At 65.3% G+C, this 112,721-nt stretch carries 104 protein-coding genes and 2 tRNA genes (1 of these 106 running past the window's edge); 55 read left to right on the plus strand and 51 right to left on the minus strand.

Annotation, left to right across the window (positions count from 1 at the left end; all coding sequences use genetic code 11):
• Positions 1-381: 381 nt before the first annotated feature.
• Entirely contained in the window at positions 382-2,166 is a 1,785-nt protein-coding gene (locus L2A60_RS05755; protein ID WP_235703419.1) for an IlvD/Edd family dehydratase, read from the minus strand.
• Between the two features lie 11 nt (positions 2,167-2,177).
• On the minus strand, positions 2,178-2,930 hold the full coding sequence (locus L2A60_RS05760) for an SDR family oxidoreductase (protein WP_235703420.1): 753 nt from the start codon (positions 2,928-2,930) through the stop codon (positions 2,178-2,180).
• 127 nt (positions 2,931-3,057) lie between these two features.
• On the opposite strand from L2A60_RS05760, the gene L2A60_RS05765 reads away from it, so the two are divergent.
• From L2A60_RS05765 to L2A60_RS05790, 7 genes are all read left to right on the plus strand, one after another.
• Entirely contained in the window at positions 3,058-3,972 is a 915-nt protein-coding gene (locus L2A60_RS05765; protein WP_235703421.1) for an SMP-30/gluconolactonase/LRE family protein, read from the plus strand.
• A gap of 30 nt (positions 3,973-4,002) precedes the next feature.
• Positions 4,003-4,608 carry a serine hydrolase gene (locus L2A60_RS20555; RefSeq protein WP_268920153.1) on the plus strand — a complete coding sequence of 202 codons (606 nt, stop codon included), beginning with the start codon at positions 4,003-4,005 and terminating at the stop codon, positions 4,606-4,608.
• Between the two features lie 4 nt (positions 4,609-4,612).
• The gene (locus L2A60_RS20560) at positions 4,613-5,191 is read left to right on the plus strand and encodes a serine hydrolase (RefSeq protein WP_268920154.1); all 579 of its coding nucleotides are present in this window, start codon (positions 4,613-4,615) and stop codon (positions 5,189-5,191) included.
• A gap of 101 nt (positions 5,192-5,292) precedes the next feature.
• Positions 5,293-5,904, plus strand: coding sequence for a bifunctional nicotinamidase/pyrazinamidase (gene pncA, locus L2A60_RS05775; protein WP_235703422.1), 612 nt, complete (start codon positions 5,293-5,295; stop codon positions 5,902-5,904).
• Between the two features lie 55 nt (positions 5,905-5,959).
• A complete protein-coding gene (locus L2A60_RS05780; RefSeq protein WP_235703423.1) occupies positions 5,960-9,013 on the plus strand; it encodes an AsmA family protein in 3,054 nt (1,017 codons plus the stop codon).
• Complete coding sequence (locus L2A60_RS05785; protein ID WP_235703424.1) at positions 9,010-10,257, plus strand: MFS transporter; 1,248 nt, start codon at positions 9,010-9,012, stop codon at positions 10,255-10,257. Before L2A60_RS05780 ends, L2A60_RS05785 begins: the two co-directional genes overlap by 4 nt.
• Positions 10,258-10,275: 18 nt before the next feature.
• Entirely contained in the window at positions 10,276-10,971 is a 696-nt protein-coding gene (locus L2A60_RS05790) for a glutathione binding-like protein (protein WP_235703425.1), read from the plus strand.
• 84 nt (positions 10,972-11,055) lie between these two features.
• Here L2A60_RS05790 and hemW read toward each other — a convergent pair whose 3' ends face one another.
• Positions 11,056-12,204, minus strand: coding sequence for a radical SAM family heme chaperone HemW (gene hemW, locus L2A60_RS05795; RefSeq protein ID WP_235703426.1), 1,149 nt, complete (start codon positions 12,202-12,204; stop codon positions 11,056-11,058).
• 201 nt (positions 12,205-12,405) lie between these two features.
• Here hemW and rpsB point away from each other — a divergent pair, with 201 nt between their 5' ends.
• From rpsB to L2A60_RS05810, 3 genes are all read left to right on the plus strand, one after another.
• Complete coding sequence (gene rpsB / locus L2A60_RS05800) at positions 12,406-13,176, plus strand: 30S ribosomal protein S2 (RefSeq protein ID WP_235703427.1); 771 nt, start codon at positions 12,406-12,408, stop codon at positions 13,174-13,176.
• Positions 13,177-13,205: 29 nt separating this feature from the next.
• Positions 13,206-14,111 carry a translation elongation factor Ts gene (gene tsf / locus L2A60_RS05805; protein WP_235703428.1) on the plus strand — a complete coding sequence of 302 codons (906 nt, stop codon included), beginning with the start codon at positions 13,206-13,208 and terminating at the stop codon, positions 14,109-14,111.
• A gap of 196 nt (positions 14,112-14,307) precedes the next feature.
• Positions 14,308-14,661 (plus strand): TonB family protein, encoded by a 354-nt coding sequence (locus tag L2A60_RS05810; protein WP_235703429.1) that lies wholly within the window; start codon positions 14,308-14,310, stop codon positions 14,659-14,661.
• Positions 14,662-14,676: 15 nt separating this feature from the next.
• Here the strand turns inward: L2A60_RS05810 and metH are convergent, their stop codons facing one another.
• Complete coding sequence (gene metH / locus L2A60_RS05815) at positions 14,677-18,162, minus strand: methionine synthase (protein ID WP_235703430.1); 3,486 nt, start codon at positions 18,160-18,162, stop codon at positions 14,677-14,679.
• A gap of 41 nt (positions 18,163-18,203) precedes the next feature.
• Here metH and L2A60_RS05820 point away from each other — a divergent pair, with 41 nt between their 5' ends.
• From L2A60_RS05820 to L2A60_RS05855, 8 genes are all read left to right on the plus strand, one after another.
• The gene (locus L2A60_RS05820; RefSeq protein ID WP_235703431.1) at positions 18,204-18,542 is read left to right on the plus strand and encodes a P-loop NTPase family protein; all 339 of its coding nucleotides are present in this window, start codon (positions 18,204-18,206) and stop codon (positions 18,540-18,542) included.
• A gap of 71 nt (positions 18,543-18,613) precedes the next feature.
• A complete protein-coding gene (locus L2A60_RS05825; protein WP_235703432.1) occupies positions 18,614-18,931 on the plus strand; it encodes an AsnC family protein in 318 nt (105 codons plus the stop codon).
• Positions 18,928-19,425 (plus strand): DUF6362 family protein, encoded by a 498-nt coding sequence (locus L2A60_RS05830; RefSeq protein ID WP_235703433.1) that lies wholly within the window; start codon positions 18,928-18,930, stop codon positions 19,423-19,425. The genes L2A60_RS05825 and L2A60_RS05830 overlap by 4 nt, the downstream gene beginning before the upstream one ends.
• A 72-nt stretch (positions 19,426-19,497) precedes the next feature.
• A complete protein-coding gene (gene efp, locus L2A60_RS05835) occupies positions 19,498-20,064 on the plus strand; it encodes an elongation factor P (RefSeq protein ID WP_235703434.1) in 567 nt (188 codons plus the stop codon).
• A gap of 210 nt (positions 20,065-20,274) precedes the next feature.
• Positions 20,275-21,102, plus strand: a complete 828-nt coding sequence (locus L2A60_RS05840) for an inositol monophosphatase family protein (protein WP_235703435.1) — start codon at positions 20,275-20,277, stop codon at positions 21,100-21,102.
• A 51-nt stretch (positions 21,103-21,153) separates the two neighbouring features.
• The gene (locus tag L2A60_RS05845) at positions 21,154-21,738 is read left to right on the plus strand and encodes an OmpA family protein (protein WP_235703436.1); all 585 of its coding nucleotides are present in this window, start codon (positions 21,154-21,156) and stop codon (positions 21,736-21,738) included.
• 13 nt (positions 21,739-21,751) lie between these two features.
• Entirely contained in the window at positions 21,752-22,882 is a 1,131-nt protein-coding gene (locus L2A60_RS05850; RefSeq protein WP_235703437.1) for a flagellar motor protein MotA, read from the plus strand.
• Positions 22,883-22,885: 3 nt separating this feature from the next.
• Positions 22,886-23,875, plus strand: coding sequence for a peptidoglycan -binding protein (locus L2A60_RS05855; protein WP_235703438.1), 990 nt, complete (start codon positions 22,886-22,888; stop codon positions 23,873-23,875).
• Positions 23,876-23,879: 4 nt separating this feature from the next.
• Here the strand turns inward: L2A60_RS05855 and cobT are convergent, their stop codons facing one another.
• From cobT to L2A60_RS05870, 3 genes are all read right to left on the minus strand, one after another.
• Complete coding sequence (gene cobT, locus L2A60_RS05860) at positions 23,880-25,748, minus strand: cobaltochelatase subunit CobT (RefSeq protein ID WP_235703439.1); 1,869 nt, start codon at positions 25,746-25,748, stop codon at positions 23,880-23,882.
• Positions 25,749-25,752: 4 nt separating this feature from the next.
• Positions 25,753-26,769, minus strand: a complete 1,017-nt coding sequence (cobS, locus tag L2A60_RS05865; protein WP_235703440.1) for a cobaltochelatase subunit CobS — start codon at positions 26,767-26,769, stop codon at positions 25,753-25,755.
• A gap of 63 nt (positions 26,770-26,832) precedes the next feature.
• Positions 26,833-27,426: a J domain-containing protein gene (locus tag L2A60_RS05870; protein ID WP_235703441.1), complete on the minus strand. Its 594-nt coding sequence runs from the start codon at positions 27,424-27,426 to the stop codon at positions 26,833-26,835.
• 63 nt (positions 27,427-27,489) lie between these two features.
• On the opposite strand from L2A60_RS05870, the gene L2A60_RS05875 reads away from it, so the two are divergent.
• Both L2A60_RS05875 and L2A60_RS05880 read left to right on the plus strand, forming a co-directional pair.
• The gene (locus tag L2A60_RS05875) at positions 27,490-27,762 is read left to right on the plus strand and encodes a BolA family protein (protein ID WP_235703442.1); all 273 of its coding nucleotides are present in this window, start codon (positions 27,490-27,492) and stop codon (positions 27,760-27,762) included.
• Positions 27,763-27,787: 25 nt separating this feature from the next.
• Positions 27,788-28,957 (plus strand): MFS transporter, encoded by a 1,170-nt coding sequence (locus L2A60_RS05880; RefSeq protein ID WP_235703443.1) that lies wholly within the window; start codon positions 27,788-27,790, stop codon positions 28,955-28,957.
• Here L2A60_RS05880 and paaG read toward each other — a convergent pair.
• Positions 28,929-29,723 (minus strand): 2-(1,2-epoxy-1,2-dihydrophenyl)acetyl-CoA isomerase PaaG, encoded by a 795-nt coding sequence (gene paaG / locus L2A60_RS05885; RefSeq protein WP_235703444.1) that lies wholly within the window; start codon positions 29,721-29,723, stop codon positions 28,929-28,931. The two genes, L2A60_RS05880 and paaG, sit on opposite strands and share 29 nt — an antisense overlap.
• Before the next feature lie 71 nt (positions 29,724-29,794).
• Between paaG and L2A60_RS05890 the strand changes: the two genes are divergently transcribed.
• Both L2A60_RS05890 and L2A60_RS05895 read left to right on the plus strand, forming a co-directional pair.
• Positions 29,795-30,742 carry an isoaspartyl peptidase/L-asparaginase family protein gene (locus L2A60_RS05890; protein ID WP_235703445.1) on the plus strand — a complete coding sequence of 316 codons (948 nt, stop codon included), beginning with the start codon at positions 29,795-29,797 and terminating at the stop codon, positions 30,740-30,742.
• A gap of 74 nt (positions 30,743-30,816) precedes the next feature.
• Positions 30,817-31,881: an aspartate-semialdehyde dehydrogenase gene (locus tag L2A60_RS05895; RefSeq protein WP_235703446.1), complete on the plus strand. Its 1,065-nt coding sequence runs from the start codon at positions 30,817-30,819 to the stop codon at positions 31,879-31,881.
• Between the two features lie 96 nt (positions 31,882-31,977).
• On the opposite strand, the gene L2A60_RS05900 is transcribed toward L2A60_RS05895, so the two are convergent.
• Entirely contained in the window at positions 31,978-34,563 is a 2,586-nt protein-coding gene (locus tag L2A60_RS05900) for a beta strand repeat-containing protein (protein WP_235703447.1), read from the minus strand.
• 190 nt (positions 34,564-34,753) lie between these two features.
• Here L2A60_RS05900 and L2A60_RS05905 point away from each other — a divergent pair.
• From L2A60_RS05905 to L2A60_RS05930, 6 genes are all read left to right on the plus strand, one after another.
• A tRNA-His gene (locus L2A60_RS05905) sits at positions 34,754-34,829 on the plus strand.
• A gap of 90 nt (positions 34,830-34,919) precedes the next feature.
• On the plus strand, positions 34,920-35,555 hold the full coding sequence (locus L2A60_RS05910; RefSeq protein WP_235703448.1) for a MarC family protein: 636 nt from the start codon (positions 34,920-34,922) through the stop codon (positions 35,553-35,555).
• A gap of 97 nt (positions 35,556-35,652) precedes the next feature.
• Entirely contained in the window at positions 35,653-36,006 is a 354-nt protein-coding gene (locus L2A60_RS05915) for an integration host factor subunit beta (protein ID WP_235703449.1), read from the plus strand.
• A 35-nt stretch (positions 36,007-36,041) separates the two neighbouring features.
• Complete coding sequence (locus tag L2A60_RS05920) at positions 36,042-36,302, plus strand: lipopolysaccharide assembly protein LapA domain-containing protein (RefSeq protein WP_235703450.1); 261 nt, start codon at positions 36,042-36,044, stop codon at positions 36,300-36,302.
• Positions 36,299-36,994: an orotidine-5'-phosphate decarboxylase gene (gene pyrF, locus L2A60_RS05925; protein ID WP_235703451.1), complete on the plus strand. Its 696-nt coding sequence runs from the start codon at positions 36,299-36,301 to the stop codon at positions 36,992-36,994. Before L2A60_RS05920 ends, pyrF begins: the two co-directional genes overlap by 4 nt.
• Positions 36,991-37,608 (plus strand): phosphoribosylanthranilate isomerase, encoded by a 618-nt coding sequence (locus L2A60_RS05930; RefSeq protein ID WP_235703452.1) that lies wholly within the window; start codon positions 36,991-36,993, stop codon positions 37,606-37,608. Before pyrF ends, L2A60_RS05930 begins: the two co-directional genes overlap by 4 nt.
• 4 nt (positions 37,609-37,612) lie before the next feature.
• On the opposite strand, the gene mutM is transcribed toward L2A60_RS05930, so the two are convergent.
• A complete protein-coding gene (gene mutM, locus L2A60_RS05935; RefSeq protein ID WP_235703453.1) occupies positions 37,613-38,440 on the minus strand; it encodes a bifunctional DNA-formamidopyrimidine glycosylase/DNA-(apurinic or apyrimidinic site) lyase in 828 nt (275 codons plus the stop codon).
• A gap of 28 nt (positions 38,441-38,468) precedes the next feature.
• On the opposite strand from mutM, the gene L2A60_RS05940 reads away from it, so the two are divergent.
• The 4 genes from L2A60_RS05940 to L2A60_RS05955 are packed head-to-tail and all read left to right on the plus strand — an operon-like array spanning position 38,469 to position 41,115.
• Positions 38,469-39,221 (plus strand): class I SAM-dependent methyltransferase, encoded by a 753-nt coding sequence (locus tag L2A60_RS05940; protein ID WP_235703454.1) that lies wholly within the window; start codon positions 38,469-38,471, stop codon positions 39,219-39,221.
• Positions 39,209-40,417: a bifunctional phosphopantothenoylcysteine decarboxylase/phosphopantothenate--cysteine ligase CoaBC gene (gene coaBC / locus L2A60_RS05945; protein WP_235703455.1), complete on the plus strand. Its 1,209-nt coding sequence runs from the start codon at positions 39,209-39,211 to the stop codon at positions 40,415-40,417. The genes L2A60_RS05940 and coaBC overlap by 13 nt, the downstream gene beginning before the upstream one ends.
• On the plus strand, positions 40,414-40,878 hold the full coding sequence (gene dut / locus L2A60_RS05950; RefSeq protein WP_235703456.1) for a dUTP diphosphatase: 465 nt from the start codon (positions 40,414-40,416) through the stop codon (positions 40,876-40,878). The genes coaBC and dut overlap by 4 nt, the downstream gene beginning before the upstream one ends.
• Before the next feature lie 12 nt (positions 40,879-40,890).
• Complete coding sequence (locus L2A60_RS05955) at positions 40,891-41,115, plus strand: hypothetical protein (RefSeq protein WP_235703457.1); 225 nt, start codon at positions 40,891-40,893, stop codon at positions 41,113-41,115.
• A gap of 19 nt (positions 41,116-41,134) precedes the next feature.
• Here L2A60_RS05955 and L2A60_RS05960 read toward each other — a convergent pair whose 3' ends face one another.
• Positions 41,135-41,935, minus strand: coding sequence for an SDR family NAD(P)-dependent oxidoreductase (locus L2A60_RS05960; RefSeq protein WP_235703458.1), 801 nt, complete (start codon positions 41,933-41,935; stop codon positions 41,135-41,137).
• A gap of 155 nt (positions 41,936-42,090) precedes the next feature.
• Here L2A60_RS05960 and L2A60_RS05965 point away from each other — a divergent pair, with 155 nt between their 5' ends.
• From L2A60_RS05965 to L2A60_RS05995, 7 genes are all read left to right on the plus strand, one after another.
• Positions 42,091-42,606, plus strand: a complete 516-nt coding sequence (locus L2A60_RS05965; protein ID WP_235703459.1) for a SixA phosphatase family protein — start codon at positions 42,091-42,093, stop codon at positions 42,604-42,606.
• A 149-nt stretch (positions 42,607-42,755) separates the two neighbouring features.
• Entirely contained in the window at positions 42,756-44,075 is a 1,320-nt protein-coding gene (gene gltA, locus L2A60_RS05970; protein WP_235703460.1) for a citrate synthase, read from the plus strand.
• An 81-nt stretch (positions 44,076-44,156) separates the two neighbouring features.
• Entirely contained in the window at positions 44,157-44,489 is a 333-nt protein-coding gene (locus tag L2A60_RS05975) for an ArsR/SmtB family transcription factor (protein ID WP_235703461.1), read from the plus strand.
• A 58-nt stretch (positions 44,490-44,547) separates the two neighbouring features.
• Positions 44,548-45,609, plus strand: a complete 1,062-nt coding sequence (locus L2A60_RS05980) for an alkene reductase (protein WP_235703525.1) — start codon at positions 44,548-44,550, stop codon at positions 45,607-45,609.
• 54 nt (positions 45,610-45,663) lie between these two features.
• Positions 45,664-46,419: an SDR family NAD(P)-dependent oxidoreductase gene (locus L2A60_RS05985; protein ID WP_235703462.1), complete on the plus strand. Its 756-nt coding sequence runs from the start codon at positions 45,664-45,666 to the stop codon at positions 46,417-46,419.
• Positions 46,388-47,236 (plus strand): patatin-like phospholipase family protein, encoded by an 849-nt coding sequence (locus L2A60_RS05990; protein WP_235703463.1) that lies wholly within the window; start codon positions 46,388-46,390, stop codon positions 47,234-47,236. Before L2A60_RS05985 ends, L2A60_RS05990 begins: the two co-directional genes overlap by 32 nt.
• Before the next feature lie 7 nt (positions 47,237-47,243).
• Positions 47,244-47,483, plus strand: a complete 240-nt coding sequence (locus tag L2A60_RS05995; protein WP_235703464.1) for a hypothetical protein — start codon at positions 47,244-47,246, stop codon at positions 47,481-47,483.
• Positions 47,484-47,526: 43 nt separating this feature from the next.
• On the opposite strand, the gene L2A60_RS06000 is transcribed toward L2A60_RS05995, so the two are convergent.
• Genes L2A60_RS06000 through L2A60_RS06035 form a run of 8 tightly spaced genes read right to left on the minus strand, consistent with a single transcriptional unit; the run spans position 47,527 to position 58,720 of the window.
• Complete coding sequence (locus tag L2A60_RS06000) at positions 47,527-51,480, minus strand: translocation/assembly module TamB domain-containing protein (protein WP_235703465.1); 3,954 nt, start codon at positions 51,478-51,480, stop codon at positions 47,527-47,529.
• Positions 51,480-53,399, minus strand: coding sequence for an autotransporter assembly complex protein TamA (locus L2A60_RS06005; RefSeq protein WP_235703466.1), 1,920 nt, complete (start codon positions 53,397-53,399; stop codon positions 51,480-51,482). The genes L2A60_RS06000 and L2A60_RS06005 overlap by 1 nt, the downstream gene beginning before the upstream one ends.
• A 38-nt stretch (positions 53,400-53,437) precedes the next feature.
• The gene (locus L2A60_RS06010) at positions 53,438-54,445 is read right to left on the minus strand and encodes an RluA family pseudouridine synthase (RefSeq protein WP_235703467.1); all 1,008 of its coding nucleotides are present in this window, start codon (positions 54,443-54,445) and stop codon (positions 53,438-53,440) included.
• On the minus strand, positions 54,442-55,770 hold the full coding sequence (locus L2A60_RS06015; protein WP_235703526.1) for a replication-associated recombination protein A: 1,329 nt from the start codon (positions 55,768-55,770) through the stop codon (positions 54,442-54,444). The genes L2A60_RS06010 and L2A60_RS06015 overlap by 4 nt, the downstream gene beginning before the upstream one ends.
• A 14-nt stretch (positions 55,771-55,784) precedes the next feature.
• The gene (locus L2A60_RS06020) at positions 55,785-56,576 is read right to left on the minus strand and encodes a DUF2272 domain-containing protein (RefSeq protein WP_235703468.1); all 792 of its coding nucleotides are present in this window, start codon (positions 56,574-56,576) and stop codon (positions 55,785-55,787) included.
• A 49-nt stretch (positions 56,577-56,625) separates the two neighbouring features.
• Positions 56,626-57,729 (minus strand): S-methyl-5-thioribose-1-phosphate isomerase, encoded by a 1,104-nt coding sequence (gene mtnA, locus L2A60_RS06025; RefSeq protein WP_235703469.1) that lies wholly within the window; start codon positions 57,727-57,729, stop codon positions 56,626-56,628.
• 30 nt (positions 57,730-57,759) lie between these two features.
• Entirely contained in the window at positions 57,760-58,248 is a 489-nt protein-coding gene (locus tag L2A60_RS06030) for a UPF0262 family protein (RefSeq protein ID WP_235703470.1), read from the minus strand.
• Positions 58,241-58,720, minus strand: a complete 480-nt coding sequence (locus L2A60_RS06035) for a DUF983 domain-containing protein (RefSeq protein ID WP_235703471.1) — start codon at positions 58,718-58,720, stop codon at positions 58,241-58,243. Before L2A60_RS06035 ends, L2A60_RS06030 begins: the two co-directional genes overlap by 8 nt.
• A gap of 641 nt (positions 58,721-59,361) precedes the next feature.
• On the opposite strand from L2A60_RS06035, the gene L2A60_RS06040 reads away from it, so the two are divergent.
• Entirely contained in the window at positions 59,362-59,895 is a 534-nt protein-coding gene (locus L2A60_RS06040) for a hypothetical protein (RefSeq protein WP_235703472.1), read from the plus strand.
• Positions 59,896-59,963: 68 nt separating this feature from the next.
• Here L2A60_RS06040 and L2A60_RS06045 read toward each other — a convergent pair whose 3' ends face one another.
• The 8 genes from L2A60_RS06045 to L2A60_RS06080 all read right to left on the minus strand — a co-directional run bounded on the left by L2A60_RS06045 (position 59,964) and on the right by L2A60_RS06080 (position 68,735).
• Positions 59,964-60,794: an EipB family protein gene (locus L2A60_RS06045; protein WP_235703473.1), complete on the minus strand. Its 831-nt coding sequence runs from the start codon at positions 60,792-60,794 to the stop codon at positions 59,964-59,966.
• A complete protein-coding gene (gene uvrB, locus L2A60_RS06050) occupies positions 60,791-62,974 on the minus strand; it encodes an excinuclease ABC subunit UvrB (protein WP_235703474.1) in 2,184 nt (727 codons plus the stop codon). The genes L2A60_RS06045 and uvrB overlap by 4 nt, the downstream gene beginning before the upstream one ends.
• Positions 62,975-63,004: 30 nt before the next feature.
• Positions 63,005-63,502 (minus strand): phasin family protein, encoded by a 498-nt coding sequence (locus tag L2A60_RS06055; RefSeq protein ID WP_235703475.1) that lies wholly within the window; start codon positions 63,500-63,502, stop codon positions 63,005-63,007.
• 102 nt (positions 63,503-63,604) lie between these two features.
• Entirely contained in the window at positions 63,605-64,252 is a 648-nt protein-coding gene (locus L2A60_RS06060) for a TetR family transcriptional regulator (protein WP_235703476.1), read from the minus strand.
• Positions 64,253-64,304: 52 nt separating this feature from the next.
• On the minus strand, positions 64,305-64,859 hold the full coding sequence (locus L2A60_RS06065) for a demethoxyubiquinone hydroxylase family protein (protein WP_235703477.1): 555 nt from the start codon (positions 64,857-64,859) through the stop codon (positions 64,305-64,307).
• Complete coding sequence (locus L2A60_RS06070; protein ID WP_235703527.1) at positions 64,856-65,335, minus strand: disulfide bond formation protein B; 480 nt, start codon at positions 65,333-65,335, stop codon at positions 64,856-64,858. Before L2A60_RS06070 ends, L2A60_RS06065 begins: the two co-directional genes overlap by 4 nt.
• Before the next feature lie 5 nt (positions 65,336-65,340).
• Positions 65,341-65,814, minus strand: a complete 474-nt coding sequence (bcp, locus tag L2A60_RS06075; protein ID WP_235703478.1) for a thioredoxin-dependent thiol peroxidase — start codon at positions 65,812-65,814, stop codon at positions 65,341-65,343.
• Complete coding sequence (locus L2A60_RS06080; RefSeq protein ID WP_235703479.1) at positions 65,811-68,735, minus strand: bifunctional [glutamine synthetase] adenylyltransferase/[glutamine synthetase]-adenylyl-L-tyrosine phosphorylase; 2,925 nt, start codon at positions 68,733-68,735, stop codon at positions 65,811-65,813. The genes bcp and L2A60_RS06080 overlap by 4 nt, the downstream gene beginning before the upstream one ends.
• A gap of 17 nt (positions 68,736-68,752) precedes the next feature.
• Here L2A60_RS06080 and L2A60_RS06085 point away from each other — a divergent pair, with 17 nt between their 5' ends.
• The 6 genes from L2A60_RS06085 (at position 68,753) to nagA (ending at position 75,917) form a co-directional block, all read left to right on the plus strand.
• Positions 68,753-71,812 carry a DUF3971 domain-containing protein gene (locus tag L2A60_RS06085; RefSeq protein WP_235703480.1) on the plus strand — a complete coding sequence of 1,020 codons (3,060 nt, stop codon included), beginning with the start codon at positions 68,753-68,755 and terminating at the stop codon, positions 71,810-71,812.
• A 118-nt stretch (positions 71,813-71,930) separates the two neighbouring features.
• A complete protein-coding gene (locus L2A60_RS06090) occupies positions 71,931-72,680 on the plus strand; it encodes an electron transfer flavoprotein subunit beta/FixA family protein (protein WP_235703481.1) in 750 nt (249 codons plus the stop codon).
• 2 nt (positions 72,681-72,682) lie between these two features.
• Positions 72,683-73,618, plus strand: a complete 936-nt coding sequence (locus tag L2A60_RS06095) for an electron transfer flavoprotein subunit alpha/FixB family protein (RefSeq protein WP_235703482.1) — start codon at positions 72,683-72,685, stop codon at positions 73,616-73,618.
• Between the two features lies 1 nt (position 73,619).
• Positions 73,620-74,495, plus strand: a complete 876-nt coding sequence (locus L2A60_RS06100; protein ID WP_235703483.1) for a 3-hydroxybutyryl-CoA dehydrogenase — start codon at positions 73,620-73,622, stop codon at positions 74,493-74,495.
• A gap of 80 nt (positions 74,496-74,575) precedes the next feature.
• Positions 74,576-74,650: transfer RNA gene (locus tag L2A60_RS06105), tRNA-Met, on the plus strand.
• Positions 74,651-74,705: 55 nt separating this feature from the next.
• Positions 74,706-75,917: an N-acetylglucosamine-6-phosphate deacetylase gene (nagA, locus tag L2A60_RS06110; RefSeq protein WP_235703484.1), complete on the plus strand. Its 1,212-nt coding sequence runs from the start codon at positions 74,706-74,708 to the stop codon at positions 75,915-75,917.
• A gap of 16 nt (positions 75,918-75,933) precedes the next feature.
• Here nagA and L2A60_RS06115 read toward each other — a convergent pair whose 3' ends face one another.
• The 5 genes from L2A60_RS06115 to L2A60_RS06135 all read right to left on the minus strand — a co-directional run bounded on the left by L2A60_RS06115 (position 75,934) and on the right by L2A60_RS06135 (position 80,361).
• Positions 75,934-77,103: a M20 aminoacylase family protein gene (locus tag L2A60_RS06115; RefSeq protein ID WP_235703485.1), complete on the minus strand. Its 1,170-nt coding sequence runs from the start codon at positions 77,101-77,103 to the stop codon at positions 75,934-75,936.
• 1 nt (position 77,104) lies between these two features.
• Positions 77,105-77,944, minus strand: a complete 840-nt coding sequence (locus L2A60_RS06120) for an ABC transporter permease (protein WP_235703486.1) — start codon at positions 77,942-77,944, stop codon at positions 77,105-77,107.
• A gap of 7 nt (positions 77,945-77,951) precedes the next feature.
• A complete protein-coding gene (locus L2A60_RS06125; RefSeq protein WP_235703487.1) occupies positions 77,952-78,662 on the minus strand; it encodes an ABC transporter permease in 711 nt (236 codons plus the stop codon).
• 19 nt (positions 78,663-78,681) lie between these two features.
• The gene (locus L2A60_RS06130) at positions 78,682-79,473 is read right to left on the minus strand and encodes a transporter substrate-binding domain-containing protein (RefSeq protein WP_235703488.1); all 792 of its coding nucleotides are present in this window, start codon (positions 79,471-79,473) and stop codon (positions 78,682-78,684) included.
• A gap of 66 nt (positions 79,474-79,539) precedes the next feature.
• Positions 79,540-80,361 carry an ABC transporter ATP-binding protein gene (locus tag L2A60_RS06135; RefSeq protein WP_235703489.1) on the minus strand — a complete coding sequence of 274 codons (822 nt, stop codon included), beginning with the start codon at positions 80,359-80,361 and terminating at the stop codon, positions 79,540-79,542.
• Between the two features lie 228 nt (positions 80,362-80,589).
• Here L2A60_RS06135 and L2A60_RS06140 point away from each other — a divergent pair, with 228 nt between their 5' ends.
• The 4 genes from L2A60_RS06140 to L2A60_RS06155 are packed head-to-tail and all read left to right on the plus strand — an operon-like array spanning position 80,590 to position 84,858.
• Positions 80,590-81,417 carry a dimethylarginine dimethylaminohydrolase family protein gene (locus tag L2A60_RS06140; RefSeq protein WP_235703490.1) on the plus strand — a complete coding sequence of 276 codons (828 nt, stop codon included), beginning with the start codon at positions 80,590-80,592 and terminating at the stop codon, positions 81,415-81,417.
• Positions 81,381-82,055, plus strand: a complete 675-nt coding sequence (locus L2A60_RS06145; protein WP_235703491.1) for a TetR family transcriptional regulator C-terminal domain-containing protein — start codon at positions 81,381-81,383, stop codon at positions 82,053-82,055. Before L2A60_RS06140 ends, L2A60_RS06145 begins: the two co-directional genes overlap by 37 nt.
• A 2-nt stretch (positions 82,056-82,057) precedes the next feature.
• Entirely contained in the window at positions 82,058-83,257 is a 1,200-nt protein-coding gene (locus tag L2A60_RS06150; RefSeq protein WP_235703492.1) for a pyridoxal phosphate-dependent aminotransferase, read from the plus strand.
• On the plus strand, positions 83,254-84,858 hold the full coding sequence (locus L2A60_RS06155) for a 5-guanidino-2-oxopentanoate decarboxylase (RefSeq protein ID WP_235703493.1): 1,605 nt from the start codon (positions 83,254-83,256) through the stop codon (positions 84,856-84,858). Before L2A60_RS06150 ends, L2A60_RS06155 begins: the two co-directional genes overlap by 4 nt.
• 9 nt (positions 84,859-84,867) lie before the next feature.
• Here the strand turns inward: L2A60_RS06155 and L2A60_RS06160 are convergent, their stop codons facing one another.
• Genes L2A60_RS06160 through L2A60_RS06170 form a run of 3 tightly spaced genes read right to left on the minus strand, consistent with a single transcriptional unit; the run spans position 84,868 to position 86,407 of the window.
• Positions 84,868-85,515: an FMN-dependent NADH-azoreductase gene (locus L2A60_RS06160; protein WP_235703494.1), complete on the minus strand. Its 648-nt coding sequence runs from the start codon at positions 85,513-85,515 to the stop codon at positions 84,868-84,870.
• Positions 85,512-85,946 (minus strand): GNAT family N-acetyltransferase, encoded by a 435-nt coding sequence (locus L2A60_RS06165; RefSeq protein WP_235703495.1) that lies wholly within the window; start codon positions 85,944-85,946, stop codon positions 85,512-85,514. The genes L2A60_RS06160 and L2A60_RS06165 overlap by 4 nt, the downstream gene beginning before the upstream one ends.
• Entirely contained in the window at positions 85,943-86,407 is a 465-nt protein-coding gene (locus L2A60_RS06170; protein WP_235703496.1) for a carboxymuconolactone decarboxylase family protein, read from the minus strand. The genes L2A60_RS06165 and L2A60_RS06170 overlap by 4 nt, the downstream gene beginning before the upstream one ends.
• Before the next feature lie 88 nt (positions 86,408-86,495).
• Here L2A60_RS06170 and pdxR point away from each other — a divergent pair, with 88 nt between their 5' ends.
• A complete protein-coding gene (gene pdxR / locus L2A60_RS06175; protein WP_235703497.1) occupies positions 86,496-87,914 on the plus strand; it encodes a MocR-like pyridoxine biosynthesis transcription factor PdxR in 1,419 nt (472 codons plus the stop codon).
• Here the strand turns inward: pdxR and tcuB are convergent.
• The 8 genes from tcuB to L2A60_RS06215 form a co-directional block, all read right to left on the minus strand.
• Positions 87,894-88,991 (minus strand): tricarballylate utilization 4Fe-4S protein TcuB, encoded by a 1,098-nt coding sequence (tcuB, locus tag L2A60_RS06180; RefSeq protein ID WP_235703498.1) that lies wholly within the window; start codon positions 88,989-88,991, stop codon positions 87,894-87,896. The genes pdxR and tcuB overlap by 21 nt on opposite strands.
• The gene (gene tcuA, locus L2A60_RS06185) at positions 88,978-90,360 is read right to left on the minus strand and encodes an FAD-dependent tricarballylate dehydrogenase TcuA (RefSeq protein WP_268920155.1); all 1,383 of its coding nucleotides are present in this window, start codon (positions 90,358-90,360) and stop codon (positions 88,978-88,980) included. The genes tcuB and tcuA overlap by 14 nt, the downstream gene beginning before the upstream one ends.
• 3 nt (positions 90,361-90,363) lie before the next feature.
• Positions 90,364-91,686 (minus strand): MFS transporter, encoded by a 1,323-nt coding sequence (locus L2A60_RS06190; RefSeq protein ID WP_235703499.1) that lies wholly within the window; start codon positions 91,684-91,686, stop codon positions 90,364-90,366.
• A 66-nt stretch (positions 91,687-91,752) separates the two neighbouring features.
• Complete coding sequence (locus L2A60_RS06195; RefSeq protein WP_235703500.1) at positions 91,753-93,150, minus strand: amidase family protein; 1,398 nt, start codon at positions 93,148-93,150, stop codon at positions 91,753-91,755.
• A gap of 91 nt (positions 93,151-93,241) precedes the next feature.
• Positions 93,242-94,657 (minus strand): rhamnulokinase, encoded by a 1,416-nt coding sequence (locus L2A60_RS06200; protein ID WP_235703501.1) that lies wholly within the window; start codon positions 94,655-94,657, stop codon positions 93,242-93,244.
• Positions 94,647-96,725, minus strand: coding sequence for a bifunctional aldolase/short-chain dehydrogenase (locus tag L2A60_RS06205; protein ID WP_235703502.1), 2,079 nt, complete (start codon positions 96,723-96,725; stop codon positions 94,647-94,649). The genes L2A60_RS06200 and L2A60_RS06205 overlap by 11 nt, the downstream gene beginning before the upstream one ends.
• 20 nt (positions 96,726-96,745) lie before the next feature.
• Positions 96,746-97,924 (minus strand): L-rhamnose isomerase, encoded by a 1,179-nt coding sequence (gene rhaI / locus L2A60_RS06210; protein WP_235703503.1) that lies wholly within the window; start codon positions 97,922-97,924, stop codon positions 96,746-96,748.
• Between the two features lie 10 nt (positions 97,925-97,934).
• Positions 97,935-98,708: a DeoR/GlpR family DNA-binding transcription regulator gene (locus tag L2A60_RS06215; protein ID WP_235703504.1), complete on the minus strand. Its 774-nt coding sequence runs from the start codon at positions 98,706-98,708 to the stop codon at positions 97,935-97,937.
• Positions 98,709-98,995: 287 nt separating this feature from the next.
• Here L2A60_RS06215 and L2A60_RS06220 point away from each other — a divergent pair, with 287 nt between their 5' ends.
• The 4 genes from L2A60_RS06220 to L2A60_RS06235 are packed head-to-tail and all read left to right on the plus strand — an operon-like array spanning position 98,996 to position 103,459.
• Positions 98,996-99,970 (plus strand): autoinducer 2 ABC transporter substrate-binding protein, encoded by a 975-nt coding sequence (locus L2A60_RS06220; RefSeq protein ID WP_235703505.1) that lies wholly within the window; start codon positions 98,996-98,998, stop codon positions 99,968-99,970.
• An 11-nt stretch (positions 99,971-99,981) separates the two neighbouring features.
• Positions 99,982-101,496, plus strand: a complete 1,515-nt coding sequence (locus L2A60_RS06225; RefSeq protein ID WP_235703506.1) for a sugar ABC transporter ATP-binding protein — start codon at positions 99,982-99,984, stop codon at positions 101,494-101,496.
• The gene (locus L2A60_RS06230; RefSeq protein WP_235703507.1) at positions 101,493-102,479 is read left to right on the plus strand and encodes an ABC transporter permease; all 987 of its coding nucleotides are present in this window, start codon (positions 101,493-101,495) and stop codon (positions 102,477-102,479) included. The genes L2A60_RS06225 and L2A60_RS06230 overlap by 4 nt, the downstream gene beginning before the upstream one ends.
• 2 nt (positions 102,480-102,481) lie before the next feature.
• Entirely contained in the window at positions 102,482-103,459 is a 978-nt protein-coding gene (locus L2A60_RS06235) for an ABC transporter permease (protein ID WP_235703508.1), read from the plus strand.
• Positions 103,460-103,514: 55 nt separating this feature from the next.
• Here the strand turns inward: L2A60_RS06235 and L2A60_RS06240 are convergent, their stop codons facing one another.
• The 8 genes from L2A60_RS06240 to uxuA all read right to left on the minus strand — a co-directional run.
• On the minus strand, positions 103,515-104,858 hold the full coding sequence (locus L2A60_RS06240) for an 8-oxoguanine deaminase (protein ID WP_235703509.1): 1,344 nt from the start codon (positions 104,856-104,858) through the stop codon (positions 103,515-103,517).
• A gap of 4 nt (positions 104,859-104,862) precedes the next feature.
• On the minus strand, positions 104,863-106,236 hold the full coding sequence (locus tag L2A60_RS06245) for a carbohydrate porin (protein WP_235703510.1): 1,374 nt from the start codon (positions 106,234-106,236) through the stop codon (positions 104,863-104,865).
• A gap of 60 nt (positions 106,237-106,296) precedes the next feature.
• Positions 106,297-107,685 carry a nucleobase:cation symporter-2 family protein gene (locus tag L2A60_RS06250; protein WP_235703511.1) on the minus strand — a complete coding sequence of 463 codons (1,389 nt, stop codon included), beginning with the start codon at positions 107,683-107,685 and terminating at the stop codon, positions 106,297-106,299.
• Positions 107,686-107,963: 278 nt separating this feature from the next.
• Positions 107,964-108,800 (minus strand): SDR family oxidoreductase, encoded by an 837-nt coding sequence (locus tag L2A60_RS06255; protein ID WP_235703512.1) that lies wholly within the window; start codon positions 108,798-108,800, stop codon positions 107,964-107,966.
• A gap of 30 nt (positions 108,801-108,830) precedes the next feature.
• The gene (locus tag L2A60_RS06260; RefSeq protein ID WP_235703513.1) at positions 108,831-109,799 is read right to left on the minus strand and encodes an ABC transporter substrate-binding protein; all 969 of its coding nucleotides are present in this window, start codon (positions 109,797-109,799) and stop codon (positions 108,831-108,833) included.
• A 29-nt stretch (positions 109,800-109,828) separates the two neighbouring features.
• Positions 109,829-110,875 carry an ABC transporter permease gene (locus tag L2A60_RS06265; protein WP_235703514.1) on the minus strand — a complete coding sequence of 349 codons (1,047 nt, stop codon included), beginning with the start codon at positions 110,873-110,875 and terminating at the stop codon, positions 109,829-109,831.
• Positions 110,872-111,684: an ATP-binding cassette domain-containing protein gene (locus L2A60_RS06270; RefSeq protein ID WP_235703515.1), complete on the minus strand. Its 813-nt coding sequence runs from the start codon at positions 111,682-111,684 to the stop codon at positions 110,872-110,874. The genes L2A60_RS06265 and L2A60_RS06270 overlap by 4 nt, the downstream gene beginning before the upstream one ends.
• A 107-nt stretch (positions 111,685-111,791) precedes the next feature.
• A protein-coding gene (gene uxuA / locus L2A60_RS06275; RefSeq protein WP_329603557.1) for a mannonate dehydratase crosses the window boundary here: on the minus strand, positions 111,792-112,721 show its 3' portion. It continues 276 nt past the right edge of the window; only the last 930 of its 1,206 coding nucleotides appear in the window; its start codon lies off the right edge, out of view — the gene reads right to left on this strand; its stop codon occupies positions 111,792-111,794.

Below are 112,721 nucleotides of genomic sequence, written 5' to 3' on the forward strand. Positions count from 1 at the left end.
TCAGCATGCGATAGAAGGGACAGGTCAGGAAGCTCGCTCACGCCTCCCGTCGAATCGTATCCGCCGTGGTCACGTCAATTCACAATCGATTCAACTGGCCGACGGACCAGGATGAGCAGATACGAATAGAGCGTGATCGACTTAAAGTCATCACGCTCTATCCTGTCACGAGGGCGTCAGGAGCGCTATATATGCCTATATGATGCACTCTCGGAGACCAGGACAGACAACCTGATACAGATCGCCGGACGGTGCGTTGGACCCGAACGCGGCGTGGATCTGGATTTTGCCAGCCGGGAACCGGGAGTGCGCGCGCAGCGGTCGATTTCGGCGGTCCAGAGTATGACCGTTGATTTCGAGGTTTGGTGTTAAATCAACCCTTCAGTGATTATCCCGCGGCACGCCGAAGCGTTCGGCGATGCGCTGATAGGCGACCGCTTGTTCCAGCACCGCGCCGGTTTCCAGCTGGCCGGTGAAGCGGCGATGGATTTCCTGCCACGGCGTCTGGTTCACCAGTTCGGGCAGTGTGAGTGCGGCACGGCGGGCTGAAAGTTCGGCCTCGTCGATCAGAATGTTGGCGCTGCGGTCCTTCAGATCGACGCGGATGCGATCGCCGGTTTTCAGCAGCGCGAGGCCGCCGCCTATTGCCGATTCAGGGCTGGCGTTCAGGATTGAGGGACTCCCGGACGTACCGCTCTGCCGGCCGTCGCCGATGCAGGGGAGCTGATTGACGCCTTTTTGCACCAGCGCGTCGGGCGGCAGCATGTTCACCACCTCGGCGGAGCCAGGATAGCCGATCGGGCCGCAATTGCGGATCACCAGGATGCAATCGGCGTCGATGTTCAGCGATGGATCGTTGATCCGGCCATGATAATCCTCCGGCCCCTCGAACACGATGGCACGACCCTCGAAGGCGTCGGGGTCGCCCGGCTCGCTCATGAAGCGGTCGCGGAATTCCCTGGAAATGACCGAGGTTTTCATGATCGCACTGTGGAACAGATTGCCGGTGAGCACGGCGAAGCCGGCACGCTCGGCGAGCGGGTTGGCGTAATCGCGGATCACGTCGGCATCGATGCCGCGCTTGCCGCGATTTTCCTCGCCGATGGTGCGGCCGGAGACGGTCAGCGCGGTTTCGCGGATCTTGCCATGGCGCATCAGCTCGCCGATCACCGCCGGCAGGCCGCCGGCGCGGTAATAGGCTTCGCCGAGATATTTGCCTGCCGGCATCATGTTGACCAGGAGCGGAATGTCGTAGCCGATCCGGTCCCAGTCATTGATGTCGAGTTCGACGCCGATATGGCGGGCGATGGCGATGATGTGGGGCGGACAGTTGGTCGACGCGCCGATCGCCGAGGCGCAGACGATGGCGTTTTCGAAGGCGTCTCGGGTGAGGATTTTCGACGGGCGAAGGTCTTCATGGACCATTTCGACGATGCGCCTGCCGGTTTCATAGGAGATCTGCGCGCGCTCGCGATACGGACCGGGAATCGCGGCGCAGCCGGGCAGCGACATGCCCAGCGCCTCGGCCATCGCGTTCATTGAACTTGCGGTGCCCATGGTGTTGCAATGACCCACGCTGGGGGCGGAGCCGGCGACCATGTCGATGAATTTGTCGTAGGCGATCGTGCCGGCGGCAAGGCGCCGGCGGGCTTCCCAGACCACGGTGCCCGAGCCGACCAGTTCGCCCTCGAAATGCCCGTCCAGCATCGGCCCCCCGGACAGAACGATCGCCGGCAGATCGACCGTGGCGGCGCCCATGATCATCGCCGGGGTGGTTTTGTCGCAGCCGGTGGTGAGCACCACACCATCGACCGGGTAGCCGAACAGCACCTCCACCAGACCGAGATAGGCGAGGTTGCGGTCGAGCGCGGCCGTCGGCCGCTTGCCGGTTTCCTGGATCGGGTGGACCGGAAACTCCAGCGGCACGCCGCCGGCGGCTCGGATGCCGTCGGCCACCCGTTTGGCCAGCTCGATATGGTGCCGGTTGCAGGGCGACAGGTCGCTGCCGGTCTGGGCGATGCCGATGATCGGCTTGCCCGATTGCAGCTCCTCGCGGGTCAGGCCGAAATTGAGGTAGCGTTCGAGATACAGCGCGGTCATGCCCGGATTGCCCGGATTGTCGAACCATAATGCGCTGCGCAGCTTCGGTTTCTGCTCCGGTGTCATTTTTCGATCTTTCAGTTCGACCAGCCGCCGTCGATCACATGGGCGACGCCGGTGGTGAAGCGCGATTCGTCGGCGGCGAGATAGAGTGCGAGGGCGGCGATTTCCTCCGGCGTGCCGAGCCGGCCCATCGGCTGGCGGGCGACGAATTCGGCCTCGACGGTGCTTGTATCCGTCCCGCGCGCTTCGGCGAGGGCGGCAATTCTTCCGCGCAGCGACGGGCTTTCCACCGTGCCGGGGCAGATCGCGTTGCAGCGGATGCCGCGCGTGACGAAATCGGCGGCGACCGATTTGGTCAGCCCGATCACCGCCGCCTTCGACGCGCCATAGGCGAAGCGGTTCACCGCGCCCTTGATGCTGCCGACAGTGGAGGCGACGTTGATGATCGAACCTCCGCCGGCTTCCAGCATCCCCGGCAGGAAAGCACGGATCATGCGGAACATCGCGGTCACGTTCAGATCGAAGGAGAATTGCCAGCCGGCATCGTCGCAATCGAGCACCGAGCCGTGATGGACGAAGCCCGCCGCGTTGACCAGGATATCGAGCGGCCCAGCCGATTTGACCATGGCGGCGATCGCAGCCGGGTCGGTCACGTCGAGTTTTTCCACGCGCGCGCCTGAAAGACCGGCGAGCAATCCGGCGTCCCGATCGGTCGCGATCACAGATGCGCCCTCGCGCAGTAAAGCCTCGGCGATCGCCCGCCCGATGCCCTGCCCGGCCGCCGTGACCAGCGCCGTCTTGCCCGCAACCCGTCCTGAATGTGACAAATCCGTTCCTCGCTCTATTGATTGTCCGGCGGCGCCATCTGGACCCGGCGTCGCTCCGTTGATACATGGCGATTACCAATAACCGACAGATGCGGCAAGCAGCATAAGCGGAACAGGAGGCGGCGAGATGGGCTCAACCTACCACATATACGATCCGCGCATGCGGCAGATGCTGCTGATGAATGCCGAGATCGAGCGTATCGCGACCGGGTTCCGCTGGGCGGAAGGTCCGGTGTGGTTCGGCGACGCCAATTGCCTGCTGTGGAGCGATATTCCCAACGACCGGATCATGCGCTGGTGGCCGTCCGGCGAGGTCGATGTCTATCGCAGCCCGGCACACTACACCAACGGCCATACTCGCGACCGGCAGGGACGGCTGGTTAGTTGCGAACACGGGCGGCGGTGCATCAGCCGCACCGAATATGACGGCGGCGTAAGCATCCTCGCCGATCGGTTCGACGGCAAGCGGCTGAATTCGCCCAACGATGTCGTGGTGAAGTCGGATGGCAGCATCTGGTTCACCGACCCCGATTACGGGATCATGTCCGACTATGAAGGCCATCGCGCCGAGAGCGAACAGGGCGTCTGCCGGGTCTATCGGCTCGATCCGGCGACCGGCGCGCTCATCGCCGTCGCCGAGGATTACGAGCGGCCGAACGGCATCGCCTTCAGCCCGGACGAAAAGCGCCTCTACATCGCCGATACCGGCTTCACCCATCGCGAGGGCGGGCCGCACCATATCCTCGTCCATGAGGTGATCGACGGCGTTCGGCTCGGGTCGGGACGGGTGTTCGCGGTTATCGAGCCCGGCTTCGCCGATGGATTCCGGCTCGACGAGCACGGCAATGTGTGGACCAGTTGCGGTTCGGGCAACGGCGTTGCGGTATTCGCGCCGGACGGCACGCCGCTCGGCAAGATCGAGATTCCCGAAATGGTCAGCAACGTGGCGTTCGGCGGCCCCAAGCGCAACCGCCTGTTCGTCACCGCGACGAGTTCGGTCTATTCCCTCTATCTCGGGGTGCGCGGGCATTCTATTTTATAGGCTTGCGGCGCGCGGGCGAGAAGGATGGGCATGATCGGCAGGCGGGGGTTCGTGGGCGCGGCGGCGGTGCTGGGCGCAGGTGTCAGTGCCGATGCCGCACGGGCGACGGGCGGCGAGATCGGTGGACCTCTCGATCGGGATGGGGTCGGGCGGATCGTGGATCGCGCCATCCTGCCGCTGATGCGGACGCACGGAATTCCAGGCATGGCGGTGGCGGTGACGCTGGGCGGCGCACATCATTTCCGCGAATACGGCATGGCATCGCGGCGCAACGGCCGGCAGGTCACGAGGGAAACCTTGTTCGAGATTGGCTCGGTCAGCAAGATCTTCGCCGGAACCCTGGCGTCCTACGCGGATAGTACGGGTGCGCTTTCGCTCTCCGACAGCGTCGCCCAACATTTGCCCGCCTTGCGCGGCAGCGGCTTCGATTCGATCAGCCTGCTGAACCTCGGCACCTATACCGGCGGCGATCTACCTTTGCAGGTGCCGGACGGGATCGCGACCATCCCGGAACTTCTGGCGTTTTTGAAACGCTGGAAGCCGGGCTATAAGCCGGGGGCGCGGCGGAAATACTCGAACATCAGCGCCGGGCTGCTCGGCCTGATCGCTGCACGGCGCCCTAGGGGCGGCGTATGACGAATTGGTCGAGACGCGCCTGTTCCCCGCCCTCGGACTGACCGGCAGTTATATCGACGTGCCGCCCGGCCGGATGGAGGACTACGCGCAAGGCCATACCCAGGCCGGCGCGCCGATCCGTATGCGGCCGGGGGTGCTGGCGGTGGAAGCCTATGGCGTGAGAGCCCGCGCCGCCGACCTGATCCGGCTGGTCGATGCGAATATGCGGCCGGGCAACCTCGACGGCATCTGGCGGCGGCCTATCGCCGCCACGCATCGGGGCTATTTCCGGTCGGGACCGCTGATACAGGATCTGATCTGGGAGCAGTATCCGTGGCCCGTCACGCTCAGCCGGGTGCTGGCGGGGAATTCCGACCGGATGATCTATCAGGCGACCGCCGCCAGCCGCCTGGCCCCGCCGCTGCGCCCGGAGACCGCGGCGCTGATCAACAAGACGGGTACGACCAACGGCTTCTCCGCCTATCTGGCGTTCGTTCCCGCGACTCGGGTCGGCATCGTGATGCTCGCCAACCGGAACTACCCGACCCCGCCGAAGGTGGACGCGGCATACCGGATACTGACGCGGCTGGGCGCTGAGCCATGACGATGCCTGAGCGGCCCGAGCGCAACCGCCCGTTCGTCACCGCGACGCGTTCGGTCTATTCCCTCTATCTCGGGGTGCGCGGGCATCCTATTCTATAGGCCATGGACGCCAAGACCGCTCTTCTGGTGATCGACGTGCAGCGCGATTTCTGCGCCGGCGGCGCGCTCGCCGTGCCGGACGGCGACGCGGTCGTGCCAATCGTCAACGCGCTGGCCCGGCATTATCCGACCGTCATCGTCACCCAGGACTGGCATCCGGCCAACCATATTTCCTTCGCCAGCCAGCATGACGGCCGCGCGCCGTTCGAAACGATCACTCTTGGTTATGGCGAACAGATTCTCTGGCCGGATCATTGCGTGATGGGCAGCGCGGGTGCCGCGCTGCATTCCGCGCTCGAGATTCCGCACGCCGCGCTGATCCTGCGCAAAGGGTCGAACCGCGCGATCGATTCCTATTCCGCCTTTCTCGAAGCGGATCGCGCGACCAAGACCGGACTCGACGGGTATCTGACATCGCGCGGCATCACCCAGATCGATCTCTGCGGCCTCGCCACCGATTATTGCGTCGCCTGGTCGGCGCTGGATGCACGGCGCTTCGGCTTCGAGGCGCGGGTGATCGAGCCGGCGTGCCGGGCAATCGATCTCGCCGGTTCGCTCGATGCCGCATGGCGGGCGATGCAGGCGGCGGGGGTCGCGCGGGCCGGCGCAGTCTGATACCAGCGCCGCATGGGCGGCATGGCGCTGACAGGAACGGGCGGGGTCGCGTGACATGACGCGGGGTCGCATTGTCGCGGCGCTTGTCGTTCTCGGCGTGATCGTCATCGGCGCGCTGTTCGGACCGCTGCTGGTGTCCGGCAATTATCATCGCGCGGCGATCGAGCGGCTGGCGAGCCGGCTAGCCGGGCGGCGGGTGACGATTTCGGGGCCGATCGAACTCGCGCTGATCCCCGATCCGCAATTGCGCGCGAGCAAGATCACCATCGGCGCACCCAATGGCGAGCGCACCACCGCCGCCTCGCTGAAGCTCGATCTCGCACCCGGCGCCCTGCTGCTCGGCCGGCTGCGCGCGACCAAACTAAGCCTGCGCGGACCGGATGTCGTGCTGCCCTGGCCGTTGCCCGGCGGCAGCGCGGCCGTGGCGCCGCCGCCCTGGCTCGCCTCGCTCCATGCCCGCATCGTCGACGGGCGGTTTCGCATCGGCGCGCTGAGATTGAGCCATGCCGATCTGTCGGTGTTCACCGGCGGGCCGCACGCGGTGCTCGCGGCGTCCGGCACCGCGCGTCTCGCGGGGGTGCCGGTGTCGGTCACTTTCGAACTCGACAATGCGGGTGGCGACCATCCGGCGCCGGTGACGGCATCGCTCGCGCCGACCGGCGCCAAGGGCGTGCGCCTGTCGTTCCGCGGCACGCTCGACCGCGCCAGCCTGCTCGCCGGCAGGCTCTCCGGCACCGCGTCCGCCGCCGCGATCGCCGATGCGGGGCTCAGCCATGTCCTCGTCGGCGGCGCGGCCGAATTGCGCGCCGATATCGCCGCCGATGGTCAGGCGATCGTGCTGCGCGGCATCGACGCCAGCCTCGGCCACACCGGTCTGGCGGGACGGGTGGCGATCGACCTGGTGCCTGGCGCGATGATCCGGTTCGATCTGACCGGGCACGACCTCGCGCCCGGTGCGGCACTCGGGCTGCTGCACGGCGTCGCGGGAACGGTGCCGCTCGCGGCATCGCTCGATCTGGACCGGATCGCCCTGGGCGGGATTGGGTTCGCGACATTGAAAGCTGATCTGGTTACCAAGCGGGGCGGCGTGCATATCCAGTCCTTGACCGGGGAATTGCCGGGCCGGGGCGCGGTGACCTTCGCCGGACGCATCGGCACGGCAGGCACGCTTGACGGACGCTTCACCCTGCGCTCCGCCGATCTTCGAGCGACTCTGGGCGCGATGGGCAAGGCATTGCCGGTTCTGGCGAACTGGCCCCATGGGTTCGGTGCCGCGACGCTGCGCGGGCGGATCGATAGCGCGGGGGGAACGCCCCCCGACATCCGGCTCGGCGGATTGCACGGTACGATCGGCGGCGGTGCCAGCAAACATGACCCGATGCCGGAATCGGCCTTCACCGGGGCGATCCACGTCATGGCAGGCAGGAAGACAACCCGCGTCGCGGCACGGCTCGATTTCGGCCGGTTGATCCTGACGCGCCCGGCGCTCTCGGGACTGTTCGCCGCCGCCGCGAAACCCGACCCGGCGCTCATCGGCCCGATCGTCCTCACCGCGCGGAGTGTCCGCCTGGACAGTGGCGGCGCGAAGCCGGCGATCCTTCCGATCGGCGATCGTCTGCTGATCGACGCCCGCCTCGGCGGCGGGATCGCGGTGCGGCTGGCGAGTCTGCGGATCGGCCATGCGATGCTGATCCTGCACGGCATCCGTGCCGCGGACGGCAGCGTGACCGCCGCGCGCGCCATGCTGACCGGGCCGGACGCGGCCACGACACTGCGCGGCATCATGCCTCTGCTCGCCGGGACGCGGACCGTGCCGAAATGGGCGAGGCTTCCGGTGTTCAACCAGCGTTTCGCCGCCGCCATCGCCGCCGCCGGACCGGCCAAGGCGCTGCATGCCGGCATGACGATGCATCTCGGCGCCGTCCGGCTCGCCGCAACGCCGGTCGCCGATCTGACAACCGGTAGCGCGGCCGGGCCGCTCAGCCTGCGTGCCCCGAGCGCGATCGCCCTGATCGAACAGCTCGGCGGCAAAACCATCCTCGGTGGGCGGAACGGGCTCGATTGGCCCGGTGCCGGGTCGGTCAGCCTGCGCGCCTCGGCCTTCGCGACCGGCGACATGCTCGGCATCGCCAATTTCGTCGGCTCGCTCGGCGCGCTGACCGCTTCGGGCCGGCTGACCCTCACGACCGGACCGGCGCCCCTTACGCTTGCGGGCGCCGTCGCCGCCGATACGCTGGTGCTGCCCGCGCCCCGCGCGTTGCTGGCACTCGCGGACACCGCTCTCGCCGCGAAACTCAAAATCGCGCTGCCGAGAATCACGGCTTCACGGGTCGATCAGTCGGAGGCGACCTTGGCGCGCAATGCCGCATTCGGCCTTTCGCTGGAGCAGGGCAAGCTGGCGCCGAGTCTGACGCTGGCGGTCGATCATGCCAGCGTTGTGGGCGGGCGGCTCGACGGTTCGGCGGAGCTGACCGGGGCGGCGGCGAAATCCCCGCCGACTCTGACGGTTGCCGGCCATCTCAAGGGGGCCGGAGCGGTGCGCATCGCGGCGATCGCCGCCGAGGCCGGGATCGCTTTGCCATTCACCAGCGGCAGCCTGGATCTCGCGACCAGCCTGACCGCGAGCGGGGGGACACCATCCGTCTGGCGCGGCGATCTTTCCGGCAGCCTGACCGGCTCGGGCAGCAAGCTCGGCATGGCTGGGATCGATCTTGTCAAAGCGGGTTCGGCATTGGGCGAAGCGGTCGCGGCAGAGCACCGGATCGGCCGGGTCGCGGCGGCGACCTTGCTGCGCGCAGCACTCGGTTCAGGACAGACCGAATTCGCCAAGGGCAATTTTTCGACGACAATCGCCAAGGGCAGGATCGCGATCGATACCGCCGGATTGACCGGCGAGAGCGGCAGACTCGCCGCCTCCGGCACGCTGGATCTCATTCATCGCCGGATCAGTCTGGATGCGACGGCGCGTCCGGTGGTTGCCGGGCACAAATCGGCGCCCGATCTGCCGGTCGCGATCGGCGGCGATCCGGCGCATCCCTCGGCGCGGCCGGAACTCGGTCCGGCGATGGGCTGGATCGGCAAGCACACGCCCCATCCGAGTGCACCATGAGGCAGCGAAGCTGGCAACTCGCGGCCTATGCGCTGCTCAATCTTGGGTTCTTCTTCTTCGACACCGCGCTGGGCCTGTTCGACGTCGCGACTTACGGGTATTTCACCGCGCGGCACGTCGCGCCTGTGCTGTTCGCGCTCGATTTCGTGATGGTGAGCGTGCCGATGCTGCTGGGCGGCTGGCTCGCCCATCTGCTCAACCGCCGTTTCGGGGTGCGCCGGGTCATCGGTCTCGGCTACGCGGTGGCGACCGGCGGGTTTCTGCTGCTTTACCTCTCGGGCCTGTATCGGATTCCGGCCTGCCTGCTGATCGTGAGCCTGCTGCTCGGCGTGCTGCTCAGCGCGATCCTGCCGGCTTTGTCGCGCTTCATCCGCGACGTGTTCGGCGCGGGGTCGGGCGCGGTGCTGGCACTCAAGCTCGATGCGTTGTTCATGGCGGTGGGAATGGTCGCGGGGGTCGGGTTCGGCACGGTCTGGTTCAACCGCGAGGGAATCGGTGTGTTCTTCCCCCTGGCGACCTCGTGTTTCGGCCTCGCGGGGGCGATCCATGTCGCATCGCTGTTCTTCCCCGGCGTGCTGCGCGACTATGCCGGGCCGGAAGCGCCGGCGCGCTGGTCGGCGGCACTCGCCACCGCGCGCCGCGCCGAAACCAAATGGCGCAGCCTGATGCTGCAGCCCGCATCGAATCTGGTCATCGTCCCGCTGATGGTGGGCCTGCCGGCCTTCGCCGAAACCCGGCATTATCGGGTGCTGCCGATGCTGGGCGCGATCGCGGCGCCGATCATCGTGCTCGCGGCACGGCGCACCGGGATGCTGACCGGGCGGCTCGTGGTGCCCGAGCGGCTGCTGCGCCGGATGATCGCGACGCGCGGGGCTGCGCTCTGGCCGATGGCGGGATTTTTGCTTCTTTACGGCATTGCGTTCCGCGCGGGTTCGCTGCCTGCGGTGTTCGCCCTGGTGTTCTGCGCCCATGTTCTGAGCAATATCGTCGCGGGAGCCGTGTTCTATGGGGTGCAGACCGAGTTTCCCGAGGGCGAGACCGCGGGCGCCAGCGCGCTGCAATCCCAGCTTTCGACCGGCGCCTGGGTGATCGCGGCGGTTCTTGCATCGGTGGTGATGGCGGTGCTGCCGCCGGAGGCCACCGTGGGGCTTTCGGCGATCGGGCTGGTGCTGGCGTTCGTCGTGCTGCGCGGGTCAGGCATGAGCGGGTTTCAACGCCGCGCCGAGTCGCCCATATCGAAATGAACCTGTTGGGAGCAAACCATGATCGAGCTGTACTACTGGACCACGCCGAACGGCCATAAGATCACGATCTTTCTGGAAGAGGCTGGAATTCTCTACAATATCCACCCGGTAAATATCGGCCAGGGCGACCAGTTCAAGCCCGAGTTCCTGCGGATTTCGCCGAATAACCGCATCCCGGCCATCATCGATACCGAACCCAGGGGTGGCGGTGCGCCGATCAGCGTGTTCGAATCCGGCGCGGTGCTGCAGTATCTCGCGGAAAAGACTGGGCAGTTCCTTCCCGCCGATATTCGCGGCCGCACCGAGGTGATGCAGTGGCTGTTCTGGCAGATGGGCGGGCTCGGCCCGATGGCGGGGCAGAACCACCATTTCAGCCAGTATGCGCCGGAAAAGCTGGACTACGCGATTACCCGCTATGTCAACGAAACCAACCGGCTCTACGCTGTGCTGAACAAGCGCCTTGCCGACCGGGAATTCGTGGCGGGCGACTACTCGATCGCCGACATGGCCTGCTATCCGTGGATCGTGCCGCATGAGCGGCAGGGCCAGAATCTCGACGATTTTCCGCATCTCAGGCGCTGGTTCCAGGCGATCTGGGACCGCCCGGCGGTCAAGCGTGCCTATGAGAAGGCGAAGGCCGTCTCGGAGGCGGCGACGGTGAACGAGGAATCCCGGAAAATCCTGTTCGGCCAGACCGCCAGGCACGTGGCTTGATATCAATGGCGCTGAGCGCTGGGCGAAGTTGCGTATCCATGGATTGCTTCGCCTTCGGCTCGCAATGACGCGGCATGGCCGGAATTATCGGATGAGAGCCGCGAGCAGCGAATCCAGCCGCTTGCGGCCTTCGGCCGTGGCGATCAGGCGATCCGGTGTGACTTCGAGATATCCGGCGAGCGTCGCCTGATCCACGATGCCCGGATCGAGCATGTCGTGGAGCGGAATGCCGGTTCGCGCCCGATAGGCGGCGGCGTCGATCCCCTCGGCGAGGCGCAGCCCCATCAGCAGGGCTTCGCGGGCGCGTTCATCCGGGGTGATTTTGACCTCCTCGACGCTGCCGTGGCTGTTTGCCTCGACGCGGGACGCCCATTCCTCGGGTGCGCGGTGGCGGCGGGTCGCGAGGAGGGTGTCGTCGATGGTGATCCGGCCATGGGCACCCGGCCCGATGCCCGCATAATCCTGATAGCGCCAATAGGCGAGATTGTGACGCGATTGCTGGCCCGGTCTGGCGTAGTTCGAGATTTCGTATTGTTCGAGGCCGAACCGGGTGGCTGCCTCGGCGGTGGCGTCATACAGCGCCGCCGCGTCGTCGTTCTCGGGGAGCACAAAATCACCGCGCGCGAAGCGGGTGGCAAATTGCGTGCCCGGCTCGATGGTGAGCTGATAGAGCGATAAATGGTCGAACCCCAGTGCCAGCACCCGACCCAATTCGTCGCGCCAGTTTGAGAGGCTCTGACCCGGCTGCGCATAAATCAGGTCGAAGCTGGCACGCGGGAAGATCGACCTTCCGAGTTCCGCCGCCGCGATCGCTTCCGCCGCCGAATGCTGGCGGCCGAGAAAGCGCAGCGCCGCATCGTCCAGGCTCTGCACGCCGATTGACACGCGATTGACCCCCGCGCCTCGGTAGCCCTTGAAGCGTTCGGCCTCGATGCTGGTGGGGTTGGCTTCGAGGGTGATTTCGAGATCTGGCTCCGGGGCAAACAGGGTCGTTGCATCGTCGATCAAGGCAGCGACGCTGTCCGGCGCCATCAGGCTCGGCGTGCCGCCGCCGAAGAAGATCGAGGCGAGGCGCCGTTTGCCGAGGCGCTCAGCCTCGAACGCAAGTTCGGTGCGTAACGCCTTGATGATGCGGTTTTCAGGGATATGCTCGCGGACATGGGAATTAAAGTCGCAATAGGGGCATTTGGCGCGGCAGAACGGCCAGTGGATATAAAGGGCGAGCGGTTGCATCGGCGCGTTCCTACCATGCCTTGCGCCGGAATGGCATCTGGGGCATATCGCGCGGGTCGGCATCCCTCGTATGGGGATTGGCCGATAATTCGCACACGGAGCGCCTTCCCAGCACGCTGGGTCCGGTGCCGCAAGGCCAGGCTCCGTGGAGGTTCAACCGGACGATCGTTCACCCGACGATCACAGAAAGGAATTTCGCCCATGGCGATGCCAGACGTTTCGCTGCGCCAGTTGCTCGAATCCGGCGTTCATTTCGGCCACAACACGCGGCGCTGGAACCCGCGCATGGCGCCCTATTTGTTCGGCGTGCGCAACCAGGTTCACATTATCGATCTGCAACAGACCGTGCCGATGCTGGAACGCGCGCTGCGCGAGATCCGCAACGTCACCGCCGGCGGCGGACGCGTGCTGTTCGTCGGCACCAAGCGCGCCGCAGCCGAGCATATCGCCGATTCGGCCAAGCGCTGCGGCCAGTACTACGTCAACCATCGCTGGCTCGGCGGCATGCTGACCAACTGGAAGACCATCACCAATTCGATCCGCAAGCTGCGCCAGATGGAAGAGACCGTGAGCGGCGAAGCCCAGGGCCTGACCAAGAAAGAGGTGTTGAACCTGTCGCGCGAGCGCGACAAGCTCGACCGCGCGCTGGGCGGCATCAAGGAGATGGGCGGGCTGCCGGACATTCTGTTCATCATCGACACCAACAAGGAAAAGCTCGCGGTCGAGGAAGCCAACAAGCTCGGCATTCCCGTCGTCGCGGTGCTCGATTCCAACTCCGACCCCACCGGCGTCACCTATCCGATCCCCGGCAATGATGACGCGATCCGGGCGATCACGCTGTATTGCGATCTGGTCGCCGGGGCGGTGCTCGACGGCATCAGCGCCGAGCTCGCCGCGTCGGGCGCCGATATCGGGGCCGCCGAGGAATTGCCGGCGGATGCGACGATCGAGGATGCCGAAGCGCACGCCTGAGTTTTGACGAGCTGACAAGGAGAACGGCCATGGCCGAAATTACCGGCGCAATGGTGAAGGAACTGCGCGAGAAGACCGGCGCGGGCATGATGGACTGCAAGAAGGCGCTGACCGAGGCGGGCGGCGACATGGAAGCCGCGATCGACTGGCTGCGCAAGAAAGGTCTTGCCGCCGCTGCGAAGAAATCCGGCCGGGTTGCCGCCGAGGGACTGGTCGGCGTCGCGCACGAGGGCAACAAGGCGGCGATGGTCGAGGTGAATGCCGAGACCGATTTCGTCGCGCGCAACGATGCGTTCCAGGGTTTCGTCGAGACCGTGTCGAAGCTCGCGCTCACCGTGGGCGAGGATGTCGAGGCGCTGAAATCCGCGACCTATCCGGGCAAGGACCACAGCGTTGCCGACGAACTCACCCAGATCATCGCGACCGTGGGCGAGAACATGACGATCCGCCGCGCCGCGGTGATCGAGGTTTCGCAGGGTGCCGCGGCGTCCTATGTGCATGGCGCGCTGAAGCCGGGCCTCGGCAAGATCGGCGTTCTGGTTGCCCTCGAAGGCAACGCCGAGGAGGCGCTGTTCGCGCTGGGCCGGCAGCTTGGCATGCATATCGCGGCGACGCGGCCGGATGCGATCAGCATCGCCGATATCGATCCGGCGGCCGTCGAGCGCGAAAAGGCGATCTTCGCCGATCAGGCACGCGCTTCCGGCAAGCCGGATGCGATCATCGAAAAGATGGTCGATGGAAGGGTGAAGAAATACTACGAGGACGTGGTTCTGCTCGAACAGACCTGGGTTCATGACGGCGAGCTGAAGGTGCAGAAAGTGCTGCACAATGCGGGCGCCGATGTGACGCGCTTCGTGCGCTTCACCCTGGGCGAAGGCATCGAAAAGGAAACCACCGACTTTGCCGCCGAAGTCGCCGCGGCGGCGGGAGTTTAAGCAAGAAAGGGTTCTTTTTTATAAAAGAACCAAAAAACTTTTCCATGTTGGGCCGGTGGCGCGATGATTTCGCGGCACCGGCCCTGATTATAAGTCAGGATTTTCAGGATCACTCGGTCAGTTTCGTCAGGCGGTGCTCATGAAATTAACGCTGAATGCAGTCGGGCGGTTTTCGGCCGCCATCCTATTCGCTGCCATGATCGGGGCGGCACCGATTGCGCGAGCCAAGCCGCCATCGGCTGCGGTGCGCCAATATGTCGTGACGGCGGCCCGCGCGCTCCAGCAGCAAATCACCGCCGTTGCTTACATTCACCGCGCATCCCTGCAACGCGATCTTGGCGGAAGTTCGGCACGTGTTCTTGTCTTGTTTTCCGTCGATCGAAACGGGCATGTTTCGATGCACCGGATTTACCGCTCAAGCGGCGATCCGCGATTTGACGACGATGTGTTGCGCTGGACTACGCCGATGACGTTTCCGCCGTTCCCCGCATCGATCAAGCGTTCTCGCCTCGCGTTCGTTTTGCCTGTGGTCTTTGCGCCGCGCCCATAGTTCGCGCCTGCCATCCTACACCGAAAAATACTTCGCTTTCGGGTTGAGCACGACGATCGCGCTGGTCGATTGCTCGGGGTGCAACTGGAACTCGTCGGACAGCGACACGCCGATCCGCTCGGCATCGAGCAGGCGCAAAAGCTGCGTCTGGTCCTCCAGCTTCGGGCAGGCCGGATAGCCGAACGAGTAGCGCGAGCCGCGATAGGACTGGCTCAGCATTTTTTCCATGTCGCGATCGTCCTCGCCGGCGAAACCGAGTTCCGCGCGGATGCGCTTATGGGTGTATTCCGCCATCGCCTCGGCCATTTCGACCGAAAGCCCGTGCAGATAGAGATAGTCCTGATAACGGTTGTCCTCGAACCACGCGCGGGCGATCTCGGAGGATTTCTGGCCCATGGTGACGATTTGCAACCCGATCACGTCACGCTCGGCATCGTCGATGTCGCGGAAGAAATCGGCGATACACTCGCCGTCCTCGCGCGGCTGGCGCGGCAGAGAGAAGCGCGCGACTTCCGTGGCGCCGTCGGGCTCGAACAGGATCAAGTCGTTGCCCTGCCCCGCGGCTTTCCAATAGCCGTAGATCGCCTGGGGTTTGAGAATGTCCTCGGCGTCGCACAGCGCCAGCATGCGCTTCATGATCGGGCGGAGTTCCTGGCGCGCCCAGCCCATGAATTCGTCGAGCGATTTGCCCTGCTTGCGGAAGCCCCACTGGAACTGGAACAGCGAGCGCTCGTTGATGAACGGCACTAACGCTTTCGGCGGCGCCTCGATCATCCTGGTACCCCAGAATGGCGGCTCGGCGATGGCGACGCTTTCGGTCAGGCGGCGACGGCGGAATTGGGCGGCGTTGACATCGACGGGGGCAAAACCGCGCGCGTCGGCCTGCCCCAATGTGCGTTTGGTGTTGCGTGGCTTGCCTTTGCGTTTCGCCTGGATCGCCGCGAGATAATCGTCGAGTCCGTTGCCGGTGACCCGATCCATCAAATGCAGACCGTCGAACGCATCGCGCGCGTAGGCGACCCGACCGCCGGCATAGGCCGCGACGCAATCCTCCTCGACATAGTTGCGGGTGAGCGCGGCGCCCCCGAGCAGGACCGGAATGTCCAGTCCCTGACGGGTCATCTCCTCCAGATTTTCCCGCATCACCACGGTGGATTTCACCAGTAGCCCGGACATGCCGATGGCATGAGCCCGATGCTCGCGCGCGGCATGCACCATGTCGGCGAGCGGCACCTTGATCCCGAGATTGACCACGCGATAGCCGTTATTGGTGAGGATGATATCGACCAGGTTCTTGCCGATATCATGCACGTCGCCCTTCACCGTGGCGAGCACGATGGTGCCTTTTTCCTGGCCTTCGACGCGTTCCATCATCGGTTCGAGATAGGCGACGGCGGCCTTCATGGTTTCCGCAGATTGCAGCACGAAGGGCAACTGCATCTTGCCGGCACCGAACAATTCGCCCACCACCTTCATGCCGTCGAGCAGGATGTCGTTGATGATGTCGAGCGGGTCGTGGGTTTTCAGCGCCACGTCGAGTTCGTCGGTCAATCCCTTGCGGTCGCCATCGACGATGCGGTCCTTCAAGCGGCCCTCCACCGTTTCGGCGCGGGTCTTCTTGGTCGCCTCGACGGCCTTGCGGTCGGCGAACATGTCGAGCACGCGATGCAGCGGATCGTAGCCTTCGCGGCGGCGATCGAAGATCAAATCCTCCATCACCTGCACTTCTTCCAGTGCGATCAGATGCAGCGGGCGGATTTTCGAGACATGCACGATCGCGCCGGTCATGCCGGCCTTGACCGCGAGATCGAGAAACACCGAGTTCAGCACCGCGCGCGCCGCCGGGTTCAATCCAAACGAGATGTTGGACAGTCCGAGGATGATCTGGATGTCGGGGAATTCGTCGCGGATCGCCTTGATCCCTTCCAGCGTCCACTGGCCAAGCTTGCGGTCGTCCTCGTTGCCGGTGGCGATGGTGAGCGTTAGCGGGTCGATCAGCAGATCGCTTTGCGGCAAGCCGTGCTGGTTGCAGGCGACATCGACCAGCCGACGGGCGATTTCGAGTTTCTGCGCCGGCTGCTTCGCCATGCCCACCTCGTCGATGGTCAGCGCGATCACCGCGGCGCCGAATTTCTTCGCGAGTTTCAGCCGGTCGCGCGCGATGTGCTCGCCATCCTCGAAATTGATCGAGTTGATGATCGGCTTGCCGCCGTGCAGCTTCAGCGCCGCCTCGATCACCGGGGTTTCGGTGGAATCGATCACCAGCGGCGCATTCACCGACGAGGTGAACCGCGTGATCACCTGGTTCATCTCGGCGATTTCGTTACGCCCGACGAAGGCGGTGCAGATATCGAGCGCGTTGGAGGCTTCGGCGACCTGCTCGCGACCCACCGCGACGCAACCGTCCCAATCGGCTTTTTCCTGCAATTGTCGCCACTTTTTTGAACCATTGGCGTTGCAGCGCTCGCCGATCGAGAAATAGCTGTTTTCCTGGCGCAGCGGGGTCGCGCCATACAGGCTCGCGACCGAGGGAATCCATACCGGCTTGCGCGGCACCGGCGCGGGTCGATGGTTGCCGAGACGCCGCAGCATCGCATCCAGCGCCTCGATATGCGGGGTGGAGGTGCCGCAACAGCCGCCGATCAGGTTGATGCCGTCTTCGACGACGAAGCGCTCCATCCAGCTCGCGAGTTCGGCGGCACCGAGCGGGTAATGGGTTTTGCCATCCACCAGTTCCGGCAGGCCGGCATTGGGCTGCACCGAAATCAACCTCGGCCAGTTCTGCGCGAGATAGCGCACGTGCTCGGCCATTTCCTGCGGCCCGGTCGCGCAGTTCAGGCCCATCAGCGGTACGTCGAGCGCATGAACCACCGTCGCGGCGGCGGCGATATCGGGCCCCACCAGCAGCGTGCCGGTGGTTTCCACCGTGACCTGAACGAAAATCGGCGTATTGCGGCGAAGTTCGGCGCGGGCGATTTTCGCCCCGTTCACCGCCGCCTTGATCTGCAGCGTGTCCTGGCAGGTTTCGATCAGGATGGCATCGACCCCGCCATCGATCAGGCCCCGGCATTGCTCGGCGAGGCCGGCTTCCAGCGTGTCGTAATCGATATTGCCCAGACTCGGCAGTTTGGTTCCCGGCCCGACGCTGCCGACCACGAAACGGTCGCGCCCATCGGCGAAACTTTCCGCCGCCTCGCGCGCGAGTTCGCCGGCGATGCGGTTGATTTCGCGGGCGCGATCGCCCAACTCGAATTCGGCCAGGGTGATCGGCGAGCCGCCGAAGCTGTTGGTTTCCACCATATCCGCGCCGGCCGCGAAATAGCCGCGATGGATGTCGCGGATCAGGTCGGGGCGTGAAAGGTTCAGCACTTCCGTGCAGTTTTCCTTATCCCAGTAGTCGCGCTCGACATCGAGGGTCAGCGCCTGGACGCGCGCACCCATGCCGCCATCGCAGAGCAGGACACGGTTTTTCAGGACATCGAGCAGATGGGATCTGGACATGATCTTGCGGGATATAGCATGGCCGCACCATTTCCAAATCCATGAGCGGGCAGCGAGGTGATATGCGGATTCCGGTGATCTTCGGCGGCGATGTCGCACCGGACGACGCGGTGCTGATCGAGGGCGACGCCCCTGCCCCGCCGGCGGCGTGGGTGGAGCGGTTCCATCTGCCCGCCAACCCGCTCCACGGCGTCGGCTGCGCCTGTTGCGCGCCGCGCGGGCCGGCGGCCGAGGCCCTATCCCGCCTGTTTCTGGCGCGGGCGCGGGGCTCGAGCCGGTTGTTCCCCCGCCTCGTCGTGGTCGCGAGCGATCGAGGGATTGCGGCGGTGCGGGCCGCGCTGATCGCCGATCCGGTGACAACGGCGCATTTCATGGAATGACATTAAGTTAGATATATTGACATACGGCTTGCGTTCGTGCATTGTTCCCTTGCAACACAGGGAGCAAAACGATGCCCGAGCGCCGCGACTGGACCGAAGCCGCCGATAACACGATCCGCCGGATGCGCGCCGACGGCGCGACCTGGGCCGCGATCGGCGCCGTGCTCGGGCTGTCGCGCAACACGATCATCGAGCGGGGACGGCGCATCCACGCCGCGGGCGGCCCGGTGCAGACACAGCGTCCGCCCCGCCCGCCGGAGGATGATCCGAATCGCGGCCCGCTGCCTGCCGGTCATCCGATTTCCTGGGGACTTCTGACCGCCGGTACTGTGCTGGAAGGCGTCGCCTACACGCCGCTCTCGGCCGAACGGCGGGAGGCCGGCCGATGAACGTCGTACGTGCGCAACGGGCGGGCACCGTGCTGGGTTCGGGCGTTGGCTTGCCCCGGGCGATACGCCCCTGCCCGGCCATCATCGAGGCGTCGAATCCGCTCGCCGCCCTGACCGAACGGCTGGAGGAAGCCGGCGCCACGCTGCTCGCTTTGCCGAATACCGGCTATTCGCCGCATCTGCGCATCATGCGCTACGAGGTGGTCCATAGCGCGCTCGACGCTTATGGCTGGCAGCCGGTAAGCATCCGCCCGCCGCACCCGAGCAATGCGGCGATCGACCGGATGGACGAAGCCTTCGCCTGGCTCGCCCTGATCCCGGAGGAACGGTTTCTGCTCCGCCGGATCGTCGGCGCGCGGGCATTGACCCATCCGCTCACCGGCAGGCATCTGTTCCCCTGGCGCCGGCTCGGCGGCGTGCTGGGAGCGGACCATAAATCGGTGCAGCGCTGGCACCGCGACGGGTTGGGATTGATCCTTGCGGCACTCGAATGACCACCCCGCCTTGCCCAAACCGACACATCGGGCTAAGCCGCCGCATCCTTATTCCAGATCGAGTGTCATTCCATGAAGCAGCAGGCGAATCTGATCCGCGCCGGCCAGGTGATCGAGCACGACGGCCGCCGCTGGACCGTGCTCAAGCAGCAGATCATCACCCCAGGCAAAGGCGGCGCGTTCATCCAGGTGGAAATGCGCGACCTGAAAACCGGCAACAAGACCAACGAGCGCTGGCGCACCGCCGATACCGTCGAGCGGCTGATGACCGACAACCGCGACTACACCTATTCCTATACCGACGGCGATAACCTGGTGCTGATGGACGGTGAAAGCTTCGAGCAGTTCCTGGTGCCCGCCGGCCTGCTGGGCGATCAGGCGCCGTTTCTGCAGGACAACATGCAGGTCATGATCGATCTGGTCGAAGGCGAGCCGGTCGGCATCCATCTGCCCGCCACCGTCACCCTCGAAATCGTCGAAGCCGACCCGGTGGTCAAAGGCCAGACCGCCTCGTCCTCCTATAAACCGGCAAAACTCGCCAACGGCGTGAAAACCATGGTGCCGCCCTTCGTCGAAGCCGGCGAACGCGTCGTCGTGCGCACCGAAGACGCGAGCTACGTGGAACGCGCCAAGGGGTGAAAGCAAGGCCAGGGCTCCGCCCTGGACCCGCCAAAGGCAGAGCCTTTGGAATCCAGTATTGGCATCTGTCTGATGGGGGACGGTGCGGTCTCGAACAATCCTCTGCCCCCATCAGACAGATGCCCGCTATCGGTTCTAAGGGCTGAGCCCTTAGTGGGGTTCCAAGGGGCAAAGCCCCTTGGCCTTACTTCACCCTAGGAGTGTTTCGACATGGTACCGCGGCGTTCCGCGCATATGACGATCATGGTGACGGCGGCGCAGAAGGCCGCGAAGCGGCTGATTCGCGATTTCAACGAGGTCGAGCATCTTCAGGTTTCGGTGAAGGGACCGTCGGATTTCGTCAGCCAGGCGGATCTGCGGTCCGAGCAGGTGATTCTGGAAGAACTGGATCGGGCGCGGCCGGGTTATGGCTTTCTGATGGAGGAAAGCGGGAAGCGCGGCTCGGAGAACTGGGCGTGGCGCTGGATCGTCGATCCGTTGGATGGCACGACCAATTTTTTACATGCGATTCCGAACTGGGCGATTTCGATCGCGCTCGAGAAGCGCCTGCCGGATGGCGGCTCGGAAATCGCGGCCGGGCTGGTGTTCGCACCCGCGCTCGATGAGATCTATTGGGCGGAAAAAGGTGTCGGCGCCTATCTGAACGACCGGAGGCTGCGGGTTTCCGCCCGGCAGGACTGGTCCGAGGCATTGTTCGCGACCGGGATTCCTTTCGCCAAGACCGCGCCGCGCAACCGGCTTGCCTTCGCGCGCGTGCTCGGCGGCCTGATGCCGGAAACCGCCGGCGTGCGACGCTTCGGCGCGGCCTCGCTCGATCTGGCCTGGACCGCTTCCGGCCGGTTCGATGGATACTGGGAACTCGGCACCCATGAATGGGACGTTGCGGCTGGGATTCTGCTGGTGCGCGAGGCGGGCGGCTATGCGACCGATCCGGCCGGGCACGATCGCGTGACCGGCGACGTGGTTGCCGGTAATCCGCATTTACAGCCGCGTTTGCGGGAATTGGTCGCCGAAGCGATGGGGGCGGCGAAAGCCTGATCGCGACCGGCCATTGAGCGTGACGCGGCTTCTACGCTACTGTCCCGCGCGATGAGGCAATCGCGGGTATTTTCAGGCTTCGTCCTGCTTGCGGGCGTCCTTGGCGCCTGCGGGATCGTGCCATCGTCCGTGGCGCAGATCGTCGTGAACCAGCAGGCGTTGCGGCAGCTTTCGGGCCACAAGCCGGCGCCATCGACCGTCCACCGGCCGGCGCCGCGCATCGCCCGTCGCGTCATCCGGCATCATGCGGTCGTGCGGCCTTTGCCCTTGCCGCCACCGCCCCCGCCGCAAATCGCAACGGCTCATCAGCCGCCGCCACCGAAACCGAAGCCGCCGCGTGCCGTCACCCTGGTATTTTCCTCCACCGCGGCAGAGCTTCAGGCGGCTCAATCGCGCGATCTCGCCGGCTTCATCGGCGCGATGCCCGATCCCGCCGCGCATTTCGTGATCCAGGCGACCGCACCGGGGATCGCGAGCGACCCATCGGTCGCGCGCCGTCTCTCGCTCAATCGCGGCCTCGCGGTGCGGGCCGTTTTGCGCCGCGCGGGCATCAAATCCGATCACATCATCGTCCAGGCGCTCGGCGATCCGCCGGGAATGCCGGACAACCGCGCCGTGCTGACCGAAATTCCGTGAGGCAAACGCCGTCATGACCCGACCGAACCGCTATCTGATCCGCATGCTGGTGTTTCTGGTCCTGGTCTACGGGCTTGCCGCCCTCATCGCGCCGACGCTCGCTAAATTCTATATGGCCAATCCGGTGATCAACTCGGTGATCGTGGTGGTCGAGATTTTCGGCATCGCCTGGAATCTCCGGCAGGTTCTGCGCCTTTCGCCGGAGGTGGACTGGGTCGAGCGGTTCCAGCGCTCGCGCGCATCGATCGAACAGGGGCCGAAACCGCGCCTGTTGCTGCCGATGGCACGGATGTTCGGCGCACGCAGCGATGACGGCAAGCGGATGACATTGTCGGTGGCCGGAATGCGCTCGATGCTCGACGGCATCGCGAGCCGGCTCGACGAAAGCCGCGAATTGTCCCGCTATGTGACGGGCGTGATGATTTTTCTCGGTCTGCTCGGCACGTTCTGGGGATTGCTGAAAACCGTCCATGCCGTCGCCGAAGTGATCGCCGCGATGAATCTCGCGGGCGGCGACGTGAACGCGATGTTCGCGCAGCTCAAGGCCGGGCTCGCCGGGCCGCTCGCCGGCATGGGTACGGCGTTTTCCTCCTCGATGTTCGGGTTGTCGGGCGCGCTGATCCTCGGGTTTCTCGACCTCACCGCCGGACAGGCGATGAATCGCTTCTTTAACGAGCTGGAGGAATGGCTCGCCGGGCTGACGCGGGTATCTTCGGGTGCGCTCGGCCATGACGGCGAAGCCCCGATACCCGCCTATGTCCAGGCATTGCTCGAACAGAGCGCGGAAAACATCGAATCACTGCAGCGCGTGCTGACCCGCCACGAGGAAAGCCGGACGCAAACTTCGCAGGCGACCCAGACCCTGACCGAGCGGATGAACACGCTGACCGAGGCGATTCATAATTCGCATCGCATCATGCTGAAAATCGGCGAGACTCAGGCCGCACTCGCGCGCATCGTCGAACAGGATGATCGGGCCGGCGATGAAATTTCCCGTGCGCATCTGCGCAATATCGAATTGCTGCTGGCGCGGCTGATCGCCGAGGCGGAACAGGGCCGGGTACAGGGCGTCGCCGATCTGCGCCAGGATCTGAAAATCCTGACCCGCACGGTCGCGGCCCGGTTCGACGACGTGAGGAGCTGAGCCATGGCGCTGCAATCGCGCCGGCGCGGCGGCAACGGGCTCGATATCTGGCCCGGCTATGTCGATGCGTTGTCGACGCTGCTGATGGTGACGATTTTCGTCCTTCTGGTGTTCGTGCTGGCTGAGGCGTTTTTGTCGGCGGCGCTGTCGGGCAGCGACAAAACCATCTCGACGCTGCGCGGCGAGGTCGCGCAGCTTTCCCATGTTCTCGCGCTGGAAAAATCCAAGACCGCGTCCTTGCAGGACGAGCTTGCCAGCATGGCGTCGCTGGTGAGGGCGACCAAGGCGAAGAACGCGGCGCTCGAGACAGCGCAGGCGGCGAACGCCACGCAACTCGCCGGCCAGGTCAAGCTGAACGCGACGGCGTTGCGGGAGGTTTCGCTGCTCGACCAGCAAATCGCCGCGTTGCGCCTGCAACTCGCGACCCTCGCGGCGGCGCTGAATGCGGCGCAGCAGAAGGATCAGGCGCAGCATGTGCAGATCGCCGATCTCGGCCGCAGGCTGAACGAGGCACTGGCGCGCAAGGTGCAGAAACTTCAGCTCTACCGCAGCGAGTTTTTCGGCGAGTTGCGCAAGGCGCTGACCGGCGAGAAGAACATCAAGATCGTCGGCGATCGCTTCGTGTTCGAGAGCGCGGTGCTGTTTCCCTCGGACTCGGCGCGCCTGTCGGGAGCCGGCAAGCAGGAGATCGCCGCGGTTGCCAAGGCCATCGAAAAAATCGCGCCGAAAATCCCGCCGCATCTGAACTGGGTACTGAGTGTCGCCGGCTATGCCGACAAGGAAGCGATCAAGGGCGGGCGCTACAAGAACAATTTCGATCTCTCCGCAGCGCGCGCATTGTCGGTCCTGCATCTGCTGATCGCCGATGGCGTACCGAAAAACCGGGTGATCGCCAGCGCGTTCGGCTCGAACCATCCGATTGCCGCGGGCAACGCGCCGAACGATCTCGCCAAGAACCGCCGCATCGAGTTCCGGCTGACTTCGGCGGATTGAAACGTCAGGCGACCAGCGGGGCCCGGAGTGCGGCGATGCGGGCCCAGGTATCGGCGGCGTCCTCGTCGAACAATTCGGCGAGTTTCTTCATCATCGTGCCGCCGAGTTCTTCGGCGTCGACCAAAGTGACGGCGCGGCGATAATAGCGGGTGACATCGTGGCCGATGCCGATGGCGGTGAGTTCCACCAGGTCGCGGTTTTCGATGTCGCGGATCACGTCGCGCAGATGGCGTTCGAGATAATTGCCCTGGTTGACCGATAACGTGCTGTCATCGACCGGTGCCCCATCGGAAATCACCATCAGGATGCGCCGGTGCTCGGGCCTGGCGAGCAGCCGCCGATAGGCCCAGGCCAATGCCTCGCCGTCGATATTCTCCTTGAGCAGGCCTTCGCGCAGCATCAGGCCGAGATTGCGCCGCGCGCGCCGCCAGGGCTGGTCGGCGGATTTGTAGATGATGTGGCGAAGATCGTTCAGGCGTCCCGGATTGCGGGGCTTGCCTTCGGAAACCCATTTCTCGCGGCTCTGCCCGCCTTTCCAGGCGCGCGTGGTGAAGCCGAGAATTTCCACCTTCACCGCGCAGCGTTCCAGCGTGCGGGCGAGAATATCGCCGCACATCGCCGCGACAGAGATCGGCCGGCCGCGCATCGAGCCGGAATTGTCGATCAGCAGGGTGACCACCGTGTCGCGGAATTCGGTGTCGCGCTCGCGCTTGAAACTCAGCGGCAACAGCGGATCGGCGACGACGCGGGCGAGCCGCCCGACATCGAGCAGCCCTTCCTCGAGATCGAATTCCCAGGCGCGCTGCTGCTGTGCCAGCAGGCGGCGTTGCAGGCGGTTGGCGAGTTTTGAGACCACACCGTGCAGATGCTGCAATTGCTGGTCGAGTTGCTGGCGCAGCCGGGCCAGTTCCTCGGTGTCGCAAAGCTGATCGGCTTCGATCTCCTCGTCATAGGCACGGGTGAAGGCGCGATAGGCGGCGTGTGGATCGCCTTCCGGGGATTTGCGGCGCTGCTGCGGGCCGGCGGGAGCTTCATCCGCCGCTTCCGCGCCCTCATCCTCGGTATCCTCGTCGGCCTCCGCGTCCGCGCTCTCGGTTTCCATCGATTCTGGCGCCTCGGCGAGCATCTGTTCGGCGTCCGGCCTGGAATCGCCGTCGCCGTCGCCGGAATTGTCCTGCTGAAGCGATTGCTCGCCCTGATCGCCGGTATCCTGGCTTTCCTCGCCCTCCTCAGACTCCGCCTCGCCTTCGGCGAGATCGAGCGCCGCGAGCAGGCGGCGCGCGGCGCGGGCGAAGCCGTCCTGGTCCTGCCGTTCGGCGGCGAGATCGTCGAGCGCCTGTTCCGCGCTCGGCGGCAGCGTGCCGCGCCAGAACTCCATGACGTGCCGCGCGGCCTCGGGCACCGCTGCCGGGTCCATCCGCTCGCGTGCGAGCAGGGCAAGCGCCTGAGAAATCGGCAACTGGTCGCGCCGGCTCATCCGGTCGAGTCCCTCGGCTTCGGAATCCTCCTGCAATTTCCGGCACAGATTGGCCGCGACCCCTTCCATGTGGGCGGCGCCGACGATCTCGACCCGCGCCTGCTCCAGCGCGTCATAGGCGTCGCGCGCCTCGCGGGCGACCGGGGCGCGGGCGGCGTGAACGCTGTCGTCATGATAGCGCAGCCGCAGCGCGATCGCGTCCGCGATGCCGCGCAGCCGCGCCATCTCGGCGGGCGGCAGTGCGCGCGTGGGCGCGGGCAGACGGGCGCGCTTGCCGGCGACACCGGCAGCACCGGGCTGATAAGCGACCTGAACCTCGTCGCTGCCGGCAATTGCGCGCATCGCACCGGCAGTCGCGCGCTTGAACTCCTCGCTGCGGGAGGTTTCGCCGGCCATAGGCTCAGGCTGACCGGCGCGGCATCACGCCGGTTTCGACCTCATCATTGAAGCAGCGCTGATAGTATTCGGCGACCGTGCTGCGCTCCGCCTCGTCGCATTTGTTCAGGAAGGTCAGGCGGAACGCGAAACCGAGATCGCCGAAGATGTGAGCGTTTTCGGCCCAGGTGATGACGGTGCGCGGCGACATCACGGTCGAGATATCGCCGTTGATGAAGCCGGCGCGGGTGAGATCGGCCAGCGCCACCATGCTTTCAATGCGCTTGCGTTCGGCGGCGTTGCCCGGCTCGATTCCGAGTTTCGCCATCACGATCGCGACTTCCTGGCCGTGCGGCAGGTAGTTCAGCGTGGCGACGATGTTCCAGCGGTCCATCTGGCCCTGATTGATCTGCTGGGTGCCGTGATAGAGGCCTGTAGTGTCGCCGAGGCCGACCGTGTTCGCGGTGGAAAACAGCCGGAACGCCGGATGCGGGCGGATCACCCGGTTCTGGTCGAGCAGGGTGAGCTTGCCTTCCACTTCCAGCACCCGCTGGATCACGAACATCACGTCCGGCCTTCCGGCATCGTATTCATCGAACACCAGCGCACACGGGTGCTGCAGCGCCCAGGGCAGCAGCCCCTCGCGGAATTCGGTGACCTGCTTGCCGTCCTTCAGCACGATCGCGTCCTTGCCGATCAGGTCGATGCGGCTGATATGGCTGTCCAGATTGACCCGGATGCAGGGCCAGTTCAGCCGGGCGGCAACCTGCTCGATATGGGTCGATTTGCCGGTGCCGTGATAGCCCTGGATCATGACGCGACGATTCAGCGCGAAGCCGGCGAGGATGGCGAGGGTGGTTTCACGGTCGAATTTATAGGTGGTGTCGATCTCCGGCACGTGCTCGGTGCGCTCGGAGAAGGCCGGAATGTCGAACCCGCACTCGATGCCGAAGACCTCGCGCGCTGAAACCCGGCGGTCCGGCAGATTGATCGCCGAAGTCGGCTTGCCGCGGGTTTCGGCCAAGGCAGCGATATTGTTCATCGATCGGTCATCCTGTTTGTCCCATGTGGTCAGACTACTCGCCGTGACGCGGGCCGCAAGCCTTCACGCCTGCGCCGGCGCCGCAACCCGACCCCGCGGCAGGTGGCTGCGCAGCGTGGCATAGGCGAGGTTGATGGTTTTCAACCGTTCCTCCGCCCCCTTGTCGCCGCCATTGGCATCGGGGTGGTGCCGTTTGGCGAGTTCCTTGTAGCGCGATTTCGCGACCTCGCGCGTCACCGGCCAGCCGAGGCCGAGCACGCCGAGCGCCTCGCGCAGTTCCGGCGGCGTGCGTTCCGCCTGCGGGCTCGCATGAGCGCGGCCGATCCCGGCGAAGGCGGCGAGTTCGGCTTCCAGCGCCTCGCCGATGCCGCCATTGCGCCCGAGCGGCCAGGTCGGCCGCTGCCAGCCGGTATCGGATCGGAGATTGGCCTCGATCTCGCCGGGGCTCATGCCCTTGTAATAATCCCACGCCAGATTGTAGGCGCGGACATGCTCCAGGCAGAACCAGAAATATTCGCGCAGATTGTCGCGCGATTTCGGCGCGCGGTAATCGCCGGGGCGATGGCACTCCGGCATATCGCATTCGCGGCCCGGTGCGTCCGGGTCGGGCGCGAAGGCACGCACGCGTCTGGTGGATCGTGGTGGTACGCTCGTCATGAATGGTAATTTGCCCTTTGCGGGCGTCTTGGCAACCTCGGATCGGTAGCGCACAATCCACCCATGACATCCCGCACCGAGCGCATCCGCAACTTTCTGACCACATCCTTCGAGCCAATCGTGCTCGATATCGAGGACGACAGCGCCCGCCATGCCGGCCATGCCGGAGCCGCCCCCGGCGGCGAAACCCATTACAATGTCCGGCTGGTCTCGCCGCGATTCGCCGGAATGAGCCGCGTCGTCCGCTCGCGCGCAGTGCATGACGCGCTGAAAACGGAGTTCGATGCCGGACTGCACGCGCTCTCGCTCGATCTCAAGGCGCCCGGCGAGGGGTGATATCGGCACTACCCGCGCCCTATTGTTGGATCGCCGCTTCGCCGCCCTGTTCTGGTGCCAGGGCTTTGCCGCGTTCAATGACAATTTCCTGAAAACCGCCCTCACGGTTCTGCTTCTCTACCGGACGCACGGCGCTTCAGCGCTGATCGCCCTTGCCGGCGCGGTGTTCATCGCCCCGTTCCTGCTCTGCTCGGGGATTGCCGGCGAACTCGCCGACCGGATCGACAAGGCGGTGATCGCGACCAGGGTGAAGGCGGTGGAAATCGCCGCCGCCGGCCTCGCCGTGGTGGGATTCCTGCTGCAATCCGTGCCGATATTGTTTCTCGCCCTCACCACCTTCGGCGTGCTCGCGGCTTTGTTCGGCCCGGTGAAATACGGATTGCTGCCCGACCTTCTCGCGACCGAGCGACTGCCCTTGGCCAATGCGATGGTCGATTTTGCGACCTTCCTCGCGATTCTCCTTGGCACCGCGGTCGGCGGCGCCCTGGGCACGCGCGATCCGAACCTGCTCGCCGCAATCGTGATGGGGTTCGCGCTCGCCGCCTATGGCACGGCCAGGCTGATTCCGCGCCCCGGCGCCGCGCGGCCCGATCTGCCGCTCCGCGCCAATCCGGTCGCCGCCTCGCGCGACCTGATCCGCGCGCTGCGCAGCCCGCCTGAATTATGGCGTGCCGCCCTGGTCAATACCTGGTTCTGGGCTGCGGGAATCATCTGCCTGACGCTCCTTCCCATCCTCGTCAAACAGACGCTGCATCGCGGGCCGGGCTCGGTGACGATCGGGCTGACGATATTCTCGCTCGGCATCGGCGCCGGGTCGTTTCTCGCGGCACGCATGATGCGCGGGCGCATTTCGCTCCGGCCGGCGACCCAAGGCACGATTGCGCTGGGCGTCAGCGCGCTGCTCGCCGGCGCGATCGCGGCACCTCGCCTTTATCCGGCCGTTCTCGGCGTCCTGTTCATCGTGGCGGCGAGCGGCGGGCTGATCGCGGTGCCGAGCTTCGCCGCCGTGCAGGCCTGGGCCGATCCGGGATCGCGCGCGCGGGCCGTCGCCGGAACCAATATTCTCTCCGCCGCCGCGATGGTCGCCGCGACCCTGATCCTCGCGGTTCTGCTCCATGCCGGCATCGGCCCCCGCGCGATTTTCGCCGGGCTTGGCGCGGCGGCGCTTATCGGCGGCTTGCTGGCGCGCCGGTGAACCGGGCCGGGCGCTTCTCGGCGAAGGCGCGCACGCCCTCGACGAAATCCGGGGTGCGGCCCAGCCCGCGCTGCAAATCGCGCTCGAGATCGAGCTGCGCATCCATATCGTTGGTGCCGGAAGCGTTCAGTGCGCGCTTGATCGCCGCGAGCGCCTGGGTCGGCTTGGCGGCGAGATCGGCGGCGAGCGCGAGCGCCGCATCCATGAACCCCTCATCGGGCAGGCAGCGCCAGATCAACCCCCACTCCGCCGCCTGGCGCGCGGTGATGGTCTCGCCGGTCATTGCAAGACCGCGCGCCCGCGCGTCGCCCACGAGGTGCGGCAGAAAATGCGTGCCCCCGGCATCCGGCATCAGCCCGATACGAATGAAGGCCTGGGTGAAATTCGCCGACTCGGCGGCGATCACGATATCGGCGGCGAGCGCCAGATTCGCCCCCGCCCCGGCCGCGACGCCGTTCACCGCGGAGACGACCGGCTTCGGCAGCGTGCGCATCCGGCGCACCAGCGGATTGTAGTGTTTGTCGATCGACGCGCCGAGATCGCGCATCTCGCTGCCCATGTTCTGGGTAAGATCGGCGCCGGCGCAAAAACCGCGCCCAGCGCCGGTCAGCAGCACCGCGCGCACCGAATCGTCCGACTCGATCGCGGTGAAGGCGTCGGCCAGCGCCTCATGCATGGCTGGGTTGAGTGCGTTCAGCTTTTCAGGCCGGTTCAGCGTGAGCACGCGCACCGCGCCCTCGCTGTGAACGATCAGATCCTCGGCCATGTCATCCTCCCGGTTGATTTGTCGCCCATAGTGTGGCGCAGCCTGCCCAATACGGCAATGAGGGGGAATTCATGACGATCACCATCGCGATCCATGGCGGCGCGGGTACCATGCGCGCTTCGGAGATGACGCCGGAGATGGCCGAGGCGCGGCACGAAGGACTGCGCCGCGCGCTGCGCGCCGGCTGGGCGGTGCTCGCCGCCGTCGGGTCGGCGCTCGATGCGGTGACCGAGGCAGTGTGCGCACTGGAGGACGATCCCCTGTTCAATGCCGGCCATGGCGCGGTGCTGACCGATGCCGGCACGATCGAGATGGACGCCGCGATCATGAGCGGGGCGGACCGGAGGGCCGGCGCGGTGGCCGGAATCTGCGGCCCGCGCAACCCGGTGCGCGCCGCCCGCGCGGTGATGGAGACCACGCCGCATCTGCTGATGATCGGCGATGGCGCCCTGTCGGTTGCGCGCGATGCGGGCCTGCCCTTCGAACCGGCTGTCTATTTCGAGACGCCCAGCCGCCGCGCGGCGCTGGAGCGCGAACTCGCCCGCCGTGCTTCGGGCGCGCCCGACACCCGCTCGGACGCTGATCGTCACGGCACGGTCGGCGCCGTCGCGCGCGATGCTTCGGGGCATCTCGCCGCCGCCACATCGACCGGCGGGATGACCGGCAAACGCTCCGGCCGGGTGGGCGACACGCCGATCATCGGCGCCGGCACCTTCGCCGATGATGCGACCTGCGCGGTGAGCTGCACCGGCACCGGCGAGGTGTTCATCCGCTTCGCCGCCGCCACCGAAATCGCCGCACGGCTCCGCTATAAGGGCGTGGCGCTCGAACCGGCCGCCGGCGACGTGATCGCCGAACTCGCCGCCCATGGCGGCGACGGCGGGCTGATCGCACTGGGGGAATCGGGCGAACCCGTCCTGCCGTTCAATTCGTCGGGCATGTATCGCGGCTATATCGGCGCGGACCGGATATTGCGCACCGCGATCCATCGCGAGGCGTTCCGTGTCGCGAAACCCTGAGATGCAGGCAATCTGCTTGCATCGCGGCTGCGCGAAAGCTACCTCATAACTCCAATATCTTTGGGGGTTTTGCCATGGCGTTCAGGGTTGCGGTTGTCGGTGCCACCGGGGCGGTCGGGCGCGAGATGTTGAAGACGCTCGCCGAACGCGATTTCCCGGTCTCCGAGGTCATCGCACTCGCCTCGCCGCGTTCCGCCGGCCAGCAGGTCAGCTTCGGCGAGGATCGCGTGCTGACCGTGCGAAACCTGGAGACTTTCGATTTCGCGGGGGTCGATTTCTGCCTGTTTTCGCCGGGCGCTTCGGTTTCGGCGATTCACGCGCCGCGCGCGGCGGCTGCGGGCTGCATCGTGATCGACAATACCAGCCAGTTCCGCATGGACCCGGACGTGCCGCTGGTGGTGCCCGAGGTGAACCCGCAGGCGCTGGACAAATTCGCGGCGCGCAAGGACTGGCGGCGGATCATCGCCAACCCGAACTGCTCGACCATTCAGATGGTGGTCGCGCTCAAGCCGCTGCACGACCGATTCACGATCAGGCGTGTCGTGGTCTCGACCTATCAGTCGGTGTCCGGCGCCGGCAAGGAAGGCATGGACGAGTTGGAGCGCTCGACCAAGGCCACCTACGTCAACGACACGATCAAGCCGGAGATTTTCACCAAATCCATCGCCTTCAACGTCATCCCGCATATCGATCGGTTCATGCCGGACGGGTCGACCAAGGAAGAATGGAAAATGACGGTCGAGACGCGGAAAATCCTCGACCCCGACATCGCGGTGATGGCAACCTGCGTGCGGGTTCCGGTGTTCATCGGCCACGCCGAGGCGGTGCATGTGGAATTCGCCAACCCGGCCCCGCTGGATAAGGCGCGCGCCGCGCTACGTGCGGCGCCTGGGGTCATCGTGTTCGACGAGCGTGACGACGGCGGCTACATCACCCCCGCCGAATCGCAGGGCGAGGATGCGGTCTATGTCTCGCGCCTGCGCGTCGATCCTACCGTGCCACACGGCCTCGCTTTCTGGTGTGTATCCGACAATCTGCGCAAGGGCGCGGCGCTGAACGCGGTTCAGATCGCCGAAACCATGGTCGCGCGCGGCCTGATGGAGCGTCAGGCCGCGAGATCCGAGCCTCTTAGAGCGTGATGACTTTAAGCCGATCACGCTCTGCTCTTGTTTTGGCGAGCAAGTTGGCCGGTTTTGATCGAACCATCATGTTCGATCAAAACCGGCCAACTTGCTCTAGCGAAGAATCGTCGTCGAGCCCGGTCCCGCCGTGCCGGTCAGGGGCTGGGTGACGCCGATCAGGGTGACGCCCGCCCCGTTCGACAGGGTGAGGGTCTCCGAACCGCTGATCGCGCCGGGCGTTTGCGCCGAAACCGTAACGCCGTCCGCCAGGGTGACGGTGCTGTTCTGGCCGAATCCGACGATGGTGGCCGTCACATCCTTCGATGCGGTTCCGAACAGGAAGTTGTTGCTCGCACCCAATGCCGCGGCGCCGGTCATCGTCTCCGAGCCGCTGCCGGCGATGAAGAGATTCGCGCCGGCCGCCCCCAGCATTGTGGTCGAACCCGCGCCGCCGATCAGAGTGGAATTGCCGCCGCCCGCGACCAGAAGGCTGGTCGCGCCGGAGCCGCCGGTCAGCAGGTTGTTGCCCGACGTGCCGCCGAACAGGACGGTGGACCCGGCTCCGCCCGAGGCGGTCACCGCGCCCGTACCCTGGGTGACGATGAGGCTGCCGGAACCCCCGGCGATCGACAGAGTGGCGCCGCCGCCGAACACGGTCAGATCCGTGCTCACCGCGACGGTATCGCTGCCGCCATTGGCGAACAGGACGGAGCCTTGCGCGCCGGTCACCGAGACCATGTTGTCGCCGGCCCGCGTGACCAGCAGGTTGTTGCCGGTGGCGGCGACGCTGTCGCCAAAGACAAGGGCCACCGCCTTGCCGGCGAGGGTCACGAGATTGCCGCCGTCGGTCTGGCCGAGAGCCACCTCGGCGTTGCCCGAGGCGGCGATCGTGCTGCCGGTGATCTGGCCGGAGGCGATCACGCTGTCGCCGAGCGAAACGAAATTGCCGCTGCCGTTCAAGAAGACCCGCGTGGTCCCCGAGGCGGCGATCGACGCGCCGGTTCCGTATTCGAACAAGGGGCCGGCAGTGGCGGCGATGCTATTGTCGGTCCCGAAATCCGCGATGCTGGCGCCGCTGCCGGTGATCGTCGCATCCGCGCCGACGGTCAGCAGATTGCCGGTCGCCCCGAGCGTCGCCGCGGCGTCGGTGCCGGTGCCGGTGATGAAGACGTAGCTGGAACTCCCCATCGAGACCGCGTTGATCGTATCGAACGTGCCATTGACGTTGACCGTGTCGGCATTGCCGGCGGCGGTGATGCTGGCGCCCGACGTTCCCTGGTGAAGACCGACATAGGTGTTCGCGCCGGTCACGGTGATGACGCTGTTATTGTTGAAGGCGACGATCCGGTCCTGCGCCGTCGAAATCACCGTGTCGCTGCCCGCATCCAGCGTGATCGTGTTCTGTCCGCCGCCAGTGCTGATGACGTTGCTGCTCGCTCCGCCGCCATTCGCCTGGACGGCGGTGACGGTATTCGCCCCGCCGCCGAGCAGAACGACGCTGCTTTTGCCGTCGAGGGTGAAATTATCGTTGCCGCCGCCGCCGATGATGGTGGTCGTGCCGCTGCCGCCCTGCGGATCGTAGGTGACGTTGCTGCGCGAGGTGGCGAGGAACAGCGCGGGCGAGCCGCCGCCGCCCAGCACGGTGGTATTGCCCGGCGCGTCATCCACCAGGACAGTCCCGCTACCCAGCAGAAATGTGACGCCGCCCGGCGTCGTGATGAAATCGACCGGCTGCCCGCCCGGCTGATTGACCAGCGCGTTCAGCAGCGCCTGCGCCGGCGCCTGCGCCGGGTAAGCGACGAGCAGCCCGATGGTCCCGGCCGATCCGCCGTTGATCGTCACGTTGTAGACCGTCGCGGCGGCATCGGCGGTGAACTGATCGCCGGTGCCGGTGGCATAGACCGTCGCCGCGCCAGTTACCGTGATGTCGTCATCGGCGCCGAGCACCTGAACCAGGCTCGACCCACCGATGCTGAGCTGATTGTTTGCCGCCTGCGCGCCGACCGATACCGGTCCGTTGCCGGCGACCGCGATCACGTTCCAGCTGCTCGCCACGTTCAGCGTATCATTGCCCGCCGACATCACCGTGCTCTGGCCGGCGTTGAGATTGATCAGGTTGTTGCCGCCCTGGGTGGTGATTTCGTTGTAGCTCGTCCCGCCGGCAACGTTCTGCGCCGCGGTGACGGTGTTGTCGCCACCGGCCAGAACGACGGCGTAGTTGATCCCGTCGAGCGTGATGTCGTTGTTGCCGCCACCGCCATAAACCGTGGTGATGCCGCCGACATCGCCCTGGCCGTCGAAGGTCACGTCGCTTCGCGCGCTGAAGACGATCAGCCCGTTCTTTTCGTTGCCGCCATTGACGGTGACCGCGCCGGCGACATCGACGATTTCGCCGCTATACCCGGCGCCAGTCGCCGGGTCGTAGGCCGGCAGATCGACAGTGCCGCCGGCCTGCCCCTCGATCAGGGCGTAAGTCTGAACGCCGAAGCCGCCACCCGGCACCGAAAGCGTAGCCACCTGCCCGCCGGTCAGGCTCACCGTCTCGACCGCCGCGGTGATGAACTGGTTGCCGTTCTTGATCAGGTTGGTGACGTTGTTGTCAAGGGCCTGCTGAACCTGCGGCGCGATCGCCGTGTCGACCGCGATTGTGGCGCCGCTGACCGAGGAGGTCGCAAAAGTAACATTGGATGTGCCGGACACGTGGATTCCTTCAACCTGAATGAACAATCGTTTATTTTCTGGTATATTAAACAAAAATCAAGACGATTCAATCTTGTTACAGTGACAATCGGCAAACAATTTTCCAACGCCCGCCCGGCTGCGACCGTCCTTCGGGCAGATGGCGGAATTGACGAGAGCGGGCCGACCGGCCTAAACCGCCCACGTCGTGGCGGACGTAGCTCAGTCGGTAGAGCGCCAGGTTGTGGTCCTGGATGTCGTGGGTTCGATCCCCATCGTTCGCCCCAATTCCCCGCCTGCATGGCATGCGACGTGGACAAGCGGTTCCCGCTCCGCCATGACAGCGCAATGATCGCCCCCATCGCCGCACGCCGGACATGCTGAGCCAGCTTACCGGCGATTTTCTCTACGCGACGGTCGCGCTGTTCGTGATCATCGACCCGATCGGCACCGCGATCATCTTCGCCGCGCTGACCACGCATGACGATGCGCCGAAACGGCAGGTCATCGCGCGGCGCGCCTCGATCATCAGTTTCGTCGTTCTGCTGATCTTCGGGCTCGCCGGCGAGGAGTTGCTGCGTTTGCTCGGAATCGGCATCCCCGCGCTGCAGATCGCCGGCGGCGCACTGCTGTTCCTGTCGGCGAAAGACATGGTGACGGCGAAAGGCGAATTGCGTGCGACCGACCAGGAGCGCGAGGCGGCCCGCACCACGACCGAGGATATCAGCGTGTTCCCCCTCGCGATCCCGCTGATCGCCGGGCCGGGGGCGATGACCACCATGGTCCTGCTTCATGCCAAGGCGAACGGCCAGCCAGGGGCGATCGCGGCGGTCAGTATCGCGCTCGGGGCGATGATCGTCGCCACCTTCGTTGCGATGCTGGCGGCCCGCACCCTCGCGCGACTGATGGGCGCGACCGGAGCCAGCGTGGTGGGCCGGGTTCTCGGCATTCTGGTCGCGGCGCTGGCCGCCCAGTTCATTCTCGAAGGGCTGCATCAGGCCCTTCATCTTTGATGCGGAAAAATCTTCCCTGATTTCAATAATCTAGAGAAAACCCCCGTTGACCAAAGCGTGACCCTCTGGCAGATTCACTAAATCGGGAGGCGGGATTATGACGAGGTCGGAATTGATCGCCGCTCTGGCGGCCGATCATCCCCATTTGACGGTCGCGGATGTCGAGCGGATCGTTGCCGCCCTGTTCGACGAAATGACCGCGACTCTGGCGCGCGGCGGGCGAGTCGAATTGCGCGGCTTCGGCGCATTTTCGGTCAAGCGCCGGCAGGCGCGCGCCGGCCGCAACCCGCGCACCGGCGAGACGGTGGATGTCACCGAAAAAACCGTCCCGTTCTTCCGGGCCGGACGGGAATTGCGCGAGATGATCAATGCGGGCATGAGAGCGCCGGCCGAAGCGGGCGAGGCCGAACCCGCCCTCGCCGAACCGAAGCGCAAAGGGATTAAACGCTGAAATTTCTCCGTGTTTTTCTGGGTGCCGTCGTTCTGTTGGCACTCGTCGTGTTCCTGCTGTCGAACCGCGATCTGGCGATGATCTCGTTCTGGCCGTTCGGCCCGCTTGGCTCCGCCGCGGTGGGTGCGATCGTGCTGATCGCCTTCGCCCTCGGCATTCTGGCCGGAATGTTGATTCACCTGCCGCACCGGGTTCGTGCCAGCCGCCGCGCCCGGCGCGCGGAACAGCAGGTCGCCACACTTCAGACGGCGCAGGCCGGACAATCCCCACCCGCGCCGCCCACCCTGCCGCCATGATCCGTCCGCCACGGCGCCTGATCGCGGCGATCGACACTGCCGATCCATCCCGCGCGCGCGATCTGATTCGCGCGGTCTCGCCGCATTGCGGCCTGGTGAAGCTGGGGCTCGAAGCCTTCTGCGCCCTCGGCCCCGCGGCGCTCGACGACGCGGAGCAAAAGCCGGTCTTTCTCGATCTCAAGCTGCACGACATTCCGAACACGGTCGCGGGCGCGGTACGCGCGCTGCTGCCGCGCCAACCCGCGATGCTCACCATCCATGCCAGCGGCGGTGCGGCGATGATCGAAGCCGCCCGGAATGCCGCCGAAACGGGCGGCACCGCCCGGCCGATGCTTCTCGCGGTGACGGTTCTGACCAGTCTGTCCGCCGAAGCCCTGTCGGAAACCGGGATTGCCGGAGGGCCGCGCCGGCAGGTGCTGCGCCTCGCCCATCTTGCCCTTGGCGCGGGCGCCGACGGGCTGGTGTGCGGTGTCGCCGAAATCGCGCCACTGCGTGACGCGTTCGGCGCCGGGCCGGTGCTCGTGGTGCCGGGAATCCGCCCGCTGGGCTCGGATGCCGGCGATCAGGCACGGGTTGCCACCCCGGAAGCCGCGATCGCCGCCGGGGCCGATTACCTCGTGGTGGGGCGGCCGATCACCGGGGCGGCCGATCCGGCTTCGGCGGCGGCGGCGATCGCCGCCGCGATCACGTGACCGCGCGGGTCAAAATCTGCGGCATCAACAGCCGTAGCGCCTATCGCGCCTCGGTCGACGCTGGCGCGGACTGGGTCGGGTTCGTGTTTTTTCCCCACTCGCCGCGTTACGTGACCGCCGAACAGGCGCGTGCCATCGCGACCGAAGACGGCCCGCCGCGCGTCGGCCTGTTCGTCGACCCCGATGCGGCGGTGATCGCCTCGGTTCTCGACACGGTCCGGCTCGACATTCTGCAACTCTATGCCGGAGAAAAAACCTGCCGGGCGATGCGCGCGCGGTTCGGCCTGAAAGTCTGGCGCGCGGTCGGCGTCGCCTCGGCCGCCGATCTGCCGGACAGCGATGAGGGGCTGGACGGGTTCATCATCGAATCGAAAATGCCGCCCAATGCCAGCCGTCCCGGCGGCAATGCCGCCGCGTTCGACTGGACGATCGCGAAAGGCTGGGCCGCGCCCGCGCCCTGGCTTCTGGCCGGCGGCCTCACCCCAACCAATGTCGCTGGGGCGATCGCGGCGAGCGGTACCGCCGCTGTCGATGTGTCCTCCGGGGTGGAAACCGCGCCAGGCGAAAAATCCCCTGCCCTGATCCACGATTTCATCAGGGCCGCGAAAACCTGACCCATCATCTTTGCGTTCGTGGACAAGCATAGGTGGCGCGATTCGACTGCACCGAACGTACGATTCCAGTGCAAGCGGGTGGGCCGGGGCAACGTTCGCAGGGCGCGCCGGCGCGGCCATAGACCTTCCAAGCGTGCTGGAAATAGCCGAGTTCGCCAGAGGGTTGCGCATAGTCGCGCAGGCTCGACCCGCCGGCGGCGATCGCCTCGGTCAAGGTGGCTTTGATCGCCGGCACCAGCTTTTTCACTCGCGCTGCCCCCAGTTTGCCTGCAAGGCGGCGCGGGCTGATTTCGGCGCGGAACAGCGCCTCGCTGACATAGATATTGCCGAGCCCGGCGACCACCGACTGATCGAGCAATGCCGCCTTGATCGACGTCGCCTTGCCCGCGAGCGTCGCACCCAGCACCGCCGCGTCGAAGGCCGGCTCCAGCGGCTCGGGTCCCAAGGGCGCGATCAGCCGATGCGCGTCCTCGGCGCTGGTATCCACCAGATCGAGCGCGCCGAACCGGCGCGGATCGACGAAGCCGATCACCGCCCCCTCCTCGGTCTCGATAGTCAGATGCTGGTGCGCGACAGGCTCCTGGTCGATCGTCATCCGGCCCGACATGCCAAGATGGATCAGCACCGACACCCCGCGATCGAGCCGCATGAACATGTATTTGCCGCGTCGCCGGAACCCGGCCACGCGCGCGCCGGCGACCGCCTGCACGAACCCGTCCGGCACCGTCCAGCGCAGATCGGTGCGCGCGAGCGACAGGCGGGCGATACGCCGCCCTTCGAGCTTCGCCGCCAGGCCGCGCATCACGGTTTCAACCTCGGGGAGTTCCGGCATGATGAATTTGCCGCTATAGCCTGACCTCATGGCCGATACCAGACGCAGCGATACCGTCGATTTCGGTTTTTCCTCCGTCGCGCGCGAGGAGAAACGCCTGCGCGTGCGCGACGTGTTCGACAGCGTCGCCCGCCGCTACGATCTGATGAACGATCTGATGTCGCTCGGCGTCCATCGGCTCTGGAAGCGCGATTTCGTCGCGATGATGGACCCGCGGCCAAACCGCATTTTGCTCGATCTTGCCGGGGGTACCGGCGATATCGGCTTTCTCTGGCGCAAGCGCGGCGGCGGGCCGGTTCTGCTGACCGACATCAACGAGCAGATGCTCGGCGTCGGCCGCGCGCGCGCCGAGCAGCGCGGACTGATCGGCGGGATTTGCTTCGCGGTGGCCGATGCCGAGTCGCTGCCGGTGCCGGACCGCACGGTCGATCGTGTGTCGATCGCCTTCGGGCTGCGCAACTGCACCGACAAGGACCGCGTGCTGGCCGAGGCGTTCCGCGTGCTCAAGCCGGGCGGGCGGTTCTTCTGCCTGGAGTTCTCGACGCTGCAAGTCGCCGTCGCGGCACCGCTCTACGAACGCTGGTCTTTCGCAGCACTGCCCGCGATCGGCGAACGGGTCGCCGGCGACCGGGCAAGCTATCAATATCTCGCCGAAAGCATTCGCATGTTTCCCGATCAGGACACTCTCGCCGCGATGATGCGCGGAGCGGGTTTCGCGCGGGTCGCCTATCGCAATCTGACCGGCGGAATCGCCGCGATCCATTCGGGATGGCGGCTGTGAGCGAGGCACTTGCCGGCGGCCGCATTCTGCTGATCGTCTCGGGCGGCATCGCGGCCTATAAATCGCTCGAACTGGTCAGGCTCTTGCGCAAATCCGGCGCCTCGGTGCGCGCGGTTCTCACGCGCGGCGGTGCCGAATTCGTCACCGCCCTGTCCTTGCAGGCTTTGTGCGAAGACCGGGTCTATACCGATCTGTTCTCGCTCACCGACGAAAGCGAGATGGGCCATATCCAACTCTCGCGCAGCGCGGATCTGCTGGTGGTCGCGCCGGCCTCGGCGGATATTCTCGCGAAAATGGCGGCCGGGCTCGCCGACGATCTCGCCACCACGCTTCTGCTCGCGACCGACAAGCGGGTTCTGATCGCGCCGGCGATGAATGTGCGCATGTGGCAGCACCCGGCGACCATCGCCAATCTCGCGACCTTGTGCGCGCGCGGCGTTCTGGTCGTCGGCCCCGATGACGGCCCGATGGCCTGCGGCGAATTCGGCCCCGGCCGGCTTGCCGAGCCGCCGGTGATTCTCGATGCGATCGCCTCGGCACTTCGCCCGATAGGCACGCTGACCGGGCGTCACATCCTGGTCACCAGCGGCCCGACGCATGAGCCGATCGACCCGGTGCGCTACCTCGCCAATCGCAGTTCCGGCAGGCAGGGTCATGCGATCGCCGCATCGCTCTCCCGGCTCGGCGCGCGCGTCACCCTGGTTTCCGGCCCGGTCGCGCTCGAAGATCCCGCCGGTATCGCCACCATCCATGTCGAAACCGCGCGCGAGATGCGCGATGCGGTGCGCAACGCGCTGCCCGCCGACGCCGCGGTGTTCTGCGCCGCCGTCGCGGACTGGCACGCCGAGACCGCTTTGCAGAAGATCAAGAAGAACGGTGCGGCGCCGAACCTACAACTTGTTGAAAACCCGGATATCCTCAGGGAAGTTTCCCGGCTTGACGAGCAGCGTCCGCGCCTCGTTATCGGTTTTGCCGCCGAGACCGAGAACCTGATCGAGAATGCGCGGCGGAAACGCGCGCGCAAGGGCTGCGACTGGATCGTCGCCAATCTGGTCGGTACGGCCTCGGACGTGATGGGCGGGATGGAGAACGAGGTGACACTGGTGACCGAAAACGATATCGAACCCTGGCCGCGCGCCGGCAAATCCGCGATCGCGGAGCACCTCGCCGCCCGAATCGCGGAGGCGCTGGCATGAGCGTCACCGTCGCGGTCAAGCGCCTGCCGCACGGCGCCGATCTGCCCTTGCCGGATTATGCGACGTCCGGCTCGGCCGGGCTTGACCTGCTCGCCGCTGTCACTGATCCGGTGGTAATTGCCCCGCTTGGCCGGGCGCTGATTCCGACCGGATTGTCGATCGCGCTGCCGCCGGATTTCGAGCTGCAGATCCGTCCGCGCTCGGGCCTGGCCCTCAAACACGGCGTCACTCTTCCAAACAGTCCCGGCACGATCGACGCCGATTACCGCGGCGAAATCCAGATCATCGTGCTGAATGCCGGCGCCGAGGCCTTCACCGTCACCCGAGGGATGCGCATCGCCCAGGCCGTGCTCGCGCCGGTCAGCCGGATCGCCTGGTATGAGACCGCCGATCTCGACCGCACCGCGCGCGACGCCGGCGGATTCGGCAGTACCGGCACGCAAATCGTGATGGGAGGTTAGGGAGTTTACCCAATGGCACGCGACAAATCCGAGGCGTTCCGGCGGCTTGCCGAGAACCGCACCAACGAGGCACTGGATGCGATCCGCAAGATCGGCAATCTGTCGAATCGGGGCAATTACAGTTTTGCGCCGGCCCAGGTCGGAAAAATCTTTGCCGCGTTGCGCGCGGCGCTCGATTCCGCCGAGAAGCGCTTCGACGAGAGCGAAGAAGACAACGACCCGCGTTTCACCTTGTGATCGTCCAGATTCGCGCGTGTCACCGATTCGGAGGCTTGGCGGATGCCTGCCCCGGCACCGAGGAGCCGCCGAACCGGGACATCATCGGAAAGAACACGCCGTGGGGCAGGCTGCGCAGAATCCGCAGCGGCCGCGCCAGACCTTCGGGAAATGCGATCAGGAATCGTCCGGCATCGAGCCCGCCGACGATCCGCCCCGCCGCGTCGTCCGCCTCCATCAGGAACGGCATGGGGAAGCGATTATTCGCGGTCATCGGCGTTTTCACGAAACCCGGACAGATCGCCGAAATCGCGATGCCATGCTTGTCGAGATCGAATTTCAGCGATTCGGCCATCGCGATCAGGCCGGCCTTGGTCGTCGAATAGGACACCGAGCCGGGCAGCCCCGCAAGACCGGCGAGCGAGGCGACCAGCCCGATCTGCCCGGCCCTGCGCGCGATCATCGCCGGCATCACCGTTTCGAGGCAGATCGCCGTGCCGATCAGGTTCAGTTCGACCTGCTTGCGCAGGCGCGCGGCCTCGAAATTTTCCGCGGTATCGCGCTCATAGGCGCCGGCATTGAGGATCGCGCGGGCGATTGTCTGTTCCGCCTCGATCGTCGCGACCGCGCGCCGCACCGCTTCCGGGTCGGTCACGTCGGCTGGCGCCACGATCACCTTGCCGGGGAATCGCGCGGCCAAGGCTTGCAATTCCGGCTCGCGCCGTGCGGTCGCGGCAACGCGCCAGCCGCGCGCGAGATGCGCCTCGGCCAGAGCGAGCCCGATTCCGCTCGACGCTCCAGTGATCCACACGATCCCGTCCGCTGGTTTCGGAACAGCCATGGTCTGCCTCCCTTGTATCGCTGCCGTTATATAGACATCATCGCGAACGAATCACCCATGCACATCCCGGCATCGTTAAAATCAGGCCGCCGCACTGGATCGCGAGGGCGCGCCCGCGCATAAACGGGCTCGAATTCGTTTCATCGAAGGATTTCATGCACCAGCTCATTCTCATGCGCCACGCCAAGGCCGAGCGCGTCCGCGCCGATCAGGCCGATCACGATCGGGCCCTGAGCCAGACAGGGCGCGACGCTGCCCTGCGGCTGCGCGCCAGCCTGCGCAGCCTCGGCATCGAGCCGGACGTGATCCTGGTCTCCTCCGCCCGCCGCACCGGCGAGACGCTCGATTGCGTCGCCTATTGGAACGAACGGCCGAATGTCGAAATGCTCGATACGCTCTACATGGCGCCCGCCGCGCGGCTGTTCGACATCGTGCACGATCTGCGCGAGACGATGCGCAGCGTCATGATCGTCGGCCACAACCCTGGTTTGCACGAGCTGGCTCTCGCACTCGCCGCCGGCGGCCCAGCCGGGTCCGAGCCGCACCGCCTGCTGGCCGAAGGTTTCCCGACCGCGCGGCTGGCCGATTTTCTGATCCTTACTCCGTGGCGCGATCTGCGGGCGCACGGCGCGCGGCTGCAGCGGGTGATCGATCCGCCGAAACCGAGGTAAATCCGTCCTTTCGTCATGTTGCAGGCGCGAAGGTTGCATGATCGGGGTGGAACGACTTAATAGATGTCCATCCAATGCGTGCGCCGTTTGGACCTGTCGGATAGTCGCTCTTCCATTCGTCGCTTCGACCGAACAAGGGGATGATGACCATGAGCAGCACAGCCGCCAGCGCGCCGGCAGTCCATGCGACCATTACGATTCCGGGCACCAACAAGACCGCCAGCCTGCCGCTTCTGTCCGGCACGCTCGGCCCCCAGGTCGCCGATATCCGCAAGCTCCAGGCCCAGGCAGGCATTTTCACCTTCGACCCCGGCTACGGCGAAACCGCGTCCTGTGAGAGCAAGATCACCTATATCGACGGCGATGAAGGCGTGCTGCTCTATCGCGGCTACCCGATCACCCAGCTCGCCGAGAAATCGACCTTTCTCGAAGTCGCCTATCTGCTGCTGTTCGGCGAATTGCCCACCGAGGCGCAGTTCAAGGATTTCAGCCACGGCATCACCATGCACTCGATGCTGCACGAACAGATCCGCCGCTTCTGGGAAGGCTTCCGGCGCGACGCCCACCCGATGGCGGTGCTGTGCGGCGTGGTCGGCGCGATGTCCGCCTTCTATCCCGAGAGCGTGAACATCAACGATCCGCGCGAACGCGAGATCAGTGCCTTTCGCCTGATCGCAAAAATCCCCACCATCACCGCCTGGGCCTACAAATACTCGATCGGCCAGCCCTTCATGTATCCGCGCAACGACCTCTCCTACGCGGAAAACTTCCTCTACATGATGAACGCGGTTCCGCCCGAGCCCTACAAGAAGAACCCGATTCTCGAACGCGCGATGGACCGGATTCTGATCCTCCATGCAGATCACGAGCAGAACGCCTCGACCTCCACGGTGCGGCTTGCCGGCTCCACCGGCGCCAATCCATTCGCCTGCGTCGCCGCCGGCATCGCCGCTTTGTGGGGGCCCGCACATGGCGGGGCGAACGAGGCGGTGCTGAAAATGCTCGCCGAAATCGGCGACAAAAAGCACATCAAGACCTTCATCTCCGAGGTGAAGGACAAGAACAGCCACACCAAGCTGATGGGCTTCGGCCACCGGGTTTATAAAAACTACGACCCGCGCGCGAAAATCATGCAGCAGACCTGCTACGAGGTTCTGGAAGAACTCGGCATCAAGGACGAACCGCTGCTCGACCTTGCCATGGAACTGGAAAAAATCGCCCTGGAGGACGATTATTTCGTCTCCCGCAAGCTGTATCCGAACGTCGATTTCTATTCCGGCATCATCCTGAAGGCGATGGGCTTCCCCACCACCATGTTCACGCCGCTCTTCGCGCTGGCCCGCACCACCGGCTGGATCAGTCAGTGGATGGAAATGATCGCAGACCCGCAGAACCGCATCGGCCGCCCGCGTCAGCTCTATACCGGGGCGCCGCAGCGCGATTACGTGGATATCGCCCGGCGCGGGTAACGCCGCGCATGCATCGCTGCGTTGCATAATTCGACAGTACCCGATCTTCATATCGGATAAATCCGATCTATCTATCGTCTCATGACGATCGATGCTGAATCGCCGCCAGAGATCGCGCCGGATCTGGACGAGGGACTGAAAGCCCTGGTCCACCCGGTCCGGCGCGCCATTCTCGCAAAGCTGAAAACCCCTGAGCTGTATTTCGCCGAACAGGAGCAACCGCTCTCGCTCGGCGTGTGCGCCGGGCAGATCGAGCGCTCCTGTCCGCTGGCGCAATCCAGCGTCTCGGCCCATCTCGCCGCGCTGCAATCGGCGGGGCTGATCACCGCCCGGCGCATCGGTCAATGGGTCTTCTACAAGCGCGACGAGGCCACCATCGAGGCGCTGCTGGCGCGGCTGCGCGAGGCCTTGTGACCGGCATCGATCGATTTTCGTGAACACCATCATCATCGAACCCCCGAAAGGCCGCTTCATGTCGAAACTCTTCGAGCCTCTGCGCGTCGGCGCCCTCACCCTTCGCAATCGCGTCATCATGGCGCCGCTCACCCGCTCGCGCGCCGGCAATGTCCGCATCCCGAACGCGCTGATGGCGGAATATTATGCGCAGCGCGCTTCCGCCGGGCTGATCCTGTCGGAAGCCACGTCGGTCACGCCGATGGGTGTCGGTTACGCCGCGACCCCCGGCCTGTGGTCGGATGAGCAGGTGAGCGGCTGGCGCATCGTCACCGAGGCGGTGCATCGCAAGGGCGGGCTGATTTTCGCCCAGCTCTGGCATGTCGGCCGGATTTCCGACCCGATCTTCCTCGATGGCGAACTGCCGGTCGCCCCCAGCGCCATCGCGGCGGGTGGCCATGTCAGCCTGGTGCGGCCGGAGCGACCCTATGTCACCCCGCGCACCCTGGAAACCGAGGAAATTCCAGGCATCGTCGCCGCCTATCGCGCCGCCGCCGTGAACGCCAGGGAAGCCGGATTCGATGGCGTTGAAATCCATGGTGCCAACGGCTATCTGCTCGACCAGTTCATCCAGGATTCAACCAACAAACGCACCGACGCCTACGGCGGGACGGTGGAAAACCGCGCCCGGCTGCTGCTTGAAGTGACCGATACCGCGATCGCGGTATGGGGCGCCGATCGGGTTGGCGTGCATCTCGCCCCGCGCGGCGATTCCAACACGATGGGCGATTCCGACCGGCTCGGCACTTTTACCTATGTCGCGCGCGAGTTGGGTGGGCGCAAAATCGCCTTCATCGCCGCCCGCGAGTACAAGGCGGAGGACTGGATCGGCCCGCGCCTGAAAGCGGCGTTCGGCGGCGTCTATATCGCCAATGAGAGATTCACCCGCGAAACCGCCGAGCAGGCGATCGCGGCGGGCGAGGCCGATGCGGTCGCGTTCGGCAAGCCGTTCATCGCCAACCCCGATCTGCCCGAGCGATTCGCGCAGAACCTGCCGCTCAACCCGCCGGACACCGCCAGCTTCTATCAGGGCGGTGCCCAAGGCTACACAGACTATCCTTTCGTTCGCAAAGCCGCTTAAACTTTCTCCGGCGGACCGGGATTGCAAAACCCCGGTCCTTTCGGAGGGGCAGGAATGCGATTCAAGGATCGGTGCGTGGTGGTGATGGGCGGCAGCCGCGGTATCGGGCGGGCGATCGCGCTCGGCTTCGCCGCGGAAGGCGCCGAGGTCGCGATCTGCGCGCGCGGCGCCGAGGCGCTGGAAGACGCGCGGCGCGATATCGCCGCCCACGGCCATGCCGCCTTCGCCGCGCCGTGCGACCTCGCCGATGCCGGCCAGATCGACCGTTTCATCCCGGAAGCCGCCGGTGCGCTCGGCGGGATCGACGTTCTGGTCAACAACGCCTCGGGTTTCGGCATGACCGACGACGAGGCGGGTTGGGCGGCATCGTTCAACATCGACATCATGGCGATCGTCCGCGCCAGCCACGCGGCGCTGCCCTTCCTCGAAGCCGACGAGGGCGGATCGATCGTCAATATCGCCTCGATCTCCGGCCTGCGCGCATCGAACCGCAGCGCGCCCTATGCGGCGGCGAAAGCGGCGGTGATCAACTACACCGCGACCCAGGCGCGCATGTTTGCGCGGCAGCGCATCCGGGTCAACGCGATCTCGCCCGGCGCGATCGAATTTCCTGGCGGCGTGTGGGACAGGCGCAAGCACGACAGCCCGAAACTCTATGAAACCACTCTGGCCTCGATTCCGTTCGGCCGGTTCGGCACCGCCGAGGAGGTCGCCGAGGTCGCGCTGTTCCTCGCCTCGCCGGCCGCGCGCTGGGTGACCGGCCAGAACATCGCGGTCGATGGCGGACAATTACTGGGCGGATATGCCTGACCGGATCGGCGTCGCCCTTTCGGGCTCGGGGTTGTTGCTCGGCGTGCATATTGGCGCGCTCAAGGCGGTCGAGCAGGCGGGCTTCATTGTCGCCGAAATCGCCGGCACCAGCGGCGGGGCGGTGATTGCCGCGAGCTATGCCGCCGGGCTCGATATCGCGGCGATGGAAAAACTCTATCTCGAGGCCGATTTCCACAAGCTGGTGCCGATGCGGTTCTATGCGATCGCGATGATCAGGCTGCTGCTCACCAAGGGGCTGGTCAGTCCCGCGCCGCTCGAAGCCTGGCTGCGCGGTCATCTCGGCACGACCACTTTTCACGCGACGCGGATGCCCTGCACCATCGTCGCGTCCAACGTCACCGCCGAAGCGAGCGAACTCTGGAGCACGACGGTCACGCCATTTGCGCCGCTCTGGCAGGCGGTGCTCGCCTCCGCCGCGTTTCCCCTGGTGTTTCCGCCGGTCCGGCTCCATGGCGCGCTGCTGCAGGATGGCGGGCTGTATGACGATATCCCGGTCGATCTGCTCACCGAATCGAAGCGCCTCGCAGTCATGGTCGGCGGCAAGCCACGCCCGCTGAACGGCACGCCGGGACTGCTCGGCCTGCTGTTGCGCGACATCGAAACTTTGTTCCTCGCCAACAACGCCCATGTGCTCGCGGGCGCCGAGCGCTCGGGCGCCGTGGTCGCCTATGCCGAATGCGCGGATATCCCGATTTTCGACACCGGAATCACCGTCGCGACCCGCCAACACCTGATCGAGGCGGGATTCGCCGCCACCGCCGAGGCGCTCAAAGTCTGGAGCGTACCGTCCGCATGAAGTCCCGTTGCTGATCCGCGGTATCGACCGGAAACCGCACCCAGCCGGCGCCGCTGCGCAAATCCGCGAACATCCCCACCGGGTCTTCATGAAAATGCAGGAACGCCTGCGATTTATAATAGAACACGCCGCCTATACCTCGGCCGCCGGCCCATTACGGCATCTAGAGCAATATGGCTTTAAGCGGAATCGCGAAGCGATCCGCAAAGCCATGAAATTGCTCGCCCAAACAAAGAATAGAGCGTGATCGACTTAAAGTCATCACGCTCTCACGGAACGCAAGAAGAACATCAATAATTGAACTGATAGGTCAGCCCGACGCTCTCTCCGTTGCTGGTGCCCGAGCCGCCGCCGCTGCCCACCTCGGTTTTCAGTTTCAACCCTTTATAGAGGTTGACTTCGACTTTCGCCTTGGACCCCTGCCCGCTCGCCGATTGTTCGGCACCGACATAGACGCCGGGTGCCACATATCGTCCGGCATTGACGGTCGGCGCGTTGCTGCCGTTCGATCCGCCGCCGATCGACAATTCGTCCAGCCCCAGCGCCTTGCGCACCCCGCCGAGCGGACCACCACCGCCGCCGATGCCCGCGAGCTGGGCGAGCGACGCGGCCAGCGACGCCGCCTGGAACGCCGACAGACTCTGGGTTCCGGTGCCGTAGAGCAGATGCGCCAATACCTCGTCGGATGGCAATGTCGGGCTGCTGGACAGGCCGATCTTCGGGGCATTCGGCGTCCCGGTGACGGCAAGAGTCGAGGTCGTACCGTCAACCGCGGTGTTGGTCGCCTCGAGATCGAGCGCGGGCATCAACCCGCCGCCGTTGAAATTGATCGTGCCCTTGGTGAATTTCAGGTTCTTGCCGCCCAGATTGAAATGCCCCCGGATCAGGTGGAACCCGCCAGAGGGAATCGGGTTCGCTGTCGTGCCGGCGAGATGCAGCGAACCGCCGAGATTGGCGAAAATTCCGTCGCCGCGAATGAACACCTGATTCTTGGCGATGACGGTGAGATCGAGCCCGATCGGCGGCGCCGGGGTGGGTGGTGGCAGCGGTTTCGTGCCCGGACGGATGATGTTCAGCTTGGCGACCGAGGGCGGCAGGCCGTGCGGCACGTGAATGTCGGCTGTCCCAATATCGATCGTGCCGCCGAGTTTCATGCCGGTCTTCGCCGCTCCGGTAATTTGCACGCCGCCGCCGAGGGTTTCGGTGACGATGTCGCTCGAAATCGGGCTCGCATGGTCGAACGCAATGCTGATGTCGATCGGCATCGGCGGCGCCAGCCCGATCGTGCCGTGTCCGGCGATGGTGCCGCGCCCCGCCGTGGCGGACAGGCGATCGAGCGTGATTTGCCTGCCGGCTCCGGTGACGAGCGCGCCGATTTTGGTGAGATCAAGGCCCGAGGTCACGTTCTCGACGCTGCCACCGGCCAGCGTAACCTGCCCGCTCGCTTGCGGCGAGGCCGCGGTGCCGCGCACATGCAAATCGGGCGATAGCGTGCCGGTCACGCGGGTTCCCTGCGCCTCGGTGATCGGATCGATCAGGCGCAGATCGATCCGGCCGGTGACGGCGAGATCGATCGGTCCAATCCTGGTCAGCGGGATGATGCCGTCCGCATGAAGATCGGCTCGTTTGCCGACGGCAAGATGAACGGTGCCGCGCGTCGACTGGCCGAGCAGCGTTTCATGCGCGGTGAGGCTGGCCGGCGGCAGCGATGCGGTGGGCCCGGACAGCAGCTTCATGCCTGTGGCGTTCAGGTCGATCGTGCCGCGCGGTGCGCTTGGGGTGCCGGAGAGCCTGGCATCGGCATTCACCATGCCGCGCGCGTCGAGCTTCGGATCGACGGCGTGAACCAGACTCGCCGACACATGGGCGAGCCGCAGAGTCAGCGCCATCGGGTCGGTCGCCGAAAGCGGCGCGGTGCCGTTAACATCGAGTTTTGCGGTACCGAGCGACGCCGCGATGGTGCCGCGCATCGCGCGGCCGAGCAGGGTCTCGCGCGCGGTGATATCCGCGGGCGGCAGGCCCGAGCCTGGACCACTCGCCACACCCAGCCCGCGCACATCGAGCGTGACGGTGCCGGTGGGCGCCGCCAGCGCGCCGGTGACATGCGCGGTCGCATTGATCAGGCCACGCGCGGCGAGTTTCGGATCGGCGGCACGGGCGATACCGGCGGGCAGATTGGCGATATTCGCCGTGAGGTCGAGCGTCGGACGGATCGTGCCGTTGGCGGTGATCCGCGCATTGCCACCCAGCCCGCCGAGGCCGAGCGAAAGATGCTTCACCGCGAGGCCGGGTTTCGCGATGATCGTCGCGGGGCCGAGCAGCCGCGCGGTGACGCCGCGCGCCGAGGCCGTCAATGTGGCGAGATGGAGGATGCGGTCCTTGCCGTCGACATTGCCCGCAAGCTTCAGCCGTGCCGGCTTGCCCGCGAGATTGACGAAATCACCCTGTGCGTTGACGGCGAGAGCCGTCTCGGTGCCTCTGGCTGTCAGTTTCAACGATCCGGCAGCCGAGGGTGCGCGCAGCCCCGTGATGGTCGCGGTCGCGTCGATCGCGGGGTTCGTGCTGACATGATCGAGGCTGGCATCGACCAGCGCCTTGGCGACCGCGATCGAGCGTCCTTCCCGAATCCCGGCAGCCTTCAGTTTCAGCGTGGCCGGCCGGCCCTTCCGGTGCACGAAATCCGCCTTGATCGAACCCGCGACGGCGATGTTCAATAATTTGCCGAGATCGATGAGCCGCGTCACCGCGATGTGCAGCGAACCATCCGGCAATTTCGCACCTGGCGCATGGGTGATCGTGCCGTGGCCGGAGAGAGATTTCCAGGACAGCGTGTGCAGCGCGAGACGCATCGCGCCCCGCGCATCGCGGGCGAAATCGGCATCGATCGCGAGCGGTGCGCCATCCAGCGTGCCGCTGCCCTTCACCGTGCCGGATGGCGTTTTCGGCAGATGCGCCATCGCGATCGCAACATGGAACGGGCCCGAGTTCAGCCCTTTGGCGGTCACCACGCCGTCGATGACAGTCTTCAGCGACAGATCGGTTCGCGGGCCGCTGATTGTCACAGCCTCGCCGACATGGCCGGTGAGTTGCGGGTCGATCAGCGCGATATCCGGTTCGTTCAGCGCGCCGTGCAAGGCGATGGACGTTTTGGCGAGCGATCCCGCGAGTTTCGCGGTGACGGCGGCGGTATCGAGCGCCAGCGCGTGGATCGTGGTCGTGCCGTTATCGAGCGTGATGTCGCCGGTCAGGGTCGCGCGCCTGCCCACCAGCGACGGAATCGGTTTCGTGCCGCTGGTGATTTCCACGGCGTCGTTCAGATGAAGATCGGTGGTGCTGTCATGGTTTTTGGCGACCAGATGCAGGACGTTGCGGCCGGCGAGTTGGCGATGGCCGAGCGCCGCATAGGGCGCGATTTCCGGGATGGTCAGGGTGACATCCGCGCCGGGTGCGGCACGAGAGAGATCGACCGTGCCGGTGGCGTTCGCGCGCAGCGCGCCGAGTGCGGCGGCAAGGTTCAGCGCGGCGTCATGGCGCGGCCCCTTCAGCGTTGCCGTGACATCGAGCGGGCCGCGCAGGTTTTTCTGTTTCGCGATGCCGGCAATGCTCTCGCTCATCCCGCCGGCGGCTTCGCGCAAATCGATGTTCGCATCGACATTGTGCCGGTCGATCGTGGCGTCGATCCGATAGCGTCCTGGCTGATCCAGCGATGTCGCGTCCAGCGCGACGGCGACATGGGTGAGCGAGGTCGCAACCGCGTGGCCGGCAATGCGCAGAGCGATCGGCTGTCCCGCCACGGCCTTGCTCACGGCGAGCCGACCGATCGCGATATGGTCGATCCGCGCCGAGCGGATCGGCAGGCCGAACGGTTTCGATGGTTTCTTGGGCTTTTTCAGCGGCGGCGCGGGCAGTCTTCGGAAATCGACCGTCCGGGCGGTCAGGTCGCGCACGTCGAGCGCGCGATGAATCAAGGCCAGGGGCGACCAGCGCAGCACCGCATCGTCGATCGTCAGATAGACGCCCTCGCGGTCGGCGATGGCGATTCGTCGTGCCGCGATATCGTTGGGGAAATGGCCGGACAGCCGGGTGATTTCGACTTCGCCGCCAGTGAACGAGCCGATCTTGCGCGCGGCGAAATCGCGCCCCGCGCCGGTGTTGAGGACAATATCCAGCGCGATCACCGCAACGATCGGCACCGCGAACAGGATCGCTACGATGATGCCGATAATCTTAAAGGTGCGCCGCATCAGAAAGCCTGTCCCAGCCCGATATAGACCGCGACCGACGCGCCGCCGGGCGGGCGATTCATCGGAAATCCGACATCGATGCGGATCGGGCCGATGCCAGTGTAATAGAGAAACCCCAAACCGACACCCACGCGCAGCGTGCCGCTGAACGGCTTGCCGTTGGCGGAAACCTGCCCGGCATCGACGAAGGGGGCAATGCCGAAATGCTTGCCGATGCGCTGGCGGAATTCGGTTTCCACCGCGTCGATCGCGGTGCCGCCCTCGGGAATCCCGTCGAAGAACAACGGGCCGACGGTCTGATAGGTGAAGCCGCGCACCGTGCCGGTGCCCCCGGCATAGAAACGCTGATCCGGCGGGATCTGGAATTGCGACGCGCCGAAAATCCGCCCGATCAGTCCTCGCAGCGCGAGCACGCCGCGCCCCGGCGCTTCAAGATCGATGTAGGTGTTGCCGATCGCTTCGGCGATGATGAAGGTCGAGGAGCCGGCGCCGAGAGCCAGGGTGGGCGTCACGTGAAGCGAGAGCTTCATGCCCTTGGTGGGATTCAGCAGCGAATTCGTTGTGTCGTAGCGCAGGGTCAGCGGAACCTGGCCGAGCCGGTAGGTGCGGTCGACGCCTTCCTGGCTGACTTTTTCGAAAATGAAGCCGGCGCCGTAGACGAAGGCGAGATGCTTGCCAAGCGGCCGGGAAATCTCGGCATTGCCGAGAAACGCGGTGCGGCTATAGGCCGGCAGATATTCCTTCAGTGCCTCGACCGTCGCGGTGATCGATTGACCCGGAGTCAGAAAATCCGGCACGCGATACACCGCCTTGGCGTTATAGCCGGGGCGGATCACGTAAGTGTGCTTGCCGAAACTCCTGGTCTGGCTCCGGCCGCTGCCGGCAAGCCCGGTCGCGCCGAGCGACAGCGTCAGCCGCTGCGCCTCGCCGAACAGGTTGCGATCCATCCAGGATAGATCGGCGTCGATGCCGAGATCGGTCGAATAGGCGGCGCCGATCGAAACCGCGTGCAGTTTCTGCTCATGAACCAGAAATGTCACCGGAACTTGGCCGGGCGGGTCCGGCGCGGGTCCGGTGTGGGTTGCGACCGAGGAGAACACGCCGAGCCCGAGCAGGCTGTCGCGCGCGTTGTTCAATGCCGTCTCGCTATAGGGCTGACCCGGACGCAACGCGACGTGACGCGCCATGAACCGCCCGTTCATGTGCTGCATCCCGGTGTAGGTGATGGCGCCGATCGCGACGCGCTGCCCCATGGCGACCGGATAATGCACCGCGAGCGTGTGGTGCGCGGTATCGGCGATCGCGACCGGCTCGCTCACTTTCGCGAAAGCATAGCCGCTGTTTCTGAGTTCGATTTCGAGCTTGGCCGCCGCCGCGAGAACGGGCGCGGCCTTGGCCGGGTCTCCCGGCTTGATGTCGATGGCTTGGGCCGCCGCCGGATCGGTCAGTCCCGGCGTCTCGATCGAGCCGATATGGTAGAGCGGTCCTTTATGGATGGTGACGATAACGTCCGCCGGCGGGGATGCCGGCGCCCGGCGCAGCAGGCGCGGCAACGCGGAATCGGTCAGTCCATGGCCGTCGATGGTGATGGCCGCGGTTCCCGAATCATAGCCCTCGCTTTCCAGTACGATGACGAATTTCGCCTGGTCGGCGCGTGCGCGGCCGATCAGCGCGAACGGCCCGATCGGAAGCTTCTTGCGCAGCCGTTCGAGCCCCGATGTTTGTTTGATCAGCTTGTCGAGCGTCTTGTCGCCCGAGGGCACGAACGTCACACGATAGGGCTGTGGATCGGCCGCGCGGGCCGGGCCGGCAAAGGCAACGGCAACGATGACCGTCCCTAACGCTCCCAGCACGCGCGATTTGCGGCCCGCCGATCCCTCCATCATCCCGACATGGGGCAGAAACGGCAATCGGGCCACGCCGAAGCCGGAACAACACGCTCACGATTTCGTGAGAATCAGGATTTACCCCGCTTTTTCGCGGGTTTCGCGGCTTCGGCATGGAAACCCAGCGCCGCGAATCCGGCTTTCATGTGGGCGGGCAGATCGGCCTCGACGGTGAGCGTCCCGCCGCGCGGATGCGGCAGCACGAGGCGCCGTGCGTGCAGATGGAGCCGGCGCGCGAAGCCTTCGGCATAGGCGCGATCCTCGCCATAGGGCGCGTCACCCAGAATCGGCGTGCCGAGCGCCGCGCAATGGGCGCGCAACTGGTGGGTCCGCCCGGTCAGCGGCTGGAGTTCCAGCCAGGAGAATTTGCGGCCAGCATGATCGATGGTGCGATACTCGGTGATCGCCCGCGCCGCACCCTCGGCATCGCGCTCGACCGACTTGGTCCGCGCCCCCTGCGAACCGCCGATGCGGGCGAGCGGCAGGTCGATCTGGCCCTCCAGCGGCACCGGCAGGCCGACGACGATCGCCCAGTAAGTCTTTTCCATGTCCCGCCCGCGAAACGAAGCGGCGAGCCTGCCCGCGGCGAAGGCGTTGCGCGCGAGCACCAGAACGCCGGAGGTGTCGCGGTCGAGCCGGTGGACCAGGCGGGGGCGCTCGTCGGCCTCGAAGCGCAGCGCGTCGAGCATGCCGTCGAGATGCTTCGCGATGCCCTTGCCGCCCTGGGTGGCGAGCCCGGCTTGCTTGTCGATCACCAGCACATCGGCGTCGCGATAGAGAATGCGCGCGGTCAGTTCCTTGACCTCGTAGTCATCGACCTTGACGGTCTGGCGCGGCTTGGGGATGGCGGGATCGGGCAGTGGCGGGATGCGCACCGTTTGCCCGGCGGCGAGCCGCTTGGAGGCCTCGACGCGCTTGCCATCGACCCTGACCTGCCCGGTGCGGCAAAGTTTCTCGATCGCCCCCTGGGTCAGGCCGGGATGATGACGGCGCAGGAACCGATCGAGCCGCGTCTCGGCCTGATCGGCTTCGACGGTCGCGGTCGAGGCACCCTGGCGCGCTCCTCGCACGACGCTCATCGTCGTTGCTCGCGCAGTTTCGCCCAATGGTCGAGCCGGCGCTTCACCTCCGCCTCCTGGCCGCGTCCGGCCGGGTTGTAGAAATTCTCGCGCGCCATGCCGTCCGGGAAGTAGTTCTGGCCGGAAAACGCGTCCTCGGTGTCGTGGTCATAGGCGTAGCCGGCGCCATAGCCGAGGTCCTTCATCAGTTTGGTCGGCGCGTTCAGGATATGGGCGGGCGGTGCGAGGCTGCCGGTGGTTTGCGCGGCGCGCTTCGCCGCGCCGAACGCACGATAGGCGGCGTTGGATTTCGGCGCGCTCGCCAGATACAGCACAAGCTGCGCGATGGCGAGTTCGCCTTCCGGGCTGCCGAGCCGCTCATAGGCTTCCCACGCGGCAATGGATTGGGTGAGCGCCTGTGGATCGGCGAGGCCGATATCCTCAACGGCGAAGCGGGTCAGGCGGCGGGCGATATAGCGCGGCTCCTCGCCGCCTGTCAGCATCCGCGCCAGCCAGTAGAGCGCCGCGTCCGGGTCCGAGCCGCGCATCGATTTATGCAGCGCGGAAATCAGGTTGTAATGCTCCTCGCGGTCGCGATCGTAGAGGGCGGCGCGCCGGGCGACGAGGCCGGCGAGTGCCAGTTCGTCGAGCGGGGAATCCGGTGCAGCGGCGAAGACCTGCTCGGCCATGTTCAGCGCGGCGCGGCCATCGCCATCCGCCATGGCGCGCAAGCTGGCGCGCGCGGCGCCGGTCAGCGCGAGAGGAAGGTGCATCGCGTCCTCGGCGCGGGTGAGCAAAAGTTCGAGGGCGTCGTCGTCGAGACGGCGCAGCACGAGCACCTGACAGCGCGACAGCAAGGCAGCATTCAGCTCGAAGGACGGGTTTTCGGTGGTCGCTCCGACCAGGGTAATCGTGCCGTCTTCAACTACGGGCAGAAATCCGTCCTGCTGGGCGCGGTTGAAGCGATGGATTTCATCGACGAACAGCAGGGTGCGCGCCCCGGTGCGGCGGCGGCGCGCGGCCTCCTCGAACACCCGCTTGAGATCGGCCACGCCGGAAAACACCGCCGAAATCTGCGTAAAGATCAACCCGGCGCGATCCGCGAGCAGCCGGGCGATGGTGGTTTTGCCGACACCGGGCGGACCCCACAGGATCAGCGAAGCGAGGCTGCCGCGCGCCAGCATGCGCGTGAGGCTGCCTTTGATGCCGACCAGATGATCCTGCCCGACCACGTCCGCGAGTTCGCGCGGCCGCAGTCTTTCCGCGAGCGGCACCGGACCGCTCGGGGCGGATCGGGATTCGGTTTCGCCGAACAGGTCTTCGGTTGCGGATGGGTTGCGCGCCATGGTGGAGATATAGGTCAATTGCGCCGATAGAGCACGCGCAGGGCGACGAACCAGTCATACCGCTTATCGACGATGGCACCGTCCATGTGCTGAAGCGTGCCGCGCGGTGTGGTCGGCACATGGGTCAGCGCCACCATATCATCGACATTGCCGCCGATCACCGACAGCATTTCCGGCTGTTCATCGACGACGATGGCGCAATGCGACGGAAAGAAGCCCTTGCTCGGCAGATCACGATAGCGCATCGACGCTGCCCAGTCACGCCCTGCGCAGATCAGATCGCCCGGAACCGGCGCATAGGTTTTCGGATTTTCCGCGACCATGAGTGGATCGGCCACGCCGCCATGCGCGGCACGCCAGGCATAGTCGATATAATGCGCGTGGTCGGGCGCATAGGGAAAGTTGGGCCCGGCGCCGGCCATACGCATGACATAGGAGATGAACGCGGCCGACCAGGCGAAATCTCCATCGTCCTGGGGCGGGAATTTCCGTCCTTGCGCGTCATGCTTGCCGGTCCAGCGATCGTAGTCGTGGCCGGCATTCATGCCGATCCACCAATACAGCCCGACTTCCTGCCAGAATCCGTTATCGCGTTCGGCCTTCGCCCGTGCGTCGGCGGGATGATAGGCGGAAGGCGACGTATCGACGATCTTGCCGCCCCAGTAACGCCATTCGCCGAGGGCGATATCGATAGCGGCGGTGCGCGAGAACGCCTCATAGGGCTGGTTGGCGAATTGCGGCGCGTGGGCGGTCGGCCGCACCGCACAGCCGGCGAGCGCGGCCGACAGGACAAGCGGGCCTACCATCCCGCTGATGCTTAGGAACTTCGGAACCACCACACTAGCCGGCGCAAGATCAGGCGGCGCGGCGCTGCGCGTGCTCCGGGAACATCGCGGCCAGCGCATGCGCGTTTGCCGCACAGATGCCGCGCTCGGTGATCAGGCCGGAGACGAGGCGCGCCGGCGTGACATCGAAGGCCGGGTTCGCGGCATTGCTGTCCTTCGGCACGACCCGCACCGTGGCGATGCTGCCGTCGAGCGCCCGGCCGGTGACGGTGGTGACTTCGGTTGCCGCGCGCTCCTCGATCGGAATGTCCGAGAGCCCGTCGGCGATCGCCCAGTCGATGGTGGAGGACGGAAGTGCCACATAGAAGGGCACGCCGTTGTCACGCGCGGCGAGCGCCTTGAGATAGGTGCCGATCTTGTTGGCGACGTCGCCCGCGCTGGTCACCCGGTCGGTGCCGACAATCGCCATATCCACCGCACCGCGCTGCATCAGATGGCCGCCGGCATTGTCGGCGATCACCGTGTGCGCGACGCCATGCTTGCCGAGTTCCCAGGCGGTAAGCGAGGCGCCCTGGTTGCGCGGGCGGGTTTCATCGACGAAGACGTGGACATCGATGCCGGCATCATGCGCCATATAGATAGGGGCGAGCGCCGTGCCCCAATCGACCGTCGCGATCCAGCCAGCATTGCAATGGGTGAGGATGTTGACCCGGCGCCCTGCGCGCGCGCGGGTTTCGATCAGTTTCAGCCCGTGCCTGCCGATCGCGCGGTTGGTCGCGACATCCTCGTCGCAGATCGCGGCGGCTTCGCCGTAGGCGGCTTCCGCGCGTTCGGCCTTCGGGTGATCGTGCAGCACCGACTGCATGCGCGCGAGCGCCCAGCGCAGATTGATTGCGGTGGGGCGCGTCGCGGCAAGTGTCTCGATCGCGGCGTCGAGCGATGCGTCGGACGGATCGGCGCGCATCGCGAGCGCCACACCATAGGCGGCGGTGGCGCCGATCAGCGGCGCGCCGCGCACCAGCATCGCGCTGATCGCGTGCGCGACCTGATCGAGCGTGGTGAAGCGCGGCATCTCGATCGCCCAGGGCAATTTCGTCTGATCGATGATCCGCACCGACCAGCGATCGGTCTCATCGATCCAGATGGAGCGGAATGCTGTGCCGTCGATCTTCATGGCAACTCTCGCAATTGTGGCAGAGGGAGATCAGATACGCCGATGCAGCGCGCAGACCAAGGTGAAGATGCGGCGTGCGGTGTCGAAATCAAGCAGCACCTTGCCCTTGAGCCGCGCCATGACGATTTCCGCGCCTTCGTTGTGCAGGCCGCGCCTGCCCATGTCGATCGCCTGGATGCGTGATTCTCGGCCTTCGGCCACCGCCGAAGCGTAGCTGTCGAGCAGCATCCGATAGTCGCGGATCATCGTGCGGAAAGGTCCGGGCGCCAGAACGATCACCTGCAATGTTTCGTCCGCCTCGGTGCGGATGTCGAACACCAGCCTGCCATCCTGCACCGACAGATGCAGGACGGTCGCGCGATCGGGGTGCGCCACGAGAGCGAAGCGATTATCGGCGGTCAGATCGGCGATCGCCTGGTTGCGGTCCGCCTCCAGCGTCGCCGGAATTCCGCCATGCGCGTCGTCGTCGAGCACGACGCGGATCAGCCGTCCGGCGATCTTCGCGTCGCGGTCAGTCATGATCGGCCGCAGTCGGCTTTGCCGCCGGAGCATCCCGGCGCAGCAGGTTGACCTTCAGCATCACGGCGAGCGTCGCTCCCTTGACCGGCCTCAGCAGGACGAGCTCAAGAACGATGGTGAGCGGGACGAAAATCACCAGCGACGTGATGTAGGTCATGGAACCGCCGGCATCGCTCAGCACGATGATGAGCACGACGACATGCAGAGCCAGCAGCAGCGTGATGTAGGGCGGCGCATCGTCGCAGGGCACGCGCCCGAGCGGTGCCGCGCAATGCGGACAGGCGGGCGTGACCTTCAGATATCCCTGAAACGCCGGAGCTTCACCGCAAGCCGGACAGCGCATGGCAAGGCCGCGCCGAAGCGATTCGACCCAGCCCGGCATCGCGACGACCGGTGCGGGTTTTGCGCGATTGGGTGTCCATTCGGTCGGCATATCGTCGGACAGGGTCTGGATTCCTTCTGGCAAAGCCATGAGAGATGCTTATGAAAATCCATGTTCTTCCCGATCCGGCCCGCGTGCAAGTGCCGAGGCGGGCCGGCCGCTCCGAGTGCGATGCAGCGTTCGGCGCAAGTCGATGCCAAACGCGGAAAAACAGAAACTCTCCAGGCTTATGCTTGATTATTTCCGATTTATCGGATCGCCGCATCGACGATCCAGCGGCATCCATGTGCCAAGACCGTGGTGCGCCGTCGTAACGCGCGAATGACAGTGACAAAAAAAATCGCCTGGAGGCGCAAAAACATGCTGCTTTTTGTTGACATCGTCCGATCAGACGTTGAATAGCGATTCTTGCGTGCGTCGCACGATTCGCGTCGCAACCTTGTCAAGTCTGATTTGGTCAAGTCGAGTATCGCACGCGAAAGGGAAGGACGGTCGATGACCGTGGACAAGTCATCACCAGACGACGGCGGCAAAGCCGGAGCGCTGGTATGAAAACAAACAGCCGGGTAGGCATTGCGCGCACGGATATCCGGGCGCGGTCTTCTCGTTCCACCCCCTGGCCGAACGGTCGCCGTTGCGATGCGACAAGTCGCCAGAGCCAAAACGCTGAATGCATCTTGTCAGGAATTATCGTCCGCATCCCCCATAACCCCGAGCGAAGGAGCATCCTCGTGACGACTGAAACCGAAAGGCGCGCGCAGCCGCTGGCAATGCGCGCCAGCACAAAGACCACAGCGGCCAAACCCAAGAGCGCGGCAGCGAAGGCCAAAACCGCGAAGCCGAAGGCCTCGGCGGCGAAGACCACCGCGGCCAAGACAGCGGCGAAAAAGCCGGCGGCCAAAACCGCGGCGAAAGCCGGAACAAAAACTGTCGCGAAGAAGCCGGCCGCCAAGGCCGCGCCGAAGCGCGCGACGACGGCCCGCAAGACCGCAACCGCGAAGGCCACCGCCGCGCGGAAGCCGGCGGCAAAACCCGCCGCCAAACGGACCGCCGCGACGACGCGGAAGGCCGCGAGCAGCAAGACCGCCGCCCGCAAACCCGCCCCGCGCAAAACCACGGCGCGCGCGGCGGCAACGCCGCGCAAGGCGACGCGCAGCGCCGCCGCTCCGAAAAAGCCGGCAACCCGGCGCCCCCGTAAAACGACTGAGACCGCCGGCTCATCGATGACCGACAGCCAGACGTCCGGCTCCGGCTCGTCGAGCTGATCCCGGTTCGACCGGCACGAGAACACCGGCCATCATCGATGGCCGGTGTTTTTTATTGATGCCAAATCTCAGTTTTTCGGATCGCGCGGCGCGCCGGAATCGGACGCGCTCCGAGCGCTCGGGCAAGCGACCGGCGGGATGGTGAGCGCCGTCAGTTTTCCGTGCAAGACGAAATTGCCGAAATCGAGCCGCACGTCGCGCGACACGCCGTTGGTGTAGTAGCGCATCTGGGTGCGGAAATCGGGTTCCTCGTCGCGCGGCTTGCGACGGAAGAAGCCGATATCGACCAGGGTTGACGGCAGCGCCGCGAGTGGCGCGAAACGACTTTTTTGCGCGTCGCGACGGCCCAGAATCGCGACGAAGGTATGTTCCGCGCCATGCGCCGATGTGCCGTCGAACAACGGCGGATCGATATAGGGTTCACCCTTGGCCGACGCCTCCAGAATATGTCGCGTATGCGCCATCGGGAACAGCGTGCCGGGCGGCAGTTTCACCACCCTGCCCTTCGGCACCGTATAGTTCACCACGCCGCCTTTTGGTCCGGTGGTCGCGGTGCCCTGATCCTCCACCTTGGTCTTGCCGTCCTCGCTCTGGCGCAGCAGGAAAGTCAGCCGATGGCCGGATTTGCTCTCCCAGGTATCGTAATCGCTGATCGTGCGGGTCAGGCTGCCATCCTGATTACGGATCAGTAATGTCATATGCTGGCTGACCGTATAGGCGCGGCAGGTTTCCAGAACGTCGAACCGCAGGCGCCCCGTAGCGCCGGTCACCGAATGGCCGCGCACTTTCGACAGGCTGAGCGTGTAGGTCGCATTCTGCCCGGTCAGCGTCACCGGCGATGCCGCGAATGCGCTCGAGCCCAACAACAGGCCACACGTTGTCAGGAAGATCCGCTTCATGGTCCGCGCCGCCTTCTGCCGCCGCGCCGTTTGTCCGGGTCGTAACCGCCGCCGCCCGGCCCCAGCGGTTCCGGCGTGCGGTCGCGCGAGCGGCGGGACGCACTCGGCATCGGCGCAGGCGTCAGGCCGAGTTCCAGCGCCTCCAGACGCTTGATTTCGTCGCGCAACCGCGCCGCCTCCTCGAACTCCAGATTGGCCGCCGCATTACGCATCCGTTTCTCCAGCTCGGTGATGGTGGATTTCAGATCCTTACCGATGAATTCGGTGGCCAGGCTGTCCTTGATCGGCGCGACGGTGACGTAATCCTGCTCGTAGACCGAATGCAGGATCTCGCCGACCTGCTTCTTCACGCTCTGCGGCGTGATGCCGTTCGCCGCGTTCCAGGCGGTCTGCTTGGCGCGCCGCCGGTCGGTCTCGTCGATCGCGTATTTCAGGCTGCGCGTCATGGTGTCGGCATACAGGATGACGCGGCCATCGACATTGCGCGCCGCACGGCCGATGGTCTGGACCAAAGAAGTCGCGGAGCGGAGAAAACCCTCCTTGTCGGCATCGAGAATGGCGACCAGCATGCATTCGGGAATGTCGAGCCCCTCGCGCAGCAGATTGATGCCGACCAGAATGTCGTAGACGCCGAGCCGGAGATCGCGAATGATCTCGATGCGCTCCAGCGTGTCGATATCCGAGTGCAGATAGCGCACCTTCACGCCATGTTCGGTGAGATATTCGGTCAGATCCTCGGCCATGCGCTTGGTCAGCGTCGTCACCAGTACCCGCCCGCCGGCCTGGGCGACGATGCGGCATTCGGCGAGAAGATCGTCGACCTGATGCTCGACCGGCCGCACCTCGACCTCTGGATCGACGAGGCCGGTGGGGCGGATCACCTGTTCGGCGAATACCCCGCCGGTACGTTCCATCTCCCACGGGCCGGGCGTTGCCGAAACGAAGGTGGTCTGCGGCCGGAACCTCTCCCATTCCTCGAATTTGAGCGGGCGGTTGTCGATGCAGGAGGGCAGGCGGAAACCGAATTCCGACAGGATCGATTTGCGCGCGAAGTCGCCTTTGAACATGCCGCCGATCTGCGGCACGGTGACGTGGCTTTCATCGACGATCAGCAGCGCGTTCTCCGGCAGGTATTCGAACAGAGTGGGTGGCGGCTCGCCCGGATTGCGCCCCGAGAGATAGCGCGAATAGTTCTCGATTCCCTTGCAGGACCCCGTGGTTTCCATCATCTCGATGTCGAAGGTGGTGCGCTGCTGCAGCCGCTCCACTTCGAGCGGCTTGCCCTGTGCGGTCAACTCGGCGAGCCGCGCCTGCAACTCCTGCTTGATCCGCCCGACCGCCTGCGCGAGCGTCGGCCGCGGCGTGACATAGTGGCTGTTCGCATAGACCGCGACCGACGCAAGCTCGGTGATGCGCTCGCCGGTCAGCGGATCGAACTCGGCGATGCTCTCGATCTCGTCGCCGAACAGCGTGACCCGCCAGGCGCGATCCTCGTACTGGCTCGGAAAGATGTCGACGGTTTCGCCGCGCAGCCGGAACGTACCGCGCTGGAACGCGGCGTCGTTGCGGCGATACTGCAACTCGACCAGCGCCTTGGCGAGGCGGTCGCGATCAATCCGGCCGCCGGTTTCAAGGCGCACCACCATCTGGCTGTAGGTTTCGACCGAGCCGATACCGTAGATGCAGGACACCGAGGCGACGATGACGACATCGCCGCGCTCCAGCAGCGCCTGGGTCGCGGCGTGGCGCATCCGGTCGATCGCCTCGTTGATCTGCGCGTCCTTCTCGATATAGGTGTCGGTGCGCGGCACATAGGCTTCGGGCTGATAGTAGTCGTAATAGGACACGAAGTATTCGACCGCATTGTCCGGGAAAAACCCCTTCATCTCGCTGTAGAGCTGGGCGGCGAGCGTCTTGTTGGGCGCAAGGATCAAGGCGGGGCGCTGCACCGCCTCGATCACCTTGGCCATGGTGAAGGTTTTGCCGGAACCGGTGACGCCGAGCAGAACCTGATCGCGCTCGTTGGCCGAAATTCCGAGCACCAACTCGGCGATCGCCTGCGGCTGATCGCCGGCCGGCTGATAGTCGGAAACGACGCGCAAAGGTTTGTGCAGCGGCCGCGCCACCTGGCGTTCGGGGATGAAAAGCGGCGACGGCGGCGCGGCAAGGAGCTGGGACATCGAATTGAGATCAGGTGTTCGGGTGACAGATCAAGATTTTTTGTCGATCAGCGTCTTCATTTCGTCCATCGCCTCGGAAAACCGGCGGTTGAGCTTCTCGACCGCGTCGTGATTCGAGCGCTGGATAAGGTCGCCGAGGTCGCGCATATTGGTCACAGCACTTTCATAGGCGTGCTTGAGCAGTTCCGCCTGCTTGGTGGCACGAATCTGCGGCGAATCATGCGCCGACACGCTGCGCAACTGCTCGGTGAGATCGGTCATGGTCTTCTGCATGATTTCCATGTGCCGCTTTGCCACCGCCTGCGCGCCTTCGAGCGCCACGCGGTTGGCTTCGGAAAGCGCCTCCAGATTCCGCCGATAGGCGCCGATCACGACCTCCATATCCGGCATGGCGGGCATTTTCAGCGCGCCGAAGGCCTTGGTGAAATCGAAATCCGGCATGAACATGGACCTCGTCTTCTGCGCCGAAGCGGTCTTCCTGGGATCGGTGCCGGCGCCGGACGGTTTCGGTTTGCTGGCATGGGCCATGGCTCGGTTCCTCTCGCTATGATCCGGGCGGTATTGCTTCCGGGATGACAGGTTAATCCGTCCGCCTTGGAATCGCGAGATGATAATGCAAGGATTTCCGCTTCAACCGGGCCGGTCGGGGTTTTCGGAATCGGGTTGGAAGGACGCGTCCGGCTCCGCGTCCGCCGCGGGCGCGGGGGTTGCGGCGCGCCCGTGCGCGCATTGTGCGGCGGCCCGATCGGCGCGCGTCAGCGCCTTGTCGAGCGCCGCCATGGTCGCCGCCAGATCCGCGCTCTCGTCACGCAGCCAGGCGCGCAGCGTCCAGGCCCACACCGCGAGCAGACCCTTTTTGCGGATTTCGCCGCGCAGGCCGCGCGCGGAAATGCCTGCACCTTCCAGCATCCAGCCCATCGCGGCGAGATTGGCGCGGGCGAGCCAGAGCGTCAGCGCGGGATCGAACGGCGCGTGGCGCAACAGCGCGATCACGCCATCGCGGTGCTGTTGCAGGAAATCGATCCGCCGCATCATGATATCGAACAGACGGTCGCGCACGACGCCCTCGGTCATCGCGCCGTCGAGCGCGTGGGCATCGGCGAGGCGGCCGAACCGCGCGAGGATCGAGACAGTGCCGGTGAAGCGGCGGCGCGCCTCGGCGAGATCGAGCCCACCATGCCGGGCGGCGGCGGCCACCGACACAAGCCGCCATCCCTGCTGTCCGGCCAGATCGAAAGCGGCCTTGACCAGATCGCGCTCGAAGGATGTCTCGCTCATGAGGCGAGATGTAGGACGGCGGCCATGGCTTGCCAACCGGATTATATCGTAATCAGATATTTTCGCTGAGCGCGATCGCCGTCTTGCAGCCGGTGCGGATCGCCGCCGAGAGCAAGCGGTAGAATGGCGCCTGCTCGGCCTCGTTGGCGAGGCCGATATCCCGGTGCTCCAGCTCCTCGGCGCGGAATTCCTCGATGGTTGCGCGCAGCACCGATTCATCCTCGCCGAGTGCTGCCGCCTGTCTTGCGTAATGTGCGTCGATCGTCTCCTCCACGGCGACGGTGCAGGCCATCGCGGCGCGCGGGCCCAGAGCCGCTGTCACAGCACCGAGGGCGAAGCCGGCGACGCGCCAGACCGGCAGAAGTGCGGTGGGCCGCACCCGCCGCTCGGCGATTAGGCGCGAGAACGTATCCAGATGATGCTGTTCCTGCTCCTGCATGTGGCGCAGGGTCTCGGCATGGCGCGAGCGGCCCAATACGGCGAGCTGGCCGGCATAGATCTGCTTCGCGCCGAATTCGCCCGCGTGATCGACCCGGATCATCCGCGCGACCGCCGCGCACGGAGCAGGGTCGCCCGGCAGGCGCGGCAAATCGGCAGGTTCGCTCATGGCAGGCTCCTTTTGCTGCGTTTCAGATAGGCAAGAATCGCCAGCGCGAAACCCAGCGCATAAACGAGATCCATGGTCGCGAACGAGACCGGAAATCCCGGAATCAGATAGGTCGGCGCGTCGCACGAGGCCGAAGGCCGCAGTGGCAGCGCGCCGAAGCCGGGCGGTGGCGCGTTGCATTCGGGCAGCGGGCTGTTCCACCAATGCTGCTCGGCGCCGACATGAACGAAGGCGATCGCCGCGTCACCGAGCATGACTAGGGCGGCGAGCGCAAGCAGCGCCCGCCCGGCGCGTGGCGGGGCGACGGCGACGAGAATCCCGAGCACGATCGCGATCCGGTAGGGCCAGCGCTCGATATAGCAGAGCGGACAGGGAACCAGATGGAGGACGAACTCGGCGTAATAGGCGATGCCGAGCGCAAGCGCGGCCGCCACGGCGGCGGCGGCTCCGGCCTGCCGGGATGAAATCGCCGTCATCGCGGTCACGATCTCGCCAGCGCCGATGCCGCGTCCATCACCGCCTTGGCGTGGCCGGGCACTTTCACCCCACGCCAGATGCGCGCGATCCGGCCGGCAGCGTCGATCAGAAAGGTCGAGCGGTCGATGCCCATGTATTTCCGGCCATACATCGATTTCTCGACCCAGGCGCCATAGGCTTCGACCACCGTGCCATCCTCATTCGAAGCGAGCGGGAACTTGAGGTCGTATTTTGCGGCGAATTTCTCGATCGCCGACATCTTGTCCTTGGAGACGCCCACCACCTCGATTCCGATATGGCCGAGTTGCGGCAGGGCTTCCTGAAAGGCGCAGGCTTCCTTGGTGCAGCCGGGCGTGTCGGCCTTCGGGTAGAAATAGAGCACGAAGGGCCTGCCCTTGAAGCCGGCGAGCGACACGCGCCGGCCGCTTGATGCCGGCATGTCGAATGACGGGGCCTTGTCGCCTTCGGTCACGCTCATGGTTGAACTCCCTGTTCGTCGCGTTGCGGGTCGCCGATATGGCGGAGAAACGCGCCGCGCACCAGTTCGGCCGCCGCCGTCATCCTGGCCGCGAGCGCCGCGAAATCGGCAGCCTCGGCGGCTTTCAGAATCGGCGCCAGCGCGCCCGGCGCCGAATCCGGGCCGGGTTCTGCGAGCCCGGTGATGCGCATCATGCCCTGGATCGTGCGGAACAGGCGGTCCGCCGCGATCAACTCAGCCGCTTCGGCCTCGGTCAGAATCTCCGCACCGGCGAAACCGGCCAGCGCATCCCGCGTGCCTGGATGAAACAAAGCGGGCGATGCGGGACCGTGGATGAGCTGCAGCGCCTCGGCGATGAAGCCAAGTTCCATCGTGCCCCCCGCGCGATGCTTGAGGTCGAAATCATCGCGCGGCGGGGCGTCGCGGGCCAGCCGGGCGCGCATCGAGGCGGTATCCCGCCGGATCGTCCCGGCGGGTATCGCGCGGCACAGCGCCGAGCGGATCGCGGCGTCGAGCACCGGCGCGAAACCGCGCGTGGCGGCCATCACCCGCGCGCGGGTGAGAGCGAGGCGCTCCCAGGTCCAGGCGTCTTCGGCATGATAGCGGCGGAACGCGGCGAGCGAGACGGCGACCGGCCCTTTATTGCCCGAAGGCCGCAGCCGCATGTCCACCTGGTAGATCGGTCCTTCCGCGCCGGCAGCCGTGATCGCGCCGACCAGCGCGTGGGCGAAGCGCAGAAAATACTGGCTTGCCGGCAGCCGCGCCGACGATGCATCCGGCGGATGATCGTAGATCAGCATAAGATCGAGATCCGACCCCGCGAGCATTTCCCCGGCACCGACCCGGCCCAGTGCGACGATGCCGAACCGCCCGCCGCGCAGCCTGCCGTAGCGCCGCGCGAAATCCGCCATCACCCTGGGCAGCAGGATACCGAGCGCGGCCTTCGCGAGTTCGGCCCTCAAGGTGCCCGCCGCGTCGACGTCGAGGCGGGATTCCAGGGTCGCGACCGACAGATGAAACTCCTCGCGTCGCACGAACCGGCGCAGCGTGGCGAGAGTTTCCTCGAGATGCCCGGCATCGCGCAGCAGGCGCCGCAGCGCGGGGGCTGGGTTGGTAAAATGCGCGACCGGCGCCAGCAGCGCGTCCAGCGCGCCGGCATGGGCGGCGAGATGCTCGGCCAGCGGCGGGGCGGCACCGAGCACGGCGGCGAGCCGCCCAAGCAGCGCCTGGTTGTGCTGAAACAGCGACAGCAGGGCAATCCCGGCGCGCTGGCGTTCGAGCAACTGGTCGAACCGGCGGAACGCGAGATCTGGGTCGGGCTGGCGGGACAATGAATCGAGCAGCGACGGCAGGATCGCATCGAGCAGATCGCGGGCCCGCGCCGCGCGCAGCGCGGGCAAGGCACCGCCGCGCCACGCCCGCAGCCGTGCGGCGAGATGCCGGACATCCCTGAACCCGAGCCCGGTCAGATGATCGCGGAAAGCCGCCGGCACCGCACCGTTTTCACCAACATTCAGCGCCGGTACCCCGCCATTGCCGTCTCCCGCGGTTCCGGCGTCGAAAAATATCGAAAAATGCCCGTGAACCGTCTCGAAGAGTTGATCAAGCCGTTCGGCGAAGCCTGTGGGTTCGGCCACGCCCATGAAGACCGCGAAGGCGGCGAACCCGGCCCCGGTCTCCGGCAGGCTATGCGTCTGCCGGTCCTCGACCATTTGCAGCCGGTGCTCGATGCGCCGCAGCGTGCGATAGGATTCGGCGAGTTCGCGCGCGACCTCGCGCGGCAAATGCAGCGCTGAAGCCAGCGCGCGCAATGCCGCCAGCGTGCCGGGAATGCGCAGCGCCGGTTCGTGCCCGGCCCAGACCAGTTCGAGCGTCTGGACGATGAATTCGATCTCGCGAATCCCGCCCCGGCCGAGCTTCACGTCGCGGCCGAGAACGGCACCGGGGGAATTGCGCCGGCGCTGATCGATCCGGCGCTTCATGTCGTGAATGTCGGCGATCGCCGCGAAATCGAGATTGCGGCGCCAGATGAACGGGCGGATTTGGTCGAGAAAAGCGGCTCCGAAACCGAGATCGCCGGCGACCGGCCGCGCCTTGGATAACGCGGCGCGTTCCCAGGTCCGGCCATGGCTTTCATAATAGGCGAGTGCGGCGCCGAGGCTGACGACCGGCGGCGTCGCGGCCGGATCGGGACGCAAGCGCAGATCGACGCGAAACACCATCCCATCGCCATCCCGCTCGGCAAGCAGTGGCACCAGATCGCGCGCCAGCCGGACCATGGCGGCTTGCGCATCGTCCCGATAAACGGGAGATGAAGGATCGAACAAGAGCACGAGGTCGATATCGCTGGAGTAGTTCAATTCGCCCGCACCGAGCTTGCCCATGCCGAGTACGGCGAAGCGGCACGCCCGCTCCGGGTCCGTGGGATCGGGAAGGCTGATCGTGCCGTTCTCGTGCAGGACGCGGAGCAGATGGCGCAGTGCCGCGGAAATGCTGACATCGGCGAGTTCGGACAGCGCCGCGGTGACTTTTTCCACACTCCAGGCACCAGCGAGATCGGCCAGCGCGATGGCGAGCGCCGCCCGGCGCTTGGCGCCGCGCAACGCGCGCGCGGTGGCGGCACGCGACGCGAGGGGATCGATGCCGCGAAGCTCCGCCACGATTCGCGCGAATGTCGGTTCGGGACCATCCCGCTGGACCGCGATCACGATATCCGGCTCGCGCAGCGCCAGCCCGGCGAGATAGGGCGCATTGCCGCCGAGGCACGCGAGCGCCGCCCGCCCGGCTCGGCTCTTGGCAAAGCGCGCCTCGGCCCGGCCAAGTTCGGCATAGGATTCGAGCAGCCGTGCGGCAGCCTCGCGGTCGGCCGGGCCGGGAAAATCCGCTTCGAAACCGTCCCGCGAAACGATGGATCTGTTCATGCCGAGGCGATCCTTCGATGAGGCGCCGGTTCCGTCAAGCGGGGCAGGTCGCCAGCCATGCGGGCCATCACGGCGCGCGGTTCGTCGGCACCATCGCCCTGGTGCTTCTGCTGCTGTTCGGCGCGGCGTCCTGGCGGCTCGCGCGCGGGCCGGTCGATCTGCCGCCGCTCGCGTCGCGGATCGCGGCGGCGGTGGCGCGAGCACTGCCGGGCTCGACGGTTACGGTGGGGCGCGCCGCTCTGGCCTGGGAGGGATTTCATCGCGGCGGCGCGCCGCTCGATCTTCGCCTGTCGGACATCGTGGTAAGCGGACCAAACCGGGCCGCCGCGTTGAAGATTTCCTATCTGCGCGTCACGCTGGCGCCGCTCGCCCTGCTGCGCGGACGGATCGCGCCGATTCGCATCATCGCCCATCGCACCGCGATCACGCTGCGGCCGGATCGGGCGGGGGCAACGCCGTCACAGTTGCGCAACGATCTGCTCGCGACGATCGCGATGAAACCGGGCACGCACGGCATCGATTTCACCGATCTCCGCGCCGTTCGGGTCAGCGGCGCGCTTCTCGCCCTGGACGACGACACGCTGCATCTCGAACTCGCGGCGCGGGATAGCCGGTTCGACCTGTCCCGCGCCGCCGACGGCACGATCACCGGCGCGGGACACGCGGTTCTGCGCCATGGCGGGGCGATCGCGCCGCTCACGGTCGAACTTCGCGCGGCGCAGGGGGTGGGACGGATTCGCGCAATGCTCGGTCCGGGCGATCCCGCCTCGCTCGCGCCACGGAACGCGGCGCTCGTGCGGTTCGACCTGCCCGTCACCCTGACCGCGCGCTGGCCGCTCGGCGCGGCGCGAGCCGGGCTCGAGGTTTCCGTCGATACCGGCGACGGCACGGTGGCGCTCGGGCAGAGCAAAATTCCGGTCGCCCATGCGGAACTCGCCGCGACGGTCGATGACCATGACCTTGAACTCACGCGCGGCCAAATCGCCCTCGCGCCGCGCGCGGGCTCGGCGCCGGTCATCGGCTTCGATGGCAGGCTCGGCCTCGCCCCGCCATTTTCCGGGGTGCTGCACGCGACGGTGGACCGGGTTTCCGCCGCCGCCCTGCCCGCCTACTGGCCGCAGGCGCTGGCAAGGCACGCAAGGCACTACGTTCTCGGGCATATTCCCGCCGGAACAGCGTCGGACGGCAAATTCACCGCGCATCTGAGTCTCGGCAAGGCGCCCTATCTCACGGGATTTTCGGGAGGCTTCGCCGCCTCGGGAGTTTCGCTCGACTGGTTCAAGGGTGCCGCGCCGATGACCGCGCTTGCCGGCACCCTGACCTTCCCCGACGAGGATACGCTGGTCATCGCCGCGACATCCGGCGCGCTCGGCGGGTTGGCGCTGCGCGGCGGGATGCGGATCACCGGGCTGAACCTGCACGACCAGATCGCCCACATCGCGGCAAGCCTCGGCGGCCCGATCACCGCGGCCCTGCCCTTGCTCGACGCGCCGCCGCTGCGCCTTGCCTCCCACGGCGTCGCGCTGGCGGGAGCGACCGGGCAGGTTGCCGGCACGATCAACGCGACCTTGCCGCTCGACAAGCATTTGCCGCTGGCGAAGGTCGATCTCGACGCGGCCGCGCAACTCACCGCGCTGCATCTGCCTTTGCCGGTGCACGATCTCGCGCTCGATGGCGGGACGATCGCGCTGACCGCGAGCCTGCACGATCTGGCATTGCGCGGCATCGGGCGCCTCGCCGGGCAAACTGCCAAGTTCACCGCCTCGATGAAGCTGCCGGGCGGCGATTTCGACCTGAAAGCCTCCACACGGGCGGGGCGCGCGCTGCTCGATTCGTTCGGCGCCGCGCCGGATTTCTGGCGTTACGGCACCGCACCGCTCACCATCGCTTACGACAACGATGGCGGTCATGGCACGCTCGATCTGAACGCCGATCTTACCCCGGTCGATCTGGCGCTGCCGATCTTCGGCTGGACCAAGGCGGCGGGCCAGCCGGGCCATGCCGCCATCCGTCTCGGCCTTGCGCAGGGCAGCCCCATCGATCTCACCACGCTCGATATCACAGCACCCGGCCTCGCCCTGAAGGGCCGGCGGCAGGGCGCTGCGATGACGATTGGCGAGGCACGGATCGGCGACACCAGAGCGACCGGCAAGCTGACCCCGCCCGACGGCTCCGGCCATCCCTGGACCATCGCGCTGGCGGGGCGGCTGCTCGATCTCTCCGCCCTGTTGCGCCGCGCGCGCGCCAGCGCGACCGCGCCGTCGAAAGCACAGGCCGAAACGGCCGGCGCCATCGGCCCCTCCTGGCGGCTGCAAGCGGCGTTCGATGCGCTGCGCCTGTATCCCGCCCCGGCGCCGCCGCTCGGGCCGGTGCATATCGCCGCCAGCAGCAAGGCCGGAACCCTCGACACCCTGGCCGCGACTGCGCTGGTCGGCGGCGCGCATCATGCCAATCTGACGGTCGGCCGTGAAGGCGCCGCGATGCGTGTGGCGTTGACTAGCGGCGATGCCGGCACGTTGCTCGCCGCTCTGGGCGCCACCACCGAAATCGCCCATGGCAGGCTCGACCTCACCGCTTCGAGTACCGGCGGCGCGACCAAGGGTCGCGCCGTGCTGACCGATTTCCGCCTGCGCCACGCGCCGGTGATGGCGAAAGTGCTGCAGGGCCTGTCGCTCTACGGCGTGCCGGCGGCAACCTCCGGGCCGGGTCTCGCGATCACCCGACTGACCGCGCCGTTCAGCATCGCCGGGCCGATCGTCACCCTACACAACGGCCGCGCCTTTTCCGCGTCCCTCGGCTTCACCGCCGCCGGGTCGGTCGATCTCGCCCGCAAACGATATGATCTGGCCGGAACCATCGTGCCCGCCTATGCGCTCAACACATTGCCGGGGCGAATTCCGGTCATCGGCAAATTGTTCAGCCCGGAGAAAGGCAGCGGCCTGTTCGCCGCACGCTATACGATCGACGGGCCGTTCGATGCACCGCGTATCATGGTCGATCCGCTCGCCGCCCTCGCACCCGGCCTGCTGCGCGACATTTTCGGCTTCGGACCGCCGGACAAAATGCCGGGCAAATAAATCCACGCCGTGTATGCCGTTAACGTCATAATATATCCGTATAGGTTGACTTGCGGCGACGCCGCCGATAGATCATCCACCGATCACCCGCCACGAAACGCAACCGCATGGTGAACCGATGAAGCTGCTCGTCCCCGTCAAACGCGTCGTCGATTTCAACGTCAAAGTCAGGGTCAAATCCGACGGCACCGGCGTCGAGACGGCCGGCGTGAAAATGTCGATGAACCCGTTCGATGAAATCGCCGTCGAGGAAGCCGTGCGTCTGAAGGAAAAGGGCCTCGCGACCGAGATCGTCGCGGTGTCGATGGGGGTCGCTTCGTGCCAGGAGACCATCCGCACCGCGCTGGCAATGGGGGCGGATCGCGGCATCCTGGTCGAGACCGATGTGGAGCTGCAGCCGCTCGCGGTGGCCAAGTTGCTGAAGGCATTGGTCGAGAAGGAACAGCCGCGCCTTGTCATCATGGGCAAGCAGGCGATCGACGACGACATGAACGCGACCGGCCAGATGCTCGCCGCCCTCCTCGGCTGGCCGCAGGGCACATTTGCCAGCAAGGTGGTCATCGAAGGCGACACCGCAACGGTGACCCGCGAGATCGATGGCGGGCTCGAGACCGTGGCGCTGACCCTGCCGGCGGTGGTGACGACCGATCTTCGTCTGAACGAGCCGCGCTACGCCTCGCTGCCGAACATCATGAAGGCGCGCAAGAAGCCCATCGAGACGATCAGGCCGGCCGATCTCGGGGTCGATCCGGCGCCGCGCCTGACCCTGGTGAGCGTCGCCGAACCGCCGAAGCGCAAGGCCGGCATCAAGGTCAAATCGGTTCAGGAACTCGTCGAGAAACTCCGCAACGAAGCGAAGGTGATCTGATCATGACACTGGTTCTGGTTCTGCTCGATCACGACGGCAAGAGCGTCAAACAGCCGGCGCGCAGCGCCATCGCCGCCGCCGCGAAGCTTGGCGAGGTCGTTGCGCTCGTCGCCGGCGAAGGCGTCGGCGAGGCCGCCAAGGCCGCCGCCGCCATCAAAGGTGTCGCGAAAGTGCTGGTCGCCGATCATGCCGCCTTCGCTCACGCGCTGGCCGAGCCACTCGCCGCTCTGATCGTCAAGCTCGCCGACGGCTATTCGCATATCCTCTCGGCCTCGACGGCGACCGGCAAGAACGTGATGCCGCGCGTGGCCGCCCTACTCGATGCGCAGCCGATCAGCGACATCGCCGCCGTGATCGACGCCGATACCTTCATCCGCCCGATCTATGCCGGCAACGCGATGGCGACGGTGAAGTCATCTGACACGAAAAAGGTGATTACCGTGCGCGCCGCGAGTTTCGATCCCGCGCCGGAAGAGGGCGGCTTGGCGGCGATCGAGGCGATATCGGTGCCGATCGAGAACGCGACGTCGAAATTCGTCGGCGCGGAACTCTCGAAGAGCGAACGCCCCGAACTCACGGCAGCGAAAATCGTGATTTCCGGCGGGCGTGGGATGCAGAACGGCGAGAATTTCGGCAAGCTGCTCGAACCGATCGCCGACCGGCTGCACGCCGCCGTGGGTGCCTCGCGCGCCGCCGTCGATGCCGGGTTCGTGCCGAATGATTATCAGGTCGGCCAGACCGGCAAGATCGTCGCTCCCGATCTCTATGTGGCGGTCGGCATTTCCGGCGCGATCCAGCATCTCGCGGGGATGAAGGATTCCAAAGTCATCGTCGCGATCAACAAGGACGAGGAGGCGCCGATCTTCCAGGTCGCCGATTACGGCCTGGTCGGCGATCTGTTCCAGATATTGCCGGAGCTGCAAAAGGAACTCGGCTGACATGGCGATCCAGCTTATCGGCGTGCTCGGCGCCGGCGCGATGGGCAACGGCATCGCCCATGTCGCGGCGACGTCCGGGCTCGATGTCGTCCTGGTCGATACCGCTCAGCCGGTGCTCGACAAAAGCCTTGCCACCATGGCGAAGAACCTGGAACGGCAGGTGCAGAAAGGCACGATCGACGGAGCCGCGCGGGACGTCGCCCTGGCACGGGTTAAAGCATCGACCGCGCATGACGCGCTGGGGGCGTGCGACGCCGTGATCGAGGCGGTACCCGAGCGCGAGGAGATCAAGCGGAAGGTTTACGCGCAGATCATCCCGCATCTCAAACCCGATGCCATCCTTGCCTCCAACACCTCGTCGATCTCGATCACCCGGCTGGGGGCGGCGAGCGGCATCGCGGATCGGTTCGTCGGGATGCATTTCTTCAACCCGGTGCCGATGATGAAGCTGGTCGAGGTGATCAGGGGCCTCGCAACCTCGGATTCGACGGTCGCCGCCGTCGAGGCGCTGGCGAAGCGAATGGGCAAAACCACCGTCGCCGCCGCGGATTTTCCGGGCTTCATCGTCAACCGCATCCTGGTGCCGATGATCAACGAGGCGGTGTTCGCGCTGCATGAGGGGATCGGCGACGTGATCTCGATCGACAACGGCATGAAGCTGGGCGCGGCGCACCTGATGGGGCCGCTGACGCTCGCCGATCTGGTCGGGCTGGATGTGGCGCTGGACGTGATGCGCGTGCTGCATCAGGGCTTGGGCGAGGACAAGTACCGCCCCTGCCCGCTTCTGGTGAACTATGTCGAGGCCGGCTGGCTCGGGCGCAAAACCGGGCGCGGCTTCTATGATTATTCGACCAATCCACCGACGCCGACGCGGTAAAATTGCTCACCAAAACAAAGAGTAACGCGGAAAGATTGACTTTGATGGACGCGGAAGCTACTTCCGCGTCCATCCGGTCTGGCGGCGTAGCTCAGCGGTAGAGCAGGGGAATCATAATCCCTTGGTCGGTGGTTCAAATCCGCCCGCCGCTACCAAGCCTCGCTGCCCTGCCGGCCGAACCCGACATCGCCGCGCAGCGACCGGAACGCCATGACCGACATCGACCGCCCCGAAAATCCCGTCGTGATCGCCGGCGCACGGATTTTTGACGGCGAGACCTGGCACGACGGCAAGGCTCTGGCGATCGGCGCCGATCGGCGGATTACCGGCATCGCCGATCCGCGCGAGCTTCCCGATGGCACAAGCCTGCTGACAGTCGATGGCGGGATGCTGATTCCAGGGTTCGTCGATCTGCAGGTCAATGGCGGCGGCGGCATTCTGCTGAACGACCGCCCCGATGCGGCCGGCATCGCGACCATCTGCGCGGCGCATTGCCCGTTCGGCACCACCGCCCTGCTCGCCACCCTGATCACCGATACCGTGGAAATCACAACCCGCGCCCTCGACGCCGGCCGCGATGCCGCTCAGCGCCAAATCCCCGGCTTTCTCGGGCTGCATCTTGAAGGTCCGCATCTCGCGCCCGCGCGCCACGGTGCCCATGATCCCGCGCTGATCCGGCCGATGACGGATGCGGATCTGCGGCGCCTGACCGAGGCCTCGAAAACCATGCCGGTGCTGCTGACGACCATCGCTCCGGAGGCGGTCAGCGGCGCGCGGATTGCGCATCTCGCCGAGGCCGGCGTCGTTGTCAGCCTCGGCCACTCCAACGCCTCCTGCGAGCAGGCGCGCGCTGCCGCCGACGCGGGTGCGACAATGGTGACCCATCTGTTCAACGCGATGAGCCCGCTCGCCCACCGGGAGCCGGGGATGGTCGGCGCCGCCCTTGATCATGGCGGGCTCCATGCCGGCCTGATCGCGGATGGCATTCATGTTGACGCCACCGCGGTCGCGATCGCGCTCCGGGCCAAGCGCGGTCCGGGCAGGGTATTCCTGGTCACCGACGCGATGGCGACGACCGGGACAACGCTCGACGCCTTCACCCTGAACGGGCGAGTCGTCTATCGCCGCAATGGGCGCCTGACGCTTGCCGACGGCACGCTGGCCGGCGCCGACACCACCATGATCGCCTCGGTGCGGTTCATGCACCATGCGATCGGATTGCCGCTCGGCGAGGCCTTGCGTATGGCGTCGCTCTATCCGGCGCAGGCAGTAGGAAAATCCGCCACGATCGGCCATCTGCGGCCCGGCGCCCGCGCCGATCTCGTCCATCTGTCGGATACGCTCGATATCCGCGCGGTCTGGATCGGGGGAAGTCGCGTTTTCACTGCCGTCCCATCCGCCCAGGACGCTTCTTTTTCATAACTTCCCGACACCGACATTATTTCGATTTCAGAAAATCCTCGACAAGTTCCGTCCAGAACGCTGCGCCGATCGGCAGAATATCGTCGTTGAAATCATAGGCCGAGTGATGCAACGGCTTGTCGTTCCGGCCCGACGCGGTGCCGAGAAAGAAATAGGAACCGGGACGGGCATTGAGCATATAGGCGAAGTCCTCGCTGCCCATGAAAGGCCGCGCCAGATCGACGACAGTGCCGCTGCCGGCGAAACGCCGCGCGCACTCGCGCAGATAGCCGGTCTGCACCTTGTCGTTGATCGTCGCGTCGTAGCTGCGCCGGTAGTCGATCTCCGCCGTCATGCCATAGCTTGCGGCCTGCAGGCTGGCGATTTCGGCGATGCGGCGTTCGAGATAAATCCGGGTGTCCGGGTCGAAAGAGCGGATGCCGAGAACGAGTTCGACCCGGCCTGGGATGATGTTGCTGGCCGTGCCGCCATGGAAGGAACCCACGGTGATGACCGCCGGCTCCATCGGATGGACGTTGCGCGAAACGATCGTCTGCAGCGCCATGACGATGCTCGCGCCGGCGACGACCGGATCGGCCGTGTTTTCCGGCTCGGCGCCGTGGCCGCCGCGACCCTGCACGACGATCGTCGCTTCATCGACCGCCGCCATGATCGGCCCGTCGCGCAAGGCGAATTGGCCGAACGGCAATGACGGTTCGTTATGTAATGCAAACACGGCATCGCAGGGAAACCGCTCGAACAGCCCCTCCTCCACCATGATCCGGCCGCCGCCGGCATTCTCCTCCGCCGGCTGAAAGATGAGATGGACGATGCCGTCGAAATTGCGGCGCGCGGCGATCGCCTGGGCGGCGCCGAGCAGCATCGTGGTATGGCCGTCATGACCGCAAGCATGCATGCGGCCGGGATTCCGGCTCCGATAGTCGAGCCCGGTTTCTTCAAAAATCGGCAGCCCGTCCATGTCGGCACGCAGGCCGATCGCGCGCGTGCTCGTGCCGTTCCGCAGCGTTGCGACCACTCCGGTTCGCGCGAGGCCGCGATGGACATCGTAGCCGAGAGCTTCAAGCTCATGAGCAACGAAATCGGATGTCCAGACCTCCTCAAGCCCGAGTTCGGGATTGGCATGGAGCAACCGCCGCATGGCGACCAGATCGGCGCGGTCGGTATCGAACAGTGAGGCTGCGACCATGTCAGGCTCCGGGGATGGGAATGCGTTTCTCCAGAAAACGGACGAGCATCACCAGAATTCCAGTCAGGCCCATATAGACGAACGCCAGGAACAGCAGCGGTGCGTAGACGAGATAGGTGTCCTGGCGGACATGCGAGATCACGCCATAGATATCGACGACAGTGATGGTCGCGACCAGCGGCGTCGATTTGAGCTGGAGAATCACTTCGCCGCCCAATGTCGGCAGCACGCGATAGAAGGCGCGCGGCAGCCAGATGCGGCGCAGCGCAGTAAAGCGGCTCATGCCGAAAGCGTGCGCCGCTTCCAGCTCGCCGCGCGGCACGCCCGCGAAAGCACCGCGCATGACCTCGCCTTCGTATCCGGCGAAAGATAAGGTGAGCGAGAGCAGTCCATAGGGCCAGGCCTCGCGCAGATAGGGCCAGAACACGCTGTCGCGAATCGCCGGAAACTGCGGAAACAACGAGCCGACGCCGAAATAGAGCAGCCAGAGCTGCAGCAGGAGCGGCGTGCCGCGGATCAGCGTGCAGAAACCGCGCGCCGGCCACGCGAGCAGCCTCGGTCCCGTCACCTGTACGAGTCCCAGGGGAACGGCGAAGCAAAACCCGAGAGCCACTGAAGCGACAAGCAGCCAGATGGTGCGCCAGAGACCGAGGCAAAGCTGGCCGGCATAGCGCGGCAGCCAATCCCAGCGCATCGACAGCACCATCAGAAGGATGAGCCCCGCCGCGATGAGAACGAGTACCACGCGATGCGGCCGGAGCCAGGCTCCGATCGCATCGCCGTGGGCTGGCTCGACGAGCCTCGTCATGCCCGGTTTGGTTTCGAGTGCCTCAGTGGTCATCGCTGCGTCACACTTTCGGCATACCGCGGCGTGCGCGTCGCTCGATGGCGTTGAAGACCTGGTTCGAAATCAGCGTCACCAGAAGATAGAGCATGCCTGCGGCACAGAAGAACAGGAAATAGGCCTTGGTAGCACCCCCCGCCTCCCGCGTCGCCATCGTGAGTTCGGTAAAGCCGACGACGGCGAGCAGCGCGGTGTCCTTGGTCGCGATCATCCAGAGATTGGCGAGCCCCGATATCGCATGGGGTATCATCGCCGGAAGCGTGATCCGCCGGAGCGCCAGTGCGGACGGCATGCCGAAGGCGCGCGCTGCCTCGATCTCGCCATACGGCACCGCCCGGATCGCACCGCGCAGAACCTCGGTCGAATAGGCGCCCTGCACCACGCCGATGACCAGAATACCGGCTGCGAGCCCGTTGATGTTCACCGCAGCATAACCGAGCGCCGCCATAACGCGGTTCAGCAGATCCGTTCCCGCGTAATAGATGAGCACGATCAGCACGAGTTCCGGGACGGCGCGCACGATCGTCGTGTAGCATTCGAGCAGATCGCGGCTCACCGCCCCACCATACAGCTTGCCGAACGCACCGCCGATACCGATCAAGAGGCCAAGCAGATAGCCGCCGACGGCGATCTCGAGCGTGGTGACGAGACCCCTGAGGAGCAGCCCGCCCCAGCCCGGCGGCGAAATCGCAAGAAGTGCCCAGTCGATCCTCATCGCGATGCCAGCGATCCTGTTATTTACCGTAGATATTGAAGTTGAAGTATTTCTTGGTGATTTTCTGATAGGTTCCATCCGCGCGGATCTTCGCGATCGCCGCGTTGATCTTGTGCCTCAGCTTGACATCGCTCTTGCGCAGCCCCGCGCCGACGCCCGAACCCAGAATCGCCGGATCGGGCGCGACGTCGCCTTTGGAGTCGCAGCAAGCCTTGCCTTGCGGCGTCTTGAGAAAAGTCTGGAGCGCGATGGCATCGGCCATGGTGGCGTCGATCCGGCCATCGACGAGATCCTGGTTGGCCTCGTCCTGGGTTTGATAAATCTTGAGGTGTGCGCCAGGAAAATGCTTTTTGGCATAGGTCTCGGAAACGGTGGATACCTGAACCCCAAGGATCCTGCCTTTCAACCCCTGCGGCGTTGCCTTGAAGTTCAGGTTTTTGGCGCCGGCGACCATGACCGGCGTGTTGTAGTATTTGTGGGAAAAGGCAATCTCCTTCTCGCGCGCCGGCGTGATCGACATCGAATTGAAGATCATGTCGATTTTCCCAGCCTGCAGCGCGGGAATGATGCCGCTCCAGGCGAGCGGAACGATCCTGCATTTCAGGTCGGCGGCCTTGCACACCGCGTGCATGATGTCGATTTCCCAGCCGGTCCAATGTCCGGCGGCGTCAAGCTCGCTGAACGGCGGATAAGGTTCGGCCGCAATGCCAACCTTGACGGTCTCGGCCTGCGCCGCTTTGGCGACATGCATCGTCCCGGCAAGCGGGATGGCGAACGCCAGAAAGGTCAATATCCTCAAAAAGAATTTCATGTCACGCCCCTGTTGGTTGCTTTCTTGGATGAACGGGAGATCAATCCCATCCGTGTTATCACTCCGTTACCGTATGGACCCGACGAATTTCCGCAGCCGCTCCGATCTCGGCGCGGAGAAAATCGTCACCGGATCACCAGCTTCCTCGACCACTCCCTGATGCAAAAAAACGACCCGGCTCGCCACGTCGCGCGCGAAGCCCATTTCATGGGTGACCAGGATCATGGTGCGGCCTTCCCGCGCCAGATCGCCGATCACCGTCAGCACTTCGCCGACCAGTTCGGGATCGAGCGCCGAGGTCGGCTCGTCGAACAGCATGACATCCGGCTTGATCGCGAGCGCCCGCGCGATCGCCGCTCGCTGCTGCTGGCCGCCCGAGAGAAATGCCGGATAGACATCGCGTTTTTCATAAAGCCCGACACGTTCGAGAAGCGAATCGGCGGCCTCGATCGCTGCCTTGCGCGACTGACCCAGCACCTGGACCGGCACTTCGATGACGTTTTCCCGTAGCGTCATATGCTGCCAGAGATTGAAGGACTGGAAGACCATGCCGAGCCGGGTCCGAATTCGCTGAATCTGCCGCCGGTCGGCGATCATCCTGCGACCGGGGCCGTCCGGCTTGAGCGCGATCTCCTCGCCGCGCACGCGCACCGCGCCCGAGCTCGGGATCTCGAGCATGTTGATACAGCGGAGCAGCGTGGATTTTCCAGAGCCGCTGGCGCCGATAATGGCAATCACATCGCCGTCATGGGCCGTCAGCGAAATCCCTTTCAGAACTTCGAGAGGGCCGAAATATTTGTGGATATCGACCACCTCGATCGCCGCGACCTGATGTTCCGCGTCCTGCGATCGTTCGCTGTCGAGACAAAGCCGAGTGTCGGCATTCATCGCCCGGTTTTCCGGCAAAACATCGACGGTCCTGATCTTTTATTCAAAACGATCGACGCCTCCTGTTTTGCGTAAGATTTCTTTACGGTCAGTAATGCACTTGCGCACCTGTTATGCAACTGTATAATTAGCCCGGCGTCAACAAAAATCTCACAACATCGCGAGGGCGCCACGGCAATGGAAGGTTTTGGTTCGCAGTCGATGGCAGGGAGGTTGCGCCGAGTGCTGATGCGTCGCCCTGGCCCGAGCCTGCACGCGGCCGACCCGGAACAATGGCATTACGGCCGGAATTTCGACGCCGCGAAGGCGATCGACCAATACGCGGGCTTCGCCAGTCTCGTCATGGCATCCGGCTCGACTATTCTATGGATGGACGATGCCGGCGATGGGCTGGCGGACGCCATGTTCACCCATGATCCATCACTGGTGAGCGATGCGGGGGCGATCCTGCTCAACATGGGCAAAGCCCTGCGCCGAGCCGAGGTCGATGCGCATGAACGCGCATATGGCAACGCGCGAATCCCGATTCTCGGGCGTATCGTCGATCCCGGCACCGTCGAAGGCGGCGATTGCGTCTGGCTCGACGACAAAACACTGGTGGTCGGGCGCGGCATCCGCAGCAACGAGGCAGGGATCGCCCAGCTCCGCGCGATGCTGTCGGTCCGCGGTGTCGAGGTTCACGGGTTCGACCTGCCGCTATGGCAAGGCGAGACAGCTTGCCTGCATCTGATGTCGGTAATCAGCCCACTCGACGACGATCTGGCGCTCGTCTTCGCGCCATTGCTTCCAGCGCCCTTCTACCAACTTCTGAAATCGAGCGGCATCGCACTGATCGAAGCGCCGGAGGATGAGTTCCGTGCGAGCAACGGGCTCAGCCTCAACGTGCTCGCGACCGCCCCGCGCGACGTGATCATGATCGGCGGCTTCGATGCGACGCGGCGCGCCATGGAAGCCGCCGGCTGCCGCGTCAGCACCTTTGCGGGAGACGCGCTCTGCATCGCGTGCGAAGGCGGCCCGACATGCCTGACGCGACCAATCCTCCGGCAAGCGTCTTGACGCGCCGGACATTTCGCCGCGCGCCGGGCGATGAACGCCGGCAGGATCTGATCCGCGCCACGCTCGACTGCGTGACCGAGATGGGGCTGCATGCCGTCACCGTGCGCGAAATCGCTTTACGCGCCGGCGTCACCAATGGCCTGATTCGCCATTATTTCGATTCCAAGGACCGGATGGTCCAGGAGGCGTATCGTGCCACCATGGGCGAGATGACCACCCTGGTAAAGGCGGCGAGTATCATCGCGGGAGCCACGGCGCGGGAGCGGTTGCGCCGGTTCGTCGCGGCCAATCTCGGGGCGCCGGTCGCCGATATCAAACGGCTGACGCTGTGGGCGAGTTTCATCAGCATGGTGCATGTCGATGCGGCGATGGCCGCGATTCATCGCGAGCACTATCTGGCCTTCCGCAGGGAACTGGAAGCGCTGGTGGGCGAGGTTTTCGTCGAAGCCGGGCTTCCGGCGCGCAAAGCCAACTGCCGGCGCGCCGCGATCAAGATCAACGCCGTGATCGACGGGCTGTGGCTCGAAGGCACGCTCGCTCCCGAGATGTTCGCAAAAAAAGACCTGGTCGCCATGGGCATCGAGGCGGTCGAATCGATTCTGGGTCTGTCGCTGCGCGACTTCCGCAAGGAGAAATAGTTATGCGCTACGCGTTGATCACCGAAAGACTGGCTGGTCTTGGTTCCGATCGGTGGGCCTTGCACATCGCCGCGCGCCAGCGCGAAGCCGCCGGCGAGACAATCATCGAACTCACCATCGGCGAACCCGACATCGCGCCAGACCCGGCGCTGCTTTCCGAATGCACGCGCGCAATTTCGGCGGGACGGACGCGCTATTCCAACGGGCGCGGCGAGCCTGCACTGCTTGCCGCTCTCGCCGACAAATACGCCGGGCGCACGGGCCGCGCGATAACGCCGAAAAACGTGCTGTGCTTTCCCGGCACCCAGACCGCGCTGTTTGCCGTCATGCTCAGCCTGGTCGGGGCGGATGACGAGGTTCTGGTCGGCGATCCGCTTTATGCGACCTATGAGGGCGTGATCCGCGCGAGCGGGGCCCGGAAAGTCGCCGTGCCTCTCAGGGCCGAGCACGGTTTTCACATGCAGGCGAAGGATCTCGAAGCGGCGATCACGCCGAACAGCCGGGTTCTGCTGCTGAACTCGCCGCATAATCCCACAGGCGCTGTCCTGTCGGCGAATGAGATTGCGGCACTCGGTGCCGTCTGCGCCCGCCACGATCTCTGGATCGTCTCCGACGAGGTCTACGAGATGTTGATCTTCGGCGGCGATTTCGCCTCGCCCTTCGACAATCCGCATCTCGCCGACCGCACGATCGTCGTCTCCTCGATCTCGAAATCCCATGCGGCACCCGGCTATCGCAGCGGCTGGGCGATCGGGCCTGAGGAATTCTGCCGGCGTGTGTTGCCGGTCTCCGAAACCATGCTGTTCGGCAATCAGCCCTTCATCGCGGATATGACGGCCTATGCCCTGACGCATTCGTTCGATACCGCCGCGCGGATGCGAAACGCCTACGCAAGACGGGCACGCCTGATCGCGGATGCGCTCTCCGGCGCGCCTTGCCTTCGAACATTACCGCCGGAAGCAGGCATGTTCAGCCTTGTCGATGTCTCGGCCACCGGGCTGAGCGGCGATGACTTCGCCTGGGCGCTGCTCGACAATACGCGGGTCGCGGTGATGCCCGGTGCCTCGTTCGGCGATCAGGCACAGGGCTTCATCCGCCTCAGCCTCACCGTCCCGGACGATCACATCGCCGAAGCCTGCCGGCGCATCGCGGAGTTCGCAAAAAACCTGACGGATGCAGAGCCGAGAACGGCGCGCGCATGAACGGCGGAACCTGCACGGTCGGCGAAGCGCTGATCGAGAGCCTGGAAGCCAACGGCGTCGAGTTCGTTTTCGGCATTCCTGGAGTCCATACCGTCGAACTTTACCGCGGACTTGCCGGCTCCGCGATCCGGCACATAACGCCGCGTCACGAACAGGGTGCCGGCTTCATGGCGGACGGCTATGCGCGCGTCTCCGGCAAGCCCGGTGTCTGCCTGCTGATCACCGGGCCGGGGCTCACCAACGCGCTCACCGCGATGGCGCAGGCGCGCGCCGATTCGGTGCCGCTGCTCGTCATCTCCGGCGTCAATGCGCGGCGCAGCCTTAATGGCCGGCGCGGGGCGCTGCACGAATTGCCGGACCAACTCGCGATGACGCGCACGTTGACTAGCTTTTCCCACACGCTGCTGGAGCCTGCGGATTTGCCGGAGGTGATGACACGCGCCTTCGCGATGTTGGGATCGGCCCGGCCCGGTCCGGTGCATATCGAAATCCCGGTCGATGTCATGGCCGAACGAATCGAACGAACCTCGCCGAAACCAGCGACTTTTACCCGACCCTGCTCGGATGCCGCTTCTATCAAGCAGGCAGCCGGGCTTTGCGCGGCCGCCGAACGTCCGGTGATCGTGCTCGGCGGCGGCGCCAAGGCCGCGGCGGCCACGCTGCCGCGTCTCGCGGAACGGCTCGATGCGCCGGTGGTCACCACGGTCAACGCACGCGGCCTGCTCGCCGGCCATTATCTGCTTGTTCCGGCGAGCCCCAGCCTGCCCGCTATCCGGCAACTCCTCGGCGGCGCCGATCTGGTGTTAGCGCTCGGCACCGAAATGGGCCCGACCGATTTCGATATGTATGAGGACGGACAATTCCCCGCACTCGGCAATCTCGTGCGCGTCGATATCGACGCGGCGCAGCTTGCATGCGGTCCGGCGCCCCGGCTCGCGATTCTGTCGAGCATCGGCAATGCCGTGATTAGCCTGCTTGCGGCGCTGCCCGATCAGCCGGCCCATCGCACCGGGGCAATCCGCGCCGCTCGGGCGCGGCAGGCGGCACGCGACGCGCTGACCGACAAATTCCGGCGCGAAATCGAGATTATTGGGATCATTCGCGCTACGCTGCCAGGATGCATCATGGTCGGCGATTCAACCCAGCTCGTCTATGCCGGCAATCTCTATTGCGACATCGACCAGCCGGGCGGCTGGTTCAATTCCGCCACCGGCTACGGCGCGCTGGGCTACGCGCCACCGGCGGCGATCGGCGCCGCGCTCGCGGCACCGGACTCGCCGGTCGTGTGCATCGTCGGTGACGGCGGCATCCAGTTCTCGCTGGCCGAACTCGGATCGGCCGCCGATGCCGGCGTGCCGGTCATTTTCCTGGTCTGGAATAATAATGGCTACGGCGAAATCGAAGCCTATATGCGCGGTGCGGGCATCGAACCCGTCGGCGTCAAGCCGAGCGCGCCGGATTTTCCGCTGGTCGCGCAAGCGTACGGGCTCATGGCCGAGCGGCTGTCGAAGCTCGAAGACCTGCAAGCTGCACTGAAACGCGCGCATTCCAGCCGCCGTCCCGCGCTGATCGAACTCCACGAATCCCTGGTTCACCTCTGATAAGCGAAATTACCGCACAAAACATTGGACGGCGGCTTCGGCCGGCAGCGGCAGATTGGCATCCAGCCAGGCACGCGCATGCGCCTCGGCGCGGAGCGGCAAATCCGCCTCGCCGTGCATCGCCTCGAGATAAAGAAAGCCGATCGTGCGAATACCCAAAGTCGCCAGCAAGGCGGCAAGATACGGCGTCAGGAAATCCGGCTGGCGTGCCCGCTCACCGGCAATCCATCCCCCGCTCGAAATAACAACATAGACGGGCCGGTCGGCGAGCAGGCCCTGCTTTCCTTGCGGCGTGGACCGGAACGTCCGGCCGATGCGCAGCACCTGATCGATCCAGGCCTTCAGAACCGCCGGGACGGTGAAATTATGCATCGGTGTGGCGATCACCAGCACATCCGTCGCCTCCAATTCACCGATCAGAATTTCCGATTGCGCGAGCGCCGCCCGCTCACTTGCGGATTGCCGGTCCGGCGGGATATACATCGCCTGGGTAAAAGCTTCATCCACGAAGGACGGCGGAACGCACGCGAGATCGCGCCGAAGAATCCTCATTCCGGGCTCGCGCCGGCGCAGGTGCTCCACCACCAGAGCGGCGGCGGCGCGGCTGATGGAATGCTCGAACCGTGGGCCACACTCCACCAGCAACAGATTTTTCACGCCAGCTCCTTGCGGAAATGCAGGGCGGCCGAAAGCATGCCCCACCGGAAATAGAACCGTTGCGCCCGTGCATTACCGAGGTCGGTATCGAGAGTCATCCAGGAGCACCCGGCATTTTTCGCCAATCGCGCGACCTCGTCCAGCAGAAGCGCGCCAAGGCCGCCGCTCCGTCGGCTCTCCACAACGACCAGATCGTCGACATAGACGAAGCGCCCGCGGATCAGGTTCTCCTGCAGCCGATAGCCGGCGGCGCCGGCGACACACCCATCCTGCCAGGCGGCCAGCAGCCGATAGCCCTCGCCCTGCTGGCGTCGCACCCGCGTCAGGAATTTCGCCTCGCTGGCAAGATGCGGCCGCAATTGCCGCATCACGACGAAACAGGCGACGATATCCGAATCAGTATCGGCGTGGCGGAATTCGAACGCGCTCACGCAACCGCTTCCGCGTGATCAGCCTCATGCTCAAAGCGCAGACCGATCGCGAGCCGGTTCCAGACGTTGATCAGCCCGATCAGAATAGTGAGATCGATGATTTCCTTATCCGAGAAATGCGCCCGCAGCGCCTCGTAATCGGCATCCGATGCATGCGTATCGCCAATCCGCGTCAGCGACTCCGTCCATGCCAATGCGGCGCGTTCGGCCGGCGTATAGATCGGCGATTCCCGCCAGGCGTCGAGCAGATAGAGCCGCTGCTCGGTCTCGCCGGCTTTGCGCGCCGCCTTGCTGTGCATGTCGAGGCAGAACGCGCAGCCGTTGATCTGCGATGCCCGCATTTTCACAAGCTCGATCAGGCCCGGCTTCAGGCCGCATCGCCGGATGTAGGATTCCACACCGCGCACGGCCTCGTATCCGGCGGGGGCAATCTTGGTTGGCAGCAGGCGTTTGGCACGCATCGTCCATGTCTCCTTTGGCGGAATGCTCTCGAATTAACCCGGATATGGCCTATATTCATGAGCCAAATCTGGCTAAAATGACCGAGCCATGTCGTCCGCATCCAGCACCTTGAAATCCGTCAGGCTCGACCACTCCTCGCGCGCTGCCCTGCACGACCAGATCTATGAGCGCATCCGGCGCGCGATCGCGAGCGGACGGCTATCTCCGGGGGAGCGCCTGCCCTCGACGCGCACGCTCGCAAGCGAACTCGGGATTTCCCGCGGCACAGTAGACGCCGCCTATGCAAGGCTCACGGGTGAAGGCTATCTGTTCGCGCGCGGCCAGGCCGGCACGATCGTCTCGCCGATGCTGCATCTCGATCCCGCTTCCGGCTCCGGCGCGCGAGCGAAGGCGCCAGTTCGGCAAGAAACGCCGCCAGTTCAGCCGCTGCCGTTCCAGATGGGATTGCCGGCACTCGACCTGTTTCCGCGCGTGCTCTGGGCGCGGCTGACCGCGCGGGCAGCGCGGCGGCAGGCGGGGTTCAGCCTTGCCTATCCCGATCCGGCCGGGCTGCCGGCCCTGCGCGAGGCGATCGCCGCCTATCTCGCGGTATCCCGTGGCGTCGCCTGTCAGCCGGCGCAGATCATGATCACCGGCGGCTACCAGGCGGCGATCGGCTTTCTGGCGCGGCTTCTGCTGCAACCGGGCGATCCGGTGTGGTTCGAGGAGCCGGGCTATTTTCTCGCCCGGCAGGCGCTGGAGGCCGCGTCCGCACGCCTCATCCCGGTGCCGGTGGATGAGGAGGGGCTTTGTGTCGAGATCGCCCAGGCGCACGCGCCGCGCGCACGCCGCGCGGTGGTGACGCCCGCCCATCAGAGCCCAAGCGGCACCGCTTTGTCGCTGCCCCGGCGCCAGGCGCTTCTCGCCTGGGCGGCTGCCTCCGGCGCCTGGATCGTGGAAGACGATTACGACAGCGAGTTCCATTATGTCGGCCGCAAGCTGCCCGCGCTGAAGAGCCTCGATACGGCGGATCGGGTGATCTATGCAGGCAGTTTCAGCAAGGTTTTGTTTCCCGGCCTGCGCCTCGGCTATCTGGTCATGCCGATGGCACTGACCGGCAAAATGACGGAGGCGCTGCATATCGGACGGCACGGCGAAGCGACGCTTGGACAATCGGTCGTCGCCGATTTCATGGCCGAGGGCCATTTCGCGCGACACCTCAAGCGCATGCGCGGGCTCTACGCGACAAGGCGGGAGGCTTTCGCTGGCGCCTTGCGCGCCACGTTCGGAACCCGCGCGCTGCTCGCCCGGCAGGCGGGCGGCATGCATCTACTCGTGCGATTTCCCGAATTCGGCGACGATGTAGAGATGGTGCGTCGGGCGCAGGCGCAAGGTCTCGCACCCACCGCGCTTTCCGCGCACTATATCGGGCGCAAGCGCCAGCACGGTCTGCTGCTCAGCTTCACCAACATCAAGGAGGCTCAGGCCCTCGAAAAATCTCGGGCGTTATTGCACGCGATCGGCTGAGTTGGCCGCATTGCGGATCAGCGCCAGCGTCCGATACGGCGCGTGGACGAATTTGCTGTAGGGCAGCAGAACGAACAGAGCGAGGATGACGCCGAGATGGATGGCGAGTAGTGCGCCCATCGCGGCGGTCGAGCGGAAAATCAGCAAAATCAGGCCGGTCGCCGCGGCGAGCCAGAGCAGCGCGAGCAGCGCGACATCGGCGCCTAACAGACGGCGTGCCGCCGGGACGGGATCGGCGGTCAGTTTCAGCGCCATCAGCCCCGACGCGCCGACCAGCAATCCGATGCCGCCAAGCGTGCCGAAAATCACCGGCAGGCTGAACAGCGGATACGGCGCCGGGCGGCCCAGCGCGTAGGCCTCGAACGCGGCGATGCAGGTGGCGGCGAAACAGGCGAGAAAACCGTAGGCCATGACGTGATGAAACCGGCGGCGCGCCATCGAGAAGGCTTCGTCGCGGTCGTTGCAGCCATGCCCGCCGCCGCCCAGATTCTTCAGCGTGACTGCATCATGCAAGCCGCGCAGCACGTCGCCTCGCCGCACCGGAACGCCGCCGCCGGAGGCGCGCCAGAAGCGAACGCCGCCGATGCCGAGCGCCAGCAGCGAAAACAGCAAGGTCGCGGCGGCAACGCCGGTCATCGCCACCCAGGGAATCACTCGATAGAAGGCATCCGGGCCAATCCAGGCGTGAGAGAGCGTGCCGGGAGCGACCAGCCATCCGGTGAGCAGCAGAACCAGGGCCAGCGCCGCCGCCGTAACCAGGGCGACCACCGTGCCGTTGCGGGCGAAGGCGCGCGCCAGCAGGCGCGGCCATGCGTGATTCCGATAGGTTTCGTCGCGCAGCAGCGAAAATGTCCGCGGCACGTTCACCCCGAACGGATGCGGCGGCGCATATTGGCAGGCATAGTAACAGGCTTTGCAATTATGGCAGAGATTGGCGAGATCGGTGAGATCGCCGTCGGAAAATGCACGCTGCATCTCCATCGCCGGAAACACCGCGCAGAATCCCTCGCAATAGCGGCAGGCATTGCAGATCTCCATGACCCGCCGCGCTTCCCGCATGGTTTCAGTTTCCGGCATGACGCGCCGCCTCCGCTCCGGCGATGCGGCCGAACACCGTGCCGATCGCCATGCCGAATCCCGCCAGATAGCCTTTTCCGAGAATATTGCCCGCCATGATTTCGCCGCTCGCCCATAAATTCGCAACCGGCCTGCCATTCCGCATCAGCACCTGGGCACGCTCGGTCACCTTCACGCCGAGATAGGTAAAGGTGATGCCCGGCCGCAGCGGGTAGCCGATGAAGGGCGGGGTGTCGATCGTCCGCGCCCAATGGGTTTTCGGCGGATCGAGCCCTTCGGTGCGGCAATCATCGAGCGCGGCGCTGTCGAAATTGCCGGGCCGCACCGACGCGTTGTAGCGGCTCACCGTTGTTTCCAGCGCCGCCGGATCGAGGCCGAGTTTTCCGGCCAGTTCCGCGATGCTGCCGGCGCGGATCGCCGGAAACACCGACGGCATGAACAGCTTCGCGGCCTTGGCGTCGAGGATCGCGTAGGCGATCTGGCCTTGGCGTTGCGCGACCAGCCTGCCCCAGATCGCGTAGCGTTTCGGCCAGACATCCTCGCCCTCGTCGTAGAAGCGCCATGCCGCGCGATCCACCACGATGCTGAACGGCACGCAATCGAGCCTTGTGACGATGCCGCCGTCGAATTTCGGCGCCCGCGCATCGATCGCGACCGCGTGGCACTGAGCCGGATCGCCAACTTGCTGAACCCCGTGCCCCAGCAGATCGCGCAGCACGGTGCCCTGGGCAAAGGGCGTGCCGCGAATGATGAAATTGTCGGCCGCTTCGCCCCAATATTCGCGCAGCCAGCCGATATTGGCCTGAAATCCGCCGCTCGCCGCCACCACCGAGCGCGCCTGCAAGGTCAGCGGAAAACCCCGGCTGACCGTGTTCACCGCGCGCACCGCGCCGTTATCGAGCTCAAGGTCGGTCACCTCGGTATCATAGAGAATCGTAACGCCCAATCGCTCGGCAGCGGCGAAATAGGCGTTCACCAGCGCCTTGCCGCCGCCGAGGAAGAAGGCATTGGTGCGGCCGAGATTGAGCGTGCCGGTCAGCGAGGGCTGAAAATTCACCCCATGCGCGCTCATCCAGGCCGGCGCATCCGCCGAGGCGCGGATCGTCATGCGGGCGAGATGCTCGTCGGTCGCGCCCCCGGTGACGCGCAGCAGATCGTCCCAGTATTCGGCCTCGCCATACACGTCGGTCAGCACGCCGGCGGGAGCGTCGTGCATGGCGCGCAGGTTGCGGGTGTGGCGCGAGTTGCCGCCGCGAAACGCGCGGGGTGCGTGTTCCAGCAGAACCACGCTCGCCCCCGCCTCGCGCGCCGTGATGGCGGCGCACAACGCCGCATTGCCGCCGCCCACCACGAGAACGTCCCACACCATGGGTCAGGGTTCGTGTTCGAGCCCGATCCCCTTGGTCTCGCCGGTATACAGGATCGCGATGATCGCCAGGATCGCATAGACCATCACCAGCAGGCCGATATAGATGAAGGCTCGATGAATCCCGGCCGCGTGGAGGATGATTCCGGCCAGGATCGGGATCAGCCCGCCGCCATAGACCTGGGAAATCTGATAGCCGGCGCTTGCCCCGGAGGCGCGATAGCGGGTCGGAAAATTCTCGGTGTAGAAGGCCGGGATCGCGCCATAGCCGAAGCCGAACACGAAGCCGAAGCCGATAATCTCGGCGATCGCCGCCAGGATGAAATCATGGGTGTTGAGAAGATAGAAATACGGAATCGCGAAGACCAGGAACACCACGGCCGAAATCAGCAGGACGGTTCGCCGGTTGATCTTGTCGGCGAGCACCGCACCCAGAATCATGAATCCGAGCATGAAGGCGGCCGCGATCAGGCCGATCGATTCGGCCTGGAAGCCGGTGAACCCGACGACTTTCATATAGCCTGTGCCGAACACGAAACACAGAAAAAATGCGCCGCTGAACATCGCATTCACCAGGGACGTGCGCAGAATCCGACCGGGCATCTCCCGCCATACCCGATTCGCCGGATAATCGAGAACTTTCCGGTCGCTTTTGAGGTGCTCGAACAGATAGCTGTCTTCGGTGCGCAGCCGGATGATGAGCCCGACGATCGCCACCGCGAATCCAATGAAGAAGAAAATCCGCCAGCCATAGGCAATGAAATCCTGATGCGTCATCAGCGATTTCACGAATATCACCGAGCCGAAGCCCAGCAGCAGCCCGATCGGGATCGCGAAACCGACCCACGCGCCCCACAGCGCCCGGTATCTGGAATGCGCTGCCTGCTCGATCACCCAGGTGGACGCGGTGCCGAATTCGGCCCCGAAACTGATGCCTTGAAGCAGCCGGAAAACGATCAGCAGCACCGGCGCCAGGACCCCGATACTGTCATAGGTCGGCGTCAGGCCGATCAGCAGCGTGCTGACGCCCATCAGAACAAGCGCATAGACCAGCGCGTCCTTTCTGCCTCGCCGGTCGGCGATATTGCCGAAAATATACGCGCCGACCGGACGAATGATGATCCCGATGCCATAGACGCCGATCGCGGCAGACACCGCCGCAAGCGCGTGCAGCTTGAAGAATATGCCGCCCCAGACCGTGGCCGCGATAACGCCGGTCACCAAAAAATCATATTGCTCGATGACCGAGCCGACAATGCTGGCAAATGCGATCCGCGATATCTGCCTGGTCGAAGGGTGCGCGCTCGCCTCATGCGTGTTTAAAGACATTTTCCCCGTTCCTGCAAAGAAAAAACGATCATACCACGCACGTCATGCCGGTAGAATGGCGGTACATCAAACCGGATCGATCGGCGCCGCCGGCACGCCGCCCGCTTCGATCGCCTCGCCCGCCAGCAGACACAAATCCTCGCGGTATGGCCGGCTGACCAACTGCACGCCGACCGGCGTGGCGCCGACAAGGCCGGTGGAGACGGCAAGACCCGGCAGCCCCATCAACGGCAGGCCGATCTGGGTCGCCTGAGCGCGCCAGACGCGCCGGAAACTCGCCTCGTCGCGCATGTCGAGACCGTCCTGGAATGGTAATTCCGCAGAGACCGGCAACAACAAAACCGGATGCGCATTGAGAAATCCCAGCCATTCGCGAGTCAAAGTGGCCCGCCGCACCAGAGCACGCGCGACGATATCCGGCGGCCAGGATTCGGCCTGTTCGCGAAATGCCGCGACCACCGCAAGCGCTCCCGGATCGCCTTCGCGCCGCGCCGCCTCCGCCAGGCCGGCGAACCCGTCGCCGAGCCAGAGCTGGACCTGCAATTCGCACGCCTCACGCAGAGACGGCACGTCGCCGATCGTCTCGACGATCCATCCCGCTGCCTCGAGCCGGCGCGCCGCGTCAAGCAGCGCCGCCTCTACCTCCGCCACGATCGGCAGGCCGTCCGGCTGGAGACACAGAGTGGCAACACGCGGCACCGGCGGCCCTTCGAGCAGCGCCGGCACCCACCAAGGATCGCGCGAATCGGGTGTGGCCATGGCGGCAAGTGCCACACGAAGATCGGCGATGCTGCGCCCGATCGGCCCGGAAACGGCCATGAGCTGCGCGCCGATCGAGCGCTCCGGCGAGGATGCGTTATAGGCGGCGACACGGCCGAGCGACGGGCGCAGCCCGTGGACACCGCAGGCATAGGCGGGATACCTGATCGAGCCGGCAATATCCGTACCGTGCGCGAGGCAGCCGATACCCGCCGCCGCCGCCGCCGCGGCACCCCCCGACGAACCGCCCGGCGTCAGCGACGGATCGCGCGGATTTCTGGTATTGCCGTGGATCAGGTTCGTGGTGAACCAGCGCAAGGAAAACGCCGGGGTATTGGTGCGTCCGAGAATCACCGCGCCGGCCCGTTTCAGATTATCCACCACGGGGCTGCTGGTTTGCGCGATCAGATCGCGCTGGAGCGTCACGCCGTTGGTCGTCGCGAAGCCCGCCTGATCGATATTGACCTTGACCGTCACCGGCACGCCCGCGAGCGGGCCGGGATCGTCCCCGCAGGCGATCGCCCGGTCCACCGCGTCGGCATCGTCCCGAACCTGATCGGGACGATGATCCACCACGGCGTTGATCGAAGGGTTGACGGCGTCGAGCCGCGCCAATGCCGCCTCGGCGGTCTCGCGCGCCGAAACATCGCGGCGCCGGATGCGGGATGCCAACTCGGTCGCGGTCAATTGCCAAAGTTCGGTCAAAACATGCTCTCCCCGTTCGTTCGCCTGCCGGCATATCAGCCTGTCCACCGCCGATGTTCAAGGGGTTGCCGGAGCCCCGCCGTGTTCTATGCTAACGATCCGGTGACGCGACGGTCAGGGACACCGAGCGGCGCATCACCACGCGTCCGGTTCCGCGCGGAATCGCCCCGAGGGCCTCCGCCTGGAGCAGAAGATTGCCGGAGGTGGTCGCCTCGATGGGTCCAGCGACCACCTCGGCGCCGGTTTCATTCGAAATCGCCTGATTGAACAGGGCGATGCGAGATCCACCGCCGACGATGTGGACGCGCTGTGTTCGCCGGCTGGCGACGCGATCGACATCGGCAAGACTTTGCGCGATTGCGCGCGCGAGGCTTTGCAGGATCATCCGGGTGATCGCGGCTTCGCTACCCGGTAAGGCGAGCCCGTGATCACGGCACCACGCGGCGATGCGTGATGGCATGTCGGGACCCTGACGCGCGAAGACCGGATCGGCGACGTCGATGATCGGGCCGGGGGGGACATCGGCGGCGGCGGCGAGGACGCGCTCGATCGGCGGATCGCCCCAGCCGCGCAGGCATTCCTGGAGGATGAACAGGCCGCTGGTATTCTTGAGCAATCGCGTGGTTCCGGCGACGCCCTGTTCGTTCGTGACATTCGCGGCGCGTCCTGCATCGGTGATGATCGGACACGGCGATTCGACGCCGGCGAGACACCAGGTGCCGCTCGACACATAGGCCCAATCCGCCACGCCGTCCTCGGCGGGAATCGCGGCAATGGCACTTGCGGTATCATGGGTTGCGGAGGCGACGACCACGGCGCCGGCAAGGCCGGTATCGCGGGCGATCTCGGGCAGAAGCGGGCCGAGGATGGTTCCCGGCTCGACCAGATTCGGAAACATCGTGCGCGGAATCTCGAATGCCCCGAGCAATCCGTCCGCCCAGGCACGGCGGACGGGATCGTAGAGCTGGGTCGTGCTCGCGTTGGTGTGTTCGCCGGCGATGATGCCGCAGAGCCAGAAATTGAGCAGGTCCGGCAGCATCATGAAATGCGCCGCGCGCTCGAACAGATGGGGCGAATCCCGTCTTGCCGCGACCAGTTGCGGCAGCGTGTTGATCGGCAGGAACTGGATGCCGGTGGCGCGATAGATCTCCGCGCGCGGCATGATCGCTTCGATCACATCGAAGACCCCGCCGGTACGGCCATCGCGGTAGCTATGCACCATGCCGATCGGAAGGCGGTCCTGGTCGAGCAGCGCGTAGTCCACGCCCCAGGTGGTAACGCCGATGCTCGCGACCGGCCCGTTCTGTGCCGCCAGACGCAACCCCACACGGATTTCGCGCCAGAGTTCCAGTATGTTCCAGTAGAGATGCCGGCCGATCGGCACGGCGCGGTTCGGGAAACGATGCAGGATGTCGAAATTCAGCACGCCATCCGTAATGCCGCCGAGCGCGACCCGTCCGCCCGAAGCGCCAAGATCGATGGCGATATGGCGCAGGCTAACGGACATAGGCCGCCGGCACGCCGCCATCGACGGTGAGAACGCCGCCGGTGGTTTTCGACGAGGCGGCGGATGTGAAGAAAAAAATCGCCTCGGCGACATCCTCAGGCAGCACGTTGACCTTCAGCGTGGTGCGCGCGCGGTAATGCGCTTCAAGCTGATCTTCCTCGATGTCGTAGGTCGCGGCACGTTCCGCGCGCCAGGTGGAGTTCCAGATCGACGAACCTGATAACACCGCGTCAGGCAGAACGGTGTTGACGCGGATTCCGGCGGAACCGCCTTCTTCGGCAAGACAGCGCGCAAGATGCAGCTCCGCCGCTTTCGCCGCCGAATAGGCGCTGGCGTTGCGCCCTGCCGCGACCGCGTTCTTGCTCGCGACGAACACGAGCGCGCCGCCTGAACCCTGCGCGCGCATCAGCCGGAACGCGGCGCGCGCGACCAGGAAATAACCTGTCGATAGAATGTCAAACTGCTTCTGCCAATCGGCGAGCGTGGTGGTTTCGATCGGCGCACTCATGCTGATGCCGGCATTGTTCACCACGATATCGACGCCGCCATAGGCAAGAACGGTCGCGGTGAATGCGTCACCGACGGCGGCTTCGCTGGTGACATCGACGGCAACGGCAATCGCGCGCCAGGCACCACGGTGTTGCGCGATCGCGTCGGCAACCGTCGCGGCACCCGGTTCGTTACGATCAACGATCACCACATGGGCGCCGTCCCGTGCGAGACGCGCGGCGGCGGCACGGCCAATGCCGCTCGCCGCCCCGGTAATCAGCGCGACACGCCCGTCGAGCGGTTTCGGCGGCGGCTTAAGGGATAATTTATAGAGCTCAAGCGGCCAATATTCGATCGCGAAACTCTCCGCCTCGGTCAGCGTCTCGAACCCGCCGACCGAAGCCGCGTTGCGCATCACCGCGATGGCACGGCGATAAAGTTGGCGAGACACGTCCGCCACCGCCGCGTCGCCACCGGAGGTAACCATGCCGAGGCCGGGGATCAGGATCACCCGCGGCCAGGGTGCTGCCATTCGGTCGCCTTCCTGGGCATGTGCCTTGAAATAGGTCTCGTAACGCGCGGCGAAGTCCGCGACTCCCCTGCGCGCAGCGTCCAGCAATGCGTCCCGCCCCTGTTCCGGCCTCCAGTCGAGCATGAGCGGAATGCGCTTGGTATGCACCAGATGATCGGGACAGGCCGCTCCTCGCATCGCAAGGTTGCGGCAGGCGGAGCCGCCGACAAAATCCAGCACTCCGGGATCGTCGTCGATGCGCAAAATCATCTTGCGGTCACCGCTCATCGCACCGCGCAGAACCGGCAGTACCGCCACGAACACGTCTCGCCGCTCGGCTTTGGGTAGCGCCGGCACCAGCGATTCGCCGAACGGTTCGGCCGCTTCGCGCGCGGCGAGCCAGGTTTCCGCCTCGCCGATGACCCGCAACGTCTTTTCATAGCACTCGGCCGAGGTCTCGCCCCAGGTTACCAGCCCGTGCTTACCCATTACCACGCAGTCGAGGCCGGGATTGTCGCGCACCGCCGCCCCGATCATCCGCGACAGCGAAAAGCCGGGCCGCACATACGGAACCCACGCTGCGCGGCTGCCGAAAATCTCGCGCATCAACTCCTGGCCGCGCGGGCTGCACGCGATGCTGATGATCGCATCCGGATGGGTATGATCGACATGGGGCGCCGGGATAAACGCATGCAACAGCGTCTCGATGCTCTGGCGCGGCCGGCCGGGTTCGAACGCGGTGCGTTCGAGCCAGTCGGTCATCGCCTCGTCGGTCATCTCCGCACGGGCGAACAGCGGTTCGATCTCATCAAGTTTCAGGGCGGCAAAATCCCTGTCCCTGATGGTCGCGAGATCGCTGCCCGAACCCTTCACCCACAACACGCGCGTCTCACGGCCGAGATGATCGCGCTCGGTCGATTTCATCGAGGTATTGCCGCCGAAAATATTGGCAATCCGCCGATCCGCACCGAGCAGGCGGGAACGATGCACCAATGCGGCAAGCCCGTCCACGCTGGGCGGATCCGACTCCGCCCAGGTCGAACAACGGATCTCGTCAGTTAACGTCACGTCTTTTATCATGATTTCCTTCAATCTCCGTAACCGCTCGCGGCGGAGGCGGTGCCGCGATCGCGGCGGATCGCGCGCAGATAATCGCCGCCCCGATGCGCGTCGAGCGGATCCTCCGGCAGGTTGCGCTGCCGGCGCCAGGCGGCGAGGATTGGGCGGACATCGGTACGGAACGCATCCATGACGATGCGGTTCGCGCCAAGCACGTCACCGTCCGCCTGCGCCGCCGCGAGCGCCGCATGATCGATCAGCAGCGCCTTGGCGAAGGCTTCCTGACAGTTCAGAATACTCGTGATCATGCCTTCGATTTTCGCTTCGATGTTGAAACTCTGGTCGATCATGTAGGAAACGCCGCGCGTGCAGGTTCTGGTTTGCGGATCGACTTCGGCCGCGACGAGTTCGGCATAGATCAGGAACAATTCAAGCGGATTGGTCGAACCGACGATCAGGTCGTCATCGGCATAGCGCCGCGCATTGAAGTGAAAACCGCCGAGCTTGCCCTCGTCGAGCAACATGGCGACGATCGACTCGATATTTGCGCCCTGCGCATGGTGGCCGAGATCGACCAGCACCTGGGCCTTCGGGCCGATCGCCCGCGCATGGGCAAGTGCCGCGCCCCAATCGGCAAGATCGGTATAGTAGAAGGCGGGCTCGAAGAACTTGTATTCGATCAGTATCCGCGCGTCTGCCGGCAGCCTCGCCGCACAGCCCGACAAGCCTTCGCGCATCCGCCGCCGCCGCGCGCGAAAATCGTCCTGCCCCGGATAATTGGTGCCATCGGCGAACCACAGGCTGAGATCGCGCGCACCGGTCGCCGCCATGATCGCGATGCAGTCTTCGAGATGTGCCGAAGCCTTTTCGCGAATCCGCGCATCAGGATGCGCGAGCGAGCCGAGCCGGTAATCGTCATCCTGGAACAGATTGGGATTGATCGCGCCGATGCCGATGCCACGCGCTTGCGCGAAACGGGCCAGTTCGCCGGGATCATCCACGCGGTCCCACGGAATATGCAGCGCGATGCGCGGCGCGATGCCGGTCATCCGATGCACCTCTGCCGCATCCTCGATCTTTTCCCATATGGTGCGCGCGGCTCCCGGCTGGGCAAATGTCTTGAACCGCGTGCCGGTATTGCCGAACGCCCAGCTCGGCGTTTCGATCGCCTGCACATCGAGGCGCTCCATCAAAGCTGCATCGTCCATCATCCCTCCCTCACGCGGCGACGATCACGCGGATATCGGCCGCCTCGAGCGCCGCCATGTCCTGATCCGAAGGCGGCGCGTCGGTCACCAGCACGTCGATCTCGGTCGTCGCGGCGATGGTCGCGAGCGCGCGCCGGCCGAATTTCGAGGAATCGACCAGCGCGATCGTCATCGCGCCCGAACGCAGCATGGCGCGCTTGGCGCCGACTTCCGGCAGATGCGAATCCGTCAGACCGAGCGCGGCATGGAACCCCTTGGTCGAGAAGAACACCTTGTCCGGGTGCAGCCTTGCCATCGCTTCCTCGAACAGCACGCCGGTGAAGGAACGCGCCGGCGCATGGAACGAGCCGCCGACCATGACGAAGGGCACGCCGCTCGCGGCGAGCGCCGCCGCCGCGTCGAGCCCGGAGACGATCGCCGATACATTGCGCCCTTGCAGCAGCCGCACCAGCGCGAGCGCCGTGGTCGAAGCATCGAAGGCGATCGTGTCGCCCTCCTCGATGAGCGCCAAAGCGGCGCGGGCGATCGCGGTCTTCGCTTCGATATTGCGGGCCGCCCGCAATTGATGGCTGAGTTCCTCGCCCATGCGCTCGCGCAGCCGCGCGCCGCCGCGCACCCGCTCCATCAGCCCCTGATCGACCAGCGATTCGAGGTCGCGGCGGATCGTCATTTCGTGGACGCCGAATTCGCCGGCGAGATCCTTCACCCGAACCAGCACGGCGCCCACGGCACGGCGCAGGATATCCTGCTGACGGCCCATAATCGGCAACGCGCCATCGCTCATGATCACTGCTTCCGTACCGGCCTTCGATCAAACAAATTTTCTGTGCATTTCAACATCATGATGTGGGTATATAAGACAGCGACAACCCGAATTGGCAAGATATTTTATAAAAATGGCTGAATTTCGTGCTGCGATGCACAATAAATGTTATTCTTCACATAATTCTTGACAATATTGATGTGAGATGATGCTAATTCCATGTGACAAGCAAACCGCCAATCGGGCGGTTCGGAACGAGGGGAGAGACAATGGCCGAAATCGAAAACCATGATCGTCGTGCGAGGCGCTTGGGCCGCATCGGACTGCTCGCCGGGGCGGCGCTGCTGGCCGGTGCGGCCGGGCAGGCCCGCGCCGCGCCGCCGACCATCGCCTTCGTGCCGAAACTGATCGGCATTCCATATTTCAGCGCGATGAAGCAGGGGCTTGACCAGGCCGGCAAAAAATTCGGCGCGCATATCATCTATCAGGGGCCGACCACCGCCTCGGTGTCCGGCCAGGCCGAAATCGTGCAGAGCCTGATCAACAAACATGTCGCTGCGGTCGGCGTTTCCGCCAACAGCCCGACCGCGCTGGAGGCCCTGGCGAAACAGGCGAAGGCTCAGCACATCCTGTTCTATTCCAGTGATTCGCAGGTGAACGGGCCGGACGTGGCGCTGCGCGTGCAGCAGACCAGCAATCGCGGCCTCGCCTATGCGGTGATGGACCAGCTCGCCAAGGCGATCGGCGGCAAGGGCGATGTCGCGTTCGTTTCCGGCGGCCCGACCGCGACCAATCTCAACGCCTGGATCGCGCTGATGAAGCAGCGCCTCGCCGCGAAATATCCGGGAATCAAGCTGGTCTCGATCCAGTATGCTGGCGAGGACATCAACAAAGCGACCCAGGTGACCGGACAATTGCTGTCCGCCTATCCGCATCTGAAGGGCATCGTCGGCATCAATTCGACGGCGGTGCCGGGCGCGGCGCAGGCGGTGCTGCGCGCCGGGCTGTCCGGCAAGGTCGCGGTCACCGGCATTACCGACCCGAACTCGATCCGCCCGTTCATCATGAACGGAACAGTCAAGAGCGTGGTGCTGTGGAATCCGATTTCGCTGGGGTATCTGACCGGCTGGGGGATCATGCAGGAGCTTCAGCACAAGCCGTTCCACAAGGAGAACACGGTGCCGGGGCTCAAGCAGAAAGTGCGGTATTTCGCGAAAACCCGCACGCTGCTGCTCGGCAAGCCGCTGGTGATCGACAAATCCAATGTCAGCCTGAACTTCTGATCGCGCAATCCATGTCTCGCGTCGAACTTGCCGGCATCGCCAAGCGTTTCGGCGGCGTCGTGGCGCTGGCCGGCGTCGATCTCGCGATCGCGCCGGGCGAAACCCACGCGTTGCTCGGCGAGAACGGCGCCGGCAAATCGACCCTGATCCGGGTTCTCACCGGCGCAATCGTGCCGGATGACGGCGAGATCAGGGTGGATGGCGGGGTGCGCCGCTTCGCCCACCCCAAGGACGCGCGCGCGGCGGGCATTGCCGCGGTGTATCAGGAGCCGATGATCTATCCGCATCTTTCGGTGCTGGAGAACATCTTCGCCGGCAACGAAATCACCCTGCGCGGCGGCATGATCCGCAAGGCGGCGATGGCGGAGCGGGTCCGGCCCTGGTTCGCCCGGCTGGACCTTTCGGACGATCTGCTGGATCGGCCGATGGGTCGGCTCAGCCTCGGTTATCAGCAACTGGTGCTGATCGCCAAGGCGCTGACCCAGGAGGCGCGGGTGATCATTTTCGACGAACCCACCTCGATCCTGTCGCAGTCGGAGACCGACCGGCTGTTCGCGATCATCCGTCGGCTGCGCGAGGATGGCCGTGCCATCGTCTATATCACCCACCGGCTCGATGAAATCGGCAAGATCGCCGATCGCGTCACCGTCCTCACCGATGGACGGGTGACCGGTGCCGCGCGCGCCGACGAACTCGACGAGACGAAATTGCTCGCCTTGATGGCGGGCAAAGCCAGCCGGAATTACGGCAAGCCGCGCCCCGACCGCAAACCGGCCACCGAGACTCCGCCGGCCTTCGAAATCAAGGGACTCTGCCGTGGCAATCTCTATCGCGATGTCGATTGGTCGGTGCCGGCCGGGCGGGTCACCGGAGTCTACGGCCTGGTCGGCTCCGGCCGCAGCGAGGTCGCGCTGGCGGCGTTCGGCGCTCTGCCGCCCGACCGGGGCGAGATCCGGCTGAACGGCGCGCGCATCGCACCACGCGACCCGGCCGAGGCGATCGCGCGCGGTATCGGCTATCTGCCCGAGGACCGGAAATCGCAGGGTATTTTCGCGACCAAGCCGCTGGAGGCGAACCTGACCGCGAGCGCGTTGTTTCGCTTCGTGCATGCGGCCTCGCGGCTCGACTTCGGCGGCCTGCGCGGTGAGGCGGCGCGGCTGATCGGGCGCTATCGGATCAAGGCGCGGGACGAGACGATCGCGATCGGCACGCTGTCGGGCGGCAACCAGCAGAAGGCGTTGTTCGCGCGATGGGCCGGCCAATCCATGAAATTGCTGATTCTCGATGAGCCGACGCGCGGCATCGATATCGGCACCAAGGACGAGATCCATGATTTCATCCGCGAGCTTGCCGCAAGCGGTCTGCCAGTGGTGGTGATCTCGTCGGATCTGCCCGAAGTGCTTGCGGTGAGCGACCGGGTAATCGTGATGCGGCGGGGTCGCGTGGTCACCGTGGCGGAGGGCGACGCCATGCACGCCGAAGCGATTCTCGCTGCCGCGGTCGGCACCCACGCACGGGCGGCATGAGCGAACGGGTAGCGACTGTGATCAAGCCGGTGTTGGCGTCGCGGCGCCGTCTTCCGGCGGGGCGCGAGGTGCTGCTGCTGGCAACACTTGCTGTTCTGGTCGGACTGATCAGCCTGGGTTCGCACGGCGCGTTCTGGAGCCGGGTCAATCTCGATAATCTGTTCGTCGGCAGCGCGATCACCGTGATTCCGGCGATCGGCATGACCGTGGTGATCCTGACCGGCGGGATCGACGTCTCTACCGGCTCGGTGCTCGGGCTGACCGCCGCGATCGGCGGCACCTGTTTCGCCGCTGGCTGGAGCCTCGCCGCGACGGTTCCGATATTTCTCGCATCCGGTGCCGTTCTCGGCCTGATCAACGCGCTGCTCATCATCAACGGGCGGATTCCGCCGGTGATCGCGACCCTCGGCACACTCAGCATCTATCGGATGCTCGTGTTCATCGTCCTGGGCAGCAACTGGATCACCGCGATTCCGCCCGCGCTGACGACGATTTTTGTGGTCGATCATCTCCTGTTCCTGCCGGTCGTCGCGGTCATCGCGCTTGTCTTTCTCATTGGTGCTGCCTTGTTCCTGCGGCATTTCCGCTGGGGGCGGCATGTCTATGCGCTCGGCAATAACGAGGAAGCCGCCCGGCTCGCCGGAATCCGGCCGGAGCGGATCAAGCTCGCTGCCTATGTGATGCTCGGCCTGCTGACCGGATTCGCGGCACTTCTGACCCTCGGTCAGAGCCCGATGGTGCAGACCTCGACCGGCAGCGGCTTCGTCCTCCAGGTCATCGCCGCCGTGGTGCTCGGGGGCACCGCGCTCTCCGGCGGACGCGGAACCATGCTCGGCACGCTGCTCGGCACGCTGGTGGTTCAGGTTGTCGATGACGGAATCGTACTGCTGCGGATTCAGCCCTTCTGGGGCGGCGTCGCACTCGGGGCGGTGATACTCGCGGCGATCGGCCTCAGCGCGCACCACGAAATCAGGGGAGCATAGGAATGCACGCGTCCGGCTTCGACCGAACCCGCCCGCTCCTGCTGCTGGTGATGGCGGCGGCAGCGCTCGGCGGCTTCGCGCTCGGCCATCCCGGCATCGTCTCCACGCAGAATCTCGACAGCATGGCGGTGTTCGGCATCGAAATCGGGATGATCGCGCTTGGCCAGACGCTGGTGATCTGCGGCGGGGACACGGGGATCGATCTTTCCGTGGGCGCGATCGCGGGACTGGCACAGGTGATCCTGGGCCGGCTGCTGCATCTCGACCTCGCCTGGCCTGTGGCGATCGGGATGACGCTGCTTGCGGGGCTTGTCCTGGGCGGGATCAACGCGGTGGCGATTTCGTGGTTCAGGATACCGCCGATCATCGCGACGCTGGCGACTCTGTTCGGCTACCAGGGGCTTGCCCTCGTCCTGACCGGCGGGATCAATATCGATCTTACCCATGAATCGCCGCTGTTTCTCGCGATCGGCCAAGGCCATGTCCTGGGTTTGCCGCTGCAACTGGTGGCACTCTATCTGCCGCTTCTTGCGGCTTTCGCCTTCCTTCAGCATGGCACGAGGTTCGGCCGCGCACTTTATCTGGCGGGCACCAACGACCGCGCCGCCGACCTCGCCGGGCTGCGCGCATCGCGCATCAGGGCAGCGACCTATGTGCTGTGCGGGCTGGTTTCGACCATCGCCGGCATTGTCGGCGCCGCGCGTCTCGGTACCGCGCGGCCGGACGCGGCGGGGGAAGCGAATCTGATCAGCATCGCCATCGTCGTGCTCGGCGGCACGGGAATTTTCGGCGGCACCGGCTCGGTGATCGGCACGGCGCTCGCGACGGTGGTGATCGGGATCGTCGATTACGGGCTGAGTTATAATGATTTCAACCCGATCTATCAGGCCGGAGTGATCGGGGTGATCCTGATCGGGGTGATTCTGGTCGAAAACCCGTTCGTCGCCTGGCGGGATTCCCGGAGAACGAATGGGGCATAAACGCTGCTCTTTGTTTCACGTGAAACAAAAAGTAGTTATTATGACTAATTTATAGTTAGGCAACATGCTTCCGGATTCGCGCCGCCGCCGCCCGATGCGCGGCGGTAAGGGCGGCGAGATCGAGCCCCGGTATCGCGCCGTCGATCACCCGCCAGGCACCGCCGACCATCACCCGGTCCGCCCGGTGCGCGCCGCAGACGATCAGCGCCGCGAGCGGATCGCCGGCGCCGGAAAACCGCAACTCGTCCAGGGCGAACAGGGCAAGATCGGCCTGCATTCCCGGCGCGATCCGGCCGAGATCGGGCCGCCCCAGGCAGCGCGCCGAACCTTCGGTCGCCCAGCGGATCGGATCGGCAAAGCCGGCGGCACCGATGCCGCCGCCGGCACGCTGGAGTAGCAGCGCCTGACGCAGTTCCTGGATCATGTTGGAGCCGTCATTGGAGGCCGATCCATCGACCGCGAGTCCGACCGCGACACCCTGCCGCTCCAGCGCGCAGGCAGGGCAGATGCCGGAGCCGAGAATCATGTTGGAACTCGGGCAATGCGCGATACCGATGCCGGCGCGCCCCATCCGCGCCCGCTCCGCCTCGGTGAAATGGATACCGTGGGCAAACCAGGTATGATCGTTCAGCCAGCCGAGTTCCTCGACGTAATCGAGCGGTCGCTTGCCGAAACGGGCGAGGCAGAATTCGTTCTCATCCTCGGTTTCCGCCAGATGGGTATGCAGCCGGAGGCCGAGACCTGCCGCCTGTCGCGCGGTTTCGCGCATCAGATCGGCGGAGACCGAAAACGGCGAGCACGGCGCAAGCGCAACCTGGCTCATCGCACCCGGACCGCTCTGGTGCCAGCGTTTCGCCAGACGCTCGCTGTCAGCCAGAATGACGTCGATCGATTGGGTGACCGATCTGGGCGGCAGGCCACCATCCTCCTCCGAAAGATCCATCGAACCCCGGCACAGCACCGCGCGCAGCCCGAGCGCCGCCGCCTCCTCCATCTCGATATCGATCGCGTGCGGCAGGGCGGCGGGAAACAGATAATGATGGTCGGATGCCGTGGTGCAGCCCGAGAGCAGAAGCTCGGCGAGCGCGACCCGGCAGGCGAGGCGGAATTCATTCTCGGTGATGCGTCCCCAGACCGGATACAGTGCGATAAGCCAGTCGAACAGTTTCTTGTCGAGCGCCGGGGCGAAAGCGCGCGTCAAAGTCTGGTAAAAATGATGATGCGTGTTGATCAGTCCGGGCAGCACGACGTGGCGCGACGCATCGAAAACCTCGTCGATTGGCCCCGATGGTTGATGCTCGGCGCGGAGGAGTTCGGCAATGATCGGACCATCGACGACGATACCGCCCTCCCCGCCTTTCGGCATCCCGCCGAGCGGAGTCTTGATCCAGAGACGCATGGTTTCAAAGTCCGATATTGAGCTGGGTTCCCACCGCCAAGGCGTAATGAATGCGTGGATTCGGCGCCGGCACGTCGAACAGGAACTGGTCGGGATTCACCGTGAGGTCGATGAACGGCTTGACGGTCAAGCCGTAACCGAGATCGATCCCGTAATTCGCCTCGAAAATCGCTTCGGTGTTCGAAAGATGGCCGGATTTACCGGCGGCGGCGACTTCGTCGTTAACAGCGCCGGTCACGCGCTGATTGAAGACATAGTAGGTCGCGAGCAATCCGGCGGTGTCGTTCGGCCTGCCGGGAAACGTGCCCTGCATGACCGCGCCGAGCTGGTAATAGGATTTCACCGGCGCGCGGCCCGACACGCCGAATTGCGCGGCGGCGAATCCCCAGAGCCGCCTTGCACCTTTGGCATTACCAGAACGCCAGAGAACCCGCTGGGCTTGCAGGTAGACGACGCTTTGCGGACCGTCGGAAGCCGGAACGCCGCCCGCGAAAGCGAGCTTGCCGCCTTGGGCGTTGTAGCGCGGATCGGTGAATTGCGATGAGTCATAATAGAAACCGACATTGTAGCGGCCCGGATAGAGCGCGCCGGTATGTTCCGTCGTGTAGCCGAATTCGGCCGGCAGGAACACGCCGGTCGCGTGCGCGACGGACCATCCGCCATTCCACGGAAAGCCGCCGCCAAAATATTGCTGGGGATTCGATTCCGATGCGCCGATTCGGAAATAGGTCTGCCGGGTCGGCGTGACTTTCAGTTCCCCGGCCCAGACCGCGATCGGGTAGAACGGTTCGTTGCTGTCGAGCGACCAGTTGAATGGTACCAGATTGCTGCAGAGCGATGTTTCGAACTGACAGTAGAGCGAGGATGTGCCGAAATAATTGGCGAGCGTGGTCCGCCCGATCGCGTAGGACAAGGCGCCACCCGCGAGTTTCTGACCGAATGTCAGTTCGGTCAGGCGCGTCTGGTTGTCCGGCCCGGCGCCGCCAAGATAGCCGACCGAACTTCCGGTGAGATCATTGACACCTTGGGGCAACCCGCCGAAGCGGGAATCGATCGAGATATCGAGCATGGCACCGGGAATGCCGGCGAGCTTGGCGAGATCGAGATTGGCGCCGAACGCAAGATCGCTGAAATAGACATTGGTTTTTTTGAGGCCGCCGGCGACGTTTGCGTAGAAATTGCCTTCGTAATAGCCGGTAATGTCGATCCCGTCGGTTTTCAGTTGCTGGCGCGCCGTGGCGAGGCTCTGCAACGGGCCGGATTGCGGCGCGGTTTCGGCGGTGCCCTGTGCGCTGGCCATGACGGGAGCCATGATCAGAAGCGCGATCGCGGTCGCGCGCGCAGCCGGGACAGAGTCACGGGCGGATGTTATTGCCATTGAAATTTCACTCCCGGTTTTTTTTGGTTGAATCGTGCGGCAGGTTTTGCGGAAATCGTTTCAGTGAAGCGTCGAGACCGCCTTCGGGTCTCCCTGGATCTCGACAGAGTGCGCCACGGTGCTGCCGCGCCCGGAGTCGCGTTTTGGCGCCATTCCGTTGAACCAGAGATTGCTCAGAACCGCGGTTAGGGCGGAGAGGAAAATACCGCTCTGCACGAAGGGTTGCAGGTTGACCGGAACCGCCTGGAAGAAATGCACGGCGACCACCGGGATCATCGAAATGCCGAGACTGATCGCGACGATGTAGGAATTATGCTGTTGTTTTTCGTAATCGACATGGCTCAGCACGCGAATGCCGGTCGCCATGACCATACCGAACATCACGATGCCGGCGCCGCCCAGGACGAATTGCGGAATCGACGCGACGATGAACGACATTTTCGGAACCAGGCCGAGCAGCACCAGGATCACGCCGGCCGCGGCGCAGACCCAGCGGCTCCGCACGCCGGTGATCCCGACAAGTCCGATATTCTGCGAAAACGAGGTGTGCGGAAAAGAGTTGAATGTGCCGCCGATGACGCTCGCAAGACCATCGACCAAAAGCCCTCGGCGAATATCCGTGTTTTCGACCGGATGATCGACGATCATCCCGAGAGCCATGAACATGCCGCTCGATTCGATGAACGTTACCAGCATGACGACGACCATCGTGGCGATCGCGATGGGATGGAACGTCGGCAACCCGAAATGAAATGGCGTGATCAGGCCGAACCAGCCGACCGCGCCGATGCCTGTAAGCCGCACACGGCCCAGCAGCACGGCTTCGGCGAAACCGAAAATGAGCCCGAGCAGGACCGCGACATTCGCCATGAATCCCTTGCCGTATTTCGCGAGCACCATGATGAACAGCAGGACGCTGAGCGACACGCAGAGATAGATCGGCGCGCCGTAATGTGGGTTGCCGAAACCGCCGGCGGACCAGTTGATTCCCACCGGAATCAGATTCGCGCCGATCGCGGTGATGACGATTCCCTGCACCAGAGGCGGAAAAAACCGAAGCAGCCGGCTTGCGAACGGCGCCAGGCCCATCGCGATGAGGCCAGCGGCGATGGTGGCGCCGTAAATGCCCGGCAGGCCGAGCGCGGGATCGCCCACCATCACGATCATCGGGCCAACCGCGGCAAAAGTGACCGCCATGATCACCGGCATGCGGATGCCGAACGGACCGAGTCCGACCGACTGGAGCAGCGAGCCGATACCGCAGCAGAACATGTCGCTGCTGATCAGATAGCCGGTCTGGGCCGTGGTCAGATGCGCGGCGCCCGCGACGATGAGCGGCACGGCCACGGCACCGGCATACATGACCAGGACATGCTGAAACCCCAGGATGAACAGTCGCCCCGGTGGCAGCCATGCATTGATACCGCCGCTCTCCTCGAATCGAGACATTCGATACGTCCTCACCTTTGGCCGGCTTTTGCCGTTGAATTTGCGATTGCGCCGTCCGCGTTATTTGCGTTCCTGATCTGCGCTTATGGATCGCTTCGCCGCGCAGTGAGTCTCAATATGCATCATAAGTGAAATCGTATAATGCGCGGCTCATGATGGTCGCGCCGATGCGTCGCTGGATTGCTTCGGTCGTGACGTGCGAATGCACGCCTTCGCGTGACGCGGCCGCGCAAGGACAGTCGTGGTCGGGTTTTACCCCTGGCAGGTTTGGCTTCGGCTTACGATGCCCAGTTCTGGGCGAAGTCGCCGTAGAGCGACAGCCCGCCGCAGGCCATGATGGTCTGGCCGGTGACGTAGCTTGCGTCATCCGATGCGAGAAACGCTGTGACCGCCGCGATTTCGGCGGCCTCGGCGGGGCGGCCCATCGGGATATGCGCACACACCGCCGCGCGGCGGACAGAATCGTCGATCCACGATGCATTCATGTCGGTAATTGTCGCACCAGGACCGACGGCGTTCACCCGAACGCCTCGCCCGGCATATTCGAGTGCCAAGGTGCGGGTGATGTTGCCGACGCCGCCTTTCGCCGCCGAATAGCTGAGATAACCCGGTTTCGGCACGATTTCATGCACGCTCGAGATGTTGACGATCACCCCGCCGCCGTGATCCAGGAAATGCCGGATGGCGCGCGCCGCGCAGGATGCGACCGAAATGAGATTGACCGCGATCACCCGCTCGAACGCAGCGAGATCCAGTTCATGGCCTTGCGTCTGTTCCTTCTGGATACCGGCATTGTTGACCAGAACGTCGAGCCGGCCAATCGCGAATGCGCGCGCGAAGACCGCATCCATCGCCGCTTCATCCGCCACATCGGCATCCTCCGCGCGATGCGCGACCGCGTCGAATCCCGCCGCATGGCTGATCGCGGCAAGGCGTTCGAGCGTGGCGGCGGCCGCCGCGCCGTCGCGGAAATGGGTGATGATGGTCGCCGCACCCTCCGCCGCGACGCGTTCGGCGATCGCCCGGCCGATCCCGCGCGAGCCGCCGGTGATCAGCACGCGCCGCCCCGCGTAGCGTGCCGGGCAAGTCGCGGCGCCGTGCTGATTTTCCGTCATGGCCTCTCCCCGATACCGATCATCGCCCTCTCAGTGCGCGAGTTCTGATTTGTAGAAATACTTGGAGATATCGGGATCGTTCGCATTCTTCGTGATCGCGGTGATGTTGTCGAGCAGCTTGGATTTCGGCACGCTTCCGGCATGGCCGGAAAGAATGTCATAGGCGTATTTCACGCCGAGCTTGCCTTCGAGCGCGGGTTGCTGAACGATCAAGGTGGTGACGACGCCCTGTTTGAGCAGCTTCACCTCGCCCGGTTCGGCATCGTAACCGACCACGTTTACCCGGCCTTTCTTGCCCGATGAATCGACCGCCTTGCCGGCGCCCTGGGCGGAGAACACGTTGGTGCCGAAAATGCCCTTCAGGTGCGAATATTTCAGCAGCAAAAGCTGGGCTTCGGTGAACGCCTTGGTCGGGCTGTCATTGTCGTATTCTATCGCGACGACCTTCATGTTCGGATAGTGCTTCATCTGCGCGAGGAAGCCTTTCTGGCGCGCGTCCGTCGTCGAAATGCCGGGCTTGACGTTGATCACCGCGACATCGCCCCTCTCATGCGCGAATGTTGCGATCGCCTTGGCGGCGGCGGCGCCGCCCTGGGTGTTGTTGGAGGTGATGCGCGACTTGAGCAGACCGTGATCGCTGATCGTGGTATCGACCGAAATCACCGGAATATGCGCGCTCACATATTGCTTGATCGGGTTGATCAGCGCCTTCTTGTTGGTGGGCGCGATCACCAGGGCATCGGGATGCTTGGCAAGCAGGGCCTGCAGGATCGGTATCTGGGTTTCCGGCGAGAAGGACGCGCCGCCCTGCCAGATCAAGTGCACGCCGAGCTTTTTCGCCTCGGCGGCGGCGCCGCGCTGCATGGTGATGTAGAACGGATCGGTCGCGATTCCGGGCACCAGCGCGATCGTGTAGGTTTTCGCGTTTGCATTGGACAAGCCCATCGCGGCCAGAACGGCACCCGCCGCCAATGCAGTGCGGAATTTTTGTCTCGTCATCGTCGTCTCCCCTTGTTGTCGGTCGGTTTCTAAAACGCATCGAGCAGCCGGTCGCGCAACTGGTCCATCGCGACGGCGAAAATCAGGATGGCACCCACCGCGACCTGCTGCCAGAACGGCTGCACGCCGATCAGGATCAGCCCGGTCACCATCACGGTGATCACGAAACTGCCGATCACCGTGCCGAGCACGGTGCCGCGCCCGCCGAACAGGCTGGTGCCGCCGATCACCACGGCGGTGATCGCGTCGAGTTCGTCATTGGCGCCGGCCTGTACCGAGGCGGAAGCGAACCGCGCCATCACCATCAGCCCCGCCACCGCCGCGAGAAAGCCCGACAGCATGTAGATTTTCACCAGATGCTTGCGCACATCGATGCCGGCGCGCGCCGCTCCCTGCGGATTTGAGCCGATCGCGTAGGTGCGCAACCCGAACCGGGTTTCCGCCAGCAGCAGGGCGGACAGCACCGCGAAAACCGCAGTGACCAGCACCGTCACCGGCAGCCAGCCGCCGATCGCGAAAGAGCCCAGCGTGCCGACGATATCGGGAATCGTGCCGACATTGCCACCGTTGTTGAGCAGATAGATGCCGCCGGTGCACATGCTGAGCATGCCGAGCGTGACGACAAACGGCGTCAGCCGAAGGCGGGTGATCGCCTGGCCGTTCAGCCAGCCGACGAAGGTGCCGGCGGTCAGGGCGGACGCGATTCCGGCGATGAGATCGAGATCGGTCGCTACATGGCGATAAATCATGGCGCGCATCACCATCGCCCCCACCATGCCGGAAAAACCGAGAATCGCGCCGACCGAAAGATCGATCCCGCCGGTGACGATGACGAAGGTTTCACCCAGTCCGAGCAGCAGATATTCGACCGCGAATTGCGAGGTCGCGAGCCAGCTCGCCCGGCTGAAGAAATCCGGGCTCAATATGCCGAATATCGCGATCAGAACGATCAGGATCGCGAGCGTCCAGAGTTCTCCCGCGCGCGAGAGAAATTCGAGGGACGCGGCGCGCGAGACGCGCCGCGCGGCGGGAGCGGGCATTGCAGCCTCGCGCGACGGGGTCGGCGCGTCGCTCATGCGTGCATCTCCCGTGTGCCCGTAATGCCGGCGCCGGTGATGCAGGCGATGATGTCGGCGATCGTCATGTCCGATGCCGGCCGGTCGGCGATCTTGCGGCCCTGGAACAGCACCACGATGCGATCGCAGAGGTCGTGAACCTGCGGCATGTTGTGGCTGACCAGAATGACCGGAATGCCGCGGGCGCGCACCGCCTCGATCAGCTTGCCGACCTTGGCCTGCTGTTCGACGCCGAGCGCCGCCGTGGGCTCGTCCAGCAGCAGAAGCCGCGACCCCCAGATCAGCCCGCGCGCCACCGCGACCGCCTGACGCTGCCCGCCGGACAGCGCGCGGCAGCGCGTGCGGATCGAACCGACGCGGATCGCGGTACGGCCAAGCTCCTCGGCGGCGCGGCGCTGCATCGCGCGCTTGTCGAGCCAGCCGAGGCGGCCGAGCAGGCCGGGGCGCAACGTCTCCCGGCCGAGAAAGATGTTCGCCCAGATGTCGAGATCGAGCGCCAGCGCCAGATCCTGATACACCGCCTCGATTCCGGCGGTGCGCGCATCAAGCGCGGAGGCGAAGGCGACCTCCCGCCCCTCGATCCGCAGCGTGCCGGCGGAGGGGCGGATCGCGCCGGCGATGATGTTGACCAGGGTGGATTTGCCGGCGCCGTTATCGCCCACCAGTCCCACCACCTCGCCGGCATGAATGTCGAGCGTGACGCCTTCGAGCGCCCTGATATGGCCGTAGGATTTGGCGACGCCGACGACTTCGAGAACCGGCTTCGCCTGGAGCGGGCTCACCGCCCGGCTGATCGCATCGGCAGGCATTCGGCGTCCCTCCTCGCGTTTCTCGTGCGGCGGAAACTGCGCATTATCGATAGCCCGGCAGAAATATACTACCATGGCAGTTTGTCAATTCACGTTCCCGTCCCGGATCACGACGCCATCTCGCCGGTCAGGGCGAGCATCGCGCCGCGCAGTTCAGCGAGACCGCGCAGCCGCCCGATCAGCGGATAGCCGGGATGGGTGTTGCGGCCGGCATCGCCGAGCAATTCATGGCCGTGATCCGCGCGCATCGGGATGCGCCAGCGTTGATCGCCGGCGGCGCGGCGCCGAGCCTCGGCACCGAGCAGCGTGCGGATCACCTTCAGCATCGGCACATCACCGGCAAGATGGTCGGATTCCATGAAGGAGCCATCCGGTTCCTTCGTCACGTTGCGCAGATGGGCGAACCAGATCCGGTCGGCGAAGCGCCGCGCGATGGCAGCCACGTCGTTGCCCACGCCCGCACCGAGCGAGCCGGTGCAAAGGGTCAGGCCGTTGGCGGGGCGATCTAGCGCATCCAGGATGAACGCAATGTCGGCTTCGGTCGAGACGATTCGGGCAAGGCCGAAGATCGGCCGCGGCGGGTCGTCGGGGTGGATGCAGAGGCGGATGCCCAGTTCCTCCGCCGCCGGCACGACCTCCTGGAGAAATCGCACGAGATTGCCGCGCAATGCGGCATGGTCGATGCCGGCGTAGCTGTCGAGCATCCGGCGCAGGCCGGGGATGTCGTAGCGGTCATAGGCGCCGGGCAGCCCGGCCATGATGCTGGCGAGCAAAGTGCTCCGTTCGGCCTCGCCCGCCGCGTCGAACCAGGCGCGGGCGCGGGCAAGCAGCGCCGGATCGTACTCCGCCTCGGCGCCGGGACGCGCGAGCATGAAGCAATCGAACGCGGCGATCTGATGCGCGTTGAAGCGGAGTGCGGTGCCGCCGCCCGGCAGTGGCGCCTGCAATTCGGTGCGCGTCCAATCGAGGATCGGCATGAAATTGTAGCAGACGGTACTGAGGCCGCATCGCGCCAGGTTGCGCAGCGATGTGCGGTA

The organism is Acidiphilium iwatense (assembly GCF_021556475.1).
Classification (GTDB): Bacteria; Pseudomonadota; Alphaproteobacteria; order Acetobacterales; family Acetobacteraceae; genus Acidiphilium; species Acidiphilium iwatense.

Excerpts from the sequence above, each read along its gene's own strand:
- L2A60_RS06030 (WP_235703470.1), bottom strand. The coding sequence starts at position 58,248 with ATGACTGACCGCGACGCGAAGATCGCCGGACGGCTGATCCGCGTCGTG.
- L2A60_RS05825 (WP_235703432.1), top strand. The coding sequence starts at position 18,614 with ATGCCCGAGCGCCGCGACTGGACCGAAGCCGCCGATAACACGATCCGC.
- L2A60_RS05820 (WP_235703431.1), top strand. The coding sequence starts at position 18,204 with ATGAGCGGGCAGCGAGGTGATATGCGGATTCCGGTGATCTTCGGCGGC.
- L2A60_RS06070 (WP_235703527.1), bottom strand. The coding sequence starts at position 65,335 with ATGACGGCGATTTCATCCCGGCAGGCCGGAGCCGCCGCCGCCGTGGCG.
- uvrB (WP_235703474.1), bottom strand. The coding sequence starts at position 62,974 with ATGTCCCAGCTCCTTGCCGCGCCGCCGTCGCCGCTTTTCATCCCCGAA.
- rhaI (WP_235703503.1), bottom strand. The coding sequence starts at position 97,924 with ATGGACGATGCAGCTTTGATGGAGCGCCTCGATGTGCAGGCGATCGAA.
- L2A60_RS05915 (WP_235703449.1), top strand. The coding sequence starts at position 35,653 with ATGACGAGGTCGGAATTGATCGCCGCTCTGGCGGCCGATCATCCCCAT.
- L2A60_RS05785 (WP_235703424.1), top strand. The coding sequence starts at position 9,010 with ATGAGGCAGCGAAGCTGGCAACTCGCGGCCTATGCGCTGCTCAATCTT.
- tcuB (WP_235703498.1), bottom strand. The coding sequence starts at position 88,991 with ATGCCGGAAACTGAAACCATGCGGGAAGCGCGGCGGGTCATGGAGATC.
- L2A60_RS06140 (WP_235703490.1), top strand. The coding sequence starts at position 80,590 with ATGCGTCGCCCTGGCCCGAGCCTGCACGCGGCCGACCCGGAACAATGG.
- L2A60_RS06215 (WP_235703504.1), bottom strand. The coding sequence starts at position 98,708 with ATGAGCGATGGCGCGTTGCCGATTATGGGCCGTCAGCAGGATATCCTG.
- rpsB (WP_235703427.1), top strand. The coding sequence starts at position 12,406 with ATGGCGATGCCAGACGTTTCGCTGCGCCAGTTGCTCGAATCCGGCGTT.
- L2A60_RS20555 (WP_268920153.1), top strand. The coding sequence starts at position 4,003 with ATGATCGGCAGGCGGGGGTTCGTGGGCGCGGCGGCGGTGCTGGGCGCA.
- efp (WP_235703434.1), top strand. The coding sequence starts at position 19,498 with ATGAAGCAGCAGGCGAATCTGATCCGCGCCGGCCAGGTGATCGAGCAC.
- L2A60_RS06145 (WP_235703491.1), top strand. The coding sequence starts at position 81,381 with ATGCCTGACGCGACCAATCCTCCGGCAAGCGTCTTGACGCGCCGGACA.
- L2A60_RS06245 (WP_235703510.1), bottom strand. The coding sequence starts at position 106,236 with ATGGCAATAACATCCGCCCGTGACTCTGTCCCGGCTGCGCGCGCGACC.
- L2A60_RS06100 (WP_235703483.1), top strand. The coding sequence starts at position 73,620 with ATGGCGATCCAGCTTATCGGCGTGCTCGGCGCCGGCGCGATGGGCAAC.
- cobS (WP_235703440.1), bottom strand. The coding sequence starts at position 26,769 with ATGAACAATATCGCTGCCTTGGCCGAAACCCGCGGCAAGCCGACTTCG.
- L2A60_RS06155 (WP_235703493.1), top strand. The coding sequence starts at position 83,254 with ATGAACGGCGGAACCTGCACGGTCGGCGAAGCGCTGATCGAGAGCCTG.
- L2A60_RS06135 (WP_235703489.1), bottom strand. The coding sequence starts at position 80,361 with ATGAATGCCGACACTCGGCTTTGTCTCGACAGCGAACGATCGCAGGAC.
- nagA (WP_235703484.1), top strand. The coding sequence starts at position 74,706 with ATGACCGACATCGACCGCCCCGAAAATCCCGTCGTGATCGCCGGCGCA.
- L2A60_RS06230 (WP_235703507.1), top strand. The coding sequence starts at position 101,493 with ATGAGCGAACGGGTAGCGACTGTGATCAAGCCGGTGTTGGCGTCGCGG.
- L2A60_RS05940 (WP_235703454.1), top strand. The coding sequence starts at position 38,469 with ATGGCCGATACCAGACGCAGCGATACCGTCGATTTCGGTTTTTCCTCC.
- L2A60_RS05755 (WP_235703419.1), bottom strand. The coding sequence starts at position 2,166 with ATGACACCGGAGCAGAAACCGAAGCTGCGCAGCGCATTATGGTTCGAC.
- L2A60_RS05840 (WP_235703435.1), top strand. The coding sequence starts at position 20,275 with ATGGTACCGCGGCGTTCCGCGCATATGACGATCATGGTGACGGCGGCG.
- L2A60_RS05980 (WP_235703525.1), top strand. The coding sequence starts at position 44,548 with ATGTCGAAACTCTTCGAGCCTCTGCGCGTCGGCGCCCTCACCCTTCGC.
- L2A60_RS06170 (WP_235703496.1), bottom strand. The coding sequence starts at position 86,407 with ATGCGTGCCAAACGCCTGCTGCCAACCAAGATTGCCCCCGCCGGATAC.
- L2A60_RS06015 (WP_235703526.1), bottom strand. The coding sequence starts at position 55,770 with ATGGCGCGCAACCCATCCGCAACCGAAGACCTGTTCGGCGAAACCGAA.
- L2A60_RS06150 (WP_235703492.1), top strand. The coding sequence starts at position 82,058 with ATGCGCTACGCGTTGATCACCGAAAGACTGGCTGGTCTTGGTTCCGAT.
- bcp (WP_235703478.1), bottom strand. The coding sequence starts at position 65,814 with ATGAGCGTGACCGAAGGCGACAAGGCCCCGTCATTCGACATGCCGGCA.
- L2A60_RS06060 (WP_235703476.1), bottom strand. The coding sequence starts at position 64,252 with ATGAGCGAGACATCCTTCGAGCGCGATCTGGTCAAGGCCGCTTTCGAT.
- L2A60_RS06055 (WP_235703475.1), bottom strand. The coding sequence starts at position 63,502 with ATGGCCCATGCCAGCAAACCGAAACCGTCCGGCGCCGGCACCGATCCC.
- L2A60_RS06010 (WP_235703467.1), bottom strand. The coding sequence starts at position 54,445 with ATGAGCGTCGTGCGAGGAGCGCGCCAGGGTGCCTCGACCGCGACCGTC.
- coaBC (WP_235703455.1), top strand. The coding sequence starts at position 39,209 with ATGGCGGCTGTGAGCGAGGCACTTGCCGGCGGCCGCATTCTGCTGATC.
- L2A60_RS06035 (WP_235703471.1), bottom strand. The coding sequence starts at position 58,720 with ATGGCTTTGCCAGAAGGAATCCAGACCCTGTCCGACGATATGCCGACC.
- mtnA (WP_235703469.1), bottom strand. The coding sequence starts at position 57,729 with ATGAAGATCGACGGCACAGCATTCCGCTCCATCTGGATCGATGAGACC.
- L2A60_RS06090 (WP_235703481.1), top strand. The coding sequence starts at position 71,931 with ATGAAGCTGCTCGTCCCCGTCAAACGCGTCGTCGATTTCAACGTCAAA.
- L2A60_RS05990 (WP_235703463.1), top strand. The coding sequence starts at position 46,388 with ATGGCGGACAATTACTGGGCGGATATGCCTGACCGGATCGGCGTCGCC.
- pyrF (WP_235703451.1), top strand. The coding sequence starts at position 36,299 with ATGATCCGTCCGCCACGGCGCCTGATCGCGGCGATCGACACTGCCGAT.
- L2A60_RS06250 (WP_235703511.1), bottom strand. The coding sequence starts at position 107,685 with ATGTCTCGATTCGAGGAGAGCGGCGGTATCAATGCATGGCTGCCACCG.
- L2A60_RS06265 (WP_235703514.1), bottom strand. The coding sequence starts at position 110,875 with ATGAGCGACGCGCCGACCCCGTCGCGCGAGGCTGCAATGCCCGCTCCC.
- L2A60_RS05975 (WP_235703461.1), top strand. The coding sequence starts at position 44,157 with ATGACGATCGATGCTGAATCGCCGCCAGAGATCGCGCCGGATCTGGAC.
- L2A60_RS06235 (WP_235703508.1), top strand. The coding sequence starts at position 102,482 with ATGCACGCGTCCGGCTTCGACCGAACCCGCCCGCTCCTGCTGCTGGTG.
- gltA (WP_235703460.1), top strand. The coding sequence starts at position 42,756 with ATGAGCAGCACAGCCGCCAGCGCGCCGGCAGTCCATGCGACCATTACG.
- L2A60_RS06115 (WP_235703485.1), bottom strand. The coding sequence starts at position 77,103 with ATGGTCGCAGCCTCACTGTTCGATACCGACCGCGCCGATCTGGTCGCC.
- L2A60_RS06130 (WP_235703488.1), bottom strand. The coding sequence starts at position 79,473 with ATGAAATTCTTTTTGAGGATATTGACCTTTCTGGCGTTCGCCATCCCG.
- L2A60_RS06270 (WP_235703515.1), bottom strand. The coding sequence starts at position 111,684 with ATGCCTGCCGATGCGATCAGCCGGGCGGTGAGCCCGCTCCAGGCGAAG.
- L2A60_RS05965 (WP_235703459.1), top strand. The coding sequence starts at position 42,091 with ATGCACCAGCTCATTCTCATGCGCCACGCCAAGGCCGAGCGCGTCCGC.
- dut (WP_235703456.1), top strand. The coding sequence starts at position 40,414 with ATGAGCGTCACCGTCGCGGTCAAGCGCCTGCCGCACGGCGCCGATCTG.
- L2A60_RS05910 (WP_235703448.1), top strand. The coding sequence starts at position 34,920 with ATGCTGAGCCAGCTTACCGGCGATTTTCTCTACGCGACGGTCGCGCTG.
- L2A60_RS06125 (WP_235703487.1), bottom strand. The coding sequence starts at position 78,662 with ATGAGGATCGACTGGGCACTTCTTGCGATTTCGCCGCCGGGCTGGGGC.
- L2A60_RS05895 (WP_235703446.1), top strand. The coding sequence starts at position 30,817 with ATGGCGTTCAGGGTTGCGGTTGTCGGTGCCACCGGGGCGGTCGGGCGC.
- L2A60_RS06085 (WP_235703480.1), top strand. The coding sequence starts at position 68,753 with ATGAGGCGCCGGTTCCGTCAAGCGGGGCAGGTCGCCAGCCATGCGGGC.
- L2A60_RS06260 (WP_235703513.1), bottom strand. The coding sequence starts at position 109,799 with ATGACGAGACAAAAATTCCGCACTGCATTGGCGGCGGGTGCCGTTCTG.
- metH (WP_235703430.1), bottom strand. The coding sequence starts at position 18,162 with ATGTCCAGATCCCATCTGCTCGATGTCCTGAAAAACCGTGTCCTGCTC.
- L2A60_RS05960 (WP_235703458.1), bottom strand. The coding sequence starts at position 41,935 with ATGGCTGTTCCGAAACCAGCGGACGGGATCGTGTGGATCACTGGAGCG.
- L2A60_RS06095 (WP_235703482.1), top strand. The coding sequence starts at position 72,683 with ATGACACTGGTTCTGGTTCTGCTCGATCACGACGGCAAGAGCGTCAAA.
- L2A60_RS06255 (WP_235703512.1), bottom strand. The coding sequence starts at position 108,800 with ATGACGGAAAATCAGCACGGCGCCGCGACTTGCCCGGCACGCTACGCG.
- L2A60_RS05850 (WP_235703437.1), top strand. The coding sequence starts at position 21,752 with ATGACCCGACCGAACCGCTATCTGATCCGCATGCTGGTGTTTCTGGTC.
- L2A60_RS05855 (WP_235703438.1), top strand. The coding sequence starts at position 22,886 with ATGGCGCTGCAATCGCGCCGGCGCGGCGGCAACGGGCTCGATATCTGG.
- pncA (WP_235703422.1), top strand. The coding sequence starts at position 5,293 with ATGGACGCCAAGACCGCTCTTCTGGTGATCGACGTGCAGCGCGATTTC.
- hemW (WP_235703426.1), bottom strand. The coding sequence starts at position 12,204 with ATGCAACCGCTCGCCCTTTATATCCACTGGCCGTTCTGCCGCGCCAAA.
- L2A60_RS05765 (WP_235703421.1), top strand. The coding sequence starts at position 3,058 with ATGGGCTCAACCTACCACATATACGATCCGCGCATGCGGCAGATGCTG.
- L2A60_RS05810 (WP_235703429.1), top strand. The coding sequence starts at position 14,308 with ATGATCGGGGCGGCACCGATTGCGCGAGCCAAGCCGCCATCGGCTGCG.
- L2A60_RS06190 (WP_235703499.1), bottom strand. The coding sequence starts at position 91,686 with ATGTCTTTAAACACGCATGAGGCGAGCGCGCACCCTTCGACCAGGCAG.
- L2A60_RS06120 (WP_235703486.1), bottom strand. The coding sequence starts at position 77,944 with ATGACCACTGAGGCACTCGAAACCAAACCGGGCATGACGAGGCTCGTC.
- L2A60_RS05985 (WP_235703462.1), top strand. The coding sequence starts at position 45,664 with ATGCGATTCAAGGATCGGTGCGTGGTGGTGATGGGCGGCAGCCGCGGT.
- mutM (WP_235703453.1), bottom strand. The coding sequence starts at position 38,440 with ATGCCGGAACTCCCCGAGGTTGAAACCGTGATGCGCGGCCTGGCGGCG.
- L2A60_RS05890 (WP_235703445.1), top strand. The coding sequence starts at position 29,795 with ATGACGATCACCATCGCGATCCATGGCGGCGCGGGTACCATGCGCGCT.
- L2A60_RS06080 (WP_235703479.1), bottom strand. The coding sequence starts at position 68,735 with ATGAACAGATCCATCGTTTCGCGGGACGGTTTCGAAGCGGATTTTCCC.
- L2A60_RS06045 (WP_235703473.1), bottom strand. The coding sequence starts at position 60,794 with ATGAAGCGGATCTTCCTGACAACGTGTGGCCTGTTGTTGGGCTCGAGC.
- tcuA (WP_268920155.1), bottom strand. The coding sequence starts at position 90,360 with ATGGTGTGGGACGTTCTCGTGGTGGGCGGCGGCAATGCGGCGTTGTGC.
- L2A60_RS05955 (WP_235703457.1), top strand. The coding sequence starts at position 40,891 with ATGGCACGCGACAAATCCGAGGCGTTCCGGCGGCTTGCCGAGAACCGC.
- L2A60_RS06065 (WP_235703477.1), bottom strand. The coding sequence starts at position 64,859 with ATGAGCGAACCTGCCGATTTGCCGCGCCTGCCGGGCGACCCTGCTCCG.
- L2A60_RS06000 (WP_235703465.1), bottom strand. The coding sequence starts at position 51,480 with ATGCGGCGCACCTTTAAGATTATCGGCATCATCGTAGCGATCCTGTTC.
- L2A60_RS05845 (WP_235703436.1), top strand. The coding sequence starts at position 21,154 with ATGAGGCAATCGCGGGTATTTTCAGGCTTCGTCCTGCTTGCGGGCGTC.
- pdxR (WP_235703497.1), top strand. The coding sequence starts at position 86,496 with ATGTCGTCCGCATCCAGCACCTTGAAATCCGTCAGGCTCGACCACTCC.
- cobT (WP_235703439.1), bottom strand. The coding sequence starts at position 25,748 with ATGGCCGGCGAAACCTCCCGCAGCGAGGAGTTCAAGCGCGCGACTGCC.
- tsf (WP_235703428.1), top strand. The coding sequence starts at position 13,206 with ATGGCCGAAATTACCGGCGCAATGGTGAAGGAACTGCGCGAGAAGACC.
- L2A60_RS06200 (WP_235703501.1), bottom strand. The coding sequence starts at position 94,657 with ATGTCCGTTAGCCTGCGCCATATCGCCATCGATCTTGGCGCTTCGGGC.
- L2A60_RS06240 (WP_235703509.1), bottom strand. The coding sequence starts at position 104,858 with ATGCGTCTCTGGATCAAGACTCCGCTCGGCGGGATGCCGAAAGGCGGG.
- L2A60_RS05790 (WP_235703425.1), top strand. The coding sequence starts at position 10,276 with ATGATCGAGCTGTACTACTGGACCACGCCGAACGGCCATAAGATCACG.
- L2A60_RS05830 (WP_235703433.1), top strand. The coding sequence starts at position 18,928 with ATGAACGTCGTACGTGCGCAACGGGCGGGCACCGTGCTGGGTTCGGGC.
- L2A60_RS05870 (WP_235703441.1), bottom strand. The coding sequence starts at position 27,426 with ATGACGAGCGTACCACCACGATCCACCAGACGCGTGCGTGCCTTCGCG.
- L2A60_RS06020 (WP_235703468.1), bottom strand. The coding sequence starts at position 56,576 with ATGGTAGGCCCGCTTGTCCTGTCGGCCGCGCTCGCCGGCTGTGCGGTG.
- L2A60_RS06225 (WP_235703506.1), top strand. The coding sequence starts at position 99,982 with ATGTCTCGCGTCGAACTTGCCGGCATCGCCAAGCGTTTCGGCGGCGTC.
- L2A60_RS05875 (WP_235703442.1), top strand. The coding sequence starts at position 27,490 with ATGACATCCCGCACCGAGCGCATCCGCAACTTTCTGACCACATCCTTC.
- L2A60_RS05780 (WP_235703423.1), top strand. The coding sequence starts at position 5,960 with ATGACGCGGGGTCGCATTGTCGCGGCGCTTGTCGTTCTCGGCGTGATC.
- paaG (WP_235703444.1), bottom strand. The coding sequence starts at position 29,723 with ATGGCCGAGGATCTGATCGTTCACAGCGAGGGCGCGGTGCGCGTGCTC.